Source organism: Clostridium sardiniense, assembly GCF_050584765.1.
GTDB classification, from domain to species: domain Bacteria; phylum Bacillota; class Clostridia; order Clostridiales; family Clostridiaceae; genus Clostridium; species Clostridium sardiniense_A.
The window spans coordinates 760,282-875,624 of the sequence record NZ_JBNOOR010000002.1 but is presented as its reverse complement, the minus strand read 5'-3'; the positions used below and the strand labels follow the sequence as shown (position 1 = coordinate 875,624).

At 29.5% G+C, this 115,343-nt stretch carries 99 protein-coding genes and 4 riboswitches (2 of these 103 only partly in view); of the genes, 88 read left to right on the top strand and 11 right to left on the bottom strand.

Annotated elements, in window-relative coordinates; translation table 11 throughout:
* From ACQPUW_RS13690 to ACQPUW_RS13540, 31 genes are all read left to right on the top strand, one after another.
* Positions 1–1,224, top strand: the 3' portion of a protein-coding gene (locus ACQPUW_RS13690; RefSeq protein WP_430838057.1) for a bifunctional aspartate transaminase/aspartate 4-decarboxylase. Its footprint begins 363 nt before the window's first position; 1,224 of the gene's 1,587 nt are visible here — the last part of the coding sequence; the start codon falls outside the window, past its left edge; its stop codon occupies positions 1,222–1,224.
* 44 nt (positions 1,225–1,268) lie between these two features.
* The gene (aspT, locus tag ACQPUW_RS13685) at positions 1,269–2,936 is read left to right on the top strand and encodes an aspartate-alanine antiporter (protein WP_430838056.1); all 1,668 of its coding nucleotides are present in this window, start codon (positions 1,269–1,271) and stop codon (positions 2,934–2,936) included.
* A gap of 163 nt (positions 2,937–3,099) precedes the next feature.
* Positions 3,100–3,762: a Pr6Pr family membrane protein gene (locus ACQPUW_RS13680; RefSeq protein WP_430838055.1), complete on the top strand. Its 663-nt coding sequence runs from the start codon at positions 3,100–3,102 to the stop codon at positions 3,760–3,762.
* Between the two features lie 56 nt (positions 3,763–3,818).
* Positions 3,819–4,265 (top strand): C-GCAxxG-C-C family (seleno)protein, encoded by a 447-nt coding sequence (locus ACQPUW_RS13675; protein ID WP_430838054.1) that lies wholly within the window; start codon positions 3,819–3,821, stop codon positions 4,263–4,265.
* 406 nt (positions 4,266–4,671) lie between these two features.
* Positions 4,672–7,497, top strand: a complete 2,826-nt coding sequence (gene uvrA, locus ACQPUW_RS13670) for an excinuclease ABC subunit UvrA (protein ID WP_430838053.1) — start codon at positions 4,672–4,674, stop codon at positions 7,495–7,497.
* A gap of 165 nt (positions 7,498–7,662) precedes the next feature.
* The gene (locus ACQPUW_RS13665; protein ID WP_430838052.1) at positions 7,663–8,139 is read left to right on the top strand and encodes an FHA domain-containing protein; all 477 of its coding nucleotides are present in this window, start codon (positions 7,663–7,665) and stop codon (positions 8,137–8,139) included.
* An 18-nt stretch (positions 8,140–8,157) separates the two neighbouring features.
* Positions 8,158–9,378, top strand: coding sequence for an FtsW/RodA/SpoVE family cell cycle protein (locus ACQPUW_RS13660; protein WP_430838051.1), 1,221 nt, complete (start codon positions 8,158–8,160; stop codon positions 9,376–9,378).
* Between the two features lies 1 nt (position 9,379).
* A complete protein-coding gene (locus ACQPUW_RS13655; RefSeq protein WP_430838050.1) occupies positions 9,380–10,855 on the top strand; it encodes a peptidoglycan D,D-transpeptidase FtsI family protein in 1,476 nt (491 codons plus the stop codon).
* A gap of 127 nt (positions 10,856–10,982) precedes the next feature.
* Entirely contained in the window at positions 10,983–12,473 is a 1,491-nt protein-coding gene (locus ACQPUW_RS13650) for a diguanylate cyclase domain-containing protein (RefSeq protein WP_430838049.1), read from the top strand.
* A 63-nt stretch (positions 12,474–12,536) separates the two neighbouring features.
* A complete protein-coding gene (gene uvrC, locus ACQPUW_RS13645) occupies positions 12,537–14,414 on the top strand; it encodes an excinuclease ABC subunit UvrC (protein WP_430838096.1) in 1,878 nt (625 codons plus the stop codon).
* Positions 14,415–14,504: 90 nt separating this feature from the next.
* Positions 14,505–15,416, top strand: a complete 912-nt coding sequence (gene murB, locus ACQPUW_RS13640) for a UDP-N-acetylmuramate dehydrogenase (RefSeq protein WP_430838048.1) — start codon at positions 14,505–14,507, stop codon at positions 15,414–15,416.
* Between the two features lie 318 nt (positions 15,417–15,734).
* A complete protein-coding gene (gene hisC, locus ACQPUW_RS13635) occupies positions 15,735–16,838 on the top strand; it encodes a histidinol-phosphate transaminase (RefSeq protein WP_430838047.1) in 1,104 nt (367 codons plus the stop codon).
* A 215-nt stretch (positions 16,839–17,053) separates the two neighbouring features.
* Complete coding sequence (gene rapZ / locus ACQPUW_RS13630; RefSeq protein ID WP_430838046.1) at positions 17,054–17,932, top strand: RNase adapter RapZ; 879 nt, start codon at positions 17,054–17,056, stop codon at positions 17,930–17,932.
* On the top strand, positions 17,929–19,308 hold the full coding sequence (locus tag ACQPUW_RS13625) for a gluconeogenesis factor YvcK family protein (RefSeq protein WP_430838045.1): 1,380 nt from the start codon (positions 17,929–17,931) through the stop codon (positions 19,306–19,308). Before rapZ ends, ACQPUW_RS13625 begins: the two co-directional genes overlap by 4 nt.
* 431 nt (positions 19,309–19,739) lie before the next feature.
* Positions 19,740–20,690 (top strand): DNA-binding protein WhiA, encoded by a 951-nt coding sequence (whiA, locus tag ACQPUW_RS13620; RefSeq protein ID WP_430838044.1) that lies wholly within the window; start codon positions 19,740–19,742, stop codon positions 20,688–20,690.
* Positions 20,691–20,725: 35 nt separating this feature from the next.
* The gene (locus ACQPUW_RS13615) at positions 20,726–24,304 is read left to right on the top strand and encodes a DNA polymerase III subunit alpha (RefSeq protein ID WP_430838043.1); all 3,579 of its coding nucleotides are present in this window, start codon (positions 20,726–20,728) and stop codon (positions 24,302–24,304) included.
* A gap of 549 nt (positions 24,305–24,853) precedes the next feature.
* Positions 24,854–25,813: a 6-phosphofructokinase gene (pfkA, locus tag ACQPUW_RS13610; protein WP_430838042.1), complete on the top strand. Its 960-nt coding sequence runs from the start codon at positions 24,854–24,856 to the stop codon at positions 25,811–25,813.
* Positions 25,814–25,878: 65 nt separating this feature from the next.
* On the top strand, positions 25,879–27,297 hold the full coding sequence (gene pyk, locus ACQPUW_RS13605) for a pyruvate kinase (protein ID WP_430838041.1): 1,419 nt from the start codon (positions 25,879–25,881) through the stop codon (positions 27,295–27,297).
* A gap of 489 nt (positions 27,298–27,786) precedes the next feature.
* Positions 27,787–29,106: a glycerol-3-phosphate transporter gene (gene glpT / locus ACQPUW_RS13600; protein WP_430838040.1), complete on the top strand. Its 1,320-nt coding sequence runs from the start codon at positions 27,787–27,789 to the stop codon at positions 29,104–29,106.
* 66 nt (positions 29,107–29,172) lie between these two features.
* Positions 29,173–29,538 carry a DUF1540 domain-containing protein gene (locus ACQPUW_RS13595; RefSeq protein WP_430838039.1) on the top strand — a complete coding sequence of 122 codons (366 nt, stop codon included), beginning with the start codon at positions 29,173–29,175 and terminating at the stop codon, positions 29,536–29,538.
* A 116-nt stretch (positions 29,539–29,654) separates the two neighbouring features.
* Positions 29,655–29,783 carry a hypothetical protein gene (locus tag ACQPUW_RS13590; RefSeq protein WP_430838038.1) on the top strand — a complete coding sequence of 43 codons (129 nt, stop codon included), beginning with the start codon at positions 29,655–29,657 and terminating at the stop codon, positions 29,781–29,783.
* A 187-nt stretch (positions 29,784–29,970) separates the two neighbouring features.
* Entirely contained in the window at positions 29,971–31,338 is a 1,368-nt protein-coding gene (gene rlmD, locus ACQPUW_RS13585) for a 23S rRNA (uracil(1939)-C(5))-methyltransferase RlmD (RefSeq protein WP_430838037.1), read from the top strand.
* A gap of 134 nt (positions 31,339–31,472) precedes the next feature.
* Complete coding sequence (locus ACQPUW_RS13580; RefSeq protein WP_430838036.1) at positions 31,473–32,255, top strand: pseudouridine synthase; 783 nt, start codon at positions 31,473–31,475, stop codon at positions 32,253–32,255.
* A gap of 64 nt (positions 32,256–32,319) precedes the next feature.
* Complete coding sequence (locus tag ACQPUW_RS13575; RefSeq protein ID WP_430838035.1) at positions 32,320–32,655, top strand: hypothetical protein; 336 nt, start codon at positions 32,320–32,322, stop codon at positions 32,653–32,655.
* Positions 32,656–33,174, top strand: a complete 519-nt coding sequence (locus ACQPUW_RS13570; RefSeq protein WP_430838034.1) for a GNAT family N-acetyltransferase — start codon at positions 32,656–32,658, stop codon at positions 33,172–33,174. It begins immediately after the preceding gene.
* A gap of 18 nt (positions 33,175–33,192) precedes the next feature.
* Positions 33,193–33,588: a zinc ribbon domain-containing protein gene (locus tag ACQPUW_RS13565; RefSeq protein ID WP_430838033.1), complete on the top strand. Its 396-nt coding sequence runs from the start codon at positions 33,193–33,195 to the stop codon at positions 33,586–33,588.
* A gap of 414 nt (positions 33,589–34,002) precedes the next feature.
* A complete protein-coding gene (locus tag ACQPUW_RS13560) occupies positions 34,003–34,734 on the top strand; it encodes a CPBP family intramembrane glutamic endopeptidase (protein ID WP_430838032.1) in 732 nt (243 codons plus the stop codon).
* A 217-nt stretch (positions 34,735–34,951) separates the two neighbouring features.
* Positions 34,952–35,911, top strand: a complete 960-nt coding sequence (locus ACQPUW_RS13555) for a hypothetical protein (protein ID WP_430838031.1) — start codon at positions 34,952–34,954, stop codon at positions 35,909–35,911.
* Positions 35,912–36,151: 240 nt separating this feature from the next.
* Positions 36,152–36,280, top strand: coding sequence for a hypothetical protein (locus tag ACQPUW_RS13550; protein ID WP_430838030.1), 129 nt, complete (start codon positions 36,152–36,154; stop codon positions 36,278–36,280).
* Positions 36,281–36,311: 31 nt separating this feature from the next.
* Positions 36,312–36,467: a hypothetical protein gene (locus tag ACQPUW_RS13545; protein WP_430838029.1), complete on the top strand. Its 156-nt coding sequence runs from the start codon at positions 36,312–36,314 to the stop codon at positions 36,465–36,467.
* A 228-nt stretch (positions 36,468–36,695) separates the two neighbouring features.
* Entirely contained in the window at positions 36,696–40,238 is a 3,543-nt protein-coding gene (locus tag ACQPUW_RS13540) for a beta-N-acetylglucosaminidase domain-containing protein (RefSeq protein ID WP_430838028.1), read from the top strand.
* A gap of 69 nt (positions 40,239–40,307) precedes the next feature.
* Here the strand turns inward: ACQPUW_RS13540 and ACQPUW_RS13535 are convergent, their stop codons facing one another.
* Positions 40,308–41,396 (bottom strand): hypothetical protein, encoded by a 1,089-nt coding sequence (locus ACQPUW_RS13535; RefSeq protein WP_430838027.1) that lies wholly within the window; start codon positions 41,394–41,396, stop codon positions 40,308–40,310.
* Between the two features lie 269 nt (positions 41,397–41,665).
* Here ACQPUW_RS13535 and htpG point away from each other — a divergent pair, with 269 nt between their 5' ends.
* The 3 genes from htpG (at position 41,666) to ACQPUW_RS13520 (ending at position 45,836) form a co-directional block, all read left to right on the top strand.
* The gene (htpG, locus tag ACQPUW_RS13530; RefSeq protein WP_430838026.1) at positions 41,666–43,546 is read left to right on the top strand and encodes a molecular chaperone HtpG; all 1,881 of its coding nucleotides are present in this window, start codon (positions 41,666–41,668) and stop codon (positions 43,544–43,546) included.
* 133 nt (positions 43,547–43,679) lie between these two features.
* On the top strand, positions 43,680–44,228 hold the full coding sequence (locus ACQPUW_RS13525) for a ferritin family protein (protein WP_430838025.1): 549 nt from the start codon (positions 43,680–43,682) through the stop codon (positions 44,226–44,228).
* Between the two features lie 183 nt (positions 44,229–44,411).
* Positions 44,412–45,836, top strand: coding sequence for an MFS transporter (locus ACQPUW_RS13520; protein WP_430838024.1), 1,425 nt, complete (start codon positions 44,412–44,414; stop codon positions 45,834–45,836).
* Between the two features lie 71 nt (positions 45,837–45,907).
* On the opposite strand, the gene ACQPUW_RS13515 is transcribed toward ACQPUW_RS13520, so the two are convergent.
* Positions 45,908–46,579 carry a ferric reductase-like transmembrane domain-containing protein gene (locus ACQPUW_RS13515; protein WP_430838023.1) on the bottom strand — a complete coding sequence of 224 codons (672 nt, stop codon included), beginning with the start codon at positions 46,577–46,579 and terminating at the stop codon, positions 45,908–45,910.
* A 353-nt stretch (positions 46,580–46,932) separates the two neighbouring features.
* Here ACQPUW_RS13515 and ACQPUW_RS13510 point away from each other — a divergent pair, with 353 nt between their 5' ends.
* The 12 genes from ACQPUW_RS13510 to ACQPUW_RS13455 all read left to right on the top strand — a co-directional run bounded on the left by ACQPUW_RS13510 (position 46,933) and on the right by ACQPUW_RS13455 (position 56,901).
* On the top strand, positions 46,933–48,432 hold the full coding sequence (locus tag ACQPUW_RS13510; protein WP_430838022.1) for a sodium-dependent transporter: 1,500 nt from the start codon (positions 46,933–46,935) through the stop codon (positions 48,430–48,432).
* 36 nt (positions 48,433–48,468) lie between these two features.
* Positions 48,469–48,588: a MetS family NSS transporter small subunit gene (locus ACQPUW_RS13505; RefSeq protein WP_204593997.1), complete on the top strand. Its 120-nt coding sequence runs from the start codon at positions 48,469–48,471 to the stop codon at positions 48,586–48,588.
* A 140-nt stretch (positions 48,589–48,728) separates the two neighbouring features.
* Positions 48,729–49,595 (top strand): NAD(P)-dependent oxidoreductase, encoded by an 867-nt coding sequence (locus tag ACQPUW_RS13500; RefSeq protein ID WP_430838021.1) that lies wholly within the window; start codon positions 48,729–48,731, stop codon positions 49,593–49,595.
* A gap of 191 nt (positions 49,596–49,786) precedes the next feature.
* The gene (locus ACQPUW_RS13495) at positions 49,787–50,134 is read left to right on the top strand and encodes a cupin domain-containing protein (protein WP_430838020.1); all 348 of its coding nucleotides are present in this window, start codon (positions 49,787–49,789) and stop codon (positions 50,132–50,134) included.
* Positions 50,135–50,377: 243 nt separating this feature from the next.
* A complete protein-coding gene (hdhA, locus tag ACQPUW_RS13490) occupies positions 50,378–51,166 on the top strand; it encodes a 7alpha-hydroxysteroid dehydrogenase (protein WP_430838019.1) in 789 nt (262 codons plus the stop codon).
* 99 nt (positions 51,167–51,265) lie between these two features.
* Positions 51,266–51,709, top strand: coding sequence for a MarR family winged helix-turn-helix transcriptional regulator (locus ACQPUW_RS13485; protein ID WP_430838018.1), 444 nt, complete (start codon positions 51,266–51,268; stop codon positions 51,707–51,709).
* Between the two features lie 60 nt (positions 51,710–51,769).
* Positions 51,770–52,465 (top strand): pirin family protein, encoded by a 696-nt coding sequence (locus tag ACQPUW_RS13480; RefSeq protein ID WP_430838017.1) that lies wholly within the window; start codon positions 51,770–51,772, stop codon positions 52,463–52,465.
* A gap of 253 nt (positions 52,466–52,718) precedes the next feature.
* Positions 52,719–53,183 carry a DUF1097 domain-containing protein gene (locus tag ACQPUW_RS13475; protein ID WP_430838016.1) on the top strand — a complete coding sequence of 155 codons (465 nt, stop codon included), beginning with the start codon at positions 52,719–52,721 and terminating at the stop codon, positions 53,181–53,183.
* Between the two features lie 149 nt (positions 53,184–53,332).
* Positions 53,333–53,537, top strand: a riboswitch (cobalamin riboswitch).
* 139 nt (positions 53,538–53,676) lie between these two features.
* Complete coding sequence (locus ACQPUW_RS13470) at positions 53,677–54,717, top strand: ABC transporter substrate-binding protein (RefSeq protein ID WP_430838015.1); 1,041 nt, start codon at positions 53,677–53,679, stop codon at positions 54,715–54,717.
* Positions 54,718–55,794, top strand: coding sequence for a FecCD family ABC transporter permease (locus tag ACQPUW_RS13465; protein ID WP_430838014.1), 1,077 nt, complete (start codon positions 54,718–54,720; stop codon positions 55,792–55,794). It abuts the gene before it with no gap.
* A gap of 5 nt (positions 55,795–55,799) precedes the next feature.
* Positions 55,800–56,558, top strand: coding sequence for an ABC transporter ATP-binding protein (locus ACQPUW_RS13460; protein ID WP_430838013.1), 759 nt, complete (start codon positions 55,800–55,802; stop codon positions 56,556–56,558).
* A 16-nt stretch (positions 56,559–56,574) separates the two neighbouring features.
* The gene (locus tag ACQPUW_RS13455) at positions 56,575–56,901 is read left to right on the top strand and encodes a CGGC domain-containing protein (RefSeq protein WP_430838012.1); all 327 of its coding nucleotides are present in this window, start codon (positions 56,575–56,577) and stop codon (positions 56,899–56,901) included.
* A gap of 117 nt (positions 56,902–57,018) precedes the next feature.
* On the opposite strand, the gene ACQPUW_RS13450 is transcribed toward ACQPUW_RS13455, so the two are convergent.
* The 5 genes from ACQPUW_RS13450 to ACQPUW_RS13430 all read right to left on the bottom strand — a co-directional run bounded on the left by ACQPUW_RS13450 (position 57,019) and on the right by ACQPUW_RS13430 (position 62,378).
* On the bottom strand, positions 57,019–58,344 hold the full coding sequence (locus ACQPUW_RS13450) for an MFS transporter (RefSeq protein ID WP_430838011.1): 1,326 nt from the start codon (positions 58,342–58,344) through the stop codon (positions 57,019–57,021).
* 154 nt (positions 58,345–58,498) lie between these two features.
* Positions 58,499–59,530 (bottom strand): ABC transporter substrate-binding protein, encoded by a 1,032-nt coding sequence (locus ACQPUW_RS13445; protein WP_430838010.1) that lies wholly within the window; start codon positions 59,528–59,530, stop codon positions 58,499–58,501.
* A complete protein-coding gene (locus ACQPUW_RS13440; protein ID WP_430838009.1) occupies positions 59,511–60,299 on the bottom strand; it encodes a DUF3919 family protein in 789 nt (262 codons plus the stop codon). The genes ACQPUW_RS13445 and ACQPUW_RS13440 overlap by 20 nt, the downstream gene beginning before the upstream one ends.
* A gap of 26 nt (positions 60,300–60,325) precedes the next feature.
* Positions 60,326–61,717, bottom strand: coding sequence for a sensor histidine kinase (locus ACQPUW_RS13435; RefSeq protein WP_430838008.1), 1,392 nt, complete (start codon positions 61,715–61,717; stop codon positions 60,326–60,328).
* Positions 61,692–62,378 carry a response regulator transcription factor gene (locus ACQPUW_RS13430; protein WP_430838007.1) on the bottom strand — a complete coding sequence of 229 codons (687 nt, stop codon included), beginning with the start codon at positions 62,376–62,378 and terminating at the stop codon, positions 61,692–61,694. The genes ACQPUW_RS13435 and ACQPUW_RS13430 overlap by 26 nt, the downstream gene beginning before the upstream one ends.
* A 306-nt stretch (positions 62,379–62,684) precedes the next feature.
* Between ACQPUW_RS13430 and asnB the strand changes: the two genes are divergently transcribed.
* The 3 genes from asnB (at position 62,685) to ACQPUW_RS13415 (ending at position 68,509) form a co-directional block, all read left to right on the top strand.
* Entirely contained in the window at positions 62,685–64,550 is a 1,866-nt protein-coding gene (gene asnB / locus ACQPUW_RS13425; protein ID WP_430838006.1) for an asparagine synthase (glutamine-hydrolyzing), read from the top strand.
* Positions 64,551–64,673: 123 nt separating this feature from the next.
* Positions 64,674–64,829: riboswitch (M-box (ykoK) riboswitch) on the top strand.
* A 339-nt stretch (positions 64,830–65,168) separates the two neighbouring features.
* Complete coding sequence (gene mgtA, locus ACQPUW_RS13420) at positions 65,169–67,880, top strand: magnesium-translocating P-type ATPase (protein ID WP_430838005.1); 2,712 nt, start codon at positions 65,169–65,171, stop codon at positions 67,878–67,880.
* Between the two features lie 65 nt (positions 67,881–67,945).
* The gene (locus ACQPUW_RS13415) at positions 67,946–68,509 is read left to right on the top strand and encodes an undecaprenyl-diphosphatase (protein WP_430838004.1); all 564 of its coding nucleotides are present in this window, start codon (positions 67,946–67,948) and stop codon (positions 68,507–68,509) included.
* Positions 68,510–68,683: 174 nt separating this feature from the next.
* Here the strand turns inward: ACQPUW_RS13415 and ACQPUW_RS13410 are convergent, their stop codons facing one another.
* Positions 68,684–69,637: an amidohydrolase family protein gene (locus ACQPUW_RS13410; RefSeq protein WP_430838003.1), complete on the bottom strand. Its 954-nt coding sequence runs from the start codon at positions 69,635–69,637 to the stop codon at positions 68,684–68,686.
* 492 nt (positions 69,638–70,129) lie between these two features.
* Between ACQPUW_RS13410 and yqeC the strand changes: the two genes are divergently transcribed.
* The 20 genes from yqeC (at position 70,130) to ACQPUW_RS13310 (ending at position 92,082) form a co-directional block, all read left to right on the top strand.
* The gene (yqeC, locus tag ACQPUW_RS13405) at positions 70,130–70,864 is read left to right on the top strand and encodes a selenium cofactor biosynthesis protein YqeC (RefSeq protein ID WP_430838002.1); all 735 of its coding nucleotides are present in this window, start codon (positions 70,130–70,132) and stop codon (positions 70,862–70,864) included.
* Entirely contained in the window at positions 70,861–71,457 is a 597-nt protein-coding gene (locus tag ACQPUW_RS13400; RefSeq protein WP_430838095.1) for a nucleotidyltransferase family protein, read from the top strand. Before yqeC ends, ACQPUW_RS13400 begins: the two co-directional genes overlap by 4 nt.
* Positions 71,445–72,248, top strand: coding sequence for a selenium-dependent molybdenum cofactor biosynthesis protein YqeB (gene yqeB / locus ACQPUW_RS13395; RefSeq protein WP_430838001.1), 804 nt, complete (start codon positions 71,445–71,447; stop codon positions 72,246–72,248). Before ACQPUW_RS13400 ends, yqeB begins: the two co-directional genes overlap by 13 nt.
* On the top strand, positions 72,248–73,054 hold the full coding sequence (locus ACQPUW_RS13390) for an XdhC family protein (protein WP_430838000.1): 807 nt from the start codon (positions 72,248–72,250) through the stop codon (positions 73,052–73,054). Before yqeB ends, ACQPUW_RS13390 begins: the two co-directional genes overlap by 1 nt.
* A gap of 27 nt (positions 73,055–73,081) precedes the next feature.
* Positions 73,082–74,839: a sigma-54-dependent Fis family transcriptional regulator gene (locus ACQPUW_RS13385; protein WP_430837999.1), complete on the top strand. Its 1,758-nt coding sequence runs from the start codon at positions 73,082–73,084 to the stop codon at positions 74,837–74,839.
* 293 nt (positions 74,840–75,132) lie between these two features.
* Positions 75,133–76,335 carry a diaminopropionate ammonia-lyase gene (dpaL, locus tag ACQPUW_RS13380; RefSeq protein WP_430837998.1) on the top strand — a complete coding sequence of 401 codons (1,203 nt, stop codon included), beginning with the start codon at positions 75,133–75,135 and terminating at the stop codon, positions 76,333–76,335.
* Between the two features lie 34 nt (positions 76,336–76,369).
* Positions 76,370–77,557 (top strand): YgeY family selenium metabolism-linked hydrolase, encoded by a 1,188-nt coding sequence (locus ACQPUW_RS13375; RefSeq protein WP_430837997.1) that lies wholly within the window; start codon positions 76,370–76,372, stop codon positions 77,555–77,557.
* Between the two features lie 15 nt (positions 77,558–77,572).
* Positions 77,573–79,162 carry an N-acyl-D-amino-acid deacylase family protein gene (locus ACQPUW_RS13370; protein ID WP_430837996.1) on the top strand — a complete coding sequence of 530 codons (1,590 nt, stop codon included), beginning with the start codon at positions 77,573–77,575 and terminating at the stop codon, positions 79,160–79,162.
* Positions 79,163–79,173: 11 nt separating this feature from the next.
* Positions 79,174–80,502: a putative aminohydrolase SsnA gene (gene ssnA / locus ACQPUW_RS13365; RefSeq protein ID WP_430837995.1), complete on the top strand. Its 1,329-nt coding sequence runs from the start codon at positions 79,174–79,176 to the stop codon at positions 80,500–80,502.
* Between the two features lie 20 nt (positions 80,503–80,522).
* Complete coding sequence (locus tag ACQPUW_RS13360) at positions 80,523–81,935, top strand: nucleobase:cation symporter-2 family protein (RefSeq protein ID WP_430837994.1); 1,413 nt, start codon at positions 80,523–80,525, stop codon at positions 81,933–81,935.
* Between the two features lie 45 nt (positions 81,936–81,980).
* Positions 81,981–83,069 (top strand): 4Fe-4S binding protein, encoded by a 1,089-nt coding sequence (locus ACQPUW_RS13355; protein WP_430837993.1) that lies wholly within the window; start codon positions 81,981–81,983, stop codon positions 83,067–83,069.
* A 19-nt stretch (positions 83,070–83,088) separates the two neighbouring features.
* The gene (hydA, locus tag ACQPUW_RS13350; protein ID WP_430837992.1) at positions 83,089–84,486 is read left to right on the top strand and encodes a dihydropyrimidinase; all 1,398 of its coding nucleotides are present in this window, start codon (positions 83,089–83,091) and stop codon (positions 84,484–84,486) included.
* A gap of 3 nt (positions 84,487–84,489) precedes the next feature.
* Complete coding sequence (gene xdh, locus ACQPUW_RS13345) at positions 84,490–87,051, top strand: selenium-dependent xanthine dehydrogenase (RefSeq protein WP_430837991.1); 2,562 nt, start codon at positions 84,490–84,492, stop codon at positions 87,049–87,051.
* Between the two features lie 15 nt (positions 87,052–87,066).
* Positions 87,067–87,441, top strand: coding sequence for a RidA family protein (locus ACQPUW_RS13340; protein WP_221861948.1), 375 nt, complete (start codon positions 87,067–87,069; stop codon positions 87,439–87,441).
* An 81-nt stretch (positions 87,442–87,522) separates the two neighbouring features.
* Entirely contained in the window at positions 87,523–88,086 is a 564-nt protein-coding gene (locus tag ACQPUW_RS13335) for a nucleoside-triphosphatase (protein WP_430837990.1), read from the top strand.
* Positions 88,083–89,114 carry an ABC transporter substrate-binding protein gene (locus ACQPUW_RS13330; RefSeq protein ID WP_430837989.1) on the top strand — a complete coding sequence of 344 codons (1,032 nt, stop codon included), beginning with the start codon at positions 88,083–88,085 and terminating at the stop codon, positions 89,112–89,114. Before ACQPUW_RS13335 ends, ACQPUW_RS13330 begins: the two co-directional genes overlap by 4 nt.
* Positions 89,111–90,100 (top strand): FecCD family ABC transporter permease, encoded by a 990-nt coding sequence (locus ACQPUW_RS13325; protein WP_430837988.1) that lies wholly within the window; start codon positions 89,111–89,113, stop codon positions 90,098–90,100. The genes ACQPUW_RS13330 and ACQPUW_RS13325 overlap by 4 nt, the downstream gene beginning before the upstream one ends.
* Positions 90,097–90,876 (top strand): ABC transporter ATP-binding protein, encoded by a 780-nt coding sequence (locus ACQPUW_RS13320; RefSeq protein WP_430837987.1) that lies wholly within the window; start codon positions 90,097–90,099, stop codon positions 90,874–90,876. Before ACQPUW_RS13325 ends, ACQPUW_RS13320 begins: the two co-directional genes overlap by 4 nt.
* 157 nt (positions 90,877–91,033) lie before the next feature.
* Complete coding sequence (locus ACQPUW_RS13315) at positions 91,034–91,672, top strand: 4Fe-4S binding protein (RefSeq protein ID WP_430837986.1); 639 nt, start codon at positions 91,034–91,036, stop codon at positions 91,670–91,672.
* A 104-nt stretch (positions 91,673–91,776) separates the two neighbouring features.
* A complete protein-coding gene (locus ACQPUW_RS13310) occupies positions 91,777–92,082 on the top strand; it encodes a rhodanese-like domain-containing protein (RefSeq protein ID WP_430837985.1) in 306 nt (101 codons plus the stop codon).
* 118 nt (positions 92,083–92,200) lie between these two features.
* On the opposite strand, the gene ACQPUW_RS13305 is transcribed toward ACQPUW_RS13310, so the two are convergent.
* The gene (locus ACQPUW_RS13305; protein ID WP_430837984.1) at positions 92,201–92,908 is read right to left on the bottom strand and encodes a MurR/RpiR family transcriptional regulator; all 708 of its coding nucleotides are present in this window, start codon (positions 92,906–92,908) and stop codon (positions 92,201–92,203) included.
* Positions 92,909–92,980: 72 nt separating this feature from the next.
* Here ACQPUW_RS13305 and ACQPUW_RS13300 point away from each other — a divergent pair, with 72 nt between their 5' ends.
* The 4 genes from ACQPUW_RS13300 to ACQPUW_RS13285 all read left to right on the top strand — a co-directional run bounded on the left by ACQPUW_RS13300 (position 92,981) and on the right by ACQPUW_RS13285 (position 97,099).
* Positions 92,981–93,595, top strand: coding sequence for a hypothetical protein (locus ACQPUW_RS13300; protein WP_430837983.1), 615 nt, complete (start codon positions 92,981–92,983; stop codon positions 93,593–93,595).
* Positions 93,596–93,695: 100 nt separating this feature from the next.
* Positions 93,696–95,000 carry a PTS sugar transporter subunit IIC gene (locus ACQPUW_RS13295; RefSeq protein ID WP_430837982.1) on the top strand — a complete coding sequence of 435 codons (1,305 nt, stop codon included), beginning with the start codon at positions 93,696–93,698 and terminating at the stop codon, positions 94,998–95,000.
* A 206-nt stretch (positions 95,001–95,206) separates the two neighbouring features.
* A complete protein-coding gene (locus ACQPUW_RS13290; protein ID WP_430837981.1) occupies positions 95,207–96,592 on the top strand; it encodes a radical SAM protein in 1,386 nt (461 codons plus the stop codon).
* 195 nt (positions 96,593–96,787) lie between these two features.
* Positions 96,788–97,099: a hypothetical protein gene (locus ACQPUW_RS13285; RefSeq protein WP_430837980.1), complete on the top strand. Its 312-nt coding sequence runs from the start codon at positions 96,788–96,790 to the stop codon at positions 97,097–97,099.
* 46 nt (positions 97,100–97,145) lie between these two features.
* Here ACQPUW_RS13285 and ACQPUW_RS13280 read toward each other — a convergent pair whose 3' ends face one another.
* Positions 97,146–97,577 carry a nucleoside 2-deoxyribosyltransferase gene (locus ACQPUW_RS13280; RefSeq protein ID WP_430837979.1) on the bottom strand — a complete coding sequence of 144 codons (432 nt, stop codon included), beginning with the start codon at positions 97,575–97,577 and terminating at the stop codon, positions 97,146–97,148.
* Positions 97,578–97,853: 276 nt separating this feature from the next.
* Between ACQPUW_RS13280 and ACQPUW_RS13275 the strand changes: the two genes are divergently transcribed.
* The 14 genes from ACQPUW_RS13275 to ACQPUW_RS13210 all read left to right on the top strand — a co-directional run bounded on the left by ACQPUW_RS13275 (position 97,854) and on the right by ACQPUW_RS13210 (position 112,563).
* Complete coding sequence (locus ACQPUW_RS13275; RefSeq protein WP_430838094.1) at positions 97,854–98,516, top strand: DUF969 domain-containing protein; 663 nt, start codon at positions 97,854–97,856, stop codon at positions 98,514–98,516.
* Between the two features lie 26 nt (positions 98,517–98,542).
* On the top strand, positions 98,543–99,475 hold the full coding sequence (locus ACQPUW_RS13270; protein ID WP_430837978.1) for a DUF979 domain-containing protein: 933 nt from the start codon (positions 98,543–98,545) through the stop codon (positions 99,473–99,475).
* 77 nt (positions 99,476–99,552) lie between these two features.
* A complete protein-coding gene (pcp, locus tag ACQPUW_RS13265; protein WP_430837977.1) occupies positions 99,553–100,194 on the top strand; it encodes a pyroglutamyl-peptidase I in 642 nt (213 codons plus the stop codon).
* The gene (locus ACQPUW_RS13260; RefSeq protein WP_430837976.1) at positions 100,188–100,592 is read left to right on the top strand and encodes a gamma-glutamylcyclotransferase family protein; all 405 of its coding nucleotides are present in this window, start codon (positions 100,188–100,190) and stop codon (positions 100,590–100,592) included. The genes pcp and ACQPUW_RS13260 overlap by 7 nt, the downstream gene beginning before the upstream one ends.
* 247 nt (positions 100,593–100,839) lie before the next feature.
* The gene (locus tag ACQPUW_RS13255) at positions 100,840–101,349 is read left to right on the top strand and encodes a signal peptidase I (RefSeq protein ID WP_430837975.1); all 510 of its coding nucleotides are present in this window, start codon (positions 100,840–100,842) and stop codon (positions 101,347–101,349) included.
* Positions 101,350–101,547: 198 nt separating this feature from the next.
* Positions 101,548–101,630, top strand: a riboswitch (cyclic di-GMP riboswitch).
* 45 nt (positions 101,631–101,675) lie between these two features.
* Positions 101,676–101,759: riboswitch (cyclic di-GMP riboswitch) on the top strand.
* Between the two features lie 88 nt (positions 101,760–101,847).
* Positions 101,848–102,558, top strand: a complete 711-nt coding sequence (locus tag ACQPUW_RS13250) for a BsaA family SipW-dependent biofilm matrix protein (protein WP_430837974.1) — start codon at positions 101,848–101,850, stop codon at positions 102,556–102,558.
* Positions 102,559–102,581: 23 nt separating this feature from the next.
* A complete protein-coding gene (locus ACQPUW_RS13245) occupies positions 102,582–103,292 on the top strand; it encodes an LPXTG cell wall anchor domain-containing protein (protein WP_430837973.1) in 711 nt (236 codons plus the stop codon).
* A 26-nt stretch (positions 103,293–103,318) separates the two neighbouring features.
* Positions 103,319–103,969, top strand: a complete 651-nt coding sequence (locus tag ACQPUW_RS13240) for a SipW-dependent-type signal peptide-containing protein (RefSeq protein WP_430837972.1) — start codon at positions 103,319–103,321, stop codon at positions 103,967–103,969.
* 24 nt (positions 103,970–103,993) lie between these two features.
* Complete coding sequence (locus tag ACQPUW_RS13235) at positions 103,994–106,438, top strand: hypothetical protein (RefSeq protein ID WP_430837971.1); 2,445 nt, start codon at positions 103,994–103,996, stop codon at positions 106,436–106,438.
* A 160-nt stretch (positions 106,439–106,598) separates the two neighbouring features.
* The gene (locus ACQPUW_RS13230; protein ID WP_430837970.1) at positions 106,599–107,591 is read left to right on the top strand and encodes a LacI family DNA-binding transcriptional regulator; all 993 of its coding nucleotides are present in this window, start codon (positions 106,599–106,601) and stop codon (positions 107,589–107,591) included.
* Between the two features lie 364 nt (positions 107,592–107,955).
* A complete protein-coding gene (locus tag ACQPUW_RS13225; RefSeq protein WP_430837969.1) occupies positions 107,956–109,620 on the top strand; it encodes a glycoside hydrolase family 13 protein in 1,665 nt (554 codons plus the stop codon).
* Between the two features lie 23 nt (positions 109,621–109,643).
* On the top strand, positions 109,644–111,305 hold the full coding sequence (locus tag ACQPUW_RS13220; RefSeq protein WP_430837968.1) for a PTS transporter subunit IIBC: 1,662 nt from the start codon (positions 109,644–109,646) through the stop codon (positions 111,303–111,305).
* 7 nt (positions 111,306–111,312) lie between these two features.
* Complete coding sequence (locus tag ACQPUW_RS13215; RefSeq protein ID WP_430837967.1) at positions 111,313–112,110, top strand: endonuclease/exonuclease/phosphatase family protein; 798 nt, start codon at positions 111,313–111,315, stop codon at positions 112,108–112,110.
* Between the two features lie 330 nt (positions 112,111–112,440).
* Positions 112,441–112,563 carry a hypothetical protein gene (locus ACQPUW_RS13210; protein ID WP_430837966.1) on the top strand — a complete coding sequence of 41 codons (123 nt, stop codon included), beginning with the start codon at positions 112,441–112,443 and terminating at the stop codon, positions 112,561–112,563.
* Between the two features lie 259 nt (positions 112,564–112,822).
* Here the strand turns inward: ACQPUW_RS13210 and ACQPUW_RS13205 are convergent, their stop codons facing one another.
* Entirely contained in the window at positions 112,823–113,473 is a 651-nt protein-coding gene (locus ACQPUW_RS13205) for a dUTP diphosphatase (protein ID WP_430837965.1), read from the bottom strand.
* A gap of 207 nt (positions 113,474–113,680) precedes the next feature.
* Here ACQPUW_RS13205 and ACQPUW_RS13200 point away from each other — a divergent pair, with 207 nt between their 5' ends.
* Positions 113,681–115,343, top strand: partial view of an ABC transporter permease gene (locus ACQPUW_RS13200; protein ID WP_430837964.1) — the 5' portion only. It continues 851 nt past the right edge of the window; the window shows 1,663 of its 2,514 coding nt (coding positions 1–1,663); the start codon lies at positions 113,681–113,683; the stop codon falls past the right edge of the window.

The following is a 115,343-nucleotide window of genomic DNA, read 5'->3' as shown; positions in this document are numbered from 1 at the left end:
GAGTTAGTTGACGGAGCCATTGCTAATAACTATCCAGTTCCAAGTCGTTGCTTAGTTAATATAGAAAAGATTTTAAATATGTATCTACAAAAGGAATTATATAATGGAGTAGACCTTAAAGATAAAACATCAGTATTCCCAACAGAAGGTGGAACAGCTGCAATTTGCTATATCTTTAATTCACTTAAAGAAAATAAATTAATAAAGGCTGGAGATAAAATTGCAATTAATACACCAATATTTACACCATACTTACAAATTCCAGAGCTTGATGATTATGAAATGGTAGAGATAGATTTAAGATCTAAAGAAGAAAATAAATGGGTTATATCACCAGATGAATTAGCAAAACTAGAAGATGAAAGTATTAAAGCATTATTTTTTGTAAATCCTTCAAATCCAGGATCAAAAGCATTAGATAAGCAAGCTCTAGATGCAATAGCTAAGGTTGTTCAAAAACGTAAGGATTTAATTATTATAACTGACGATGTTTACGGAACATTTGTAAATGGATTCCAAACAATATATAGTGTTGCACCACATAATACTTTACTTGTATATTCATTCTCAAAATTATATGGAGCAACAGGATGGAGAATTGGTTTAATAGCTGCAAATGAAGAAAATGTATTTGATAGCTTAATAGAAAAACTTCCAGAAGAAGAATTAAAGAAACTTGATGCAAGGTATGGACTTGTAACCTTAGAACCACGTAAATTAAAATTCATAGATCGTTTAGTTGCAGATAGTCGTTCAATTGGACTTTATCATACATCAGGATTATCTACACCTCAACAAGTTATGATGGCGTTATTTGCATCAACAGCTTTAATTACAAAAGAAAAAGACCAATATATTGAAAGTTCTAAAAAATTAGTATCTTCAAGATATCATGATTTATTCTCTACATTAGGAATTGATGAAGATAATAGCAAGGAAAATGCAAAATACTATTCATTAATAGATATATATGCTCTAGCAGAAGGTCACTATAATAGCGACTTTAGAAAATACTTAGAAAATGGATTTGAACCAATTGATTTTCTATTAAAATTAGCAGAAAAGAATGGAGTAGTATTAATGGAAGGGGTAGGCTTTGGAGCAACACCTGGAACTTTAAGAGTATCTGAAGCTAATTTACCAGATGAAGCATATAAGAAAATAGCAAAACAAGTATTAGAATTACTTTCTGAATATTACAGTGACTATAAGAAACAAAAATAATCTGTAGAATAAAAATATTAATTAAGTGCAGAAGGTGATTTAATATGAATGTGATTATTGATTTTTTAGAAAAGAATCCAAGTGTAGCAATATTCTTTTGCTTAGCACTTGGGTACTTAATAGGTAAGCTCAAGTATAAGTCATTTAGCTTAGGTTCAACTGTTGGAACACTTATAATTGGATTAATTGTAGGACAGTTTGGAGTGTTTCACATATCACCAATAGTGAAAAATATATTCTTTAGCTTTTTCATATTCACAATAGGATATGAAGTTGGACCAGCTTTTATAAATAGTCTAAAAAAATCAGGTGTGAAACTGGTTATTCACTCAGTATTTTTTAGTGTAGTTGCTTTTATAGTTGCTATGGTTTGTTTCAAAGTATTCCACGTAGATGCAGGGGAAGGTGCTGGTATAATTGCAGGATCCCTTACACAGTCAGCTGTTATAGGAACATCAGCATCAGCTATAAATGGACTTAATGCAACAGCTGCTACAAAAGCAGCTATGGAATCTAAAGTTGCAATTGCATATGCAATAACATATGTTTTTGGAACAGTTGGGATACTTATATTCTTGAAAAATATTGCACCTATGCTTTTAGGAGTAAACCTAAAAGAAGAAACAAAAAGGATGATTGAAAAGATTCATTTTAAGGGAGATGCATCAGATAATTCAAGCATAGTTAATAATATAAAGATGCGTTCCTTTTTAGTTAATGAAGGTTCATCATATGTAGGTAAATCAGTATTTGATATTGAAAAGAGCTTTAAAAATAAAGTGACTTTTGAAAAGATATTTAAAAATGGTGAAGACACTAATTTTGATCAAAGTACAGCTATAGTTTCAGGTGATTATATTACTGTAATAGGTAATCTCACAGATATTGTAGAAGCTGCAACTGATGGCTTATCAGAAACATCTGATGAAAAGTATATGAATGTGTCTTTAGAAAAGTCAGAAATAATGTTAACTAAAGAATTCAATATAAAAAATTTAAAAGACTTATATAGCAATAACATTATGTTAGAGTCAGTTAAAAGAAACGGAAAAAAATTAGAAGACGAAACAGAAATGAGAAATGGAGATATATTAACACTTATAGGACCTAAACATGCTATATCTAAAATAATAAAAGAATTTGGATATGTTAAAGATAATGGTACCTCAACAGATGTTAGTTATTTAACATTTGGGATTATAGTAGGTGTTTTAATAGGAACACTAGCATTAACAATTCATGATGTTCCATTAACTCTTGGAAGTGGTGGTGGAGCACTATTCTCAGGTTTATTATTTGGATGGTATCAAAATAAACATCCACGTTTTGGAGAAATACCATCATCAACACGTTGGTTCTTAAAGAGTGTAGGTTTAAATTTATTTATTGCTGTAGTTGGATTACAAGCCGGAAGTGCATTTGTTCCTGCATTAAAATCAATGGGATTTGCAGTATTAATAATAGGTATATTAGTATGCCTAATTCCACATGTACTTTCATTGTACTTTGGAAAATATGCACTAAAATTAGAACCCGTAGATATAATTGGTTCACTTTGTGGTGCAGGTACAATAACAGCTGCATTAAATGCTATAACTGAAGAAAATGGAAGTAGTATATTTGCTTTAAGTTATACACCTTCCTACGCAGTAGGTAATATTTTGATTACTATAATGGGACCTCTTACTATTGGATTGCTATATGTCCATTAAGTTTTAGGAAAAGAAAGTAATTACTATTTTGATAGTAATTACTTTCTTTTTCTTATAATAGTTTAAATGAAATCCTATAATACAGTTTAATTGCTAAAATGTTTGACAGTCAAAATAAAGTTTATATAATTATAAAGAGAGTTAAACAATACGAGGTGAACAAATGAATAAAGTACATAAAATTTGGAGAGGAATAGCTGGAATTATTATATTATTAGCTATATTAGGATCATTTACTAACCAAATGTTAGTTAGTGAAATACCAACATATACGGGAAGGGTCCTAGGATTTTTCTCATATTTTACAGAGTATAGTAACATATTAGTAATACTTTGGTTTATAAATAAAGCTTTTTTAGGAGAAAGAATACAATTCTTAAATAAAGATAGTGTAAGAGGTGCAATAACACTTTATATATGCATAGCAGGAATAGTATTTTTCTTTGTTTTAAATTCAGCTTGGAATCAGCACGGAATAGAGAAGATTCAAAGTTATATACTACATGGATTTTCACCAATTGCCTTTATTTTAGATTGGTTACTTTTAAGTAGAAAAGGAAGCTATAATTATAAAGATATTGGCATGTGGATTATATTTCCTATAGTATATTTATTTGGAGCGTTATTTATAGGAAATATTATAGGATCATATCCATATCCGTTTTTAGATCTAAATACTATAACATTTGCTGAATTTTTAAATTATCTAGTATTTTTAGTTATAGCATTTATAGGTATGGCATTTATTATAGTTAGTATAGACAAGCTATTAGGAAAACTAAGTGGTGAAACTAAAAGAAATGTTAAATTTGTAGAGAATAACTAAGGCTTTTAATTATATATGTTAAAATTATAATGTATATAATTAAGGAGGGATTTAGTTTGACTAATGAAGATATTAAAAGAATTAGAGAAACTGCTGAAAATTATTATAGAGTAGGTAGTTTCTTTTGCTCAGAGGCTATAGTTAAAACTTTAAAAGACGAGTTCATGCCAGAACTAAGTGATGATGTTGTTAAGTTTGCATCAGGATTTCCAGTTGGAATAGGAAGATCAGGATGTACATGTGGAGCATTAGCAGGAGCTGTTATGGCAATTGGAATGATGTTTGGTAGAAGTGAAGCTGGTGGAAAGGAAGTAGACAAGACACTTCAATTATCTAAAGAGTTACATGATAAGTTTAGGGAAGCTAATAGAGTGACTTGTTGTAGAATTTTGACTAAAGGATTAGTTATGGGTTCACCAGAACATAAGGATCAGTGTGTGAGATTTACAGGAGATATGGCTGAAGAGGCTGCTAAAATTATTATAAGAGAAAAGAATCTATAATACATATAAAGAAAGATTAGATAGAGCTAATCTTTCTTTTTTTATAATTAGAAAAATATATAGGTGGTTTAATGGAAAGAAAGTATCTAAATGGAATCTAGTATTACTTAGATAAGAAAGTAAAAAAAGAAAGTAAAATACTATTAATTCATATAATCAGAGTATAAATCTCTATACCTTTAAGTTACATACCTTCTAAATATGAGCAAATTTATTATAATTTTAACAATTCTTAAAAATTACTTAGGAATCATACTTGTTACTTAATAATAGAAAAGACAAGTGATATAATTGACAATAAGATGAGATAAATTTAAAATTAACTTATGGGAACTTATGTTCGAGAATTAATTAGTAAATATAAGTCTAAAATAAAGCTATAAGTTAAAAGAGAGGTAACAATAATATGAAGGATAAAATCATAATAAAAGGAGCTAAAGTACATAATTTAAAAAATGTTAGCTTAGAAATACCAAGAGATAAGTTAGTAGTATTTACTGGACTTTCAGGTTCAGGTAAATCATCATTAGCATTTGATACTCTTTATGCTGAAGGTCAAAGAAGATACGTTGAATCATTATCAGCATATGCAAGACAGTTTCTTGGTCAAATGAACAAGCCTGATGTTGAATATATAGAAGGATTATCTCCAGCAATTTCAATAGATCAAAAAACAACAAGTAAGAATCCAAGATCTACTGTGGGTACAATAACAGAAATATATGATTATTTAAGACTTCTTTATGCTAGAGTAGGAATACCACATTGCCCTAAATGTGGAAAAGTAATAAGTCAACAATCAGTAGATCAGATTATAGATAAAGTAATGGAACTTGAAGAGAGAGCCAAAATACAAATTCTAGCTCCAGTTGTAAGAGGTAGAAAAGGAACACATGAAAAGATATTAGAAAATATCAAAAAGAATGGTTTTGTTAGAGCGAGAATAGATGGAGAAATATATGACCTTACGGAAGAAGATATAAAACTTGAAAAGAATAAAAAGCATAATATAGAAGCTGTAGTAGATAGATTAGTTATTAAAGAAGGCATAGAAGGAAGACTTACAGATTCTATAGAAACTGGTTTGAAGTTAGGTGAAGGTCTAATTATAATAAATGAAATAGGTGGAGAAGATACTTTATATAGTGAGAAATTCTCATGTCCTGATTGCGGAATAAGTATAGAAGAGTTAGCACCAAGAATGTTCTCATTTAACTCACCATTTGGTAAATGTGATTATTGCGATGGACTTGGAACATTAATTGAAATAGATGAAGATTTAGTTATTCCAAATAAAGATCTAAGTATTATGGAAGGTGCAATTGCTTGTTGGGGTGAAGGAAGATTAAAAGATGATTCATGGACATTCTCATTCTTAAAAGCATTAAGCAAAGAATATAATTTTGATTTAAATACGCCAATAAAGGATTTGCCAAAAGATATAGTAAATGTACTTTTATATGGAACAGAAGGAAAGAGGTTAAAAGTAGATTACGCGAAAGAAGGAGTAAAAGCTACTTATAATTCTGTTTGGGAAGGTGAGATTAACGCTCTTCAAAGAAGATACAGAGAAACTAATTCTGACCTTATAAAAGGTGAGATAGAACAATATATGAGCAATAAGCACTGTCCTAAATGTAAAGGGGCAAGACTTAATAAAGAAGCTCTTGCTGTAACTGTTGGAGATAAAAATATTTATGAATTCACTGAGCTTTCAATACAAGAAGAGTTAGATTTTATAAATAACGTTGAATTCTCAGAAAAGAATAAAATAATAAGCGAGCAAATAGTAAAAGAGATAGTAAGTAGATTAGAGTTTTTAGTGAATGTAGGATTAGATTATTTAAATCTATCAAGAAGCTCAGGAACTTTATCTGGTGGAGAATCTCAAAGAATAAGACTTGCAACTCAAATAGGTTCTGCGCTTATGGGAGTTTTATATATCTTAGATGAACCTAGTATTGGACTTCATCAAAGAGATAATGATAGATTAATTAAGACATTAAAGCATTTAAGAGATGTAGGTAATACTGTTATAGTAGTAGAACATGATGAAGATACTATAAGAGAAGCTGATTATGTTGTTGATATTGGACCAGGTGCAGGTGAACATGGTGGGAATATTGTTGCAGCAGGTCCGATGGAAGAGATTAAAAAATGTAAAGAATCAATAACTGCTCAGTACTTAACTGGAGAGAAGAAAATAGAAGTACCAAGTGAAAGAAGAAAAGGAAATGGTAATAAGATTACTGTTTCTAAGGCTAAGGAAAACAACTTAAAAAATGTTACAGTAGATTTTCCACTTGGAATGCTTACTATGGTTACAGGAGTATCTGGATCTGGAAAGAGTACTTTAGTAAATGAAATTCTTTATAAAGGACTAAATAAGTTAGTAAATAGGAGCAAGAATCCAGTTGGAGCTCATAAAGAAATTAAAGGATATGAAAATATCGATAAGATAATTGATATAGATCAAAGTCCAATAGGAAGAACTCCAAGATCAAATCCAGCAACATACACTGGAACATTTGATATAATAAGAGAATTATTTTCACAAACGCCAGAAGCTAAAATGAGAGGATATAAGCCAGGAAGATTTAGTTTTAATGTTAAAGGGGGAAGATGTGAGGCTTGCTCTGGAGATGGAATAATAAAGATAGAAATGCAATTCTTATCAGATGTATATGTTCCATGTGAAGTTTGTAAGGGAAAGAGATACAACAGAGAAACATTAGAAGTTAAGTATAAAGGTAAAAATATAGATGATATTTTAAATATGACAGTAGAAGAAGCTTTAGAATTCTTTGAACATATACCAAGAATTAAAAATAAGCTTCAAACACTTTATGATGTAGGACTTGGATATATAAGGTTAGGTCAACCATCAACTCAGCTATCAGGTGGTGAGGCACAAAGAATAAAGCTTGCATTTGAACTTTCAAAGAGAAGTACAGGTAAAACATTGTATATCTTAGATGAACCAACAACAGGTCTTCATATAGATGATGTAAATAGACTTGTTCAGATACTACAAAGATTAGTAGATGCGGGTAATTCAGTTGTAGTAATAGAACATAATTTAGATATGATAAAGTGTGCTGATTATATTATAGATTTAGGACCAGAAGGTGGAGATAAAGGTGGTACAATTATAGGTACTGGAACACCGGAAAAAATATGTGAAATAAAAGATTCATATACTGGATATTATCTACGTAAAATATTAAAGTAAACAAAGAAAACAAAATATTATAAATTAATTAACTAGCTTTTAGAAAAGTTTACTATGAAAGCTAGTTAATTACTCATGTAAGCAATAATTGTAATATAAATGTAGGAATTTAATATTATTTTGGTGTATAATCAAAAAGATAAAGTAATTTTTCGAGGTGAAAAGATGGATTTTTCAAAATTTATTGCAGTCGTATTTGGAATAATTTTTATCGTACTATTATACTTTATAATAATTTATGCCTTAAAAATAATGGCCAAAGATGTTAAGAGTGGAGGGAATACACCAACTAATGCTAAAAGTAATAGCAATACTAAAAAACCTATTCCTTCGAAACGAAGACATCATGGAATAGAGATAATAGAAATAGGGGATAATACGGCATTAAAGGTAGGCTCAGTAATACCGATTAGGGATGTAACCACAATAGGGAGAAGAGGTAATAACACAGTAGTGTTATCAGATCAATATGTATCAGGTAATCATGCCAAAATAATGGTAAAAAATAATGCGCTAATATTAGAAGATTTAGGAAGTACAAATGGAACCTTCTTAAATGGTGAAAAAATAAGCGGAAGAGTTAAGCTATTTACAAAGGATCAAATAGCTATAGGAACAGCAGTATTTAAAGTACTGTCTTAAATGGCGTGAGGTGATTTAATGTTTAAAGGTAAGAAAGAAACCACAATGCTAGTCTTAACATATTTATTATGTATAGCTCTTTTCACAAATTTAGCTATCATAAAGGATCCGATAGACAAGAATGCACTATATTTTGGCGGAATATTATGTGTGGTTATTTTTATTGCACATTTCGTTGTAAGGAAGTTCTATCCAGATGGTGATAAATTTATTCTTACATTTTCATGTGTATTAGTTGTTATAGGAATAGCTATGTTATATAGAATAAACCCTAAAGTTGCAGAGAAACAACTTTTATGGTTTTTATTAGGTATAGTTATTTATATGATAATCTTAAAAGCATTTCCAGACTTTAGAAAGTTTGCTAAGTATAAAAATTTATATATGTTAGCAATCATAATCTTTATGCCAATGGCTCTTATAATTGGTACAGAAGTCTATGGAGCAAAGAACTGGGTTATAATTGGACCCGTAAGTTTCCAACCATCAGAGTTTGGTAAGATAGCTCTAGTATTATATCTATCATCAGCCCTTAGAGAATATAAATCAGGGGACAATTCCAAGAATAATATAAAAAATCTTATTCAGCCAGCATTAATAGTAATGTTTAGTTTAGGATGTATGGTGCTTCAAAGAGATTTAGGGTCAGCTTTAATATTCTTTGGGATATCAATAACTATGTTATATATTGCAACAGGAAAACTAAAGTATATTCTTAGTTGTTTAGCACTTTCAGCTGTAGGTTCAGTCGCTGCATTTAAGATGTTTGGGCACGTAAGACAGAGAGTTGAAATATGGCAAAATCCTTGGAAGTATGCACAAGATCAAGGTTATCAAATAGTTCAAGGGCTTTATTCAATTTCATCAGGTGGAATGTTTGGGTCAGGGCTTGGGCAAGGTTATCCAGGATTTGTACCAGTAAATACAACAGATTATATTTTTGCAATAATATGTGAAGAGTTTGGTATAATCTTTGGAATAGGTATAATGATTGTATATTTCTTATTATTCTATAGATGTATAAGAACAGCCTTTGTTACAGATGATGAATTCCTTCAACTTAATGCAGTTGGGTTTAGCGCTATGCTAGCTTGTCAGGTATTAGTTATAATCGGAGGAATATTTGCAGTAATTCCTTTAACAGGTATAGCACTACCACTTATAAGTTATGGTGGTTCATCAATGATTACAATGTTCTTTGCATTAGGTATATTACAGAAGATTTCAGAGGAGGGCTAGGATGAAAGGTGATATTAAAGATAGTGTAAAAAAAGTAATGATTGTATTTTTATTTTGCCTTGTAGCTCTTATTTCATATATAGCTTATTTCCAAGTGTTTAAGGCCCCTAAGATAGCAGAAATGCCAGGAAATCAAAGGGCTTGGGCTAAGAAAAATGAGGTCTTAAGAGGGGAAATATTAGATAGTAATGGAAAAGTAATAGCTAAGAGCGTTAGAGGGAAGAATAATGTTCAAAATAGAGAGTATGAAATGAATTCTTTATATGCGCATCCAATAGGGTATGTTAGTAATGTATATGGAGAATCAGGTCTTGAAGCTGCTTATGATAAGCAATTAACTACAAGCAATAATGCGTCAGTAGGATTTAAAAAATTATTAAGTGATCCTAGTATGGAAAATCTAAAGGATGCTTTCTTTACTAGAGAAGATAAGGCAAAAGTTGGGAACACTGTTGTAACAACTTTAGATACTAATCTTCAAAAGATAGCGTATGATGCACTAGGTGATAATAGAGGTGCTGTAGTTGCACTTGATCCTAAAACAGGAGCAGTTTTAGCAATGGCATCTAAGCCAAGTTTTAATCCAAATAATCTAAAAGAGGAAATGGATAAAGCTAATGCTGGAAAGGCTGAAAATAGTCCGTTAATAAATAGGGCTATCAGTGGATTATATCCACCAGGATCAACATTTAAGATTGTTACAACTGCAAGTGCTCTTGAAAACATACCAGGAATTCAAAATAAAACATTTAATGATACTGGAAGTATTAAATTTAAAGATGGAAGAACTATGAGTAATGCAGAGGGTGCATCTTATGGAAATATAGATTTAAGAAAAGCTTTTATAGTTTCAAGTAATGTAGTATTTGGAACTCTAGGAATGGATCTTGGTAATGAAAAACTTATGAAAACGGCAGAAGCTTTTGGATTTAATAAAAATGTTCCAGCAAATGGATTTACAATAAATCAAAGTACATTCCCTAAGGAAGTTGATCCAGGTCAATTAGCTCAGACAGGTATAGGTCAAAGTTCAATACTTGCTACTCCAATGCAAATGGCTTTAGTAACATGTGCTGTAGCTAATAAGGGAGTTATAATGCAACCAGACCTTGTAAGTAAGGTATTAGATCAAGAAGGTAATGTAGTAGAAACTATTAAGCCAAAAGAGTTTAGCAAAGCTATGAGTGAAAGTGATGCTAATACTATTAAAGGATATATGCAAGGCTTAGTTGAAAAGAATATAAAAAATGGTGTATGGAGTTACTTAAAAGGAACTAATGCTGCTGCAAAGACTGGTACAGCAGATCATAATGACGCAAATGGTAATCCATTAAAACCACATTCATGGTTTGTAAGTTTTGCACCAGCTGATGATCCTCAAATTGCAATTGCTGTAATTGTTGAAAATGGAGGATATGGAGCCGGTAAAGCTGCAGATGTCGCAGGAAAAGTTATAAATGCAAAATTAAATAAATAGTTATGATAATAGGGATATCTTTAATAGATATCCCTATTTTATTATAAAGAAAGTTAATCTGAGTTTATATAAAGTACTAAGAGTGCAAATACTATAATAAAAGTATTTTATGCAGGGATTGATTATTATGATAAATAAGAGGGTTGAGTTTAATGGGAAAAACACTTTAATAAAAATAATATTAATAATTTTATTAAGCATTTTAGCATGTATATCAAATATAATAAATTTAAATATCTATGGTATTAATATTAGTATAGTATCATGTGTACTACTTATCATATTAAATCTTTATGGATTTAAATATGCTGGAATTGTTATTATATCAATATTAGTAATGACTTATTTTACTGGGGATATTTATACTTATAAATTATTAATGGTATTTGAAATTATGTTTATAGGAATTCTAAATAGAATAGGTATAGTGAAAAGAGTGTTTTTAAAAGATGTAATCTATTGGATAATCTTTTTATGCTTAATCTTTATATCATCAAAATTAAATCTACTATATATAAATTTAAACATATCATCAAAGTTTATTATTCTAAATATTATTATAAACGGATTATTAAATGCTTTAATTGCAGATATAGTCATAGCTTACATATCGATTAATTTTATTACAGGAGAAAATAAAAATTATACAATAAGAGCTAAAGATATTATTTTTCATATTGTATGTATTTCTATAGTTATTCCATTTATTTTTGATTTTTTATTGAGTTGCAGAAGTGTATATAAGGAATTGAATATAAATATTATGCAGACTATAAATGATAGCTTTGATATTACTAGAGAAAGAGCAATAATATTAGATGAAGAAATTATTAAAATTAAGTTTTTAGCAATTATAGTATTAATTATATTTGCTTTAATTAATTACATAAAAAAAGCACTGCTAAAAGATATCGGAAATCTACTATCAATAATAGGAAATACACCTAATAATTTAAGCCAAGGGGAAATCATCGAATGGTCAAAAAGTAATATAGAAGAAATCGATATGATTATATGCGACTTTGAATTAATGGTTTATAGATTTAGATGTATTTTACATAGAAGTGAAGAATTAAATAAGCTTCTAGAGAAGCAAGCGTATACAGATTCATTAACAGGGCTTAAAAATAGATTAAGTTTAAAGAAGTACTTAGATGAAATAGAAAGAGGAAGTGATAAGACATTCATTGTAGCACTTATGGATATAAATAAATTTAAGCGTATTAATGATACTTTGGGTCATGACGTAGGCGATGAGTTGCTACTTGAAGTTTCAAGCAGGCTAATTACTTTAATAAATTCAAAGACAAATATCTTTAGAGTTGGTGGGGATGAATTTATAATAATAAAAGAAAAAGATAATAAAGAAGATGTACATAAATATGGCGATAAGATTATAAGTCTATTTAAAAAAGATTTTTCATCAAAGGATATTAATTATAAGATAGAAGCTAGTATTGGAATTAGTATTTATCCAGATGATAATAAAAATATAAACTCTGTTATTAGATATGCAGATATAGCTATGTACAAATCAAAAGAAATTGGATATGGATATTTTAAAATATTTGAGCATGGTATGGTTAAAGAATTTGAAGAAAAAGGAAACAAACTATAGTTGCGTTAGATGATATAATTAGTATATAAATGTAATTAAACAAAAGATTAGGAGGGGGTTAAAATTTTCGATTTTGAATATCAATTAAAAATATTACCTGATAAGCCTGGAGTCTACTTAATGAAAAACTCGTTAGGAGAAGTAATATATGTTGGTAAGGCTAAGGTTTTAAAAAATAGAGTAAGACAGTATTTCAGAAGTTCTAAGAACCATTCAGAAAAAGTAAGAGCAATGGTTAAGAATATAGCTGAATTTGAATATATAATAACAGACTCTGAGATGGAAGCTTTAATCTTAGAGTGTAATTTAATAAAAAAGTATAGTCCTAAATATAATATTTCATTAAAGGATGACAAGTTCTATCCATTTATAAAGATAACTGCAAATGAGGACTTTCCTAGAGTATTTGTAACAAGAAATTTTGCAAAGGATGGAAATAAGTATTTTGGACCATATACAAATGGTGCGGCAGTATATGAAACGATAAATTTAATAAGAAAGGTATTTCCTATTAGAACTTGTAAAAGAGCTATAAAAGAAGGCGGTGAACTTACAAGACCATGTTTGAATTTTCATATTAATAAATGCAACGGACCTTGCGGTGGGTATGTATCAAAAGAAGAGTATGGAAAGATGATTTCTTCAGTTATAGATATTTTAAATGGCAAGGATAAAGAAGTAACTGGTGAACTTAAAAAGAATATGGAGAAGGCAGCGGAAGAGTTTGAGTTTGAAAAGGCGGCTTCTTACAGAGATAAAATTTTAGCAATAGATGCATTAGTTCAAAAACAAAAGATGTTTAAAGTAACAGATGAGGATGAAGATTTCATAAATATATATAGTGACGAAAAAGATAGCTGTATTCAAGTATTTTTCTCAAGAGATGGAAAGATCACAGGAAGGGAACATTTTATGATAGAAAATACTGCTGAAGAAGAGGTAGAAGAGGTTTTAGCTAAATTTATAGTTAACTTTTATAGTGGGATGGCTAAAGTTGCAAAGAATATATATTGCCCAGAAGTTTCGGATAAGGATGTACTAGAAGAGTTACTAACAATAAAGAGAGGATCTAAGGTTTGGATTAAGACTCCGCAAAAGGGAGAAAAAAAGAGTATGTTAGAGATGGTTAGGGAAAATGCTAAGATAACTTTAGAACAATTTAAGGATAAGATATTAAAAGAGAAAGAAATAAATAAGATTTCATTAAGTGAGCTTGCCAATTTACTTTCATTAGATGATATGCCGCGTAGAATAGAAGCCTATGATATATCTAATATACAGGGGGTAGATTCTGTTGGGAGTATGATTGTTTTTGAAGATGGTAAAGCGAAAAACAGTGATTATAGAAGATTTAGAATAAAAACTGTAAAAGGTGCCAATGATTATGATAGTATGAGAGAAATATTAGAGAGAAGATTCTCTCATGGATTAAAAGAGATTAAAGAGATACAAGAGAGAGAACTTACATTTTCAAAAGGAAAGTTTTCAAATTTTCCAGACCTTATAATGATGGATGGAGGAAAAGGACAGGTTAATATTGCATTAGAAGTTCTAAAAAAGCTTGATATAGAGATTCCAGTTTGTGGTCTTGTAAAAGATGATAAGCACCAAACTAGAGGAATTATATATAAAAATGAAGAGTTAATAATAAATAGAAGTTCAAATCTTATGCAACTTATAAGAAGAATTCAAGATGAAGTTCATAGATTTGCTATTACCTATCATAGATCTCTTAGAGATAAAAGAACACTTCATTCAATATTAGATGATATACCGAATATTGGAGCTAAGAGAAGAAAGGAGCTTCTTATGAAATTTGGAAGTGTTGATAAGGTGAAAAATGCAAGCTTGGAAGAATTGTTAGATGTTCCAGGTATTAACAATAAAGCTGCGAAAAGTATAATAGAATACTTTAGAGGTGATGAAAATAAGCAGAATTAAAACAAATGTAAACTTTAAGTACTTGTTTTAATTTCCAATTTAGAATATACTAAATAATTGTAAAAAATATATTTCAAGGAGTTTTTATGGATGAATAAATACAGAGAATTATTCAAGGACATATATTCAGAAAATCAAATAGAGTTTAACGCTAATATGAGCGAACATATATATTTCAAAGTCGGAGGACCTGCTGACGTATTACTTACACCAAAGACGAAGGACCAAATTGTTAGGACTATAAAGGTTTGTAAGGAAAATAATATACCTTATTATGTTATAGGAAATGGTTCAAATTTACTTGTTAAAGATGGTGGTATAAGAGGTGTTGTTATAAAGCTTACAGAACTTAATAACATAGATATATCAGAAGGTAAGGTAATAGCAGAAACAGGAGCATTATTAAAAGATGCTTCTAAAATAGCATTAGAGCATAATATGACTGGATTAGAGTTTGCATGTGGTATACCTGGATCTATTGGCGGAGCTGTATTTATGAATGCAGGAGCCTACAATGGAGAGATTGCAGATGTAATTGAAAGTGCTGAAGTTCTAACAGAGGATGGAAAGATTATAAATTATACTAAAGAAGAATTAAATTTAGGATATAGAACATCAAGAGTAATGGAAGAAAAGGCAATAGTATTAGAAGCTGTATTTGCGCTTCAAGGTGGAGATCATGAAAAGATAAAGGCTAGAGTTGATGATTTAACTGAAAAGAGAGAATCAAAACAACCTCTTGAATATCCTTCAGCGGGAAGTACTTTTAAAAGACCAGAAGGACATTTTGCAGGTAAACTTATTCAAGATGCAGGTCTTAAAGGTTACTCAATAGGGGGAGCTGCTGTTTCACAAAAGCACTCAGGTTTCGTTATAAATAAGGGTGGTGCAACTGCAAAAGATATACTTGATCTTATAGCACACATACAATCTGAGGTTAGAAATCAATTTGGAGTTGAACTTCATCCAGAAGTTAGAATAATCGGAGAAGAAAAAAATTAGAAATTTTTATATATAAAAGGAGCCTATGAAAAATGGGCTCCTTTTATTTTGGGAAAATTGTATTAGTAGATATAAAGTGTTTAGAGTAAGTTTAATTTGTTAAATTTATGGGGATAGTATAATATTATATTTATAGCATTAGTATTTTTTTACAATATTATTAGTTATTTCGTATTAAAGATTAAAATTTGTATAAGAATTTAATTTATTGTTATTCTAGCAATATTTTATGCATTATTAAGCAATAGCGTAAATAATAAGATAAATATATACTAAAGTATATTAAAAAGGGGGGACTTCCTAGTTAGGAAGGAAAATATGGAAAATTTGATAAGGAAAGAAGTGAAATCCCTTTCACCATATGTAGCAGGAAAACCTATAGATGAGGTTAAAAGGGAATATGGAATTGAGCGAGTAGTTAAACTTGCATCCAATGAGAATCCATATGGGTGCTCACAGGCAGTTAAGAAAGTGATTAATGAATTAGTTGATGAGACTAATTTATATCCAGATGCAGCATCACATGATCTTAAAGAAGAGATAGCTAAAACATTTAATGTAGATAAAGATATGGTATTCTGTGGGGCAGGATCAGATTCTTTAATTAAAGATATATGTCTTACTATATTAAATGAAGGTGATGAAAGTATTATGGGAGAGATTACTTTTCCAAGATACGAATCAAATACTTTATTAATGGGAGCAAAGCCTATTAAAATTCCAATGAAGGATAATAAGTTAGATATACAAGGCATGGTAGATGCCATAACTGATAAGACAAAGGTAATTTGGTTTTGTAATCCTAATAATCCTACAGGAACAATATTTACAGAAGAAGAATTTCTTGCACTTATTGATAGGATACCTAAAAGTGTATTGATAGTTATGGATGAAGCTTATGAAGAGTTTGTTCAATCAGATAAATTTCCAAATACATTAGAACTTATGAAGACTCATAATAATATAATTTTATTAAAGACATTTTCTAAAGCTTATGGATTAGCATCTTTAAGAATTGGATATGGAATAGGTGAAATTAACTTTGTTCAGTACTTAAATAGAGTTATTAATGCCTTTGATTCAAATTTATATGGACAGAAAGCTGCTACAGAGGCTTTAAAAGACAAAGAATTCTTAAAATATGTAATTGAGAATAATGAAATTCAAAGGGAATATTTAAAGAGAGAGTTCAAAAAGCTTGGACTTAAATATTTAGATACTCATGCTAACTTTATTATGGTAAATGTAAATGGCGATGATAAAAAGATACATGAATACTTATTATCTAAAGGATTTATAATAAGACCTGGATTTTTACTTGGTATGCCAGGGTGGATAAGAGTATCAATAGGTCTAGAAGGTGACAATAGAGAATTTGTTGAACTTCTAGAGGAAGCAATAGAGTATAGAAATAATAATTAATGAATATAGGCGTTATGTTATACATAGCGCTTTTTTAATCTAGTAAAAAGTTATATAAAATTTGCAATTGACAAGAAGTAGAGAGTAAATTAATATAAAGATTACGTTAAAAATTATTAAGGATTTTTATCCATCATTGCAAGTTGTAAATAGTATATCGTGATTTGCATATATGATATAATGAGATAAATTAATCGTAAAAGGAGGAGTAGGTTATGAGATTTGTAATAGTCACAGGATTATCAGGAGCCGGCAAGACAGAAGCAACTAGAAGTTTAGAGGATTTAGGTTATTTTTGTGTGGATAATTTACCACCACAATTAATACCTAAGTTTGCTGAAGCGTGTAATAATGGAAGCATTGAAAAAGTAGCAATTGTTACAGATATAAGAGGTGGAGTATTCTTTGATGATTTATTTGAAAGCTTAGTATACTTAAAGAGCAACGATTTTAAGTATGAAATATTATTCTTAGAAGCATCAAATGAAGTTTTAGTTAAGAGATTTAAAGAAGCTAGAAGAAGTCATCCTCTTTCACCAAAATCTCGTGTTCTTACAGGAATTACTGAAGAGAGAAATAAACTAAGAGAAGTTAAAGATAGAGCAGATGTGATAATAGACACATCAAAATATGCAATTAGAGACTTAAGAGAAAAAATGAATAGTTACTATGGTTCAAGTGAAGAACCAGATAAAGAATTATCAGTAACTGTATTAAGTTTTGGATTTAAGTATGGAATCCCTGTAGATTCAGACTTAGTATTTGATGTAAGATTTATTCCAAATCCATTCTACATCCCAGAGCTTAAGCAATACTCAGGTAATGAGGAGCCTGTTAAAAAGTATGTTTTAGAACAAACAGAAACAGTGGAGTTCGTAGATAAACTTACAGATATGCTTAAATTCTTAATTCCAAATTACAGTAAAGAAGGAAAGAGACAACTTATAATATCAATAGGATGTACAGGAGGAAGACATAGATCAGTTGCTATAGCAAATAGAATACATGAACTTCTTTCATTGGAAGGATACAAAACAGGTATAGAACACAGAGATATATCTGAAGATGTCAATAAGGGAGAAAAGAAGCTATGAGGCTTTCTGATTGGTTTAAACCGGGTATTAAAGTTAAGAGGTGGATTGCCTTTGGACTTTTTGGGATTTTGTTAATTGCATTTGGATTTAATGAACTTGTTACTCATAGAGTTTATGATATTTATTATAAATTATTTTATATATGTCTTAATGTAACAGGAGTATTTGTAATATATATATCAATTACAGAAGGAATTAAATCAGTAATTGCACTTATGAATAAGGGTTATATAAGAATGTCATTAGATAGCAAGAAAATAGAGACTCTTATAACAGAAAAGAGACTTTTGGTTAAAGGTCCTAAAATAGTTGTTATAGGAGGGGGAACGGGTCTATCTACTATGCTTAGAGGGCTTAAATACTATACATCTAATATAACTGCAATAGTTACAGTGGGTGATGATGGTGGAGGATCAGGTGCTTTAAGAGAGGATCTTGGGATGCTTCCACCTGGAGATATAAGAAACTGTATTTTAGCATTAGCGGATATGGAACCATTAATGGAAGACCTACTTCAATATAGATTTACTGACGGAAGACTTAAGGGGCAAAGCTTTGGTAATTTATTTTTAGCGGCTATGGATGGAGTTTCTGGCAATTTTGTTGATGCAGTTCAACAAATGAGTTCTGTTCTTGCGGTAACTGGAAAGGTACTTCCAGTTACTCTAGATGACATGAAACTAGTAGCTAAATTAGAAAATGGTAATATTGTTGAAGGTGAATCAGATATTCCAGAAGAAGCTTTAAGACAAAAATCTAGAATAAAAAGATTATCTATTGAACCTAGTGATGCAAAACCGTTAGAAGAAGCATTAGAAGCTATAAGAGATGCAGACGCTATAGTAATGGGGCCTGGTAGTCTTTATACTAGTGTACTTCCTAATCTTTTGGTTAATGGTATTGTAGGTGAAATAAAAAAGAGTAATGCATTTAAGATATATATTTCAAATGTTATGACTCAACCAGGAGAGACAGATGGATTTAAAGTAACTGATCATATCAATGTATTAAGGAAATATGGTGGAAAAGATATAGTCAACTGTGTAATTGCAAACGTTGGAAGTATCAGTGATGATATGAAAGAAAAGTATAAGGATAAAGGGTCTGAGATTGTTAATATTGATAGAAAGAGTATTAAAGATCTTGGAATTGATATAGTAGAAAAGAATCTTGTAAGAGTAAGTAAAGGGACTATTAAGCATGACTCTGATTATTTAGCTCAAGTTTTAGTTGAAACTATTATGGAGAAGAAGCTTCTTTATGATAGAAGAAAGATTATTGAATATATGTATCTTTCTCAACGTATAAAAGAAAGAGATAAGACTGAAAAGAAGTTTAAAAGAGATAGTTCAAATAAAGAGAATTCAAATAAATAATAAAAACCAGCAAAGTACTTTGCTGGTTTTTATTAAGTTTTTAACATATTAAGTATCTGACTAAATTTATAATGTAAAGGCAAATGGGGGGCTAAGCAATGATTAGCTTAACATACTATCCTTGTAGAGCTGTTGGTTTATTGATTTAAGGTAATGGTAACAATGTAAGAAAAAAGGCTGTAAGCATATAAAAGATAACAAAGATACAAAATATTTATGAACATTATATTATAAAAGTTTTCTATAATAAGTATGAAATTAAAGTTTAAAATTTTATTAATATTAATGCAGAATATATTTCCTAAAATTCTAAGGATAATGTATATTATATACGTATATTAAAGTAATTATTTAGGTAGTTTTATGTTATAATTAAATATTGTATATAGTTAGATATATTTTAATTAATATATATAGAAGGAGAGCAATAAATGTCGTTTTCATCAAAAGTTAAAGGAGAAATCTGTAGATATAGTGATATAAGCAAAGAGGAGACTTTAGCAGAAATTTCAGCAATAATGAAAGTAAGTGGTACCATTGCATTTACTGGAAAGGGTTTAGCATTTAGGATTACTACTGAGAATCCTGCAAGTGCAAGACTTATATTTACTTTATTAAAAGAGCATTTTAATATTCACTCTAAATTAATGGTTAAGAAAAGTAATTCTCTTAAGAAAAATAACATATATATGGTTGTTATCGATGAAGAGATGGGGGTTCGTGGACTATTAGAAGATACTGGAATACTTAAGGAAGTAGAAGGTGTAATGAGTCTAGATTACACTATAAATCCTGAGATGGTAAAAACTGATGAAACTAAGAAGGCATATATAAGAGGAGCTTTCTTGGGTGGAGGAAGTATAAGTAATCCAGAAAAAACTTATCATTTAGAGTTTGTTACTCATAGTGAAGAATATGCAAATGATTTATGTGCACTTATAAATAGTTGTGGACTTAATTCTAAAGTTATTCAAAGAAAGAATAGTTTTATTATTTATATTAAAGAAGGGGAGCAAATAGTAGATTTACTTAATATACTTGGAGCTCACACATGCCTACTTGAACTAGAAAATATAAGAATAAAAAAAGAAATGAGAAATAACGTTAATAGATTAGTTAACTGCGAGACAGCTAACCTTTCAAAGACGGTTAATGCAGCTGTTAGGCAAGTTGAAAGTATTAGACTTATTCAGAATAATATAGGACTTCAAAGACTACCAAAGAATCTTCAGGAGATAGCAGAACTTAGACTTCAATATCCAGAAGAATCATTAAAGGAATTAGGAGAAATGCTAGATCCACCAGTTGGAAAGTCAGGAGTTAATCATAGATTAAGAAAAATTGAAAAGATAGCAGAAGAGGTAAGGTCAGGTACATACTAATGGCCTTTCTCTTATATAGAAAGGAGTGTGACTAAGTGGAAAATAAAAAGTTTTGTCATTTACACCTTCACACAGAGTATAGCCTTTTAGATGGATCAGGCAAAATTAAAAAGCTTGTAAAAAAGGCAAAAGAGTTAGGTATGGAAAGCATGGCTATTACAGATCATGGAGTTATGTATGGTTGTGTAGATTTTTATAAGGCAGCTAAAGAAGAAGGTATTAAACCTATACTTGGCTGTGAAGTTTATGTAGCTAGTAAATCTATGCTTATAAAAAATGTAGATAAAGATAATAGTACAAATCATTTAGTTCTTTTAGTTAAGAATGAAACTGGATATGAGAATCTTATGAAGATAGTATCAGCAGCATCTATTGATGGATTCTATTACAAGCCTAGAGTTGATCATGACTATCTAAGAGCACATAGTGAAGGGCTTATTGCATTAAGTGCATGCCTAGGGGGAGAGGTACAGAAGGCTCTTCTTAACGAAAACTATGAAAAGGCAAAAGATATTGCTTTGACTTATAAAGATATATTTAAGGAAGGTTTCTATTTAGAGCTTCAAAATCATGGAATGGAAGAACAAAGAAAAGTAAATGAACTTAATATAAAATTATCTAAAGAAACAGGGATTCCATTAGTTGCAACAAATGATGTTCATTACATAGAACAAAGAGATTCAAAGTCTCATGATATATTAATGTGTATTCAAACTGGTAAAACAGTTGAAGATCATGATAGAAGAAGATATCCATCAGATCAATTTTATTTAAAATCAGCTGATGAAATGTATGATATGTTCTCATATGTTAAAGAGGCTTTAGAGAATACAATAAAAATTGCGGATCAGTGTAATTTTGATTACGAATTCCATGTGTCTAAGCTTCCTAAATTCCCACTTCCAACAGATGAAGATGATCCTTATATATATTTAAGGGATACATGTTTTAAGGGACTTTTAGAGAGATATAGCGTATTTGATGATATAAAGAATGAAGAATATGATTACGATAAGATATTCAAAATGAGAGAAGAAAATGAGGAAGCTAAAGTACTTATTGATAGACTTGATTATGAACTTGGAGTAATTAATCAAATGGGATATGTTGATTATTTTCTTATAGTTTGGGATTTCATAAGATATTCAAATGAACAAGGGATACCAACAGGACCAGGGAGAGGATCAGCAGCAGGGTCAATAGTCGCATTTACTCTAGGAATAACAAAGATAGATCCTATAAAGTATAGCTTGCTTTTTGAAAGATTTCTAAATCCAGAGAGAGTAAGTATGCCCGATATAGACTCTGATTTCTGTTATGAAAGAAGACAAGAGGTAATAGATTATGTTGTTGAAAAGTATGGAGAAAACAATGTATCTCAAATTATAACATTTGGTACAATGGCTGCTAGAGCCTGTATAAGAGATGTTGGTAGAGCTATGAACTATTCCTATGCGGAGGTTGATAGAATAGCTAAAATGATACCTACAATGCTTGGAATAACTATAGAGAAGGCGCTTGACTTAAATCCAGAACTTAAAACTGCTTATGATACAGATATGAGGGTACAAAACCTTATAGATGTTAGTAAAGACTTAGAAGGTCTTCCAAGACACTCATCAACTCATGCTGCTGGTGTAGTTATTGCATCAAAGCCTTTAGTTGAATATGTACCACTTCAAAAGAATGAAGATATGATAGTAACTCAATTTGGTATGAATACATTAGAAGAACTTGGTCTGTTAAAAATGGACTTCCTAGGACTTCGTACCCTTACAGTTATGAATGATGCCCTTAGAATGATTAAATACAATAGAGGGGTAGACATTGATTTAGATAAGATAGATTTTGATGATAGAGAAGTTTATAAGATGATTGGTGAAGGTAAAACAGCTGGAGTATTCCAATTAGAGTCAGCTGGAATGGTATCTTTCATGAAAGAACTTAAACCAGATTCATTAGAAGATATTATTGCGGGTATATCTTTATATAGACCAGGTCCAATGGCAGAAATACCAAGATATATTGAAAGAAAGAAAAATCCAGATAAAGTTGAATATGTAACTCCAGAACTTGAAGATATATTAAATGTTACTTATGGTGTTATGGTATATCAAGAACAGGTTATGGAAATAGTTAGAAAACTAGCTGGATACTCCATGGGAAGAAGTGACCTTGTTAGAAGAGCTATGTCTAAGAAGAAACATAAGGTTATGGAAGAAGAGAGAAAGAACTTTATATATGGTATAGAAGATAGTGATGGAAACATTGAAGTGCCTGGATGCTTAAGAAATGGTATATCAGAAGAGGCAGCTAATAAGATATATGACATGATGATGGACTTTGCATCCTATGCATTTAATAAATCACATGCTGCAGCTTATGGTGTAGTTGGATATCAAACTGCATATTTAATGAAGTATTATCCAGTAGAGATGATTGCGGCCATGCTTAATTCAGTTATGGGGATAAATGAAAAAGTTGCAGGATATATAAAATTTGCAGAAAGCCTTGGTATACAAGTAGTTCCACCTGATATAAATAAAAGTTATTCAAAATTTACAGTTGAAGGTGACAAGATAATCTTCGGATTAGCTGCAATAAGAAATGTTGGAGTAAATGTAGTTGAAGGAATCGTTAAAGCTAGAGAAGGTAAAGGTGAATTTACCTCAATAATGGATTTTATAAACAAGTTAGATCTTGGAACAATAAATAAAAGAGCTGTTGAAAGTTTAATAAAAGCTGGAGCATTTGATGCTTTTGGAGTATTTAGATCTAAGCTTCTTGCTGTGTATGAAAAATTAATGGATGGAGTAGCTGGAGATAAAAAGAGAAATATTGATGGACAAATAAGTCTCTTTGCAGTTGAGGAAGAGATAAGTATGCCAGAGATTAACTACCCAAATATAAAAGAATTTAATAAAAGGAATCTTTTATCAATGGAAAAGGAAATGACAGGTATGTATCTATCAGGTCATCCATTAGATGAGTATACAAAAAGTTTAGAGATGCAAACAACTACTTCGGTAAGTAGTATTTTTAAAGTTCATAAAGCAATTGAGGAAAATATTTCAAAAGGTATAAATATAGAAGAGATAGTTGATCAAATGCCTATTAAAGATAATGAGACAGTGATACTTGGAGGAATACTTACAGAAGTAAATCAAAAGGTTACTAGAAATAATACTATTATGGCATTTTTAAAACTTGAAGACTTAAGTGGTGAGATAGAAGTTATAGTATTCCCAAGAACATTAGATAGAGTAAGAGAGAGTATTGCAGAAGATGCTTTAGTTACTATAAAAGGAAGAATTAGTCTAAAAGAAGATGAGCCACCAAAACTTATATGTGAAAAGATTGAAGGTTTAGAGAAGGTTGATTCTAACAAAATTTATATTAGAGTAAATGATGAAGAAGCAGTTAAAAAGGCTAATTATGAACTTAGAATAGGTTTTGAAGAATATAAGGGTGATGTAGCAATATATGTATTTAATGCTTCTAATAACAAAAGTTACAGATTAGCTAGAGAAGCTTGGGTTAATCTAGATACAGATATAATTACAGTGCTTAAAGATAAATATGGTGAAGATAATATCAAGGTAATATCTTCCTAGAATATTAAAGTATGATGCATAATTAATGCATCATACTTATTTTTTGTGGAAATAATCTAAAAATACTGAAAAATTACTATTTAGTATTGAAATTTTATCGAAATAAGTAGATAATTGTATTAGAATAATTAAGAAAAGTTATATAAATATCCTATAAATGATTAATTAGTACAATATTTATTTAATAAATTTTCAATAAAATGATTAAAAATATGAAAAATGGTTAATAAATATGAATAATATTGAATGAAATGTAAATGAAAATTTTTACAAAAATTAATTCCTAAAAATCATTTATTTTGTATATAATTTTAATATTCATAGGGTATAATATTAATTGTAATATTATTAAAAATTATCAGAACATAGCGAAAAATTTAGATAAATAAAGAATAACTTATTATATATAGAAGTATATTGAAAAAAGTTGAAGAAATTACGTTGATAAATTTCAACAATTTATGTACAATTATAATCGGTCATATAAACGTGGGAAGTTTTGTTACCAGTGGGACTAGCCATGTCCCGGCGGTAGAAGGAGGAGTAATCATGAAAAAGATAGCTATTTTAACTAGTGGTGGAGATGCACCAGGAATGAATGCTGCACTTAGAGCAGTAACTAGAACTGCTATAGCAGCTGGGATAGAAGTAATGGGAGTCCAAAGAGGTTACAGCGGATTAATAAACGGAGAATTATTCACAATGGATAGAAGCTCTGTTTCAGACATAATCCAAAGAGGTGGAACAATCCTAAGAACAGCTAGATGTCCAGAGTTTAAGCAAGAAGAAGTAAGAAAAAAAGCTGTTAAAATATTAAAAGCTTATGGAGTTGATGCTTTAGTTGTAATCGGAGGAGATGGATCATTTACAGGAGCTAAACTTCTTTCAAAATTAGGAGTTAAGACTGTAGGATTACCAGGAACTATCGATAATGATTTAGCTTATACAGACTATACTATAGGATTTGATACAGCATTAAATACAGTATTAGATGCAATTAACAAGATTAGAGATACTTCAACATCACATGAAAGAGTATCAATAGTTGAAGTTATGGGAAGAAATTGTGGAGATATAGCTTTATATGCTGGTTTAGCAGGTGGAGCAGAAGCTATCATAACACCAGAAAAAGGATTCGATAAAAACGACTTATGTAAAACTATTTTAGAAGGAAAGCAAAAAGGAAAGATGCATAATCTTGTACTTTTAGCTGAAGGAGTAGGTGGAGCTTTCGAGCTTGCTGAAGAAGTAGAAGAAATTACTGGAATAGAAACAAGAGCAACTGTATTAGGACATATCCAAAGAGGTGGAAGTCCAAGTGCATTTGATACAGTATTAGCTTCAAAAATGGGAGCAAAAGCTGTAGAAGTTCTACAAGAAGGAAAAACTTCAAGAGTTATAGGAACAGTAGATAATAAGATAATTGATATGGATATAGATGAAGCTTTAGCAGTTGAAAGAAAGTTTGATGAAGAAACTTACAGAATAGCAGAAATCTTATCAAAATAATAGCTATAAATAATATTTATATATAGATTTTGGGTTAATTATAATAAAGAGGAGTGTTATTTCGAATGAAAAAGACTAAAATGATCTGTACAATCGGACCAGCAAGTGAAAATGAAGAAATACTATCAAAAATTATAGAAGCAGGGATGAATGCTTCAAGACATAACTTTTCACATGGTGACCATGAAGAACATGGCGGAAGAATAAGAAAGGTTAAAGAATTAGCAAAGAAATTCAATAAAGAAATTGCTATAGTTTTAGATACAAAAGGACCAGAAATAAGAACTGGAAACTTTGAACCAAGTAAGCTTGAATTACAAAAGGGTTCAGAATTCACTATATATGTTGGTGAAGAAGTAGTTGGAGATGCAACTAAATGTTCAGTAAGCTACGATGGATTAGCTAACGATGTTAAACCAGGAAACACTATATTAATAGATGATGGTTTAGTTGGATTAGAAGTTAGAAGAGTAGAAGGAAACAAGGTAATCTGTGAAGTTATGAACACAGGATTAGTTGGAAGCCACAAAGGAGTTAACGTTCCTGGTGTTTCAATAAAATTACCAGCTTTAACTAAGAAAGACGAATCAGACTTAATATTCGGATGTGAAATGGGCGTAACTATGATCGCTGCATCATTCGTAAGAAAAGTTGAAGACGTAAGAGCTATAAGAAAAGTTTTAGATGAAAATGGTGGAGAAAACATACTTATCTGCCCTAAGATAGAAAACCAAGAAGGTGTTGATAACATAGATTCAATAATAGCTGAATCAGATGCTATTATGGTAGCTAGAGGAGACCTTGGTGTTGAAATTCCAATAGAAAACGTACCAGCTGTTCAAAAGATGATAATACAAAAATGTAATAAAGCTGGAATTCCAGTTGTTACTGCAACTCAAATGTTAGATTCAATGATCAGAAACCCAAGACCAACAAGAGCAGAGGTTTCAGACGTAGCTAACGCTATATTAGATGGAACAGATGCAATCATGTTATCAGGTGAAAGTGCTAACGGAAGCTACCCAGTAGAAGCTGTTCAAACAATGGCTAAAATCGCTGAAGAAGCTGAAAAGCAATTAAAATATGAAGTTGCTGTATCACAAGCAACTAGCCATATTCCAGCAATCTCAGGAGTAATAAGCAGAGCTACTTGTAATGCTGCTAATGAATTACAAGCTTCAGCTATAGTTTCATCAACTCAAAGTGGAGCAACTGCTAAGAGATTATCACAATGCAGACCAGAATGCCCAATAATAGCTGTAACTCCAGACGAAACAGTTGCTAAGCAATTAGCATTCTCATGGGGTGTATACTCAATCGTTTCAGACAGATTAGAATCAACTGATGAAATGATGGATAAATCAGTAGAAATAGCTAAAGAAAATGGATTCGTTCAAAACGGAGACACTGTAGTTATAGCTGCTGGAGTACCAGTTGGAGAAGTTGGAGCAACTAACTTAATGAAAGTAAGTGTTGTAAAATAGTTTAAATACTTTAAACACCTAATAACTCTTAGAGATTATTCTCTAAGAGTTATTTTTATAGATTTGGGTTGGATTTAGATATTAATCTTAATTTAAAAAAAATAAAAAAATATTGTATATTATTTGTAATATGTGTTAAAATTATAAGATGTACGTTTTATACGTTTATTTGAAAGATTAGTATTGGCAACTGATTCTATTGCACCCTTTGTGGTGCTATTTTTTTTATGCTTTCTTACAATAAATAAAAATAAAAATAAAATAAAATGAACAAACGGTAAAAAATGATAATTTGAAAGTGAAATTTCTTGTAAATGTTTACTAAAAAATGTATTATAAGAAAGGAAATAGCGCTATTTATCAAAATGTAAAATTGAATAAACTTAGGTGTAGAGATATAGAGAATAACCGCAAAAAGCATAATTTAAGATATGCCTTTTTGTGGTTTTTTTTAAGCACAGAGGATGAATACATAAGGGGATGGAAAAATTGTTAAAATTTTTAGAGCCAGCAAAACATATAGAGAGGCTACCAAAAGATAAGATAGACTCTGCATACAAAAGATATAGAATACAAGTTTTCATAAGTATATACATTGGATACTTAACATATTATTTTGTAAGAAGTAACTTTTCACTTGCAAAGGCATATCTTGTAGATCAAGGCTTTACAAAGATGCAGCTTGGGTTTGTAGCATCAGCGCTAGGAATAGCTTATGGAATTAGTAAGTTTGTTATGGGAAATGTATCAGATAGATCAAATCCTAGATATTTCTTAGCAATAGGGCTTATAGCATCAGGGGTAGTTAATTTATTCTTCCCGCTAACAAGTAGTATAACATTAATGTTTATATTAATGCTTTTAAATGGATGGTTCCAAGGAATGGGATGGCCACCATGTGGTAGAACAATAACTCACTGGTTTTCTGATAAAGAACGTGGAGTAAAAATGTCAATCTGGAATACAGCTCATAACGTTGGGGGAGGACTTATAGCTACAATAGCAGTACTTGGAGTATCAATATTTGGTAGTTGGAAAGGAATTTTTTACTTACCAGGAATACTTGCAATTATAATTGGTATATTATATATGATATTTGCTAAAGATACACCTCAATCAGTTGGATTACCACCAATTGAAGAATATAAGGATGATTATCCAGAGGTTGCTGTAGAGGATAGAGAAAGAGAATTAACAGCAAAAGAAATATTATTTAAATATGTATTTAACAATAAATACTTATGGTTTATTGCACTAGCTAATGTGTTCGTTTACTTAGTTAGATATGGAGTAATAAACTGGGTACCTACATACTTAGAAGAAGTTAGACATTTTAGCATGAAAGATTCTTCAATCGCATTTGCATTATTTGAATATGCAGCAATACCAGGAACAATAATAATTGGATGGCTTAGTGATAAGGTATTCCATGGAAGAAGAGCCCCACTTGGAATCTTCTGTATGATTGGAGTTTTCATAGCTGTATTCGTATATTGGAAAAGTGCAAACCCAGTTGTTATAAATTGTGCTTTAGCATCAATTGGAGCACTAATATATGGACCGGTTATGCTAATTGGTGTAAGTGCACTGGATCTTGTTCCAAAGAAAGCGGCAGGAACAGCAGCTGGATTTACTGGTCTTTTCGGATATATGGGAGGACAAGTAATTGCAGAAGTGGTAATGGGAGCCGTTGTAGATAGATTTAATTGGAGCGGTGGATTTATAATGCTTATGGCTTCATGTATACTTGCAATAGTATTCTTCGCATTTACTTGGAATGTACATGATAGATCAGCAGATGAGAAATAAAATGTAATAATGAATAATCACACTTACTTTGTTAATAATATATTGTAAAAGGGAGTGTGATTATTAATGAATACATTGGGATGTACAGCACATAATTGTGTCAATAATGAAGGTGGATTATGTGGTGCAGAATATATATTAGTAGAAGGTGATAGTGCATACACATCAAGCCAAACATATTGTAGTAATTTTAGGGTAGATACAATAGTAAATGAAGTGAAAGCTGTTACTAATACGGATTTCTTTGGTGAAATAATGCAAATTTTAAGTGGGCCGGGTGAAGTGAAGTTCTCACCTAATGTATCTTGCAGCGCTAGAAAATGCTTTTACAATGGTGATGGAAGGTGCGAGGCCAGAAACTTAATAATAGTTGGTAATATGCCAAGAGAAAGTGCAGAGACTCAGTGCGAAACTTTTATAGAGTCATATTAAATTAACCTTAAAAATTATAAAAATTGTAGATTAAGAAAGCAATAAGAGGGTAAAATCATAATATAGATTAAGAACATATTTACCGAAAGAATAATTTTAAGGTGAGGTGTAGCAATATGAAAGATTTTAAAGCTTTAGTATCTTGTAACAAGAAAAACACTACAAAACTACTAGGAGTAGGTGCTGCTGTACTTGTAAGTGTTGGAGGATTAATACTACTTTCATCAAAGGTTAGAAAAGCATAAGTAATCGTTTAAATTTTGACTACTGATTTAAATCAGTAGTCTTTTTTTATTATCTTAAAAACTTATTGTATATTATTTATTATTATAAGTTTAAATGGAAGAGTAAGAAGTAAATGCTACTCACAATATGTGTTGAAATTATGATATAATTAATCAATATTAAATCGTAAGAAAAAGGTGAATTTAAATGGTTGTAAAGAATACGGAATACATTTTAGATATAGTATCTCAGGGCTATGAAGGTGAAGGAATAGCAAAAGTTGATGGATATCCAATTTTTATAGAAGGTGCTTTAAAAGGTGAGAAGGTAAAAGTTAGAGTAGTTAAGGTGAATAAGAACTTTGCTTATGGAAAACTTTTAGAAGTTATAGAGAAATCAGAAGGTAGAGTAGAACCTAAATGCGAGTATTTTAAAAGATGTGGTGGATGTAAATTGCAGCATATGGACTATAAAACTCAATTAGACTTTAAGTGGGAAAGAGTAAAAGATTGCATTAAGAAGATAGGTGGGCTTTCTGAGGAGTTAGTTGAGTACCCAATTGGAATGGAGGAGAATCCATACCAATATAGAAATAAGGTTCAACTGCCTATAGGAATGGTTAAAGGTAAGCCAGCTTTAGGTTTCTATGCACCAAGAAGTCACGATATCATAGATATAGAAGAATGTTTAATTCAAGAAGAAGATGCAAATAAGATAAGTAAGATAACAAAAGAATGGATTGAAGAATTCAATATAATGCCAGCCTTTGTTGATGGTAAGTTTAACAAAAAAGGGCTACTTAGACATGTAATGATTAGAAAAGGCTTTAAAACTGGCGAAGTAATGGTAGTTATAGTAGCAACTAGAAAAGACTTAAATCATATGAATGAGCTTATTAGAAAGCTTGAATTCCATGTTGAAGGATTAAAGAGTATAGTTCTTAATATTAATTCTAAAGATACTAACGTAATACTTACACCAGAATGCTACACATTATGGGGAGAAGATTATATAAAAGATTATATTGGAGAGTTTAAGTTTAATATATCACCACTTTCATTCTTCCAAGTAAACCCTACTCAAACTGAAGTGCTATATAGTAAGACTTTAGAATATGCGGACCTTACGGGAGAAGAAACTGTATTTGATGCTTATTGTGGAACGGGTTCAATAACATTATTCTTATCACAAAAGGCTAAGAAGGTTTATGGAGTTGAGATTGTAGAACCTGCAATAATTAATGCGAGAGAAAATGCTAAGATGAATTATGTATCTAATGCAGAATTTTTTGTAGGTAAGTCAGAAGAAGTTATTCCAAAGCTTATAGAGGAAGGGGTTAAGGCTGACGTAATAGTTGTTGACCCACCAAGAAAAGGCTGTGATATTAAGTTATTAAAAGCTATAGGGGAAACTAAGCCTGATAGAGTAGTATATGTATCTTGCGATCCAAGTACTTTAGCTAGAGATTTAAAGATATTAGATGAGCTAGGATATAGAACGGAAAAAGTGCAACCAGTTGATATGTTCCCTCAAACTGCTCATATAGAGAATGTAGCAAGACTTGTTAGAAAATAGTTATTTTGAAGATGAGTGATTAATATTATTACCACTCATCTTTTTTAGTGGATTTTTGTAGACTACAAATACCCTGAGAATTTATTATTTAATGATATATAAATTATTAGTCAAAGGAAAGGAAGTGAAGAAGTATGAGGTTAGATAAATTCTTAGCACAATCATATGTTGGAAAGCGTAAAGAGGTCAGGATTTATATTAAAGAGGGTAAAGTTAAGGTTAATGGAGAAGTTATAACAATACCTGCAATAGATATAGATGAAAGATTAGATGTTATTGAATATCTTGATGAGAGAGTTTATTATACTGAAAAAGTATATTATATGTTTAATAAACCAGCAGGATACATAACTGCAAAAAGAGATGCTTCTCATAAAACTGTATTTGATTTCTTTGATGATATGAATATGAATGGAGTATTCCATGTTGGAAGATTAGATAAAGATACAGAAGGATTATTATTGTTTACTAATGATGGTGAATTTGAGCATAGATTAATGCATCCGGAAAAGCATATGGAAAAGACTTACTTCTTTTGGGCTTTAGGTTCTTTAAGTGAAGAAAACATAAAGAAATTAGAAGAAGGAGTTTATATTAATAAAGGTGAAATACTAACAAAGCCTGCAAGAATAGAGGTACAAAAATCAGGTGTGTGCAAAGATTTTAAAGATGAAATTGATAGTTTATGTAATATAGATTCAAACCAACATAATCAACAAGTTGTATCTGGATATCTTACTATTTCAGAAGGACGCAAACATCAGGTAAAACGTATGTTAAAGGCATTAGGTTGTCATGTAGTGTATTTAAATAGAATTGCTATTGGCGAAGTTAAGTTAGATGAATCATTAGAAAAAGGTCAGTATAGAGAATTAACAGAATTAGAGATTCAGAAGTTACTTCAGAATCAAATTTAGTTTAATTTGTAGTATAATTATTGTTATGAGACATATTAAAAATTATTTAATAGAGGTTGAATGAATGGATAATTTAAGTGATAAATTAAAATATATTTTTGAGCTAAATGGATTTAGATCTATAAAAGAAACAGATAAGGGAATAAAATTCGAAAATAAAAAGAATAAAGAAATTATATATTTAATTCCTAATAAGAGGATAAGTATAGTTCTGAATCCAGATACTATAAGTGAAGAATTAAAGTTAAAAAGCGAGGGTTTGTTTCATAGCACAGTGCTAAGAGAATTTCCTAAAAGGTTAAATAATGGACAAACAGCAATAACTTACGGATATTCTTTTAAATTTGATACAGAAGGTAAATTAAATACTTTTTTAAATAAGTTAAAAGAGGGGTATTAAATGAATATTATAATTAGAGAAGAAAATAATAAAGATTTCAATGAGGTTTATGATGTTGTTAGATTAGCATTTGAAAATGCAGAACATACAGACCATAATGAGCATAACCTTGTAAATAAATTAAGAGATAGTGATGCTTTTATTAAAGAATTATCTCTTGTCGCAGAAAATGATGGAAAGATTATAGGGCATACTATGATTACTAAAATAAAAATAGGGGAACATATATCACTTGCCCTTGCACCACTTGCGGTATTACCTAAGTACCATGGACTAGGAGTGGGAAAAAAGCTAGTTTTAGAAGGACATAAAATAGCAAAGGAGTTAGGATATAGTAGTGTAGTTATAGTTGGAGATCCTAATTATTATTCACGTTTTGGATATGAACCTGCAAGTAAATGGGGAATAAAAGCACCTTTTGAAGTACCAGATGAAAATTTTATGGCAGTTGAACTTATAGAGAATGGATTGAGGAATATTAGTGGAGAAGTTATCTATGCTAAGGAATTTTTTGAATAGATAAATGGAGATGAAATTATGTTTTTTATAGGCATATTTGGAATAGAGAGTGGTCAAAAGGAAATAAAAACATTAAATAATGTACCTTGTAAGGTTTGCAATACTAATACTACAGGACAACTTATAAAAACATTTAGTTTGTTTCAGTTTTTCTTTATACCCATATTTAAGTGGAATGAAAGATATTATATCAAGTGTAATAGGTGTGGTACTATATATGAAATTCCAAAAGACAAAGGGAAGAGAATTGAAAATGGTGAGAATATAGATATAACATATTGGGATTTAAATGAAATAGATAATGGGCATTCTGATAACTACTATTATTCACCTAAGAATATATGTCCTTCATGTGGAAGAACGTTAGAAGGAGATTATAAATATTGTCCATATTGTGGAACAAAGATTAAATAATAAAATGTCTTTATTAGAGTATTTTATAGAGGAATTAGAGTATATAATTTATAAAGAATTAAAAGGATAATATAGTTATAAAAAAGAGCTTTTTTGGCTCTTTTTTATGTTTAAAGCTATATGGGAAAAAATATAGTTTTAAACAGTATTATGAGTAACAAAATAAGTGTTTATTTAACCAAGGATATGTATTCTTATAAAAAATAAAAGAGTACTAGTGTTAATCGAATTAATACTGTTACAGAATATATTTAATTATATTCCAAATAATCACATGAATTTATTAAGAAAACAATAATAAAACTCAAAAAGAATTAAGAATTCATAAAGTTAATTGATTTAGATAATATTAGTATATATAATTTTGATTAAATTTATAAAAATTAAATTTTTAACAAGGGGGGATAATAGAATATGAGAAATACTGAATTTTTCAAATTCGAAAATAAAAATGATGATTTTCCTTTTTACAATGGAAAGCCATTTTATTTAACAGCTATACAAAGTCTTTTTCTTCTTATTATACCTATTCTCAGTATTATAATTTTTGATTATATGGGAGAATTAATTCCGAGTTTTATATCACCATTTATAAATATTATTATTCCACTTGGGATATTTATTATTTTTACTAAATCTAGTTGGACTAAGCTTTTTAGGAAAATTAAACTTAAAGATATAAAACTAATAGTTATAGTTCTTATAGTAAATTATTTTGTTACAATGTTAGTTGCAATTTTAATGACTAAAATAACTAGTGTAGGTTTAAATCCAGCAGTAGATATAATTAAAGGAAATACACAATTTGAAAATGTAGTATTCTTTGCTAAGACAATACCGATGCTCTTTGGGGAAGAATTAATTACTATTATTCCATTTTTAGTAGTTTTACAATTAGCAACTAAAACATTTAAACTTTCTAGGAAGAAAGGAATAATTTTAGCATGGATAATAACAGCTTTAATTTTTGGAGCTATTCATTTACCAACATATAATTGGAATATTATTCAGGCTATTTTAGGAATAAGTGTTGTTAGACTTGTACTTACATATCCTTATATAAAGACAAAAAATTTATGGATTTCTTTCTTTGTACATGTATTAAATGATTGGATTTTATTATTACCAGTCTTGTTAGCAAAATAAGTTATTAAAAAATCTCTTCAAATGATAAATTTTGAAGAGATTTTTATTATATGAATTTAATTTAGAGTACATAACAATTTTATAAAAATAGTATTTAAATATATTATAAAAGTTAAATTGATAATTCTATTTTTATTTTTAGTAAATTTATCTTCATGCATATATAAAAGATGAGAGCTATGTCTCTTAGAAGATTTATGAGAAAGAGGTAATGAAGATGAAAAATTTAAAAAAGGGTTTTGTAGACATAACAGAAAGAGGATGTATAGGAGATGGAGTGACACTAAACACTAAATTACAGTCAATAATTGATGAATGTGCAGAGAATGGTGAAATAGTATTTATACCTAAGGGAGAGTTTTTAACTGAAAGGCTGATTATAAGGAATAATACCCATATAGTAGGTACTGTAGATTCAACTATAGCATTAAATGAAGATATTATAAATAAGCATTGTTTATTTATAGGAGATGGGGTGAATGCTATTATAAGCAATATAAGAGTAAAGGGATTTAATACAGAAGAGTACTGTCCAAATAGAGGAGAATATATAGGGATATATGTTAAGCAATGTAAAAGAGTATTATTAGATAATATTTTAGTTGAGGGTTTTGATAAAAGTGGATTGTACTGTACTGAAATAGGATATAATAATATATCACAGTATTATAAAAATCTTCATGTTAGAGATTGTAGATTTGAAAAGAATAGTTATGGAATAACATTAGATAAGAGAGCTGAATATGTTCAGTTTACAAATATAACGTCAGCGAAGAATAATATAGGTTGCATAAATGCTGGAGGAAATAATATGTTTTCTAACTGTTCTTTTAATAGAAATAGATCAGGTATGTATGTAGTTGGGGGCTCTGCTTATCCAAATAACTCACATGGTAGTGCTGTTTCATGTCAATTTAATCATAATTTAGATGAATCTCTTGTATGTAATAATGTTGATGTTGGATATATGTTTGTAGGATGTCAATTTTATGATGGAGATATAAAGATAAATAATTCTAAAGGAATTATACTTAGTGCTTGTGAAGGTGGTACATGGACTATAAGTGGAAATGGAGAAGAAAATAAAAATATGATTACATCATCATTTTTCTATACGAAACCAGTAATAATAAATGATGGTACATTAGTATTTAATAATAATATATATAATATTTAGATGTAAGAATACCTAGCTATATATGTAATTCTTAATTTAGGTTAAACTATACATTGATACTCATTTATAGTAATATGATTATAATTAGTATATTTAGATATCATTAAACATAGTAAAAGTGTTTATATGAATTGATTTTCGTTGATTTAAGTAAATATAATGTGTGACATTATTTATTTAAAATAAAGGGCAAGTAAAATAAGATGATGTAGAAGACTACATTGAAAGAAGGATTTTATAATGAATAAAAACGTAGAGATGATGAAAAAGCTTTTAGAAGAAAAGAAAGCAAAGACAACAAAAAAATCAGGAAAGAAAATACCAGATAGATACGGAAAGCAAAGTGCTGGAGCAAGCAATACTCACTAGTAGTAGGTATTTATAAAAGAGGATAGATAGTATGAATAAGAATATTGAAATGATGAAAAAGCTTATAGAAGAAAAGAAGAAGAAAAGTTCTAGTACTAAAAATAGTATGAAAGCAAAAAAGAGTATAGGAAATGTAGCCTCTAAAGGTGTTAAAACTGGCAATGGTGGAGGCTTATTTGATAAGTAATTAGAGAAACTAAATAAATATTAAAGGTTAAGACTATATTATTGATAATATAGTCTTATTTTTTTATCTAAGAGCATATATAATCCTAAGTTTAAATTAATAATATTTTTTAGAAAATAGGACGAAAGTAAAAATATTCCATATGAAATAAATGGAAAATAATGTATAAATAAATTATGATGATTAACTTTATAGTTTTATAAAATAATAAATTTAAGGAGAAATAATATGCTTAGAAATAAGAAGAAAAAGGCTTTAAAGATAGGGGTAGCAACTACATGCTTCTTATCACTTGGAATAACTACATTTGCAACACCATTAGCTTATGGAATGACGGCAACTAAAGAAAAGGTGGATATAGTTAATAATAAACTTGATATATATCCATTACCGCAAAAGACAGAGTATACATCACAAGATGGATTTAAAATTAAAGGGAAAATAAATATTGTTGTACATGGAGAACAGGAAAAAGCAACTTTACCAAGGCTTAAGAATAGTCTAGATAAACATAAGATTCCATATGAAGTAGGGGAAAATGTAGATAATAATAAGGCAAATATAATTTTATCTTCTGATAAAGAACATTGTAATGATTGTACTGAAGGAATGACAGATAATCTAGGAACACTTAAGAAAGAAGAGGGATATATACTTAGTGCAAGTGATGATGTAAATAAAAATGGACTTATAAAGATTACAGGAACGGATAAAGATGGAGTTTATTATGGGGTATTAACGTTAGATCAAATATTAGATCAATCTACTGGCTCAAATAAAATAGCTGAAGTTGTTATATCAGATAGTCCAGAGATAAAACATAGGGGATTTATTGAAGGATTTTATGGTACTCCTTGGAGTCATGAAGACAGAAAAAGCTTAATGAAAGATACTAGTGAGTACAAAATGAATACCTATATTTATGCGCCAAAAGATGATATTTATCATAGAGCGGAGTGGAAAGAATTATATCCAGCAGATAAAGCAAAAGAAATTGCAGAGCTTGCAAAGGCAGGAACTGATAATAATTTAAACTTTTGTTGGACAATCCACCCTGGAGCAACACTTCAATTTACAGATGAAGATTATAACGCTATAATAAATAAATTTGAGCAGCTTTATAGCTTAGGAGTTCGTCAGTTTGGTGTACTATTTGATGATACTGATGATTGGAGTAGGGGAAAGCTTCAAGCAGAATGGATAAATAGAATAAATAAAGAATTTGTTAAAGCTAAAGGTGATGTTGCACCTATGATAGTTATTTCAGCAAGATATAATTCAGCTTGGGGACCTAATATAGATAGATATTTTAAACCATTTATGGAGACTTTAGATAAGGATATTGAAGTGATGTGGACTGGACATGCTACTATGTCAAATGTATCTAAAGAAGTCTTTGAATGGCCAAAAACTGCAACAGGTGTAGATAAAGATGTATCTGTTTGGTGGAATTATCCAGTAAATGATTATTGCGATTCTAAACTCTTAATGGCACCAATGCCTAATTTAAACCCAGATTTAGATAATGTTACAGGATTCTTCTCAAATCCTATGAATCAAGCAGAAGCTTCAAAGGTTGCCTTATATAGCATTGCGGATTATACATGGAATACAAATGAATTTAAATATCAAAAAAGTTGGGAAAGGGCTATTGAGGAACTTGTTCCAGAAGCATCAGAAGAATTTAAAAGATTTGCATCAAATATTTCATACTTAAGCGATGATGGGGGAGCTAGTGGTCCATTTATATTTGATGAGTCAGTTTATTTAAAAGAGAAAATTGATTCATTTAAGAATGCAATACAAAAAGGTGAATCAATAAAGAAGGCAGCGACTGTATTATTAAATGAATTCAATACTTTAAAATCTGATGCAAAAACTCTAAAATCAAAACTAAAAAATAAGAATTTACTTAAGGAAATCACACCATTTTTAGGTGCATATGAATCATTAAGTGAAGCTGGAATAGCATCTATGAAAGCTATAATTGCAGCAGAAGAAGGTGCAATTAAAGAGTGGATTACTAATACGAAAATAGCAAATCAAAAGTTAAATGCAATGAATGACTTTACTGTAGATAGAATTGAGGCAGAAGGGCCTAAGACTTATGTAGTTGATGTTGGAACAAAGCTCCTTAAACCACTAGTATCTGAAACTATAACAAAAGGTGAGAGTATAATGTCAGAGAAATTAAATGGAGATAAGTCACCAAAAGTAATTGGTAATGTTAAAGATATGCCTAAGGTAGATGTAAAGACTACTTCAGGTAAATATAGCATAAATGATATATCAAATATAAATATGAACAACAATGATTATATAGGATTTGCAATGCCAAAGGCTGTGATGTTAGATAAAATAGAATTAAAAGCTGATAATTATGATGATATAGAGCTTCAATATTCACTAAATGGAATTGAGTGGACAAAGGCAGAAACTGAAATGGTTGATGGAGTATTAACATCAAACACAGATGTACCTGCTACTTTTGTAAGAGTTGTGAATATATCAAGTGGAAGTATATCACCTAAGATCAATAAACTAGAAACGACACCAATATATAAAACTAAATTAGCTATTTCTGAAAACATAGGTATTTATGGTGATAATAAAATTGAGAATGCTATCGATGGAGATATGGAAACTAAATATTGGAGTAATAAACCATCAGCTGAAGGTCATTACATTAAAGTAGATTTAGGATCAGTAATACCTCTTTATGATGTTAAGTCATACTTTGCTGTATCAGATCGTATGAGAAATTCTGAATATGAAATTTCAGTAGATGGTGACAATTGGACTTCATTAGGTGAATTAAAGTATGTTGAAGAGAATGGTAAGATGGTCGCAGCTGTTAATGCTGAAGGTCAGATGGCAAGATATATTAGAATAAAGGCAAATGGCTCAAACACAGAAGGAAATTCAAGTTACTGGGTTCAGCTATATGAGATAGAGATAAATAAAACAGTGCCAAGCGAATCAGATGATTATGTTGAGTTAGTTACAGGAAATCCTAAAGGGAATTTTGAGAATCTTTATGACGGAGATTTATCAACAGCATATGCTCCAGAATCAGTAAAGTCTGGGGATAATATTGTTTATAAGATGAGTAGAGTTACTGATGTTCAAGAATTAATGTTCCTTCAAGATGAAAAGAATATAAGTGATGCTAAAGTTAGTATTAAAGGACTTGATGGTAAGTGGCTTGATGTTGGAAAACTTGATGAAGAGTTTAAAACATTTGATATTAAAAAGACAATATTAGAAGTTAAACTTGAATTTGATTCATCAAAACCAGCACCTAAGATATATGAAATTATAACTAAAGAGGGTGCTGTTGAATCTCCAAAGGAAGTCGATAAGAGTAAATTAAAAGATTTAATTAGTAGTGCCAAAAAGTTAGATTTATCAAAATATACAAGCAAAACGGCTAAGTTAGTTAAAGATTCATTAAAAGAGGCAGAAAAGGTGTTAAATAATGAAGATGTGACACAAGAACAGATAGATAAGGCAGTTAAGGGCTTACAGGAATCAATTGATAAATTAGTTCTTAAAAATGATAAAGATAATGCGAGTGATCCAGATAAAGGAGAAGGATCAAACAATAATACAAAACCAGATGACACAAATAATAATGGTAACAATTCAGGGTCGGACGGTGCAAACAATAATAAGCCAATACCTGACACGGGTAGAGAGAATTTAGGATTTATGGCAGGTGCAGTAGGATTAATTCTAGCTGGACTTGGTATATTAAAAAAGAGAGGTTAATTAGAATATTTCAATAAAAAGCGAGTCAGTTTTGACTCGCTTTAATGTTAATTTTATATATTAATATAATTATCTTAATATTAAAGGTGCTATAGGTTGTTGAGTTTGTAAGCTATAGTATACAACTTTATCACCGTGTATTCCACAGTATGCAGCTGAGTCACTATATATATCTAATAATCCATCTGGGCCTATTTTACCCATATTGAACTCATAATTTTCATTAGGTTCACATACAAATAAAAGTCCATAATTATTATCCTTTGTACTACGTAAAACATAAGAATAACCTTCATATAATTTAGGCTCAATATTAGCATGGTAGAAATCTATAAATGTTTTTTCTGTCATTAAATCAGGGTTATAATATCTAGTTATACATGGTTTACTAGGAGCTGCTGCAAAGTACATAGTACTTTGTTTTTGAGTATCTGATATACCTCTATATTTACAGTTATAATACTTTTGAGTTTTTTCTTTATCAGTTAATTTAGATTTTAAACTTTTAATAGCATCATCACTAGCGCCTATAGATTGAAGTGTGTTGATTGATTTATTAGCATCTTTAAAATTATTATTCTTAATTGCATCAGTTGCTTTTGTTGTATAAGTAGATACAAGCTCTTTCTTTTTTGAATCTATTAAATCTTTTAGTTTTTGTATATTGCTATTATTGCTATTTATAGATGCAATTTTATCTATCTCCTTATTAGCATTTGTAAAGTCATATTTATTTATAAACTCAGTTGAATTATCAACATATGTTGATATAAGTTTATTTTTCAGTGAGGCTATTTCTTTATTAGCCTCATCTTTTATTTGAGTAGCATTACTATCAATTTTTTCTAGAACATTTATTGCTTCTGTATATTTTTCTTGTTTAGCTAGATCTAAGCCTTCATCATATATTTTTGATTGTTCTTCATTTAAAGTTAGTAAATTTTCAGCTTCTTTTACTTCTGTAGAATCTTTTATTTCTTTAGCCTCATTTATCATTGAGGTAGCTTCAGAATAGTTCCCGTCAGCTATAAGTTTATTTGCAGTGCTTATATAATTAGAAAATTTAGTTTCCTTCCTATAATAATTAAATGAAAATCCTCCAATTACGACTATTGCACATATTCCTAAAATTATTCCTATCAATTTTTTCTTTTGCATTATTTATCCCCTTTAAATTTTATATTTAGTTAATAACATTATATAACAATTATTATATAACTACTATTTAGAAAATTTGATAATTACTTGAATGAGAGATTAGATCTATTCTTTTATATAAGTACACTTTTATTGACATAAAATTGAAAATATGTTATATAAAAAGTATGGTTAGCACTCTCGTGGTTAGAGTGCTAATCATAAGGTTTAAATAAATTATTACAATACGTAATAAAATAAATGTTTTTATTATGAAGGGAGAATTTAAGATGGAAAAGAAACAATTTAAAGCAGAATCTAAAAGATTATTAGACCTTATGATTAACTCAATCTATACAAATAGAGAGATATTTTTAAGGGAGCTTATATCTAATGCAAGTGATGCCATTGATAAAATTTACTATAAAGCATTGGTAGATGATTCCATAAAATTTAATAAAGATGACTACTACATTAAGATAACTCCTGATAAAGAAAACAGAACACTAACAATTAGTGATACTGGTATTGGAATGACAAAAGAAGATCTTGAAGATAACCTTGGTGTTATAGCTCAAAGTGGATCACTAAAGTTTAAGAAAGAAAATGAAGTTAATGATGAACATAATATAATAGGACAATTTGGTGTTGGATTCTATTCAGCATTCCTAGTAGCTGATAAAGTTACTGTTATAAGTAAGGCTTTTGGAAGTAATGAAGCTTACAAGTGGGAATCAGAAGGTGAAGATGGATATACAATTGAACCTTGCAGTAAAGATAGTGTAGGTACAGAAGTTATTCTTAAGATAAAAGAAAATTCAGAAGATGAAGATTATGATCAATACTTAAATGAATATAAATTACAAGCAATGATCAAGAAGTATTCAGACTTTATAAGATACCCAATAAAGATGGATGTAACTACTAAAAAACTTAAAGAAGGTAGTGAAGATGAATACGAAGAAGTTAAAGAACTTAAAGTAGTAAACAGTATGGTTCCTATATGGAAAAAGAATAAGAAAGAACTTACTGATGAAGATTATGATAATTTCTATTTAGAAAAACATTATGGATTTGATAAACCTTTAAAACATATTCATATAAGTGTTGATGGTATGATAAGCTATAATGCAATATTATTTATACCAGAAAATACTCCATATGATTTCTACACAAAAGAATATGAAAAAGGATTAGAATTATACTCAAATGGTGTTCTAATAATGAATAAGTGTGGAGATTTATTACCTGATTACTTTGGTTTTGTTAAAGGGGTAGTGGACTCACCAGATTTATCTCTTAATATATCAAGAGAAATGTTACAACATGATAGACAATTAAGACTTATTGCAAAAAATATTAAAAATAAGATAAAAAATGAATTAAAGAACATGCTTAAGAATGAAAGAGAAAAGTATGAAAAATTCTATAAATCATTTGGAAGGCAATTAAAATATGGTGTATATGATGACTTTGGAGCAAATAAAGAAGTGTTACAAGATTTATTAATGTTCTACTCATCAAAAGAAAAGAAATTAGTTACACTAGATGAATATGTAGATAGAATGAAAGAAGATCAAAAATATATCTACTATGCAACTGGAGAATCAAATGAAAGAATTGAAAAACTTCCACAAACAGAAGCGTTATTAGATAAAGGATATGAAGTATTATACTTTACTGAAGATGTAGATGAGTTTGCTATAAAGATGCTTATTAAGTATAAAGATAAAGAATTTAGATCAGTATCTGGCGGAGACTTAGGAATAGAATCAGAAGATAATAAAGAAGTATCAGAAGCAGATGAAAAAGAAAATAAAGAGATCTTTGAAGCTATGAAGGACTTATTAAAGGATAAAGTTACAAGCGTAAAAGAATCAAAGATATTAAAGAATCATCCAGTATGTTTATCAACTATGGGAGAGATAACACTTGAGATGGAAAAAATTCTAAATGCTATGCCTAATAATCCAGGTGTAAAGGCAGATAAGGTATTAGAAATAAATATAAATCATGATGTGTTTAAAGCACTAAAAGATGCATATGAACATGATAAAGATAAATTTAAACTATATACAGATCTATTATATAATCAAGCATTACTTATAGAGGGAATTGATATAAAAGATCCAGTAGATTTTACAAATGCTATATGCAAGTTAATGAAATAAATATAAAAGAGAACTCTAATTAATCAGAGTTCTCTTTTTGCATTTACTGTGTAATTAAAGGGGATATTGTGGAACAAAATTATTAAAATATAAATAAATTAAATATTGTACAAATTTATTAAAGGAGATATTTATGAGTTATACTACAGAGAGACAACCACAAGGTATGGAAAGAAATATAGAAACCTTTTTAAGAGAAGGAATGATAGCAGAGATAGTAGCAATAGATGATTATAGTCATTTTATATCATTAACTGATAATAAAGAAGTAAAGGATATTTTTTATCAAATAATGAAGAGAGAAAAAGTACATTATGGGATGTTTTTAGAAGCTCTTAGAAAGGTAGATAAAGAAGAAGGCGAGATAAAGAAAAGAATCTATTCAGAGGTTAATATATGTTCAAAACAAAAATATAAGGAATCTATTAAAAATGAAAAGGGAGATTTACTTGAAGCTATAAGGGTTTTAATAAAAGGAGAGTTAGAAGCCGTAATACTTTATGAAGCGTTTTTAAAAAGTATAAAAGATCAATCTGTAGTTTGCATAATAAATCAAATTATTAAAGATGAGAAGGAACATGTTGAAGAATTAACTAAAGCCTTAACTACTATTGATGAAGATAGTTATGGGCCAATAAGTGAGGTCGGTCATAGAGGCATGATATATAGAAAAAATAAATAAGATAAGCTACATTTATGTGTAGCTTATCTTATTTGTTTTTAGTAGTAGCATTATAATTAATGGACTAATTGTAAATTAAATAGCCACATAGAGATATTTAAACAATATACATACTAGCGGAGTAAAAAGTTAATAAAGTTCTCTTATAATAAACCTATATTTATATTATAGGAGGGTATTAAAATGAATAAAGCTAATGAAGAAATCAGCTCGCCTAAAAAGTGGAAAATATTAATTTGTGTAGTAACTATGACTTTTATGACGTGTATAGATGGAAGTATTGTAAATGTTGCATTACCAATGATATCTCATGATTTAAATGTAAGTATGGCAGGAGTTCAATGGATTGTTACAAGTTATCTTATGACAATATCAGTACTTATATTATTATGTGGTAGACTTGGAGATATAAAGGGTAAATGCAGTGTTTTTAAAATAGGTATTTTAATATTTACTATTGGTTCACTAATGGGAGGTATATCAAAAACTTTACCATTACTTATAGTTGCAAGAGTAATTCAAGGTACAGGTGCAGCTTGCACTATGGCAAATAGTATGGGAATAATAACAAGTACCTTTGTAAAAGAAGGAAGAGGAAGAGCTATGGGAATAGCGGCAAGCGCAGTAGCTTTAGGTACAATGATAGGACCAGCTCTTGGAGGAATAATAGTTTCATTTAGATGGGATTGTATATTTTATATAAATATACCGATAGGTATAATAAACTTTATAGCATCAAGATTTGTATTAAATGAAGTGCAAAATGATACAAAAGAAAAAATTGATATTAGAGGAACTTTAGTATTTGCTATATTTATAGTATCAATAGTATTATCAGTAACAGAGGGCGAATTTAAAGGATATACAAGTGCACCCATATTACTTGGGTTTTTAATCGCTATAATTTCATTTTCAATATTTATATATCTACAAATGACAGTTAAATCACCAGTTTTAAATCTAAAATTATTTAAGACAAAATTATTTTCTTTAAGTGTGCTTTGTGGATGTATATCATTTATAGGAATAAGTTGTGTATCAATATTATTACCATTTTACTTGCAGGATGTCCTTAAGATGTCGCCATTTGAAACTGGTATGTTTCTTATGATATATCCTATAGCATTAGCTATTGTATCACCATTTAGTGGCTCACTTTCAGATAAGTTAAATGCAGAGCTTATCTCACTAATTGGTATTATACTTTTAACTTTAGGACTATTCTTAATGGGTACAGTTAAAGAAGGAACAAGCATATGGCTTTTAGGAATATATAGTGTAGTTATGGGAGTAGGAAATGGAATATTTAAATCTCCAAATAACTCTTTAGTAATGGCCGAGATTAAAAAAGATGAACTTGGAATAGCTGGAAGCGTAAATTCATTACTTAGAAATTTAGGTATGGTGTTTGGCTACACATTAGCTACAACACTTTTATATGATAGAATGAGTTATAAGATAGGATATCAAGTGGATAACTATATACCAGGAAGAAATGATGTGTTTATATATGGAATGGATTGGGTATTCATAGTTGCAGGGATAATATGTAGTGTTGCGACAATTGTAGCAATAATAAGATATAGAAAGTTTAGTAAAGTTAGTTAAGAATATATTCATTAAAAATAACCTAGTTAAATAGACAATTAGTCTGTTTAGATAGGTTATTTTTATTAGAACTATTTCTTTTTACTAAATGTTTTTACTAACTTTAAAATAAAATAAACACCAAATAAAACTGTATATGTTATTAATTTTAATAAATCTACTTCCTTGCTATTTAATAATGCAAGTAATATATGTACATAAGCTAAAAGATAAAATGGATAAGCAAATCTTTGAAGCTTCTTCCAATCCTGATACTTCATTTTACTTCTAATTTTTTTAAGTGAAGTTATGAATAGTGGAATCATTATAATGAAAGCTATAAGTCCCACAATTAAGTAAATTAAATATAGCGGTTTTATAGGTTGATTAGTAAATAACTTAACTAGAAATCTAACAAAATACATTACACAATGTGGAAGTATAAGGATAGATCCAAGTATAGCTAATTCAGCTCTTATGCTTAATAATTTCTTAGTTATAGACCATCTTGAATTTAATGCACCTGCAAACATTACTAATACAAAAAATGCAATTGCTATATTTCCCTTCATAGAAGTCTTTTCTAAAATAGCTATAGTTCCCTGTAATTTTAAATTGGAAGTTAATCTTAAAATTTCATAAATAGTTGTGGCAATAGCTATTATGGAGGCGATTGAATAAAAAATCTTAGAATGATTTCTAATTGTTTTTGTAAAAAGTAGCGACAAGAGTGTTACTACTATTAATGAATAAATTAAATACATATGAGACCTCTTTTCTTTTTAAATTGATAATCAATATCAGATAAATTTTAATATAACATTATCTTAAAGTCAATGTTTTTTAGGGTGTGAGGTGAATTTAGCTTAATAAGAAGTATAAAAAATGCAAAATAATTACAATTTAATATGAGATAATTATCATATATTCAAAAAATAATTTATGATCTAATAATAAAATGATAACAAAATCATATAATAGATCATACAATATCAATAAAATATCTAAAAAATATATAAATTAATAATAAAATGTTGATTTGATTAATAATTTATAATAATATACATATAAGGAATTTATATGTATTAATTACAAAACATAAAAAGGGGGAATTAAAATGGAGGATAAGAGAGAGGAATGGGGATCTAAAATTGGATTTATACTTGCAGCTGTGGGGTCAGCGGTGGGGCTTGGGAACATATGGAGGTTTCCCTATGTTGCATATGCAAATGGAGGAGGTGCTTTTTTAATTCCATACTTCATTGCTATATTTACAGCAGGAATTCCGCTTTTGATTTTAGAATATGGAATGGGGCATAAATATAAAGGGTCAACTCCTCTAGCTATTGCAAGAGGAAAGAAAAGTTGGGAATGGCTTGGATGGTGGCCAACTATAAGTGCATTTATAATATTAATTTATTATTCAATGATACTTAGCTGGTCAACTAATTACTTAGGTCTTAGTTTTACTAAAGGTTGGGGAAGTGATACAAATACATTTTTCCATAATAATTTCCTAAACTTAAGTAATTCGCCTTTAGAACTTGGGGGAATTGTATGGTATATATTACTTGGAATAGCTTTTGTATGGATAGTAAATTGGTTCATTTGTTATAAGGGAATTAAAGGGGGAATAGAGAAAGCCAATAAGGTACTTTTACCTACGTTAGTTATAATCATGATAATAATTGCAGTTAGATCTGTAAATTTAGAAGGTGCAATGAAAGGGCTTAACACATTATTTACTCCAGATTGGTCAATGGTTATGGAACCAAAGGTATGGATTGCGGCTTATGGACAAGTGTTCTTTTCTCTAAGCTTGGCTATGGGAATAATGATAACTTATTCAAGTTATCTACCAAAAAAGGCAGATATAAATAATAGCGCTTTTATGACTGCATTTGCAAATTGTGGATTTGAATTTTTATCTGCAATAGCAGTATTTGCTATTTTAGGATATATGGCAACAGCTCAAGGGGTCCCAGTAGCAGAAGTTGTATCAAGTGGAGTAGGACTTGCGTTTGTAGTATTTCCACAAGTATTCACAACTATGGGATCAATAGGTACACTACTTGGAACTTTATTTTTCTTATGCTTGATATTTGCTGGAATAACATCATCAGTATCATTGACACAGGCAGTAGCTGCACCTTTCCAAGATAAATTTGGATGGAGTAGAAATAAAGTTGTTACAACAATATGTGTAATAGGATTCTTAATTAGCACGCTTTTTGCAACAGGAGCAGGTTTATACTTATTAGATATAATAGACAACTTTATAAATAACTATGGAATAGTTGTAGTTGGATTATTAGAGGTTATTTTAATTGGATGGATAATCACTCCAGAGAAGATTCGTGTTCATACTAATGGAGTTTCTTATTTTAGCATAGGAAAGTGGTGGGATATAGTAGTTAAGTATGTTACACCATCTATCTTAATATTTATGCTAGTTCAAAGCGTTCTTACAGAAATCAAAACACCTTATGGAGGATATAATTTATCAGAACTTTTATTGTATGGATGGAGTGTAATAGCTTTTGGAATAATTACTGCATTAATACTTTCAAAGAAACCTTGGAAGGATAAGCAAATTGAAGATTATATATCAGAATAATATAAGTTTTAACTTAGCAAAAGGGGGAATATATTTATGACAACAGCGGCTTTAGTATTATTTGCATTAGGCTCAACAGTATTATGGGGAGGATTAATTTTAACTATAGGAATATTTTTTCATAATGAGAAGAAAGATAGAGAAGAACTAGTTTAAACTACACCAGTTTATATAAATAGATTCAAGATAATTTTAGGGAAATCTTGAATCTATTTTTTATATGCCAAATTATATATTTTTATAATGATATAATAAGAAGTAATTAGTACGATATTTTATTTTGGGGAGGGATATAAATGAAAAAGATAGGATTCATTGGTGTAGGTGTAATGGGAAAATCTATGGTAAGAAATCTAGTTAAGAATGGATTTGATGTATCAATTTATACACGCACAAAAAGTAAAGTATTAGATTTAATAGAAGAAGGTATAACCTGGTGTAATGATGTTAAAAGTTGTGCTAAAGATAAGGATATAGTAATAACTATTGTCGGATATCCAAAGGATGTAGAGGAAGTTTACTTTGGTGAAGATGGAATAATAGAAAATGCAAAAGAAGGAGCATATTTAATAGATATGACAACAACAAGTCCAAAGTTATCTATTAGGATTTATGATGAAGCAAAGAAAAGAAATATTTTCGCTTTAGATGCACCAGTTTCAGGTGGGGATGTTGGAGCTAAAAATGCTACATTATCAATTATGGTTGGTGGAGACAGGGATGCTTTTGAAGAATGTTTAGAGATTTTTAAAAGTATTGGAACTAACATAATATATGAAGGTGGAGCTGGAAGTGGACAACATACCAAAATGGCAAATCAAATAGCATTAGGTGGTGCTATAGCTGGAGTATGCGAAGCTATAACATATTCTAAAAAGGTTGGACTTGATGTAGAAAAAATGCTAGATAGTATTAGTAAAGGTGCTGCTGGAAGCTGGCAAATGAGTAACATGGCACCAAGAATGCTTAAAGGAGATTTTGATCCAGGATTCTTTATAAAACATTATATAAAGGATATGAAAATTGCAGATGATGAAGCAAAAGATGTTAACTTAGAGTTAGATATTCTAGATGATGTATTAAAAATGTATGAAAAGCTTCAAGATGAAGGCATGGGGGATTTAGGAACACAAGCATTAATAAAATATTATGAAAATAAATAAAAATTATATATTTTTAAATTAGAAAAATGATAAAGTAGAAATTAATTGTTTCAAAGTATAGGTATAAGCTAATTAGCTCCTGTAAAATATAAATTTTAACTATAAATATATGAATAATATAACTGACTTAAGAGAAAAACTAGGTATATATAAATTAGTAAAATATTATATTTAGAAGGAGATTTTATACTATGGAAGTTATAAAAAAACACTTATTAGATGGTACTTTAGAGCAATTTGGTGGAGATGTTGTACCTAAGATACCAGTTTTTACAGGGGAGGATATAACATCAGAGGTATACTACTTTAAACCTAATCAAATATTAAGATCTCATAGACATCCTAAAGGTGAGCAAATCTTTGTATTTTTAAAGGGTGAAGGAAAAATGTTAGTTGGGGATAAATCACATAATGTAGATCCAGGTTCAATTGTTTTTGTAAAAACAGGTGAATGGCATGAAATAATAAATGGAACTACTGAAGAAATGGTTGCAGTCCAAGTAACAAAGGTTGATGCAGGTGCAGAATATAGACAATAAAAGTAATTAATAGAATAGCTTAGAATATAATTTAAAGAGGGCAGAAATGCCCTTTTTATATATTAAGAAAGTTTTCTAATATGTAATAGATATTTAATAGTAATAGCATTGATTATATAGATATAGAGTGCTAAATTGAGGATATAATTAGAAATAAATAGTATGCTTAGTGAATATAATCATGATATATTAAATGTTATTTTTATTGAGCATAGTATAGATAGTACATGGAGGTATTGAGTTATGGGAAAATTAGAAAATAAGGTTGCATTAGTTACATCATCAACAAAGGGGATAGGCTTAGCATCTGCTGCTGCTTTAGCAGAAGAAGGAGCATTAGTATATATTGCAGCTAGATCAGAGGAACTTGCAAATGAAGTTATTGCAAATATAACTAAGAGAGGTTATAAAGCAAAGTTTGTACATTTTAATGCAAGAGAAGTAGATACTTATACTACGATGATAGATACAGTTATAAACAATGAAGGAAGATTAGATATATTAGTAAATAATTATGGTAGCACTAATGTTAAGTTTGATAAAAATCTTGTAGATGGAGATACAGATGAATTCTTTAAAATATTACAAGATAATATACAAAGTGTATATTTACCATGTAAAGCAGCCGTTCCACATATGATTAAAAATGGTGGAGGAAGTATAATTAATATATCATCAATAGGTTCTGTAGTTCCAGATTTATCTAGAATGGCTTATTGTGTATCAAAAGCTGCTATAAACTCATTAACACAAAATATAGCAACACAATATGCTAAGCAAAATGTAAGATGTAATGCTATATTGCCAGGACTTATTGGAACTAAAGCTGCTTTAGAAAATATGACTGAGGAATTTAGAACTTCATTTGTAAGACATGTACCACTTAATAGAGTCGGTAAACCAGATGATATAGCAAAGGCAGTGGTATTCTTTGCTAGTGATGATTCATCATTTATAACAGGAGATCTTATGGAGATTGCAGGAGGTTTTGGAATGCCAACACCTCAATACGCTGAATTTATGGGAAAATAAAAAATTATTATAATAAAGAGAAGGTATTAATAGATTGTATTAATACCTTCTTTTAAAATTATATTTGACAATATCACTAACTAGTGATAAATTTAAATCATGGATAATAAATTTGTAACAGATAAAGAAACAAGATTAAGTTTAGCAAGTTTAATTGCACTAAGTAGGGCTGATCAAAAGGTAGATAAATTATCATATGAAACTATAAGACCTTCTGGATTAACTACATCACAATTTGCAGTTTTAGAGGTTCTATATAGTAAAGGAGACCTTAAGATATGCCAAATTATAGACAGTATACTTACTACATCAGGTAATATAACTGTTATAATTAAAAATCTAGAAAAGGAAGGTTTTATTAAAAAACTAAAAGACCCTGAAGATAGTAGGGCAGTTTTAATAAGTTTAACAGAGAAAGGTAAAGAGATAATAGAGAGTGTTCTTCCAAAGCATTTTGAAAACATAAAGAATATATTTAGTGTATTGGATGAAGATGAGAAAGAACAGTTAATTAAAATATTAAGTAAGATTAGAAAACTATAAATTTTTTTATAAATATATCACTAATTAGTGATAAATATAGTTATAAAAGGAGAGATTATTATGATTAGACATTTAGAAAATAAAAATATGGGAAAAAGTAATTTAGGATGGCTTAAAAGTTCATTTCACTTTTCATTTGCAGAATATTTTAATATAGACAATATGCATTTTGGGCCACTTAGAGTGTTAAATGATGATTTAATAGAACCAGGAACAGGCTTTGGCACACATCCACATGAAAATATGGAGATTGTAACTTATATAGTATCAGGAGAATTAACTCATGGAGATAGCATGGGTAATAAGAGAACTCTATCAAGAGGAAACATGCAATATATGAGTGCTGGAACAGGGGTATATCATAGTGAGCATAATTTGTCAGATGATATGTTAAGGCTTCTTCAAATATGGATAATTCCAGATAAGCAAGGCTTAAAACCACAATATGGCGACTTTGAATTTAATTTTGATGATAGAAGAAATAAATTCCTACACATGGTTTCATCTATGAAAGGTAATGCGCCTATAAAAATAAACCAAGATGTCAATATCTATACTTTATTTTTAGAAAAAGAAAAGGAAATAGATTTTAAAGTTGAAGCAGGAAGACAAGCATATCTTGTGCAAATAGAAGGAGATTCTATAATAAATAGTATAGAAATAAATGAAAAAGATGCTATGGAAATTATAGAAGAAGATATATCTATAGATGCAAAAACAGATTCACATTTTATAGTAATTGAAATGAAAAAATAATATATATTAATTTGTATAAAATTAAAGGCGAAGGTTAAAATATTTTAATTCAAACAGCTTGCTTTTAATTGAATTAATTGAATTATATGCAATAAGTCCTAGAAGTTAATATAGGACTTATTTTTTTTATGTTATTTTTATAAAGTTTAAATTAAATTATAAAAATATGATATAATTTCGAGTGAACGATTAAACTAAAAGATAGAGTTATTTAATTTGGATTTATAATTTTTATAAACACAGGAGGAATAATATGGATTTGATGACGGCAGTAGCCATAAGCGTAGGTATATTGTCTGGTGTGTGGGCATTTGTTAGTGATGTTTTTGGTCTTATAACATGGGTTGGATTTATAGGATTTACAAGTTATTTTGCATCAGGTGGAAAATTCGTAGGACTTAAGAAATCTATTTTTGCAAATATTTCAGGAGTAATTTGGGCAATGTGTGTAATACTTGGATCAAGTTATCTTTCAGGTTCAATTTGGTCATATGTACTTACAGGATTTTTTTCATTTATAATGTGTATTCAATCAAAGACAAGACCTTTAGAATTTATACCAGGAGCATTCTTAGGTGCATGTAGTACCTTTGGAACTGGAGGAAACTGGAGCGTAGTTATAATTTCATTAATCCTTGGAGGAATTTTTGGACATATATCAGATATTTTAGGATTACTTTTCTATGGAAAGTTTGGAAAAAGAAATAAAGAATTATAGAAATATTTTTATACATATAAAATGTGGTTAATATATTCATATTAAATGAGGCAAATATGTCCATTGACATTAAGATTTAATATATGTTAACATGAATCAAAAGATTGACAAATTAATATAAAATTAGAGTAGTTTCTACATGGAATATTCTAAAATTATAAAAGATAGGTTCAAGTATATATTTATAAAATATATACATTGATTAAAAGGGAAGTAATGGGTGAAACTCCCACACGGTCCCGCCGCTGTAATAGAGTAGTTTTCTAAATATTATGCCACTATGTAATTATGGGAAGGCCTTTTAGAGAATGATGATACTTAAGTCAGAAGACCTGCCTACTTTCGAAGCATCTCTACGGAGGATAGAGAGAGGTCATTTTTTATACTAAGTATTTTTATTTGTATACTTATGACTCTTTAACTATGAGTAGTTAAAGAGTCTTTTTAATTTTAAATAAATATAAAAACTTAAGGTATGGAAGGAAGAACGTAAATGAAAAATAAGGGATTAAAAAAATTAATGTTAGTCTTTATGGCTGTAGCTTTAACAATGTCATTAGTAGCTTGTGGAGGAAGTGGTAAGACTGAGAAGGCAAAAGAAGATAATAAAACTTCTGAAAGTAAAAGCAATGAAGGTTCTCACTACCCAGTTACAATAACAACATATGATTATGCAGGAAATGAAATAAAAGAAACTTTTGATAAAGCACCAGAGAGAGTAGTAACTACAAATCAAACAGCTACTGAACTTATGCTTGATTTAGGGTTAGGTGATAAGTTAGTTGGGACTTGCTATCTTGATAATCCAATATTAGATAGATTGAAAGATCAGTACAGCAAAGTAAAGGTTTTATCAGATAAATATCCTACAAAAGAGCAAGTTTTAGCACTTAAGCCAGATTTAATATTTGGATGGAAAAGTGTCTTTGCACCTAAAGTATTAGGAGATGTTAATGAATGGCATGATAGAGGTGTTAATACTCTTGTTCAAAGAAATACAGTAAAAACTGTTGGGAATTTCACTGTAGATAATTTATATAAAGATATAAATGATATAGGGTTAATATTTAATATACAAGATAAGACAAATGAATATGTAAAGAATTTAAAAGATAGATTAAAAACTATAGAAGATAAAACTTCTAAATTAAAGGATAAAAAGAAAGTTTTAATATTAGAAGAGAGTAAAGAAGGACAATTTAGAGTATATGGAAAAAATGATTTAGTTAGTGACATGGTAGAAAAAGCAGGGGCAGTTAACATTGAAGATAAGTCAGGAACTATTAGTACAGAAGGAATAGTAGCTGCAAATCCAGATGCTATTATATATATCCATTTTGGAGATGGAAAAGATAGTAATAGTAAAGAACTTACAAAGGTATTTACTGATAATAAAGCACTTAAAAATGTAACTGCAGTTAAAGATAATAATATAGTTGTAACAGGTCTTGCAGAAACATGGGCAGGTGGAGTAAGAGTAGTTGATGCTATAGAGCAATACTCTAAAGAATTATATCCTGAGCTTTATAAATAAATGAGTGAGAGATGGTTTAAAGTGAATTTGTTTAAGAAGAATTTTTTAATATTAATAGGGTTAGTTTTTATACTTTTAGTAACTATAATACTAGCAGTTTCTATTGGATCCGTTAAAATACCGGCTGGAGATGTTTATACAATAATCACGCATAAAATTTTAGGTATTCAAGGTTTAGAAAGTAGCATAGATTCATCTTTTATTGATATTGTATGGCAAATAAGATTGCCAAGAGTTTTACTTGGTGTAATTGTTGGTATGGGCCTTGCATTATGTGGAGTTGTTATGCAAGGAACTGTTCAGAATCCATTAGCAGATCCATATATACTTGGAATATCATCAGGGGGAACTCTTGGTGCTACATTTGCTATGCTTATGGCTTCAAGTGTAACAACTATATCAAGCAACTATTTTTCAGTATCATTTTCTGCATTTTTAGGAGCTTTGATTGCAGCAATTATGGTATTTAGGCTTTCAAGTATAGGAGGAAGGATTACTCCAGTTAAACTGATTTTATCTGGAATAGTAGTTAATCTTATATGTACAGCATTTTCTAGCCTAATGATATATATGACTAATGATAATGGAGAGGTACGTATCGCTACAGAATGGACTATGGGAAGTTTAACAAGTGCTAAATGGGAAAATCTTTTAGTACCTTTTATAGTAGTAGCTCTTGGTACATTGTTTTTTATAACTCAATCTAGGGTGATGAATACAATGCTTCTAGGAGATGAAGCTGCTATAACACTTGGAATAGACCTTCATAAGTATAGAAAGATTTATCTTGTTGTAGTTTCAATTATTACAGGAGTTTTAGTTGCTAGTTGTGGTATTATCGGCTTTATTGGACTTGTAATTCCACATATTACAAGAAGCTTAGTTGGAACTGATCATAAGATAAATTTACCTGTATCTATGCTAATTGGAGCAATATTCTTAACTTGGGCTGATGTTCTAGCTAGAATAATACTAAAGAATATGGAGATGCCAATAGGAATAATAACAGCTATAATAGGGGCACCGTTCTTTATGTATATAATGATAAAACGTACTTATACTTTTGGAGAGAGGTAACCCTTATGAAATTAAATACAGAAAATTTAAATGTAGAATTAGATGGAAAATCTATAGTGAAAGATGTATCTATTGATATAGAAAAAGGGAAATTTGTTGGAGTTATAGGTCCTAATGGAAGCGGAAAATCAACTCTTTTAAAGACTATTTATAGAATATATAAACCAAAATCAGGTGTTATGTATCTTAATGGAAGAGATTTATCTAAGATGTCTCCTAAAAATGTAGCAAAAGAGCTTGGTGTATTAGGACAATTTAATAATATATCCTTTGATATAAAGGTTAAAGACATAGTACTTATGGGAAGAACGCCGCACAAAAACTTCTTAGAAAGTGACTCATCTGATGATTATAAAATTGTTAGAGATTCATTAGAGAAGGTAAATATGTTAGAATACTATGAGAGAAGTTTTTCTAGTCTATCAGGAGGAGAAAAACAAAGGGTTCTTTTAGCACGTGTACTAGCACAAAAGGTAGATTTACTTATATTAGATGAACCTACTAATCATTTAGATATAAAGTATCAGCTTCAGATATTAAATGTTGTAAAATCATTAGGAATTACAGTCGTTGTAGCACTTCATGATTTGAATTTGGCTACAGCTTATTGTGATAAACTATATGTTATGCATGATGGACGAATTGTAAGTAATGGTAAACCTGATGAAATTCTTACAGTGGATTTGATAAAACAAGTATATGAGGTAGATGCTGTTATACATAATGAAAGTAACCCTATATATATAACTTTCAAAATAAATTAAACAAAGGAATGATAATATGGCTATAGCAGTAATGGCTTGCAGAAAAATGACGAGCAGGTGTTCAGGAACTGGATGTTTTAAAGCATACAACAGCTCCACAGATGCATTTGAAGTATATGGAGATAATAGAGAGGATTTAAGTAGCTTCTTCTATTGCTCAGGATGTAGTGACACTATGACAAAGGATGAGAATTGGAGTCATAAGATAGCTCAGCTTAAAAAGAATAATGTAAAAACTATTCATATATCAAGATGTATAAATGTTAACTGTGATAATTATGATAGACATGAAAAGATATTAAAAAAAGAAGGATTTGAAGTTGTTCACGGAACACATAAATAGATAGGATTAAAATTATATAAAAACACAAGCCATATTAAATTTAATATGGCTTGTATTTTTATTATATTGGTTCAATACAATAAGTGAGAAGTTATTTATTTATATTTAAAACTAAAATTAGTTTTCTTCATTGGCTGTTTTCTTTATATTTAAAGTTAATGATAATAGAATTAATGCAATTACAGCACCAATTATTATAAAGATAAATGCACCATTCCATCCGAATGTATCTGCTATAAATCCAATAACTAAGTCAGCCATAAGTTCTCCTAAAAGGTATGCACAAAGACCTGATAGACCAACTGCTGCACCAACTGCAAAGTTTGGAACTATATCTATTAGGCTCATACCGATTAAAAGTTGAGGTCCATAGATAAAGCAACCTATTATAGCTACAGATATCATTGTTACCATATAACTAGAAGTTGTCCAATAAGCTACTACTGCAAATATAACACCTATCATACATAATATACTTAAAGGAGCACGCTTACCTTTAAATAATACATCTGAAAGCCATCCAAGTAGTATTGATGCTGGGATAGCGGCATATTCAAATAAGAACATTGCCCAGTTAGAATCTGCAACAGAGAAGTTTTTTGCTTCTTGAAGATATATTGGAATCCAGTTAACTACACCTTGTCTAATTAAATAAACAAATATATTAGCTAAACATAAATACCAAACATATTTATTTGTTAAAACATATTTAACTACTATTTCTTTTGTAGTTAAATTGATAGGTTCTTTTACTTTAATTTCAGGATAATCATTTCTATATTCTTCAATAGGAGGTAATCCTACTGATTCAGGAGTATCAGCTCCAACAAAGAATACAAATATAGCAATAATAATACAAATTGCAGCAGGAACAAAGAATATGCTTTTAAAGTTATTAGCTCCAAATATAAATAGTGATAAAGTAGCTAAAGGAGCTATAAGTCCTCCACCAACATTATGAGATGTATTCCATATTCCCATTTTAAGACCTCTCTCATTTTGAGAGAACCATTTACCGATTATTATTGAACATGGAGGTGCACCCATAGCTTGGAATAATCCATTAATAATCATAAGGATTAAGAATGCCCAAACTCCGCTTGCAAATCCCATGAATATACTAACTATTGATGATGCTAAGAGACCAAAACCAAGAAAATACTTAACATTTGATCTATCTGCTAAACTACCTAAAACAAATTTACCAAGACCATAAGCAACAGCAAGTCCAGTACTTATTAATCCTATATCTGTTTTAGAAAAATGATAATTATTAATTAAAAATGGTGATGCTATTGCAAAGTTTTTTCTTACTAGATAATAACCTGCATATCCGACAAACATCATAAGGAACATACGAGTACGATAAGCTTTATAAGCTGAAGGTATTCTTTCTTTTGGCAACCTTGGTATAGCTGGTGCCGGTTTAAAAAAATTAAACATTTATAAGTCCTCCTTAGAAAAGTATCAATATAAATTGATTACGTTTTCTGTATTTGATTACACTACTATAATAAAATAAGAAATAAACAATAAAATCTCTTAAATGTTTCATAAATGTAACATTTAAGAGATTTTTGAAAATAATATGTATTTTTTATTTTTCAAGGCTATTATTGAAAAGATTTATTATAGTATCTTTTTCCATAGCAGCTTTTCTAAAGTCGTAATTTTGATATATATTTGAAGTAATATCATTATATTTTTTAGTAGGTACTGCATTAGAGTAGAGTGAAAGGTTACTTGAAACATCATCCGAAAGTATAAAATCTATGAAAGCTTCAGCTACTTCTTTATTATTATAATTATTAAGTTCAGCTACTGCATCTACATTCCAGCCAGTATTTTTAGGTGTAATGCTTATAAGATTAGGGTCTGATTTTTTAACAATAAGTTGATCACCTAAAAAATCTACAGTAACTGCATATTCACCAGATGATACTCTTTGAATAGAATTAAAACCACTAACGGTATATGATGAAACATTATTTGTAAGTTTTTCTAAGAAATTTTTATAATTATCTATACCTAGTTGTTGATATAAAGATGCAAGAAGTGTATATCCTGTACCAGAAGTTTCTGGATTAGGTAGTATTATTTTGCCTTTATATTCATCTTGAAGTAAATCTTCAAACTTAGTTGGAAGAGGTATACCTTTAGATGCAAAATCTCTATCCCAAACGGCTTTATTTATGCCTATAGATAATGTATCAACTTGAAATCCAGTCCAATAACCCTCAGGATCTTTGTATTTTGATAATATTCCTCTTGCATTAGGAGATTTATATTTAGCTAATGCGCCCTTTGACTTTAATAATTCATAAGCATCGCAGGTACCGCCTATAAATATATCCCCATTAGGGCTATTCTTCTCAGATAATATTCTTTTTACAGCTTCCTCTGTAGGAAGTTTTATATATTCATATGTACAGCCTGTCTCTTTTTTAAACTTTTCTAGAAGAGATTTTGCTTCTTCTTCACGGAGTGCAATATAAACAGTTAAGTGTTTACCTTTAAGGTTAGGATATGATTTTGTACTCTTTTTTGGGGAAAAGTATAAAAATAATAATATAAAAATAAATAACGAAATAACAATTAAAAAGATTTTTTTATTTAAAATATTTTTCATCTAAATCCCCTTTTACATAAATATTTTTACCATTTTCATCACCTAAATATTGAATAACTAAATAATGATTATATACAGTAATATAGATTGTATTATTAGCACTAGAATTATTACTTCCGTTTATAAATACTTTAAATACTTCCTTTGGAGATTCTTTTAGATTTATATTTAAAAAATCTTTATTATCCTCCATAATCTTAAATTTCTTTAGTTCAGATATAAGTTTTTTACTCTCGCTTTTAGTTAGTTCATGTAATGTATGTGAGTTTTCATAAACAATTTTTGAATCATTATGATCAATTATAGATATAATGTTTGGGTAGGTATAAAAGCAGCTAAATAATGTATTTCTTAAAGTATTAATATAATATGAGCTAGAGCTATAAGTTTTATTTTCAAATGTTAAAGAATTATCTACAGTAAAGTCTTCTGTAGATCCATTTGAATAAAAAATAGTACCAGATAATGTATCAACATTATCATTTATTAATTTGTTTTTTTGTTTAGAATCAGAATTAGTTATAGCAGAAAAATATTGCAAAATATCACTCATAATTAAATTATTATTAAGAGTGACCTTACCTAAATATTCATTTTTAATAATGATCTTAGTTGGCACTTTAATAGAGAAAGACTTTTTGCTTGATTTAAAATCATCAATGACTTTTAAATTATTATAGACAATCTTAGTAGAGTAGAAATAGAAAATCAAAATTATTACTACAAATAAAAGATATAGAGTAATTATGTTTTTAAAATTTTTCTTCATATAAAGTCCTTTCATAATGATATAAATCAATCAAATTTCTTTTGTTTATATAATGTTATTGTTGCAATAGTACCTTCATCTAATGTGCTTTCAATACTAAATGATCCATTTTGAGTAGATAATATATTTTTACAAATATTAAGACCAAAGCCATTACCTTTTGTACTTTTAATATTTGATACATCAAATCCAATACCATCATCTGAAATAAATATTTCTATTCTATCATCATATACTTTTGATGCGATTTCTATGGTTTCACAGCCACTATATTTAATAGCATTATCAATTATATTTATAAAAACTTGCTTTGTTTTATCATAATCTCCATATACAAATATGTTTTCATAATTTTTAATTATGCTTATATGATAATTATTAAGTTTAATGTGAAGGATATTTAAGCACTCATCAATCAAATCTTTAAGATTTATATAAGTTGATTCTATAGCGAAGTTTTCTTTATTTGCTTTAGATAATATTAATATTTCTTCGACTAAAGTTAAAAGTCTACGTCCCTCTTTTTCTATTAGTGCAGAGCTTTCTAAAACCTTATTATTATCATCTAATTTAGGGATTATTTCAGAAAATCCGATAATTGCAGTTAAAGGTGTCTTAAGCTCATGTGATATGTTATCAAAGAACTTTTTCTGTTTGGTTTTTGCTGCCTCAAGTTCCTTTATATATTTCTCTATTTCTTCACTCATAACATTAAATGTATTTGCTAAATCTTCAATTTCGTCACCACTAGTTATGTGAACCTTTTCTCCAAAGTTTCCTTTAGCTATCTTTCTTGATTGTTCTTTTAATGTTATGAGTGGATTAACTAATTCTTTAGAAAATGAGTATATTAATATGATACCGATACCAAGTGAAGCTATACTTACAAGTAACATTATTATAAGTGTATTATTTAATATAGTTACAGAAGATGAGTTTTGAAGTATTAATCTTAAAACCCCACAATAAGTATTTTTATAAAATATAGGAGTAGATAAAAATATATATGGAACACCATCAATTTTTTTTATAATATAAGATTGAGAACCATCAAGTGCCTTATCAATATCCTTATTATATAGACTTATTTGATTTTTATCAGAGTCATAGGTTATTTGACCAGAATTACTTATTGTTTGAACTCTTATATTAAATTTACTACTTAAGTTAGTGGCTATAAATGGAGAAATAGATTTAAAAGCTTCCTCCTTGTTAGGATTATTATTAGATTCTAATAAGTTTTCAACATATCCACACATAGTAGTATTTTCTTTTAATAGATATTCAAGAGAATTATCTAATAAGTTTTTAGATAAAGTATTAAATGTAATTATGTATATAAAAATAATAATAGGTGCTAATATTGCAATATTGGTTAATATAATTTTTTGTTTAAGAGATAGATTCGTCTGAAACATCTAGTTTATACCCTGCTTTATATAATGTTTTTATGTAATGCTGACAATCACCCAATTTTTTTCTAAGTCTTTGAACTAATATATCTACTGCACGAGTAGTACCTTCAAAGTCGTATCCCCAAACTTTATTTAAAAGCTCTTCTCTACTAAAAACTCGTCCTTTATTTTCACAAAGATAACTTAAAACCTCGAACTCTTTAAAAGTTAAATCTATATATTTAGAATCAATTAAGACTTTTCTTTCGTCAAGTAATATATGTATCTTACCAACAGATATTGAGTTTTTAATTTCTTTAGAATTTTTAGTTATTCTTTTTGAAATAACCTTGACTCTTAATAATAGTTCAGTACTATTAAATGGCTTTGTTATATAATCTTCAGCACCTAATTGCAATCCTAATAGTTTATCATTGATATCGTTTTTAGCTGTAAGCATAATAATAGGAATATCAGCTATTAATTTTATTTTATTTATAAGTTTAAATCCGCTAATATCAGGTAGCATTGCATCTAAGATTATGATATCAGGTCTTTCTTTTATAGTAAGGTCTAATGCCTCGACACCACAAGTTGCTGTAGTAACGGTATATTTTTGAAGTTCTAAATTCATTTTTATAAGTTGTAATATGCTAATCTCATCATCAACCACTAAAATATTCAATTTTTTTCTCCTTTAATTAAAATAGATAATAAATTCACAGTATTAATTATACAAAAATCGAGCTGTTTTTACAATTAACATAGAGGTTTCATATTTTAAAAGAGTATCTAAATATAAGGAATATGTAATAAAAATGAGCGACTTGGGTAAAATAAAACAAAATTATTAACAAAATGTAACTAATTAGCTAAAATGTAACTTATATGTAATAAAAATTGTTTTTTATGTAAATTTAATCTAAAAAAATATATTTATAATAAAAATAGTATATGCAAAAACATATTGATAAAGGGGACATAGATAATAATGTGTGGATTTTTACAAGTTTTCAAAAAAGCACTAAGTACAGAAGAGGTTAAAATATGCAGAGAAAGTGCTGAGATCATAAGACATAGAGGACCAAATGATACAAAGGAAATTAGACACGATAATGCGTTTTTTGTATTTAATAGACTAAGTATAATAGATTTAGAAAATGGAGTTCAACCTTTTAATTACAATGATAAATACACTATAGTTTTTAATGGAGAAATATATAATTATAAAGAGCTTAGAAATGAATTAATGCAGGTAGGATACAGCTTTAAAACTAATTCTGAAATAGAAGTTATTGCTACATTATATGATAAGTTAGGTAAGAAATTAGTAAATAAGCTTAGAGGTATGTTTGCTATTGTTATATATGATAGAGAAAAGGAAAAGGTTATTGGAATAAGGGATAATTTTGGAATAAAGCCGTTATATTATATGAAAAAAGATAATGGATTATATTTTTCTTCAGAGCTTAAAGCACTTAAAAATATTTTTGATAACTTAACATATAGAAGTGAGGTTTTAGGAGAGTATGCAACATTCCAATACATACCTTCAAATCAAAGTATATTTAAAGAAGTCAAAATACTCCCAGCAGGTCATTTAGTAGAGAAAGATCTATGCGGTGATGAAAGGGTGGAAAGGTATTTTGATGTAACATTTAATGAAAAGCATCATAATAAAGAAGAATTAAAGAAGAAGATAAAGTCAGTTATTAGAGAATCAGTTGCTAAGCATTTAGAAAGTGATGTGCCTGTTGCAACATTTCTATCAAGTGGAATAGATTCATCAATTGTTACTAAAATAGCAAGTGATATAAACCCAAACATAGTATCATATACTATTGGATTTGATATTGATGGGTATGATGAAACAGAACATGCAAAGAGATTTGCAGATGAGATAGGAATAAAAAATATAGGAATAAAGCTAAATTATAAGGATTATATAAGAGAGCTTCCAAAGATAGTTTATCATATGGATAGCCCAATAGGAGACCCATCGATAATTCCTTTATATAATATTTGTAAGGCTGTAAGTAAAGATTATAAAGTGATACTTTCAGGGGAAGGGGCAGATGAGTTCTTTGGTGGATATAATATATACACAGAAGATGAATCATTAAAGATGTTTAATTATATACCAAAAGGAATGAAGGATATATTAAAAAAGGTGGCTTCTGTAGTACCGGATAATACTAAAGGAAAGAGCTTTATAATTAGAGGATCAACACCATTAGAAAAAAGATATGCTGGAAATGCAAACATATTTAACGTTAATGAAAAAAGTAAAGTAATTAGAAATTATAATAAATTAAAAAATGATTTGGAAATTACAGAGGAATTATTCAATGATGTTAAATCATACGATAATGTAGTTAAAAGGCAGTATATTGATATAAATACATGGCTTGTTGGAGATATACTTACTAAAGCAGATAGAATGTCTATGGCAAACTCATTAGAAGTAAGAGTTCCTTTTGTTGATAAAGAAGTATTTAGTTTAGCATCAACTCTTAAAAAGGAGAATAAGATACAAGGCTTTACAACAAAATATGCATTAAGAGAAGCTTTTAAAGATGAGCTTCCAGAATATCTTTATACTAGAAGAAAGTTAGGATATCCCGTTCCTATGAGAGTGTGGCTTAAGGATGAGCTTTATGATTGGGCTTTTAATTTAATAGATAAAAACCCAGTAAAAGACATTAATAAAGATGAAGTGATAAACATGCTAAAGAAACATAAGGAAGGAAAAGGGGACTATAGTAGAAAAGTATGGAGTATGATAGTTTATATAATTTGGTATAAGTTATATATAGATAAAAGTTTAGATAAAGATGATATTTTTGAAATTTCTTAAATATTTCTAAAATGATAAAAGTATTAATAAAGAATTATAAATTGTTATAAGTCATTATATTTCGTTGACATTATTTTATAAGATGAATATAATGAAATTATCAAAGGAAACTTTGGTAGAATTTAATATTCTCGGTAGGTGAGGCTACCATAGGGATACGGGTTGCTGCCGCGAAATAGTGGAGACACTATTAGAGGGTTAGCAGTATACGTCGAAGTTAAGGCGTATTCTAATGCAATTTCATTGCCCTACGGAGTTGAAGCTTGAACGGGGGTGCCAATTATATATAATATTGATTATATATCCTCGTTTAGTTTTGCACTAAATGAGGATTTTTTTATTTTAAGAAATAAGTGAGGTGAGAACAATTGGAAACTGGAAGTAGTTGTATGGGAATAGACGGTCACCTGAGGTGTCTATATTTTATCAAGCAAAACTTAAAAATTTTATTATTTGAAAATTTGCATCCAGTTTCTGGTTTGTTTGCTTTGCAATAAAATATAGATTCTAAAGATTAAGAGTGTGACCTGATTATAGCGAAATTATAAAAAGTAGCTAACAGGTCTTTTCTTATGCCCGAATTCTCATAATTTACTTAAAAATGAGGAGGGTTTAAAAATGAAATTTAAAATTACAAAAAATAATTTAAATACAACAAAATCAGTAAGAAACTTAAAAAGGGAAGAAATAAACAAAAAGCTAATACAATTAGGATTATTGGAAAAAGAAGATTTTTTTGAAAAATTAGATACTAGAACTCAAGGAATAACAAATGAAGAAGCAGAAAGAAGAATAGAAGATTACGGATATAACGAAATAAGCTATGGTAATGGAATAACATGGTATAAAAGATTATTTGATGCCTTTATAAATCCATTTTCAGTTGTATTAATTTTACTTGCAATTGTATCATTTTTTACAGATTATGTTATACCAAAGCCAGGAGATAAAAGTTTAACTACAGTTATTATAATTACAATAATGGTTACCATTAGTGGAGTTCTTCGTATTGTTCAAGAAGGTAAATCTAATAAAGCTGGTGAAAAGCTTAAAGAAATGATAAAAACCACTGCAACTGTAGTTCGTGATGGAGAGACTCTAGAAGTACCAATGAATGAGGTAGTACAAGGTGATATTATAAAACTTAATGCAGGAGATATGATTCCAGCTGACGTAAGAATTATTTTTGCTAAGGACTTATTTGTAAGTGAATCATCAATGACAGGGGAATCAGAAGCTGTTGAAAAATACGGAGAGTTATCAGAAGAAACTTTAAATAAAAATATAACAAGTCACTTTGAGCTAGAAAACTTAGCATTCATGGGAACTAATGTTATAAGTGGAACAGCAACTGCTGTAGTTTTATCTACTGGAAATGATACAGTTTTAGGAAGTATGGCAGATACAATAACTGAAAAAAGAGATATGACAAGCTTTGATAAAGGTGTTAACTCAGTAAGTTTTGTACTAATAAGATTTATGGCAATTATGGTTCCAGTAGTATTTGTTATTAATGGATTTACAAAGGGAGACTGGCTTCAAGCATTTTTATTTGCACTATCAGTTGCAGTTGGATTAACTCCAGAAATGCTACCAATGATAGTTACAACTAACCTTGCAAAAGGTGCTGTTAAGATGGCTAAGTACAAAACTATAGTTAAGAATCTAAATTCAATACAAAATTTTGGTGCTATGGATATACTTTGTACAGATAAAACAGGAACACTTACTGAAGATAAGATAATACTTGAAAATCATCTTGATATTCATGGTAATGAAGATATTAGAGTATTAAAACATGGATATTTAAATAGTTATTTCCAAACAGGACTTAAAAACTTACTTGATGTTGCAATACTTCAATATGGAGATAAAGAAGGATTTGAAGATTTAAGTAATCAATATGAAAAGGTAGATGAAATACCATTTGATTTTGCACGTCGTAGAATGTCAGTAGTATTAAAGGATAAGATGGGTAAAACTCAATTAATAACAAAAGGTGCAATAGAAGAAATGATTGAAATATCTTCTTATGCAGAATATAAAGGTGAAATAGTTACTTTAACTGAAGAATTAAGAGCAGAAATATTAGAAACAGTTAGTGATCTTAATGCAAATGGAATGAGAGTAATTGGTGTATCTCAAAAGAATAATCCATCACCAGAAGGAAGCTTCTCTGTGGCTGATGAAAGTGATATGGTTCTTATGGGATATATAAGTTTCTTAGATCCACCAAAGGAGTCATCAAAAGAAGCTATAGAATTCTTACATGATTATGGTGTTGAAGTTAAGGTTTTAACTGGAGATAATGAAAAAGTAACTAAGTATGTATGTAAGCAAGTTGGAATTGATGTTAGAAGTATTCTTTTAGGATCAGAAGTTGAAGAAATGACAGATGATGAATTAAAGAAAGCTGTTACTTACACAAATGTTTTTGCAAAATTATCACCAAGTCAAAAAGCTAGAATAGTTTCTGTTCTAAAGAGTAATGGACATGTTGTTGGATTTATGGGAGATGGGATAAATGATGCCCCTGCCATGAGAAAGTCAGATGTTGGGATATCTGTAGATACAGCTGTAGATATAGCAAAGGAATCCGCTGATATCATATTATTAGAAAAGAATTTAATGGTACTTGGAAAAGGCGTTGTTGAAGGTCGTAGAACATTTGCAAATATAATTAAATATATCAAGATGACTGCTAGTTCTAATTTTGGAAATATGTTTAGTGTATTAGTAGCAAGTGCATTTTTACCATTCTTACCTATGCTTCCTATACAAATCTTAATATTAAACCTTATTTATGATATTTCATGCATATCAATTCCATGGGATAATGTAGATAAAGAATATTTAAGGAAACCTCGTAAATGGGATGCATCTTCAATTGGAAGCTTTATGGTATGGTTTGGACCAACAAGTTCAATATTTGATATTACAACTTATGCATTATTATTCTTTGTAATATGTCCAAGCATTGCTGGAGGTTCATATGGGGCACCAGGTGTTAATAATGTATTGTTTGTAGCTGCGTTTAATGCAGGATGGTTTATAGAATCACTAATGACTCAAACATTAGTAATACACATGATAAGATCACCAAAAATTCCTTTCATACAAAGTAGAGCTTCAAAGTCAGTGTGCTTATTTACAATTATAGCAATAGTTGTTGGCACAGTTATTCCATATACACCATTAGGTAAAGTGGTTGAAATGGCTGAGATGCCACCTATTTATTTCTTATATTTAGCAATTACAATACTTGCTTATATGGTATTAGTTACTTGCGTTAAGAAATTATATATAAGAAAATACGGAAAGTTACTTTAAATATTAATAATATTTGAAAGGAGAACTAAAGAAGAGAGTAATAATACTCGAGAGGGGAACTAAAGATGGGATTAAATTTAGAAGTTTTTAGATTAATAAACAATTTAGCTGATAAAAACTTATATTTAGATAGCATAATGATATTTTGTTCAAAGTATCTACCATATATATTTGCACTAGCTCTTGTCGTGCTATATTTGTTCGGTATTAGTAGAAGAAATATAGAATGTAGGAAGGTGGCAGTTAGTACAATAGTATTTACAATAATAAATTTACTTATAAGTTCTATAATAGGTAGTGTGTACTATGTAAATAGACCTTTTGTAGATCATAGAGTAAATTTACTTATGCCACATTCCGCGGATGCATCATTTCCAAGTGATCATGTTATAGGTACATTTAGTATAGCTTTAGGACTTGGAGGATATAGCAAAGTTCTTAGAAATATATTTATGATACTATCTATTTTAGTAGGTTTTTCAAGAATATATGTCGGAAACCACTATCCATTAGATGTTATAGGTGGCTATATTATTGTAATAATAATGAATTACGTGTATAAGAAATTATTTAAAAATACTGTTGAAAGTATATACGTAAGAATAGATAAAGCCATATTTAAAAACTAATTATCAATATATATTGATAATATATGATGAAAGTGATTAGATTAAGCTAACAGTTAATATCAAGTATTAGCTGAGAATATATAATTTACATCAAATACTATTAAAATAAAAAAGATAAGTTCTATAGCTTTTAGCTATAGAACTTATCTTTTTTTAATTAAGCAAAACAGTATATTAAATTTTGCTTAATCTGGGAAATAAGTTGAATGCATTTTTTAAATATAAATTTTCTCTATCTTCATTGTTAATTAAAGTTGTATTATTTAGCATTTCTTGAAGTGCACTACATTTAAATTCAGGAGTATAAGGATAATCACTTCCGTATAATAAGTGATCTTTATCAGCAACCTGTAGAAGAACTTCTAATTGTCGTGGTATACAAAATCCAGCTAAATCATAATAAAATTTCTTAAGGTCAGAGAAGAAATTTGGTACATAAGTATCTCCTCTCATTTTCATAACATCCCTATAGGAATCCAGTCTATCAGCTAAAAGTGGTAAGAATGCTCCAGCGTGAGGGATGATAAATTTAATATTTGGGAATTTGTTAAGAGTTCCCTTAAGCATCATATTTGTTATTGCACGAGTGGTATCAAAAAAGAATTCCATAAGTGGTATTGGTAAATTCTCATTAACATCTTCAGGTAATGCACTTGGTGTAGTGGGGTGTATAAGAACAATCGCATTATGTTTATTTAATTCTTCAAATATAGAATCAAGTTTAGGATTTCCTAAATATACTCCATCTATATTAGTAGGAAACATAACCCCATCAGCATTTAAATCATTAAATACATAATTAATTTCTTTTATACTATCTTGAGTATTTAATAATGGAAGTGATGCTATAAATCCAAATTTATTAGGATGTTCTTTTACTATATTAAAACACTCATTATTTACTTTTCTAGACAAAATTTTATTATAATTATCATCACCTAAACAAATATAAGGTGATGAAATTGATAGCATTGAAAAATCTATCTTTAATCTTTTCATCATTTCTAAATGATCTTTAGCTGACCAGTCTGGAGTTGGGAATCCATCAGGGTGAGTTAAATTATTATCTAAGAGTGCCTTTTTAAAGGAAGAAGGCAAACAATGCACATGTAAATCTATTTTATTCATTTAAAAAATCTCCTTAAAAGTATATTATTAATTATTATGTGTAATTAATATATAAAATTATATCAACAATATTTTAGGAAAATATAAACTGAATATTAATTAATTTTAAGTGAAATATACTATATTACAAATATGTAATTATAATGAAAGTAATTTCAATATTTAAGAACATATCTATGAAATATAATTACAAATGTAAGATATGTTAAAGCTAAACGAGAGAAATAAATTTAACTACAGTAAGAATTAATGCTAAATTAGTTTTAATTCCTACTATAGTTGAATTTTTTTTGCTTAAGTATATGATTACTAATATTTAAATATAAAAGAAGGAAGGACTATTATGCAAAAGGCGTCCATTCTTGGATGAAATAAAATTTTCATTAAATTCTGTTATTTTTCATAATTTGAAATAATTGAAAAAAATCCATTTAGAATATAAAATAGGATTATATTTGTAATTAGCAATGAAAGAGGGGGCAAGATGTAAAAATGTATTTAGTTGATTTAATTGATACGAAAAAAGGAGATATTATATCTGTTGTAGGTTCAGGTGGGAAAACTACTTTTATATACAACATAGCTAAAGAACTTATCAAAGAGAAGGTTTTAATATCAACAACAACAAAAATGTTATGTCCAACTAAAGATGAGGCTGATTATTTTTTCTGTTTGAGTAAGGGAGAGAAAATTAACATAAAAAATGGGAGGACATTTATAGCAGGAGAAAAAATAGATGATAATAAAGTCTGTGGAGATATTTTTAAAGTAGAAAATTACATAAGTAGCTTTGATTATGTATTACTTGAAAGTGATGGCTCAAAGAGAAAACCACTTAAAGGGTGGAATGATACTGAGCCTGTGATATTTAATAGAACTACTAAAACAATAGGTATAATACCTTTACATATTATTGGGGAAAAGATTACATATGAAAATGTACATAGAATTGAAAAATTTAATCATATATTTAAAACAAATGTTGGAGATGAAATAACATTAGATGTAATGGCAGATATAATAATAAATCCAAATGGATTATTTAAAGATTCAATAGGCGAGAAAATATTATTTTTAAATAGAGTTGAAGATGAAAAAAGTAAAGAGATGGCATGGAAATTGCTTGAAATATTAAATAGAAAAAACAAAAATTCATTAAAGATTATTGGTGGAAGTTTAAAAAGAAAAGAGTATTTTATGCTTTCTACTGGAGGTGACCTAAAATAATAGCAGTAATTTTAGCATCTGGACAAGGTAAAAGAATGGGAAGAAATAAGCTTCTATTAGATTTTTGTGGTAAGCCTTTAGTTGAATGGGTAATAGAGACAGTAAAGTCTGTAGGGTTTAAAGAAGTTATTTTAATTTATAAAGATCTTAAAGTAAAAGAAATTGGGATAAAGCATGGTGTAAGTACCTTATATAATAAAAATGCTAGCTATGGGCAGAGTGAAGGTATAAGACTTTCTTTAGAGAAATCATCAATTTTAAGTAATGGATATATGTTTTTTACTGGGGATCAGCCTTTATTAAAGGAAAAAACTATAAAAAAACTTATGGAAACGTTTAAGAGAAATGGAGGTATAGTGGTTCCGAGAGTTCATGGAAGAAATAAAAGTCCTGTGATATTTTCAGGGGAATTTAGGGATGAATTAATGTCTTTGCATGGAGATGTTGGTGGAAGACCTGTTATAAGAAATAATTGGGACAAGGTAACTTTCTTAAACTTTCATTCAAGTACTGAATTTTTTGATGTTGACACGAAAGAAGAACTAGAAGAATTAATTAAATTATATGAAGGGAGAATACAATGGATGAAATAATAATCGTAAGAGGTGCCGGAGATATTGCTACTGGTGCAATTCAAAAATTATATAGAGCTGGATTTAAAGTTATAGCCTTAGAGATAGAAAAACCAACGTCCATAAGAAGGAAGGTTTGCTTAAGTGAGGCTATGTATGAAAAAGAATTTAAAGTTGAAGATGTCATTGCAAAAAGAGCAGATTCATATGATGAAATATTTAGCATATTAGAAGAGGATAAAGTTTGCATCATGAAAGATACTTCTGGTGAAATAATAAAAAAAATTAGTCCTATGGCAATTGTTGATGCAACCCTTTGTAAAAGAAATATAGGAACAAAGAAGGATATGGCAAATATAACTATTGCGCTAGGACCAGGGTATGAAGCAGGTGTAGATGTCGATATAGTAGTTGAGACAAATAGGGGGCACAACCTAGGAAGATTAATATCTGATGGACCAGCTGCAAAGAATACAGGGGTTCCAGGAATAATAGAGGGTTTTGGAATTGAGAGAGTTATATATTCTCCTTGTGAAGGAAATATTAGGATAATTAAAGATATTGGAAGTATTGTAGAAAAGGGCGAAAATATATGCATGGTTGGTAATTCATATGTAAAAGCTTCATTAACTGGGGTAATAAGAGGAATGATAAGAGATGGATTTTATGTAAAAGAGGGACTTAAAATAGCTGATATAGATCCAAGAATTAATCAAAAGAAAAATTGTGACTTAATTTCAGATAAAGCAAGATGTATAGGTGGGGCAGTTTTAGAAAGCGTAATGATGTTAAAGAAAGGGAGGAATAAATAGTGGATGAAAGAGTATTACAGAGTATTATTGATGGGTTAGCAAGTGGAAGGAAGATGGCATTGGTCACTATAACAGCTTCTAATGGATCAACACCAAGAAAGAATGGATCTTTAATGAGTGTAGATGAGAACGGGAAAATAGTTGGTTCTATAGGGGGCGGAAAAATAGAATGCGTAGTTATAGAAAGTGCAGTAAAATGCTTGGAAAGTGGACAAGGAGAGAAATTCGCTTATAACCTAAATGAAAGTGGAAAGGTTAAAATGGCATGTGGTGGGGCTGTAGATGGATATATAAAAGTATTTGAACCAAAACCAAATATTATTATTTTTGGTGGTGGACATATATCTCAGAGCATATGTAGATTAACTGATAGTATGAATTTTAGAAGGGTTGTAATTGAGGATAGAGAAGAATTTAAAGATTATGATGCCTTTAAGAATATTGATGAGTTTATAGTAACGAATGATATAGATGGCTTAAGAAATATAAATTTTGATAATAGTTATGTAATAGTTGTAACTAGAGGGCATAAGAGTGATACTTATTGGACAAAAGAATTAATTAATAAAAATTATAATTATCTTGGCGTAGTTGGAAGCATGAAGAAAATTTTAGAGCTAAAAGAAGCGATATTAAATGAGGGTATTCCTAATGAATTAATTGAAGGAATACATGCTCCAATTGGGCTTGATATATCAGATGGTACTCCAGCAGAGATTGCTGTTAGTATTTTATCAGAAATATTATTAGTAAAGAATAATGGTAGATTAGAGCATTTACAAGATGTAAAAAAGAACGCACTATAAAAGATATGGAAAAGGGGAATTATCATAATGATGCAGATAAATCTAATAGATATTTCAGATGTAGTAAATAAATACGCAAATTTATTATCAAATATATTAAAGCTAGATGTAGAAATTGTTGATTATAATATGCAAAGAATAGCAGGTACAGGGATATATAAGGATGGAGTAGGAGAAAATATTGAATCTGCAGGTTATGTATATAAGGAGGCTCTATATACAGGGGAGGCAAAGATTATAGAAGATCCAGGAGAGAATTTTCTTTGTAGAGATTGTATGAATAGAGGTAAATGTAAAGAGTATATGGAAATCTGTGTGCCAATAAAATATGATGGTTCCATATTCGGGATAATAGGTCTTGTATGTTCCACAGAGGAACAAAAGAATCACTTAACATTAAATTTTGAGACAATCATGAGCTTTTTAGAACAAATATCTGAATTTATAGCTATAAAATTAATAGAACAAAATGAGATATTGACGAACAAAAAACATTTGGATTTCTTTAAACAAATCATCAACTCGGTAGATGATGGAATTATAACAATAGATAGCTTAAATAACATTAAAATAATAAATAATAAAGCTCTTAAGATGCTAAATTTAAGGCCAGAGATAGTAGGAGAATATATAAGAGTCGAAGAGACAGATGATTATTTTCCAGGAGGAGATATATTTGAGCTATACATAAGAGGTATTCCATATAAGGTGGTTGGTAAGATAATACACAACTATATAAATAAAAACCATTGTGAGAAGATAGTGATCTTTAATGAACTGAAGCATCTAAAAGATGAAGTTGTAAATTTAACTCATGGAAACAATAAAATAAACTGTGATGAAATTGTTGGGGATTCTACATCGATGAAACAACTTAAGAAAAAAATAAAAAAGATATCATATTCAAAGTCAACTGTTTTAATTACAGGAGAGAGTGGTACAGGAAAAGAGTTAGTAGCAAGGGCTATACATGCAGAAGGAAGTCGTAAAAGTAAACCATTTATAGCTATAAATTGTGGTGCTATACCTGAAAGTCTTCTCGAAAGTGAGTTATTTGGGTATGTTAGAGGCGCCTTTTCTGGGGCAAACTCAAGTGGACGTGTAGGTAAATTTGAGCTTGCAAATAAAGGTGTAATATTTTTAGATGAAATTGGAGACATGCCTCTATATCTTCAAGTAAAATTACTTAGAGTTCTTCAAGAAAGAACAATAGTTAAAATAGGTTCAAATCAACTAATAAATCTTGATATAAGAGTAGTTGCAGCTACTAATAAGGACTTAAAGAAATTAGTTGAAGAAGGTAAGTTTAGAGAAGATCTATATTATAGATTAAATGTTATACCAATAGAGGTACCACCACTTAGAGAAAGAGAGGGAGATATTGAACTTATTATGTATGGGCTTATAAAAAAATATAATAGGATATTTAATAAGTATGTTCATACTGTAAAGGATGATGTAATAGAAAGGTTAAAGTTATATCAATGGAAAGGAAATGTCAGGGAATTAGAGAACGTTGTTGAATTTATGGTAAATTTAAGTGGAGATGATGGTGTTGTTACCTTAGATATGCTACCTCAGACTATATTAGATTATAGAAAAGAAAGTAATGTGAATAATATAATTTCTGATTCTAAGGATATAGAAAAGCTTAAAGATGTAGAAAGTTATTATATAAACAAAGCATTAGATATTTATGGAAGAGACACAGCTGGAAAGAAGAAGGCTGCGAAAAAATTAGGAATAGGAATTGCCACATTATACAGAAAAATTGGAGAACAATAATAATATAAGCAAGAAGAGTTATCAAAATGATAATTACTCTTGCTTATTTTGTTAATAAAATAACCATCAGGCTTTATAAATACAAAGGATTATCATTATGATAATCCTTTTATCATTTTGATAAATAATGCTTATGTTAAGTGAAAATGACTATATAACTTACTGTAAACATATACAAAAAATAAGGAATTAAATGAAATAGTACGAATTAATGGAAAAATAACTAGATGAAGTTGGCATAAAGATTGCTTTAATAAATATTAATAAATAAAAGCTTATAGGGAGGAAACGTTATGGAAAAAATACTATGGAAACTAAATACATTACCAAAGACAAACAAAGAAGGGTGCATAGAATTTTTAAGTAGAGGCGAAGTATCAAAGGCAAAGAACTTTCATGAAAGTTTTTCAGAATATGATAAAACACCATTAGTTGAATTAAATGAGTTAGCTAAAAAGATAGACCTTAAAGGAATATATTTAAAAGATGAATCTTATAGATTTGGATTAAATGCATTTAAGGTACTTGGCGGATCATTTGCTATGGGAAGATACTTAGCAGATAAATTAGGAGAAGATATAAAAGATTTACCTTATGAAAGATTAACTTCAGATGAAGTTAGAGAAAAACTTGGAGATATTACATTTGTTACAGCAACAGATGGAAATCATGGAAGAGGAGTAGCATGGACAGCTAATAGATTAAAACAAAAATCAGTTGTATATATGCCAAAGGGCTCATCACTTCAAAGATTAGAAAACATAAAGGCAGAAGGTGCAGAAGCTAGTATAACTGATATGAACTATGACGATGCAGTTAGATTAGCTGCAAAATATGCAGATGATCATAATGGCTTAATGGTACAAGATACTGCATGGGAAGGATATGAAAAAATTCCAGCATGGATAATGCAAGGATATGGAACTATGGCTTTAGAAGCATTAGAACAATTAAATGCAATTAAGGTACTTAAGCCAACACATATATTTGTACAAGCTGGTGTTGGATCACTTGCAGGGGCAGTTCAAGGATTCTTTGCATCAGAATTTGGTGATGAATGTCCAAAGACAGTTATTGTTGAATCAAATTTAGCAGATTGTTTCTATAAATCAGCAATTGCAAATGATGGAGAAGCAAGATTTGTTGGGGGAGACATGCAAACAATAATGGCAGGACTTGCTTGTGGAGAACCAAATACAATTGGATGGGAAGTTTTAAAGAATCATTCAACTGCATTTGTATCATGTCCAGATTGGGTATCAGCTAAAGGTATGAGAATACTTGGAAATCCATTAAAAGGAGATACTAAAGTAACATCAGGAGAATCAGGAGCTGTTACAACAGGTCTTCTATATGAAATTATGACAAATAAAGATTATAAAGATTTAAAAGAAGCACTAGAACTTGATGAAAACTCAAGAGTACTTTTATTTAGTACTGAAGGAGATACTGACCCAGAAAAATATAGAGAAATAGTTTGGAATAGTGAATGTTAATAGATAATAAATGGTTTATAGGAGGAATAAAGAAATGCTTAATAATCAAAGAAAAGAAACTTTAACTAAATTATGCCAAGAATTAATCAGAAACCAATCAGTTTCAGGTGAAGAAGGTAAAGTAGTAGAAGCAATAAAGAAGGAATTTAAAGCATTAGGATATGATGAATGCTTTGTAGATAGTTATGGAAATGTAATTGGACATATAAAAGGCAGTAAGCCAGGAAAAACAATACTTTTTGATGGACATATTGATACTGTTCCAGTACCAGATGATTCAAAGTGGACTCATGCACCATTTGGAGCAGAAATAGTTGATGGAAAGATATATGGTAGAGGAGCTTCAGACATGAAGGGACAAACATCAGCTATGATAGCAGCAGCGGCTTACTTTGCAGAAGATTTTAAAAAAAATTTTGCAGGAGATATATTTGTTGCAGGTGTAGTTCATGAAGAAATATTTGAAGGGGTATCAGCTAGAAAGATAAGTGAAGCTGTTAAACCAGACTATGTAGTTATTGGTGAATCTTCAGAATTAAATTTAAAAATAGGACAAAGAGGAAGAGCTGAAATAGTTATTGAAACTTTCGGAAAACCAGCTCACTCAGCTAATCCAGAAAAGGGAATCAATGCAGTATACAAGATGTCAAAGATTATTGAAAAGATTCAAGATATTGAAACTCCTGTACATGATGTACTTGGAAAAGGAATTCTTGTATTAACTGATATAAAATCATCACCATATCCTGGTGCATCTGTAGTTCCAGATTACTGCAGAGCTACTTTTGATAGAAGACTTTTAGTTGGTGAAACTAAAGAAGGCGTTTTAGCTCCAATTAAAAAGATAGTAGATGATCTTATGAAAGAAGATAAAGAGCTTAATGCTAAGGTTTCATATGCAATAGGTAGAGAAACTTGTTATACAGGAGAAGTTATTGAAGGTGAAAGATTCTTCCCAGCTTGGTTATATAGTGAAGATGATGAATTTGTACAAGCAGCACTTAATGGATTAAAACGTGCAGGTATAAATCCAGAAATAACTCAATACTCATTCTGCACAAATGGTTCACATTATGCTGGAGAAGCAGGAATTAGAACAATTGGTTTTGGGCCATCAAAGGAAAATTTAGCTCATACAATTGATGAATATATAGAATTAGATCAATTATTTACTGGAGCAGAAGGATATTATGGAATATTAGAATCTGTTTATAACAAATAAAAGGTGGTTTTTAGGATGAAGATATTAATCAAAGATGGTTTTATAGCTGATGGAAGTGGCGACAAAGGATACCTTGGAGATATCTTGATCTGTGATGAGAGAATCGAAAAAATAGGACATGGAATTTGTGAAGATAATATAGATAGAACAATAGATGCTAGGGGCTTAGTAATAGCCCCAGGATTTATTGATACTCACTCACACAGTGATCTAAAGATATTAGAAAATCCATTTAATGAAATAAAAATTAGACAAGGAATAACTACAGAAGTATTAGGCCAAGATGGAATATCAATGGCACCACTGCCAAAGAAATATATCTCACCTTGGAGAAAAAATCTAGCAGGATTAGATGGTGAGTCAGATGAGATTGACTGGGAATATGAGGTAACTGATAACTATTTAAAAATGATGGAAGACAAAGGAGTAGGACTTAATGAAGCATACTTAGTACCTCATGGAAATGTAAGAATGGAAGTACTAGGGCTTAATAATGTCCCTGCAACTAAGGAAGATATAAAGAAAATGTGTGAAATAACAAGAAGAGAAATGAAAGCTGGAGCATATGGATTATCAACAGGTCTTATATATATGCCTTGTGCTTATTCACACACTGAAGAGCTTATAGAAATGTGTAAAGTAGTTGCAGAATTTGATGGAGTATTTGTAGTACATCAAAGAAGTGAAGCAGATACAATTATATCTTCAATGAGAGAAATAATTGAAATTGGTGAAAAGTCAGGGGTTAGGGTTCACTTCTCACACTTTAAAGTATGTGGAAAAAAGAACTGGAAATATATTGATGAAGTAATTGAATTATTTAATGAAGCTAAGAAAAAAGGTATAAGAGTTACTTTTGACCAATATCCATATGCAGCAGGAAGCACAATGCTTGGAGTTATATTACCACCATGGGCTCATGATGGAGGTACAGATAAGCTTATGGAAAGACTTTCATCAGAAGAAATGAGAGAAAAGATGATTTACGATATGGAACATGGAATTGAAGGTTGGGATAACTTTGTTGACTTTGCTGGATTAGATGCCATATATGTAACTTCCGTGAGAAATAAAAAGAATGAAGATGCAATAGGTAAAAACTTAATTGAACTTGGAAAACTTAGAGGAAAAGATCCTTATAATGCAACTTTTGATCTTTTACTTGAAGAAGAGAATGCAGTCGGAATGGTTGATTATTATGGAATGGAAGAACATATAATCAAATTCATGAAACTTGCAGAACAAAATGTCTGTACTGATGGACTTTTATCTGGAAGACCTCACCCTAGAGCTTATGGATCATTCCCAAGAATACTTGGAAGATTTGTAAGAGAACTTGGTGTATTAACTCTTGAAGAAGGAGTTATGAAGATGACAAGCAAAGCAGCAGGTGCAATTAGTATAAAAGATAGAGGACTTCTTAGAGAAGGATACTTTGCAGATATAGTGTTATTTAATAAAGATGAGGTTAGAGATATTGGAACTTTTGAAGATCCAATAAAATTCCCAGAAGGAATAGATTATGTAATTATAAATGGTCAGGTTGTAATAGATAATGGAGAGTACAAGAAGATAAAAGCAGGTAAGGTATTAAGAAAAAACTAGGGGGAATTTGTGTGTTAGTAGTAGGTAATGGAAGGTTAGTAACTCAAAACAAAGAAATTCCATTTATACAAAATGGAGCTGTGGTTATAGAAGATGGAAAGATACTAGACTATGGTGATACAAATGATATCTTAAAAAAGTATAAAAATAGTGAGTATATAGATGCAAAGGATAAGGTTATAATGCCAGGGCTTATAAATACACATGGTCATATTTATAGTGCCTTTGCAAGAGGGATGAATTTAGATGGACCTACATCAAAGGATTTCTTAGATATATTAAATAATTTATGGTGGAGACTTGATAAGAATCTATCTCTTGAGGATATAAAATACAGTGCATATAGCACATTAATGGACAGTTTAAAGTATGGAGTTACAACATTTTTTGACCACCATGCAAGTCCAAATGCAATTGAAGGAAGTTTGTTTACTATAGGAAAGGTTGCAGAAGAGCTTGGAATAAGAACTTCACTTTGTTATGAAGTATCTGATAGAGATGGAGAAAAAGCTTTAATCGAGGGGATAAAGGAGAATGTAGATTACATAAAGCATTGTAAGGAAAGCAATAGCAATATGAAATCTGGAATGTTTGGAATGCACGCTAGTTTTACACTTTCTGATAGATCTTTAGAAAAGTGTATAAAGGCAACTGATGGACTAGATTGTGGATATCATATTCATGTTGCAGAAGGGCTTGCAGATGAAGAAAAATGCATAGAAGAACATCAGATGAGAGTAGTAGAGAGATTAAGCAAATTCAATATATTAGGGGAAAAGACAATCGCAGTTCATTGTATTCATGCAGATGATAATGAACAAGATATAATTCTAAAAACTGGTACTACAGTTGTTCATAATCCAGAATCTAATATGGGTAATGCAGTTGGAGTATCACCAGCTATTAAACTTATAGAAAAAGGTATAACTGTTGGGCTTGGAACAGATGGTTATACATCAGATATGTTTGAATCAATGAAGGTTGCAAATATAATTCATAAGCACCATCTAAAAGATCCATCAGTAGCTTGGGGAGAGACTCCAATGATGCTATTTGAAAACAATAGAAAAATTGCAGAGAAACACTTTAATGGAACTTTTGGAATAATTGAAAAAGGTGCAGTAGGAGATGTAATAGTAGTAGATTATAATCCATTAACTCCAATGAATGGAACGAATTATAATTCACACATTCTATTTGGAATGATGGGTAAATCTGTGGATACGACTATAGTTAATGGAAATATTTTAGTTAAAGACGGTAAGCTTCTTAAGGTTAATGAAGATGAAATTTTAGCTAAATCTAGAGAGGTTTGTAGCAAGTTATGGAATAGAATCTAGCGAAAGGATTTGTGTGTGTTATGAGAGAGGAGAATGAAAATGAAAATGTAGCTCCAGTCGATGAAAAAATACCATTTTCAAAGGCTTGGATATTTTCAGTTCAACATGTTATGGCAATGTGTGCAGGAGCAGTTGCAGTTCCACTTATGGTAGGGGAAGCGGCAGGGCTTAGTCACACAGAAATAGTATTTCTTATAAGTGCTGGTCTCTTTATGGCTGGTATAGGAACATTAATTCAAACAATGGGAATCAAAAAACTTGCAGGAGCAAAGATACCAATAATAGAAGGTACAAGCTTTGCTGCTGTTTCAGGAATACTGGCAATAATTGCAGGTACATCTGGTGGTAAGGATTTAGCAATGACAAATGTATTTGGAGCTGTTATTTCAGCAGGATTATTTTGTTTAATAATTGCTCCGATATTTGGGAAACTAATAAAGTTTTTCCCAAAAGTTGTTACCGGTACTGTTGTTCTAGTAATTGGTATATCCATAATGCCAGTAGGTATAAAGTGGATAACTAATAGTAAGGTACAAGCGGTAGAGCCTAAAGACTTAGCTCTTTCAATGGCTGTATTAGTAATAACATTGCTACTATTTAAGTACTTAAAAGGTATATGGAATAGCGCAGCAATTTTATTTGCAATAGTTATTGGAACAGTAATTGCAATGATATTTGGAATGGCTGATTTTAGTGCAGTAAGTAGTGCAGGATGGTTTAGCATAAATGTTCCTTTAGAATTTGGAATGCCAACCTTTGATCCATCAGCGGTACTTTCAATGGTATTAATAATGCTAGTTTTAATGACTGAATCAGTTGGAAATATGATTGCTATTCATGAAATGACTGATAAGGAAGTCACTGAAGATAACATAAGAAAAGGCTTAACAGCAGATGGTATATCAACATTATTTGCAGGGTTCTTTAATACATTCCCAATTACACCATTTGCTCAAAATACAGGTTTAGTAGGATTAACAGGTATTAAATCAAGGTTTGTTGCTGTATATGCAGGAATAATATTATTGGCATTAAGCTTTGTACCGAAGTTTGCTGCAATTATAGGAGCAATTCCAAAGCAAGTACTTGGTGGAGTTGGATTTGCAATGTTTGGAATGGTTTTAGTTGGTGGAATAAGAACTTTAGGAAAAGTTCAATTTGATGGCAATAAAAACTGTGTAATAGTGGCAGTAAGTGTTGGACTTGCAATGATACCACTTGCAAATCCAGGATTTTATCATAACTTCCCATCATGGGTAGAAACAATATTCGATAGTGGTATTACAACAGGAAGTTTATCAGCTGTGATACTCAATATATTCTTTAATGTTTTAGGCAATAAAGAACCAATGCCAGAGACTTTAGAAGAAGATATAAAAGAAATTGAAGAAGAAGTAGATCAAGAAAAATTAGTTATGCAAGGAAATAAATAAAATTAAAGATAAATCATAATTTTAACTTAGAGGAGAGTGTGTGTTATGTCAAAATTAAACGTTAACATATTAGGAATGAAATTTAATAATCCAATATTTACAGCAGCAGGTCCAGGAGCAAAAGATGGGGATCTTTGTATTGAGGCAGTAAAAGGAGGAGCAGGTGGATTAGTTACAAAAACTATTTCAGTAGACCCAGCTCCAGTACCAAGACCATGTATGGGAAAAACAAATTCAGGATTCTTAAATACAGAGCTTTGGTCAGAACTACCAAAGGAACAATGGATAGAAGAAGAGTATAAAAAAGCTAAGTCAGCTGGAGTTCCTATGATAGTAAGTATGGGATATACAGCAGATCAAATAAAAATTGTTGCTCCGCTTGTTAAGCCTTATGCTGATGCAGTTGAATTATCAACTCACTATGTTGGAACTGATGTAACACCAATAGTTGAAGCTATGAAAGCTGCAAAGGCTGCATTAGATTGTCCAGTATTTATGAAAATGAGTCCACATACAGATATTCAAAAGATAGCAAAAGCGTTAGAAGAAGCTGGAGCAGATGGCCTTGTAATGATTAATTCTCTTGGACCATGTATGGCAATAGATGTTGAATCAGGATATCCAATAATGGGAAGCAAAAATGGATATGGATGGTTATCAGGATCACCAGTAAGACCAGTTGCTATAAGAAATATATATGATGCAGCACAAGCTGTTAATATTCCAATAATAGGTGTTGGTGGAGTAACTTGTGGAAGAGATGCAGCTGAAATGCTAATGGCAGGAGCTACAGCAGTTGAAGTTTGTACTGAAGCTATTTTAAAAGGACCTAAAGTATATGGAAAAATCGCTAAAGAGTTAGATGAATTCTTAGATAGCCATGGATATAAAGATGTTAATGAAATAATTGGATTAGCTCATAAGAAAATGGAAGAGAGAACATTTAGAACAGAAGCAATTGCTCCACAAGTTGATCAAGAGGCTTGTATAAAATGTGGACAATGTAAAGTAAGTTGTGTATATGATGCAATTGAAGTTGGAGAAGAACTTGTAATAGATGAAGATAAATGCTTTGGATGTGGATTATGCGTAACAAGATGTCCAAAACATGCATTATCAATTCAATATAAATAGTAAAAGAGGAGGATGAGTTATGGGAACAGTACTAAAGGGAGCTTATATAGTAACCAGTGAAGAGACATTTAAAAGTGATTTAAGAATTGATGGAGAAAAAATTGAATCTATAGGATTATCTGTAGAAAAAGATGGAGATGAAATAATAGATTTAAAAGGAAGCTATATACTTCCAGGTGGGATTGATGCCCATACTCATTTTGATCTAGAACTACCAAATATAAAAACATCTGATGATTTTAAGAGTGGTACCAAATCAGCAATTGCTGGCGGTACTACAACTATTATAGATTTTGTAAACTGTCATAGAGGTGAGAGCTTAAATGATGCATTAGAAGTTTATAAAAATAAAACAAAAGGTAATTGTTATTCAGACTTTGGATTCCATATGACATTATGTGAATGGAATAAAGAAGTTGAATCTGAAATGGAGGAAATGGTAAAGCAAGGTATAACATCTTTTAAAATGTATATGGCATATAAAGATACTCTTCAAGTAAATGAAGAAGAAATTGAACAGGCACTTAAAAAAGCAAAGGAACTTGGAGCACTTATTTCATTTCATTGCGAAAATGGAGATGAAATTATAAAAAATATAAAAGATTTAATAAGTAAAGGTAACTCCGCTGTGAAGTATCATGAAGCCTCAAGATCCTCCGAGGTTGAATATGAAGCGGTAAATACCATAATAGAAATAGCTAGAAAAGTTAATTACCCGGTGTTTATAGTACATCTAAGTTCTAAAATGTCATTGGATGCTGTAATAAAAGCTAGACAAGAAGGAGTTAAGATCTTCGTTGAAACATGTCCTCATTATCTTTTGTTAAATAAAGATTTTTATGAGCTTAAAGAAGATAACGGGTTAGAGGGATCTAAATACGTTATGTCACCACCTCTTAGAAGTAGAGAAGATAATAATGCTTTATGGGAAGGAATTAAATTAGGAGAGATAGATACAATTGCAACAGATCATTGTTCATTTAATTATAAGGATAAGAGAGAGAATGCAAAGATAGATTTCTCCAAGATACCTAATGGAATACCAAGTGTTCAGCATAGAATGGAATTGATTTTTAGCTATGGAGTAGAAGATAAAATAATATCTTTAAATGAAATGGTTAAGTTAACATCTACTAATCCTGCTAAAGTCTTTGGATTATATCCTAAAAAGGGTGAGATTAAGGTAGGCAGTGATGCTGATTTATTAGTAATAGAAGATGGATATAAAGATACTATTAGTTTTAAAAATAGTATACAAGAGGTTGATTATACTCCTTATGAAGGATTTAAAAGTAATGGAAAAATAAAAAGGGTGTTTTTAAGAGGAAAAGAATTGGTTAAGGATGGAGAATTCATAGGAAAAGAGCCAACTGGCCAATATATCTCAAGAAAGAAATGGAGTTATGAGAGGAGATAAGGTATGTTTGAATTTATTCTTAACGGTGAAAAAAAAGTTGTAGATGAAAATAAAAAACTTCTTAAGTATTTAAGAGAAGATTGTAATATAACATCAGTTAAAAATGGATGCTCAGAGGGTGCATGTGGAACATGTATGGTTATTGTTGATGGTAAAGCCATAAAAGCATGTATACTTACAACTGAAAAGGTTAATGGAAAAGAAATAACAACTATAGAAGGTTTTACAGAAAGAGAGCGAGATGTATTTGCATATGCATTTACTGAAGCTGGAGCAGTTCAATGTGGATTCTGTATACCGGGTATGGTTATTAGTGCAAAGGCACTTTTTAATAGAACATTAAATCCCACAAGTGAGGAAGTTAAGAAAGCATTAATTGGTAACATATGTAGATGTACTGGATATGTAAAGATAGAAAAAGCTATTATGATGGCAGCTGAAATCCTTAGAGAAAATAAAGAAGTTCCAAAAGTTATTTGTAAAGGGCTTGTTGGAGAAAGAATGGCCAGAGTAGATGCTAGAGATAAGACATTAGGAGTAGCTGAATATACTGATGATATAAGAATAGATGGAATGTTACATGGTGTTGCTTTAAGAAGTAAATATCCAAGAGCTTTGGTAAAGAGTATAGATATTAGTGAAGCTGAAAAAATTGATGGTGTAGTTAAGGTTGTTACTGCGGAAGATATTCCAGGGGAGAGATATTTAGGTCACATACAAAAGGATACTCCTGCATTAATAAAGGTTGGTGAAGAAACAAGATATCTTGGAGATGCACTAGCTTTAGTTGCAGCAGAAACAGAAGAAATAGCAAGAGAAGCCTTAAAGCATATAAAGGTTGAATATGAAGAATTAAAGCCTGTAACTTCACCACAAGAAGCACTAGCAGAAGGTGCACCAAAGATACACGAAAAGGGAAACTTGTTAAGTCATGAACATCTAGTAAGAGGAAATGCAGATGAGGCTATAAAAAATTCAAAGTATGTTGTTACATACAATTATAGAGTACCATTTACAGAGCATGCATTTTTAGAACCAGAATGTGCAGTTGCAGTTCCAGAAGGTGATGGAGTAGTAGTTTATACAGGAACTCAAAGTGTATATGATGATCTTCGTGAAATAGAATCACTTTTAGGACTTGATGATAATAAGGTTAGAATAATTTCTAAATATGTTGGTGGAGGTTTCGGTGGTAAGGAAGATATGAGTTGCCAGCACCATACAGCATTACTTGCTTATCTTATTAAAAGACCTGTTAAGATGGTACTTCCAAGACAAGAAAGCATCATAGTTGATACTAAAAGACATGCAATGGATATGGAGTTTACAACAGCTTGTGATGAAAATGGAATGCTAACTGCAATGAAAGCTATAATACTTGCAGATACAGGAGCTTACGCATCTCTTGGAGGACCAGTTCTTCAAAGAGCATGTACTCATGCCGCAGGTCCATATAATTATCAAAACATGGATATAGATGGTAAAGCACTTTACACAAATAACACACCAGGTGGTGCATTTAGAGGTTTTGGTGTTACACAATCAGCTTTTGCAACAGAGTGTAATCTAAATAAACTTGCTGAAATGGTTGGAATAGATCCTTTTGAAATAAGAAGAAGGAATGCAATAAAGCCAGGTGAAGTGCTTCCAAATGGACAAATAGCAGATGAAGGAACAGCATTAATTGAGACATTAGAAGCTGTAAGAGATGTTTATTACTCTAATGAAAAGAGAGCTGGTATAGCTTGTGCATTTAAAAATGCGGGAGTTGGTGTTGGTATACCAGATACAGGTAGATGTAAAGTTAAAGTTATTGATGGAAAGGTTCATATAAGAACATCAGCAGCATGTATTGGACAAGGACTTGGAACAGTTGTTGTTCAGATTGTCGGACAAGTTCTAGGAATACCAGCAGCACAAATAGTATATGAATCACCAGATACTAAAATAACTCCAAATTCAGGTACAACAACAGCTTCAAGACAAACTGTATTTACAGGAGAAGCAACAAAGGTTGCAGCTATGAAACTTAGGGATGCCTTAAGAAAACATTCATTAGAAGAATTAGAAGGACAAGAGTTCTATGGTGAATACTTAGGTGTTACAGATAAGATGGGTAGTACTAAAGAGCATCCAATAAGTCACGTTGCTTATGGATTTGCAACACAAGTGGTAATTTTAGATGATCAAGGAAAAGTTACTAAAATAGTTGCAGCACATGATGTAGGAAGAGCAATAAATCCTAAAAATGTAGAAGGCCAAATTGAAGGTGGAGTTGCCATGGGACTTGGATATGGGTTAACAGAAGATTATCCAATAGAAAATTCAGTACCAAAGGTTAAGTTTGGTACACTTGGACTTTTAAGAGCAACTCAAGTTCCAGAAATACAACCTATAATAATAGAAAAAAATACTCAAGAATTATCCTTTGGAGCAAAAGGTGTTGGAGAAATAACTTGTATTCCAACAGCGCCAGCTGCACAAGGAGCGTATTACAAATTAGATGGTGAGTTTAGAACAGAACTACCACTTAAAAATACATTTTACAAAAAAGCAAAGAAATAGAAAGAAGGAATTAAAATGAAAAAAATAATTAATACAGAACATGCACCAGCTGCAATAGGACCATATTCACAAGGATTAATCGTAGGAGATTTAGTATATACTTCAGGTCAATTACCACTAAATCCAGAAACTAAAGTTTTAGAAACTGAAATAAAGGCTGCAACTAAGCAAAGTTTAGAGAACTGCAAAGCGATATTAGAAGCTGCTGGAGCATCACTTGATAAGGTATTTAAAACAACTGTTTTTGTAAAAGATTTAAATGATTTTGCAGCCGTTAATGAAGTATATGGAACATACTTTAATGAAAATCCACCAGCAAGAAGTTGTGTACAAGTAGCTAAACTTCCAATGGATGCACCAATTGAAATTGAAGTAATAGCTAAATTATAAGATAAAATAATAAATTTATATAAAGTAGGGAGTTTTATAAGCTTCCTACTTTATTAAAATTATGGCTTATAAGGAGAGCATATGGAGTATAAAAATATTCTTATAACCGGAAAAAGAAATTGTGGTAAAAGTACACTTATAAATAACATATTAGAAAATCTTAATCTAAAATATGGTGGATATAGGACACTTCCTTACTATATAAATGGATATATGCAAGGGTATTATATTCATGGATATGTAGATGAAATAGAAAGAAAAAATTTATATAGTCCAATATCAATAAAAGTTAGTGATAATAAGTGTATCAGAATCACAGAGACATTTGATATACTGGGGACTTACATACTAAGAGCGAGCAGAATACAAAGGAATTCTACTCTTATATTATTAGATGAAATTGGATTCTTAGAAGATGAGTCAGAAGAATTTAAATTAGAAATACATAATTGTCTAAGCAGTAAAAAGTTTTGCTTAGGTGTTTTAAAGGATAAAGATAGTGATTTTTTAAATTCTATAAAAATTAGAAATGATACGTTAATTATAAATATAGAAGAGATAAGTTATGAAGATAGAAAAATAATACAAGAAGATATAGAAAATTATATAAGCTTATATCAATTAAGGGAGATGAGTAGATTATGAAAGGATTTAAAAAAGTAATATCCATTATACTTGTAGTTATGATGAGTATGATGTTATTTATAGGATGTTCTAGTGATTCAAAAAATAAGGGAGTAGATAACAAAACTATTGTTGTTGAGGATCAACTTGGTAGAAAGGTTGAAATAAAAGGCGATGTAAATAGGATAGTATCAAGTTATTACATTTCAACATCAATATTAATTAGTTTGGGTGTAAAAGATAAAGTAGTTGGAATAGAGGCAAAAGCAAAAAATAGGGAGATGTACAAAAAGGTAGCTAAAGAGTTTTTAGACTTACCAGCAGTTGGTACAGGAAAAGAAATTAATGTGGAAGAGTGCATGAAATTAAAGCCTGATGTAGTAATTATTCCAACTAGACTTAAAAGCTTTATTCCTCAATTTGAAAAGTTAAATATACCAGTTGTAGCAATAGAGCCAGAAACATTAGAAGGATTTAATAATTGCGTAGAACTTCTTGGAAAGATCTCAGGTTCAGAAGAAAGATCAAAAGAACTTCTAAAATATTATGATGACACAATAGATAAAGTAAAAGATATGACAAAGTATATAAAGAATAAGCCATCAGTATATCTGTCAGGAAGTGATAACATACTTAAAACTTGTACTTCTAAGATGTATCAGAACTATATGATTGATACAGCAGGTGGAAAAAATGTTACAGGGAATATAGATGAAGGGTATTGGACTAATATATCAGTAGAACAATTAATAGATTATAATCCAGATGTTATTTATATAGTCGGATATGCAAAATATACTGTAGACGATGTATTAAAAGATAACAGATTAAAGGGATTAAATGCAATTAAGAATAAGAAAGTATATGTATTCCCATCAACATTAGAGCCTTGGGATTATCCAACACCTTCATCAATATTAGGTATGCTTTGGATAGTAAATAACCTTCATCCAGATAAATATAGTACTGAAGATTTTAAAAAAGATGCTAAAGAATTTTATAATAAATTTTATGATTTAAAAGTGACTGATAAGGAAATTGGGCTATGATAAAAAAATACTCAATATTACCATATCTGATTATTTTGGTAGTTTTATCAGTATTATCTTTATGCATAGGAAGATATAGTATTAAAATAGATGAAATAATTAAGATTGCATTTAATGGTACAGGTAATGCTCAAGAGGCTAATCTTTTATTTAATATAAGGTTACCAAGGGTTTTATTAGTAATAATTAGTGGTGCCGCACTTGCATTATCAGGTATGGTTTTTCAGAGTATATTTCAAAATCCTTTAATATCGCCAGATGTATTAGGGGTAAGCTCAGGATGTTCACTAGGTGCTGCAATTGGAATAGTATTTTTGTCAGCATCACCATTTATGATACAAGGATTATCATTTTTATTTGGTATATGCTCTGTTATATTTTCATTGATTTTATCTAAAAAAATGAGAAGTAATAGGGTATTAGCACTTGTTATTTCAGGAATAGTTACAGGTGCATTAACATCATCTTTCATTATGATAATAAAATACTTTGCAGATCCTTATAAAGAGCTTCCAGCTATAGATTTTTGGTTAATGGGAGGATTCTATAATAGTGATTGGAAAAGTGTAATAAATGTTTTTATATTAGTTTTAATATCAACAGTTGTATTACTACTATTTAGATGGCGATTAAAAGTCTTAACAATGGGAGATGATCAAGCAAAGCTTTTAGGAGTTAATGTTAAGTATGTAAGAACGATAGCCATATTTGCAGCAACTCTTTTGGTGTCATCTGTAGTATCAGTTGCCGGACTTATAAGTTGGATTGGAATATTAGCACCTCATATAGTTAAATCATTTGCTAGAGATGATATATCAAAAATTATTCCATTAACAATGGTTGTTGGGGCTATTATATTATTGATTGCAGATACTGTGGCTAGAAGTATAACTACAACTGAAATACCTATAAGTATATTAACTTCATTATTTGGTGCGCCATTTCTTGTATATCTTCTTAATAAAAAAGGAGCTGTTATGAGATGAATAGGTCACTAGAAATAAGAAATCTAATAGTTTCATATGGAGAGAAAACAGTACTTGATGATATAAATATAAAGATTAATCCGGGAGAGGTTACTGTTCTTTTAGGATTAAATGGTGCAGGTAAGACAACTCTTCTTAGATCAATAGCGAATTTGAATCATATAGATAATGGAGATATTGTATATGGTGATATAGATTTACTTAAGCTATCAGATAAGGAGAGAGGAAAACTAATATCATATATTCCACAACATATTCACACAAATCAAAATTATAGTGTGGAAGATATTATACTTATGGGGATAACTCCTTATCTTGGAATGTTTGAAATGCCAAATGAAGATCATTATAAACTTGTGGGAGATATATTAAATGAGCTTAATATAATGCATTTAAAAAATAAGTTCATAGGAGAGTTAAGTGGTGGAGAAAGAAGGCTAGTGTATTTAGGGAGAATATTGATTCAAAAATGCAACATATTACTTTTAGATGAACCAAATACATTCTTAGACTATGTTAAGCAACATGATTTCTTTAGATTTATGAAGGGGTTAATAAAGAAAAAAAATCTAGCTACATTAATTACATTACATGATATTAACCTAGCTCTAAGGTATGGAGATAGAATAATAATTTTAAATAATAATAAAATAGTAGACTCAATAGATTGTAATGAAGAGAATTATGAAAAAAGGTTTATAAGAATAATGGAGGATATATATAAGCGTAAGCTTGAGGTGATTTATACAGATATAGGACCATTTATAATATGTTAAATATGATATAAAAAAAGTCTATCTTGTACTTGAATATCCAAGATAGACTTTTTTTACATTTAGGATATATAATCACCTATTTTAGCAATTGACATACAGTATAAGAAAATATATAATAAATTCATAAATACCCCATGGGGGTATATGGAGGTGTAGAATGAATCTGTATAAAAAGTATGGGTATGTAATTTTTTTAGCCTTTCTAGTACTGGCGCCGTTTAATTTTGTGTTTGGTGTACTAGCTATTATGTGCATGATAGCACCAATAATGCTATCGATATTTGGAAAGGGAAGATTATGGTGTGGAAACTTTTGTCCAAGAGGAAATTTTTATGATAACATATTAAGTAAAATCTCCAAAGGGAAAGAATCACCTAAATTTTTTAGAAGTACTATGTTTAGAATATTTATGGTTCTATTCGTAATAGGGGTATTTACGAGTGGCGTTATAAAAAACTGGGGAGATGTGTCTGGAATAGGATTTGTATTCTATAGAATAATATTAATAACATCTATCGTAGCAGTGGCATTAGGTATTATATTTAATGAAAGAATATGGTGTAACTTCTGTCCGATGGGATCAATTGCTGGATTTATAGCAAAGTTAAGAGGTCGTAATACTGGAATTGAAGTAAAGAATACATGTGTAACATGTAATATTTGTGCTAAAAAGTGCCCCATGGGATTAAAACCTAGTGAATTTAAAGGTGGACTAATTGATAGTACTCAATGCATATCTTGCAAAAAATGTACATTTTCATGTCCAAAGGATTCTTTAAGTATGAAAATCAAATAAAATGTTTATTAAAGTCTCTTAAAATAAAGAGAAATTTTTTATGAAATATATATCGTAATATTTAGATATATAAATATATAATACGTGTGAAAGAAGGAAAAGATATGTTTTCAATTTTTAATAAAAAATATAATTCAGTAAATGTAAATAGTTTAGGATCAAACTTAAAAGATATAAATTTAATTGATGTAAGAGAACCATATGAATATAAAGTTAAGCATGTACCTTATGCTAAAAATATACCAATGAATAAATTATTATCAGATCCAAGTAAATATTTAAATAAGGAAAAGGAATATCACATAATATGCCAATCAGGGGGAAGGAGTAGTAAAGTATGTAATATGTTATCTAGAGAAGGTTTTAAGGTTGTAAATATTTCTGGAGGAACTTCAACATATAGAGGATAGTAATTTATAAAAATAGTTAAATATAATTAGAAACGTGTTTTCAAATAGAAAACACGTTTTTTTAAATCTCTATAATATTGTATAAAAAATAATAAATAATATAATCAAGGTATATTATCTATTGATAATAATTAGCTAGTAAATACTCAAAAAGTAGAATGGTCTCTCCAAAGAAAGTATTTGGGATATTATTAAGGGCATTGAATTTATTATAACCTTCGACTGGAAATGTTAGTGTTGAAGATTCGGCTATTTTAGATGTTTCATCACCAACAAAACTTATAATATCTAAACCATTTTTATTAGCTTGAGATACTATATCTACAAGTCTAGCAGTTTGTCCGGATTCGGAAATCACAATAAGTAGCACTTCGTTTTGATGAAGCTCTGAAAGAAGCTGCATATGTACGGTAGAGATACTACGAAATCCAGATACTAATAATCTCTCATTTATATAATTAGCAACCATTTGAGAGAATCCAAGTCCAATAACCATTATTTGTTTATTGGAGTATCTTTTTATAAGAGTAGAGAAGGTATCAAATTTCTCAGATGCCTCATTGGTTACATTCATATAGAAGCCAAATTTATTATTTTTAGAGTCTTCTTCATTGTGGGATGATATTTGATTAATCATATCAGAATATCCTTGAAATCCTAATTTTTTAGAAAGTCTAAATATTGTTGATGTAGAAGTAAAATTATCTTTTGCAACTGTACGAATACCGATATTCTTTAGATCACTAATATTACTGTAAAGATATGAAAGTATTTTTGTTTCAAGAGTATCTAGTTGGTATTTATCGCAAAGATTTTCAATATTCATAATATCACCTCATGGTTATTATACTATACAAAATTTTTAAAACAAATAAATTAAAGTAAAGGAGTTTTTATAATGACAAAAAAATTTATTCAAGATCCATGGGCAAAGGTTAAAACACGTAATGGGTTAAATGGAGATGAAGTTATTTCAGCTCTACAAAAATCAATTAGAAGAGGAATGGTTGAGGAAGCTTGCCAGTTTGCTTATGAAATGTACATAACTTCTCCTCAAATGGAAGATAAACTTTGGAGAAGATTACTTACAATTACAGTTGAAGATATAGGTATGGGAGATAATAATGCATCAGTTATTATAAATAATTTAAATCAAATGAGAAAAGAGTTTGATTATGCAGATGGAGATCGTCCAATATACTTCATACATGCAATACGTTATTTGTGCCAATGTGAAAAAGATCGTTCAAGTGATTTATTAAAGAATATAATCATAAAAGGATTTGCTATGGGACAAGTTCCTGAAATACCTGATGTAGCATTAGATAAGCATACTGTAAGAGGAGCGGAGATGGGACGTGATTCTTTCCATTTCTTAAATGAAGCAAGTTTAGTTATTCCGCAAAAGAAAGTGGATAATGATTATAAAGAACGTTATGAGAAAATATTAGAGGAATATAATCCAGAAAATGTAGTTCCATCAACATTTAAATATAATGGATGGCAATATTAACATTTAATTTGTACTTAAATATTTTGTATCTCCTATAAGATAAATTACTATAGGAGATACAAAATAAAGCAAAATAGAAAAAGGTTAAAGGGGCGTACATATGAAAGAAAATAAATTTTTAATGCGATTAGATTCAATATTATCGCCAATAGGGGCTAAGGTAGGGAATGAAATACATTTAAAGTCAGTATCAACAGGAATGATGATGACTTTGCCTTTAATAGTTGTAGGATCAATATTTCTAATAATTGCAAATCCACCAATAAATCCTGAGTTAGTAAATTCTGATACTGCAAATATATTTATAAAATTCTTACTTGCGTGGAAGGAGTTTGCTGTAGCAAATTATAGTATATTAACAACACCATTTGATTTGACAATGGGTATAGTTGGGATGATGACAGCTTTTGCTATAGCATATTCACTAGCAAAAGAATATGAGATGAATGCAGCAATGTCAGGACTTATATCAACATCTGTATTTTTAATGGTTTCAGCACCAGTTATAGACGGAAAGCTATCAACTGAGTTTTTAGGTGCTAATGGACTATTTGTAGCAATTATTATTTCTTTATTATCTGTAGAAATTACAAGATTTATAGAAAAAAGAGGATGGCAAGTTAAATTTCCAGATACTGTACCACCAGCAGTTACGTCTTTTGTAAACTCATTATTTCCTTTACTTATAAACATAGTTGTTTTATATGGATTAAATATAGTATTAATTAATTATACAGGAGCCAATTTACCACAAAATATTATGAATATACTAACACCTGCATTATCATCTGTTGATAATATTTGGGGATTCTTATTTATAATAACTTTTGGTAATATACTTTGGGTATTTGGTGTTAATGGAACATCAATAATATTCCCAATTGTATTTGCACTAGGTATTGCAAATACAGGTATTAATGCTGATTTAGTTGCTTCAGGACAACAGCCAACTCAGCTTATGAATCTGCAAATGTTTAGGTATGCAATTGCAGGAGGAGCTGGAAATACATTAGGTCTTATATTATTAATGTGGAGAAGTAAATCTACCCATTTAAGGACATTAAGTAAACTTTCTTTAGTTCCAGGAATATGTGGTATAAATGAACCAATAATTTTTGGATGCCCAATAGTATTTAATCCTATTTTAGGTATTCCATTTATAATTACACCTATAGTTACATGTACTTTGGGGTATTTGGCACAGCTTACAGGATTAGTAACACCAGGATATATTGTGGATCCTTCCTTTACGCCATTTTTTGTTCAGGCGTATTTATCAGGAATAGATTTTAAAAATGTAATATTTGTACTTTTAATGGTTCCATTAAGTGCATTAATATATTATCCATTTTTCAAGATTTTTGAGAAGAATCTAATGAAATCAGAAAATGAAATAATAGATTAATTATAAAAAACGATAAGAAAAACTTATCGTTTTTTTCATTTTTTTAACGAAAAAATAATAAGAATCAATAAAGTGAAATTAATATTAACATTATGTGGAAGGAGTTGATATTGTTTTCCAGTAAGAATACAATGGAATATATTGGGGCAGGTTTAGATGCTGTAGTGCCAATTTCAGACAAAATATTTTATTAGAGAGGTGATTTTATGGGTATTAAAGATACCATAAAAAAAGGAACAAAAGAAGCAATTATAAAAGCAGGAATACAAGTATTAGAAAATAATCCAGAGAAAAATGTCGATAAAATTTTCAATATAATAAGAAAAGGGATAAGGGATGATGAGACTAGAGATTCAATAAATGAAGTACAAAGATACTATGAAGAAATACCATCTGTTCATGATTATATCCAAGATATACTTAAGAACACAAATAAGAACTGTTTATCTAAGTTCTTTGCTAATTTTGTTGGAAATGCTACATGGTATGGAATACCAAAGAGAGAACAGCAAGGGGAAAAATATGATACAAAAATTCCTTATACAATATTAATTAGCCCATCAATGAGATGTAACTTAAGATGTACAGGCTGTTATGCAGCTAATTACAGTAAAAAAGATGATATTCCATTTGAAGAAGTAGATAGATTAATAAAAGAAGCTAGAGACTTAGGTATATACTACATAGTAATACTAGGTGGAGAACCTTTCTTCAATGAATATATGTTAGACATATATAAAAAATATAATGATGTATTCTTTACTCCATTTACTAATGGAACTTTATTTGATGAAGAATTAGCACAAAAGCTTGCTGATTTAGGTAATGTTATGCCAATGTTCTCTTTAGAAGGATTTAAAGAAGAGACAGAAGCAAGAAGAGGAGAAGGAGTATTTGATGCCGTAATGAAAGGTATGGATCTTTTAAGAGAAAAAGGAATACCATTTGGAGTTTCTTCAGCTACTGCTAAAAACAATGTAGACATTGTTACCTCAGATAAGTACATTGATATGTTAATAGAAAAAGGTGCTAGAATGATATGGTACTTCATGTTCATGCCGGTTGGAGATGAGCCAATTAAGGATATGGATCTTATGTTAACGCCTGAACAGAGATTAAAGCTTGGAAAGAGAACTAGAGAAATTAGAATGACTAAGAAGATATTCCCTATAGATTTCTTCAATGATGCACCATATGTTGGAGGATGTATTGCAGGAAAATATTACTGTCATATAAATTCAAAAGAAGATGTTGAACCTTGTATTTTCTCACATTTCTCAACAGATAATGTAAAGGGAAGACCACTTGTAGAAGCATTCCAAAGTCCATACTTTAAAGAATTAAGAAAGAGACAACCATATAATAAAAACTTATTAATGCCTTGTCCTATGATTGATAATCCTAATCAAATTAGAGAAATAGTAAAAGTTACAGGGGCTAAGCCTACACACCCTAGTGCAGACTTAATGGTAAAGGATCCTGAATTTATGGAAAAGCTAGATAAACTTGCAGAGGATTTTGAAGGATATGCAGAGAAAGAATTCCAAGAAGAATTTGATGGAACAGGAAACTACGAGTTCTCAAAAGGCTAGAATTCAATAGATAAAGTATATTTTAATAAAGAATTATCTAAGGGTTATAAAGGGATAGCATTTAGATAATTCTTTTATTTTTGTTAAATAATTCTTCAACTTTGTTAAATAATTCTTAATTTTTATTATGTTAAGAAATTCAGTTATAATGTATACTTAATATTATAGTAAATTAAAATAATTATGGAGGAAGCTATGAACAGTTTTGAATTATATGGGGACATGCTAAAGGTATATAAGGAAGTAGATTTACAGTGTGGTTATAAATTGGATAATATGCTTCGAAAAATTAATGTTAAAGGTGCACTTTATGCAGCTAAATCATTAATTAGAGATGATGATGATAATGGGCTAGAAATTTTAATTAATTCTAACAAGGAAGAATTATCTTTAGAAAGATTAATATTAGATGAGAAGTATAAGAATATATTTGATGATGAAGATAGACAAATTTGTAATGACAGGTTAAGAAGATATAGAAACATAGATAAAAATAAAGAAGAATAGTTGAAATGTAAAAAATACACCACTTAAATTTAAGTGGTGTATTTTTTTAGAATACTTTTCCTATATAATTACTTGTTTCTAGTGATTCAAAATCATAAGCTCTAAGTGAATCTATAGAATCTATATAAGCATGTAGACTATCGCTTATCATTAAGTTTACTGGATTTCCTGTTAAGTTAACAATAATAACAGGCTTACCGATTGCGTATGAATATCCACATTCCCATGCAGTTCCACTATCAGAATAGTTACCATTACTTATAATTGCAACAACTACATCAGCATTTTTTATATTATCAGTATCTGCTTTAAAAGTTTCATGTCTCCATTCTAATGATCCAAATTCTAAATCACTTTTTAATTCATATGGTGCGAAAACATCAAAGCCCTTTTCTTCTCTTAAAACCTTAAGAACACTTTTCATTCTATCAAGTTCAGCATCATTAAAAAATGGGCTAGCTAAGTATACTTTTTTCATTAATATTCCTCCAAGTCAAAATTATCTAATTAATATTAGTTAATTTATATTATAAATAAAAATACTATACTTATAAACCTCTGCTTTATTGTAGATTTTACACTAAGTGTAATAAATTATGACAATATGTGAATAAAATATTAAAAATATATTGAAAATGTAAATAAAATGATATATTATTTTAAACAAGATATAAATTAATTAAATTTTTTGAAAAAACAGAAAAAGAGAAAAGTAGATTAGTAGAACAGTAGATGGGAGTGAGAGTAACTAATGATTAAGTTAATTGGAGTTTTAATTGTAATATTAGGTTTTGTATTAAAAGTAGAAACCTTATTTACAGTTTTAGTAGCAGGACTTGTAACAGGGTTAGTTGCAGGAATGGACTTAAATGAAATTTTAACTGTACTTGGACAATCCTTTGTAGCAAATAGAGCAGTTTCATTATTTATTTTAACATTACCTGTTATAGGTATTTTAGAAAGATATGGATTAAGACAAAGAGCAATATACTTAGTAAAAAAATTAGGAAAGCTTACAACAGGAGGAGTTTTAAGTGCTTATACATTAATTAGAGAAATCACTGGAGCACTTTCAATAAGAATAAGTGGACATCCTCAGTTTGTTAGACCTATAGTTAATCCAATGGCGCAGGCAGCTGCACAGAGTAAGTATGGAGAAATAGAAGAAAAGGATGTAGAAAAGATAAAAGCATTATCAGCAGCATCTGAGAATTATGGTAACTTCTTTGGACAAAATCTTTTTGCTGGAAGCTCAGGGGTACTTTTAATATCAAGTACATTAACTGAATTTGGATACGATGTTACAGCTTTAAGTATAGCGAAGGCTAGCATAATTATGGCAGTAGTAGCATTTTTAATTTCAGCATTACAAAATTATTTATACGACAAAAAAATGAAAAAGAAGTACGGTAAGTAGTTATACGCAGGATGGGAGGATAGTATATGCAAGGATTTATAGATATAGCATTAGAAATTTTCTATGTATCAATGGGTTTACTTATGTTAGTAATAGCATATAAATCATTTAGAACAATAGATTCAAATAAAAGATATTTCACAGCAGCATTTTGGACTATGATATCATTGCCATTTATATTTGGTAAGGTATTACCTGCAAATGTAGTTGGAGGAATATTAGTATTATCAAGTCTTTTAACACTTTCAAAACAAGTAGTTTTTGCAAAGTATGATATGGCAACAGAGGAAGAAGGACAGAAAGCTTCAGATAGAATAAAGAGTAAGGTATTTGTTCCATCATTAATATTAGCACTTGCAGCAGTTGTAGTTGCAATGGTACTTGCAGATTACAAAAATTCATCACAGTTTGCTATAGGGGTAGGTGCAATAGCAGCTATGATAGCAGCATTTTCAATAACTAAAGCTAAGCCTAAAGAAGCTGTAAATGATGGTGCTAGGCTTCTTCATCAAATGGGACCAACAAGTATGTTACCTCAACTTTTAGTTGCACTTGGAGCATTATTTACACAAGCTGGAGTTGGAGAAGTTATATCACAACATATTTCAGGTATAGTGCCTCAAGATAGTAGATTCTTTGGAGTAGTAGCATACGTACTTGGAATGGCACTATTTACAATGGTTATGGGTAATGGTTTTGCAGCATTTTCAGTAATTACAGCAGGGATTGGAGTGCCTTTTGTACTTGCACAAGGTGGAAATCCAGCAATAGTTGGAGCACTTGCACTTACAGCAGGATACTGTGGAACACTTTTAACGCCAATGGCAGCAAACTTTAATATAGTACCATCAGCATTGTTAGAATGTAAGAATCAGTATGAAGTAATAAAATATCAAGCACCAGCAGCAATAGTGTTATTGGTTTTACACATATTTGTAATGTATTTCTTAGCATTTTAATAAATTGTTCTAATAAAAAGAGTTTTTATGAAACAATTTAAGAGTAGAATTTTAGAAAAACAAAGGAGGAGTTATTAATGAAAGTACTATTAACAGGATTTGATCCCTTTGGAGGAGAAAAAGTAAATCCAGCTCAAGAAGCAGTTATGAGAGTTAGTGAAAATATAAATGGTGCAGAAGTAATAAAGCTTATAATACCAACTGTTTATGAGAAATCACTAAGCGCAATTGAAAAAGCTATAGAAGAGCATAAGCCAGATGTTGTTATATCAATAGGTCAGGCCGGAGGAAGATTTGATATAACTCCAGAGAGAGTGGCAATTAATATTAATGATTTTAGAATTAAAGATAATGAAGGTAATCAACCAGTTGATGAACCAATAAGAGAAGATGGAAAGGCAGCATATTTCTCAAGCTTACCAGTAAAGGGAATGGTTAAGCACTTAAATGAGAATGGAATACCAAGTACACTTTCAAATACAGCAGGAACTTTTGTATGTAATCATGTAATGTATGGGATTTTATATATGATTGATAAGAAGTATCCAAATGTTAAGGGTGGATTTATTCACATTCCTTATGTAACATCTCAAGTAATAGACAAAAAGAACACACCATTTATGTCATTAGAGGAGATAATAAAGGGAATAGAATTATCAATAGAAGCATGTACTATATACAATGAAGATATAAAAGCAATAGGTGGAGAGATATGCTAACAGAAAAAGTGTTTGTGTATGGAAGCCTTAGAAGTGGGATGTTCAACTATGAGAAGTTACTTAAGGGTAAGGTTAAAGGGTTAGAAAGTGGAACAGTTTGTGGGGAATTGTTTCATATAGAGAATAAGGGATATCCAGCAGTTATCTGTGGGGACAGCAAAATTGTTGGAGAATTAATGGAACTTAAAGATTTTAAGAAGACATTGAGAGAGTTAGATGAACTAGAGAATTATAATGAAGAGGATAAAAATTCAGAATATATAAGAGAAGTAGTAGAGGTTTCTTTAGAGAATGGGACTAAAGAAAAAGCATATTTCTACAGATATAATAAGGAAGCTGATAGGAATAAAATAGATAAGCTCCTTAAAGTTAACAGTGGGGACTGGGTAAATAGATAATATAAGATAAGAAATATATGAAGCAGTTTAGTATGATGGTCGTACTAAACTGCTTTTTCGTAATTAAATATGAATAATGCTTAAAGAAAAATAAATTTAATAATATAGTTAACTTTTACTTGTAATCAAGATATGGTTATTTAACAATTTGTAAAGAGAATTGACAATAAATAGTAATATATATAGACTAAAGAAGGACTAATAAATGAATATTAAGATAAAATCATAAGATAAAAGGGGTAAAGATATGAAGAAGAAAAAGAGTTCTTTAGCAGTTGTAGGAAATTGCATATTCTATTTATTCATAATAGCTGTTATATTTTTAGCTGGAATAAATATAATAGGATCAAAAGAAGGAAAACATCCAAGTATATTAGGATATAGTTCATATTACATATTAACAGGAAGTATGGAACCTACTATAAATCCAGGTAGTTTAGTGGTTGTAAAAGATGGAACGGATCAAGAAATAAATGTAGGGGATGTAATAACTTTTACAGGAAGAAATAGCAATACAATTACTACTCATAGAGTTAATCAGGTTATAAATAATGGAGAAGAATTTATAACAAAAGGTGATGCTAATAATGTAGTGGATCCAATAAGTGTTCAGAGAAATCAAGTTATAGGGAAAGTTATGTTCCATATACCTTATCTTGGGGAAGTTTCTCAGTTTGTTCAAAAGAATTTAGTTCTAATATTAGTTGTGATATTAGCTTTATTTGGACTATCATTCTTAGTTGGAAGAAAAAAATAACTATATAGAAATATTAAGAGAAGTATAGATATTTTTACTATACTTCTTTTTTATTTTGATAAATATAGATAAATTAAAACAAATATTAATGATACGTATATTTAGTAAAGGTTATGTAAAGCATATGTAAAGCGTATTGACTCTCTTTTATATCAGATGGTAATATTTATATGAAATTAACAAAAGATTATTAAAATCAAAAATATAGGAGCTTTGAAATATATTCTGTATGTGGGCACTTGGGGTATATGGAGCTAGTAGTGCAACCGACTAATTTATATTATTAAAGATAAAATATAGATTAGTTTTTTTTATGTTTAAAATTAATTTAATATAGATGCTTTGAATTATATTCTATATTTGGGCACTTGGAATATATGGAGCTAGTAGTGCAACCGGCTAATTCACAAATATATTGTATTAGTCCTTTTTTAAGGCTTTTACTTACAAAAATTCTTAAATATTTAAAAAAATTAAAATTTAGGGGGGAATTAACAAATGAAAAAGAAGAAAATATTAAGTGTAATTGCGGCAGTTGTAGTAGTGGCATCATTAGCGATAGGATCATTAGCATATTTTACATCAAAGGAAACAGTGAAGAACTCATTTAGCACAGTTGCTAATGGAACTGAAGATAAAGGTGGAGATGCTGGAATAGATATAAATGAAAATTTCGATCCGAATCAAGCTAAGAATATGATTCCAGGAGATACTGTAAATAAGGATGTACAAGTAGATAGTACAGCAAATTATGGACAATTCGTAAGAGTTAAATTATCACCAAATTGGATCAACAAAGATGGTAGTATAAATGTTGGATTAAATGATACAGATTTAGATGATATAGTATTAAATAAAGTAAATTTAGCAACAAATATTACAGAAAACCAATGGTTTGATGGTGGAGATGGATATTACTATTACATAGGAGTTTTAGCACCACAAGGACAATCAGGATCAAGTACTCCAAGATTATTGGACTCAGTAACTTTAGCAAGTGACACAGAAAAAGCTGCTTTAGGAAATAGATTTACAGTTGATGTAACAGCAGAATCAGTTCAAGCTTCAAATGATGCATTTACATCAGCATGGGGTGATGTACCATCAGCTGTTTCAGAAAAATTAAAATCACTTCAAATTCAAGGAAAAACACAAGCTAATACTGATACTAATACAGCAGAAGAACCAAAAGCAAGTCTAGCAAAATAATAGAATAATCAAGGAGTGATATTATGAAAAAATCTTTAAAGATTTTCATACTATTTATTTCACTTCTCTTAGGAATAACTACCAATGGGGTGGCAGCAGAGCTGCCACCCTCTAATATTAAAATAGATAAAGATGGAGTTCATTTTATCTATACAAAAGATAATAGTGATATATTTCTAGAAAAGAAGGGAATGTTACCTGGTGATTCAGTAAGTGGAACTCTTACTGTAGAAAATAATTTAAAAGAGCCTTTTGAAGTGTTTATGAAAGCTGAAAGAGTAGGAGCACAACAAAAAGTAGATTTATGTGAAGTATTAGATCTTTCAATAAATTATGATGGTAAGAACATATACCATGGCACTGTAAGTGGAAAAGACGGATTAAGAAATAATATAAGTTTAGGTACTGTTAAACCAGGGGAAAAAAAGATTTTAAATGCAAAGGTTGTCCTGGATGGAAAAGCCACAGATAATAAATATAAGAATAAAAGATCAGATGTAAATTGGATATTTACAGCTGTTGGAGATATAGATAATAAAGTAATAAGCACAGAGAATAACTCTAATAGTTCAAAAGATGATTTCGAGAATATTGTTGAAAGAATAAAAAATGTACTTCCTAAGACAGGATATAGTGGATTATTACAAATTAGCATAGGTGGTATAATAATAGGATTAGGGATATTTCTCATAGTAAGGAAGAAAAAGAATAATGAGAATGAGAAGTCCTCTTAAAATACTATTAAATGGAGTGTATGAAAATGAAAAAAGTAGGATTAACATTAGGTATAGTTCTTTTAATTTCAGTAGCAGCTGCTTCTATAGCATATTTTACCAGTAAGGAAACTTTAAAAAATAAATTTAAGGTAGGAAGTATAAAAACTGAAGTAATAGAGGATTTCAATCAAAACTCTGAATTGCCTTCAAATAAACAAGTACCTAAAGTTGTTAAAATAAAGAATACTGGAGATAACCCAGTTTTAGTAAGAGTTATAATAAACCCTCAATGGGATGAAGAAAAAGATGAGAACGGAAAAGTAACTAAACTTACAACATCAGCATCAAATCAGGTACAATTGAACTTTTCAGATACATGGAAGAAATATTGGATAAAAGGTAATGATGGATATTACTATTACAATAAAGTTTTAAAACCTGCTGAGAAGGATGATAAAGGAAATATAATTAAGGAAGCAGATGAAACAAGCCCTTTATTAGAATCTGTATCATTAAAAGATATTCCAAATGAAGAGAAGGCAGAATATAAAAATAGAAGTTTAACAGTAAATGTTTCATCAGAGGCAATTCAAGTTAATGATAAAGCCCTTGAAGATGAATGGAATTCAAATAAAACTATGGGAGATGTATATTCTCAACTACAAGATATTATAAAATCATATAATGAAAAATAAATAAGAGGGGAGGGAAAGGTATAAATGAGAATATATAGAAAACAAAGGAATAGTATAAAAAGAATAGTTAGCTTAGTAGTATTACTACTTATGATATTTGGATGTATTATAACTCCTAAAATAACAAATGCCGCAGATAATAATAATGTAGTATCACAGAACATAGATGAAAATGGTATTATAGAAATTCCTCTATCATGGTCAAGTAATAACATGAATAGAGTAAACTCAACCTATGATAATGATTATAATAGCAGCGGAATATCGGCAGATTATTTTGATAATATATTCAATACTCAAAATATATTAAATAGTCCACAAAATGCTAAGGCGGTCCAAAAACATTTTTGGGGTAAGTGGTACTACACTAATGAACCTGCTAAAACTGGAGCAACTCTAAGGACAGAATTTATGATGGAAAATGATAATAATTATACTATAGATTATAGTAGATTAGAGAGTTGGTTTGAGGGAAGCAATAAAGGTGATACTAAGCCCTATAATTTACCACAGGTCTTGAATTGGAATTCTGTAAATGGAACAGCGCAGAAATGGAATCAGTCAACTCCAGAAGATTATACAACACAAGATTGGAACTTATTTAGAGGGATAGCTGATTTAAGTGGAATTAATACAGATGATTATGAGTTTTATTTAGCTGCGCCTAAATCACACGCAATGTTTATAGGAGCTAATGACTTGATATCAGTTTTTGTTGATGAAATGACAACAGATATTAATTTTGCAACTTATAGAAATTCATCAACTCCAAATAAAGAAATTAATTTTATTGATGGAAATGGAGTTAATAATAAATTAGAGTTTAAGAGAGAATACTGGGGTACAAGAGATCATAATAGCTGTGTTGCTGAGAATTTAGATAAATACAATAGTATAATTGATGGTTGGCATGTGGATTTAAATGATTCTATAAAAGATAAAAGTGGTAATGTTATTTTAGGAGACGTAACTAAAATTATACAAAGCAATCGATATAAAAATTCAAAACATGCAATAGATTTATTAACAAGTGAATGGTGTAATAATGGTGGAGTAACAAAACTAGCTTTATATGCAGTAAAGAAGCCTACTATAGATATTCAGAAGATTGCATATGTCAAACAAAGTGATATTGATAAAATAAATAAAGATAATAATGAAAATATAAATATAGATTCTAAATATATTTTAAAAAGAGAAGATTCTACAACTAATGGAAAAAGTGACACTGATATTATACTTAAAACACATAAAACAGATGCGGATGGAAATAGATTAAAATCTAATGATGGTAAATATATTCAATCAGATGAAATACCTGAAGTACCAGCAAATTTACCAATTTATTTTAAATTTAAAGTAACTGCAAATAATAGTACTATAAATAATATTACTTTAAACGATAATGACAATGATATGAACATAAAGTTTTCTAAAGAAATAAAAGAGCTGAAACCAAATGAACCAATTATAATTAAAGATGAGGAAAATTTAAAGTTTCAGAATACAGCAAATAACTATACTGATTTAAATAAAGTTTTTAATAATACTGTTAGTATTACAGGGAAATATTTTAATAATCAATTAAGTGTTAGCAATTCGGATAGTGTAAAAATTAAAACTAAGACAGATAGCCCTATTAAAATTGATGTATATAAAGATTTAGTTAGCATAAATAACGTTAATGTTGATTATAATAAAAATCCTGTACCATTAGTTATGGGTGATGTAGCTAAGTTTAAGATAACAATAAAGAATGAAACATTAAATGGAGATACTCCTATATATTTAAATAACTTAGAATTAAAAGATGAATTAAATTATGATAATGGAGAAAAGGTACTTTATTCAGAAAACACAGATAAATGGATTTTTCTAAATGATAAAAATGAGAGAATAGATCCTAAGAATATAACCCTTTCACCAAATGAAGAGTTAAGCTTATATGCAGAATGTACTGTCCCTGATGTACCGGCAAATAGGGGAATAAACGGTGCTAGTATATACTATAATGGCGAAAAAATTGCATATGATAGAGTTGACTTTAATATTAAAGAAAAAACTGGAACAATAAAAGTAACTAAGAAGGTAAATCAAAAATTTGATAAAAATAAATCACAGTATTCAGAGCTAAGTGAAAATGATAAAGAAGCTATTAAGAATCAGTTGTTTACGATAAATGTATTAGATAAAAATGATGGTAGTACTCAAAGTGTAGCCATAAAAAGTGGAGAAACAGCTCAATTTACTGGATTAAAATATAAACATAGTTATGTTGTAACTGAAAGTATTCCTATGAATTATAAACTAGAATCAATAAATGGAGATGAAGCAAAAAGTTATACTTTTACAATGGGATCAGATACAGATAACACCGATATAATCATAGATAATGCTTATTCAGATGATGGATGGTTTGAATTTGGTCAAACTATAGTGAATAAGTTAAAGACAGCCCTAAATATTTAACTTTAGTAAGTTAAATTTAAATACAATAAACAGAGTTCTATTGAATTATAGTACTCTGTTTATTATTTTTTATGAGTAAATTAATATAGCAAAGTGAATATAGAATAATTAAATGAATTATGATATATTTTAACTAAAAGTTTAAAGGGGAGTTGAGGGTTTGAAAGTTACAATAAAAGATGTAGCAAAGGAAGCAAATGTTGCTCCATCTACTGTTTCAAGAGTTATAGCCAATAGCCATAAGATTAGTGAAGAAACTAAGTTAAAAGTAAATAAGGCAATAAAAAAGTTAGGTTATACACCAAATGTAATGGCAAGGGGACTTGTGAGCAATAAAACTAGAATACTAGGTGTTGTATTGCCTAGTGAAGCTGCAGATCTATTTAAAAATCCATTCTTTGTAGAAGCGATGAAGGGTATGAGTATGGGAGCAGAAGAAAATGGTTATTACATAATGTATGCTTTTAGTAAAAATGAGGAAGACGAATTAAAGAGCATTAAAGAGTTTGTATCTAGTAATTTATTAGATGGTATATGTTTACTTGCAGCAAGAGAGAATGATAGATGTATAAAATATCTAAAAGATATTAAATTTCCATTCGTAGTTGTAGGAAGACCAGATAATGATAAAGATATACTATGGGTAGATAATGATAACTTTAATGCAATGTATAGTGTAGTAAATAGATTCATATCAGAAGGAGAAAATAATATTGCATTTATAGGTGCTAAGAAGGATTGGAATGTATCTAGGTATAGATTAAATGGTTTTAAAGAGGCTTTAAAGATAAATGGTATAAGCTATGATAAAGATAAAGTAATTGAAACTGAAGATTTTAATGAGGCGTGTGGATATGAAGCGATGCAAAAAATAATATCAAAGAATAAGCCTAATATTGTTGTAACAACTGAAGACCTTTTAGCTTTTGGAGCAAATAAGTTTTTAATTGAAAATAATATTAATGGAATAAAACTTATAGGATTTAATAATACACCTATGGCAAAATATCAAATTCCTCCAATATCATCAATAGATATAAATGCAACAGAACTTGGATATCAGGCTACAAAGTTACTTATAAGCTCATTAGATAATAATAATGATGATAAGATAAATCACTATATTGTTGATACTAAGTTTATAGAAAGATAGAAAAAGTATATTATTTGTATTTCAATAAAATATATATTTAGAAGTTGGGCAAACGTTTGCGTGAAAAAATAAGAATAAGTGAGAAAAAAAGAGATGAGAGTAGATTAAATGAGTAAAATTTACTCTCATCTCTTTTGATAACATTTACAAAGTTTGATATTATAAAATTAGCAAACTTAAAGAAAAGATTTACGAATATTAAATTGTAAGTACTAGTGAGGATTTAGAAATAAAGCATAAGATTTTAGTAGTAAATAAATTCACTAAGAACTTTGATTTCTAATAAATCACTTATATTTTTGATAATTGGGCAAACGTTTGCCTAAGTTGAAATATTAGTTTATAGCGAGAGGGAATTAGTGTAATGAATAAAGTATGGTGGAAAGAGCTAGTTGGATATCAGATATATCCTAAAAGTTTTAAAGATTCAAATGGAGATGGGATAGGAGATCTTCAAGGAATAATATCAAAGTTAGATTATATAAAAGATTTAGGAATAGATGTTATATGGATATGTCCTATGTATAAATCACCAAATGATGATAATGGCTATGATATAAGTGATTATAAGGATATTCTTGATGAATTTGGTGACATGCAAGATTTTGATATGTTACTTAATGAGGTACATAATAGAGGCATGAAACTTATAATTGATTTAGTAATAAATCATACAAGTGATGAACATGAGTGGTTTATAGAATCAAAATCATCTAGAGATAATCCAAAGAGAGATTGGTATATCTGGAAAGATTCAAAGGATGGAAAAGAGCCAAATAACTGGGAAAGTATATTTAAAGGTTCAGCTTGGGAGTATAGCAAAGAACGTGAACAATACTATCTTCATCTATTTACTAAAAAGCAACCAGATTTAAATTGGGAAAATGAAGATATGAGAAAAGAAATCTACAATATGATAAATTGGTGGCTTGATAAGGGTGTTGATGGATTTAGAGTTGATGCAATAAGTCATATCAAAAAAGAGGACGGCTTTGAAGATATGGATAATCCAAATGGATTAAAGTATGTATCATCTTTTGACAAGCACATGAACGTAGATGGAATACATGAATATTTACAAGAATTAAAAGAAGAGACTTTTTCAAAATATAATATAATGACTGTCGGTGAAGCAAATGGCGTAAGTGCAAAAGAAGCAGAGGATTGGGTTTCAGAAGATAAAGGGAAATTTAATATGGTTTTTCAGTTTGAACATCTACACCTTTGGGACTATGAAGCTAAAAAGGGATTTGATGTTAAGGCATATAAAGATGTTTTAACAAGATGGCAAAAGGGATTAGAAGGTAAGGGATGGAATGCATTATTTATAGAGAATCATGATATTCCAAGAGTTGTATCAACTTGGGGGAATGATAAAGAATATCTAAGAGAAAGTGCAACATCTTTTGCAGCAACATATTTCCTTCAACAAGGAACACCATTTATTTATCAAGGACAAGAAATAGGAATGACTAATGTACAATTTGATAGTATAGATGATTATAAGGATGTAAAATGTATAAATGCTTATAATGAGAAGATTGAGAGTGGTATTTCAGAGAATGAAGCAATGGAAGAAGTTTTTGCAACTTCAAGGGATAATTCACGTACTCCAATGCAATGGGATTCAAGTAAAAATGCAGGGTTTACTACTGGAACTCCGTGGATTAAAGTTAATGACAACTATAAATATATAAATGTAAATGATGAGGAAAAGGATGAGAATTCAATTCTATCTTTCTATAAAAGACTTATAAAGCTTAGAAAATCTAGTGAGACTTTAATATATGGTACTTATGATTTGATATTAGAAGATGATGAGGAAATTTTCGCATATACAAGAAGTCTTGGAGATGAGAAGTATATTGTTATAGGTAATTTATCTAAATGCGAAAGCAAATATAATTATGAAAAATATAGTTTAAAATACGAAAATTTAGTTTTAAATAATTATAACGTTGAGAAGCATGATGAATTAACAGGGTTTACGTTAAAACCTTATGAATGTAGGGTATATAAATATATTTAAGTAAATTTGGGAGGTATAAAGGGATGAAGAAATTTAGGTTAGGTTCATTTGATTTTTGGCAAAAGTTCGGTAAGGCATTGCTAGTAGTAGTTGCGGTTATGCCAGCAGCTGGACTTATGATTTCAATAGGTAAAGTCATAGGAATATATGTAGATATTGATTTCATAAAAACTTGTGCAAGAGTCATGGAAGATATAGGTTGGGCAATAATCAATAATCTTAATTTACTATTTGCAGTAGCTATTGGTGGTTCTTGGGCTAAAGAGCGTGCAGGCGGAGCCTTTGCAGGAGCTTTAGCATTTATATTAACTAATAGGATAACAGGAGTAATCTTTGGGGTTACTGCAGATATGTTAGCTAAAACCTCAACTGACGTGGTACAGTCATTTACAGGGCAGCAATTATTAGCTAAAGATTATTTTATATCAGTACTTGGAGCACCAGCTCTAAATATGGGGGTATTTATCGGTATTATTTCAGGTTTCTTAGGGGCGGTTTTATATAATAAGTATTATAATTATAACAAATTACCTAATTCTTTAGCATTCTTCAATGGTAAACGTTTTGTTCCATTTGTAGTTATAGCAGGTTCAGTAGTTACTGCAGTAATACTATCTTTTGTATGGCCATTTATACAATATGGATTAAATTCATTTGGACAATGGATTGCAACATCAAAAGATACAGCACCAGTAATTGCACCATTTTTGTATGGTACATTAGAACGTTTACTATTACCATTTGGATTACATCATATGTTAACTGTTCCTATAAATTATACAGAACTTGGCGGAGTATATCATGTACTAACTGGATCTACTGCTGGCTCAGTAGTTGCAGGACAAGATCCATTATGGCTTGCATGGATAACTGACTTAAATAATTTAAAACAAGCTGGAGATATGGCAGCTTATAATAGTCTTCTAACTAGTATTACACCAGCACGTTTTAAAGCGGGACAAGTAATATTATCAAGCGCTTCATTAATAGGCGTAGCCTTTGCAATGTATAGAAACGTTGATCCAGATAAGAAGAAAAAGTATAAGACAGTATTTTTCTCAGCTGCAATAGCAGTATTCTTAACAGGTGTAACAGAACCTTTAGAGTTTATGTTTATGTTTGTATCACCAATTCTTTATGGAGTTTATGCAGTTCTAACAGGTATAGGATATGCATTAGCTGATATATTAAATTTAAGAGTACATGCTTTTGGATTTATTGAGTTATTAACTCGTACTCCACTTATGATTAATGCAGGACTAGTTGGGGATTTACTAAACTTCTTAATAGTAGCAGTAGTATTCTTCTTTGCAAACTTTGGAATAATGAATGTACTAATAAAGAAATTCAATATAGCTACTCCAGGACGTGCAGGAAATTATATTGATAGTGAAGATTCAGAAGGTGGAAAAGATAGTAGTAAGAGTAATTCAGGCACAGAAAATGATGATATTGCAAGAGAAGTAATTGTATTACTTGGAGGGAAAGATAATATAGTAGACGTAGATGCTTGTATGACTCGTCTTCGTGTTACGGTAAAAGATATAAGTTTAGTTGGTGATGAAAAGTCATGGAAATCAAATGGTGCAATAGGACTTATTCTAAAAGATAAAGGGGTACAAGCTATATATGGACCTAAAGCAGATGTATTAAAGTCAAATATACAAGATATTTTAGGAGTTTAGATAAAATATGAAATTACTTACATTAAATTGTCATTCATGGCAAGAGGAAAACCAAATTGAAAAGATAAAATATTTAGCTAAAGTAATAAAGGATAAAAAATATGATGTTATAGCACTTCAAGAAGTAAATCAAAGCATGGATTCAGATATAGTATTTAATAATATAAGAGAAGATAATTATGCTATGATTTTAATAAATCAGATAAAGAAACTTGGAGGAGAAGAGTATAATTTTGTATGGGATTTTTCACATATTGGATATGGAAAATATGAGGAGGGATCGGCTATTCTAACAAAGTATGAGATTCTTGAAAGTGAAAGTTTTTATATAACTAAAAATAAGTGTATAGATTTTTGGAAATCAAGAAAAATAGTTAAAGCTGTAGTTAGGGTTAATAATAAAAATATAGACTTTTATTCATGTCATATAGGCTGGTGGAATGATAAAGATGAAGATTTTAAAAATCAAATAAATGAATTATATAAGAGTGTTAAAGAAGGAAATGAGATTTCAATTTTAATGGGAGATTTTAATAGTAATGCACTAATAAGAGAGGAAGGCTATGATTTTGTTAAAGGTAAAGGACTAGTAGATACTTATGATTTAGCAAAATTAAAGGACTCAGGAATAACTGTTAAAGGGAAAATAGATGGATGGGATGATAATACAGAAGAATTAAGAATGGATATAATATTTACTAATAAATCAATGAGTGTTTTAGAAAGTAAGGTTATATTTAATGATATAAATAAGATGATAGTTTCTGATCATTATGGATTAGAAGTATTAATTGACAATCCTTAATACAATAATATATATAAATATCCTAGTTTTTGAGAAGTTTATAATATCTCTAGCTAGGATATTTTAATGTAATAAATTAAAAATAATACAATAATTATTTAAATTGTAACTAAATTAAACGATGTGTTAAAGATATAATAATTGCTAATAATTTGAATAAATACACAGTAAATAAGAGAAAATGCTTTATTATTTTATTAAAAACCTTGAAAATGGATTAATATAAATTAAAATGATTAAATATTAAGGTTATGTTGGTTTACCCTTTAGGAAATTGGTGTTAATATTAAGACAAGATTTGGACAGGCTATTATAAAGGGGATGAGAATTATGGGACAAAGAAGATATGATGAGGTAGCTAGAAAAACTGGTGAAGAAAAACTAGCTGAAGTAAGAAAAGAACAAGAAAAAATGGCAGACAAAATTAAAGAGAAGGAAAAGTTAAACAAATAAATTAGCTTAATCAAAAAATTTATATAAATAGGAAAGAACATCTTGCCTGCTTAAGTATATCTTAATTAAGCCAGATGCTCTTTTTTTATTAAAATTTTTTATACTTAAGTTTATGGCTTGTAATGATTTTTAATTGACACAACATCCCAATAAAAATTTTAGTGAAAAATAAAAAGAGTCGAATGTTTACATTCGACTCTTAATTTTATTATATAGTTTTTAAAAGTACCAAGTGCTCATCAATAAAATAATTTATAAATTAGAAACCAGTGTGACCGAAGCCACCACCTCTATTTACACCTTTCTTTATCTTACTTATATCATCCGTTTTAATGAAATTAGCCTTATAATAATGAGCTAAAACCATTTGTGCAATTCTATTTCCTTTTTTTATATAGATACTTCCATAAGGATTACCATTTTTATCTATATAAATATAGTTTTTTAGTAGTTTCCTAAAAGATTTATCATATTCTTCAAAGGCAAATACACTTTCTCCTTTAGAAGTTAAATAATCTCTAAGTTTAATTTGAGTATAATTCTCTTTTAAATCAGTAAGTATTGAGGGATCATTTGCTATTTGATAAGGTAAGCTTGATATATTATATTCATTTTCAAGTATAACTGAAATGTTATCTATAGAATCTGCATCAATTGTACCTATAGAGTTAGAAATTTTAAGGTCTGTTCTAAGGGAAAGTCCACTTCTAGCTCTTATCTGTATCTCCATATCATCTGGAATAGCAAACTTAATATTTAGAGGAATAGCAACTCTTTCAAATGGTAGTATTACCATATCAGTAGCAGCGAAAAGATCAGCGCCTGCAGCTAATGAAGTTTCATATTTTGGAACTGTAGCATCTTCATCATATTCTATATAAACATCAATTAAATTATTATCTTTTTTCATAATTAAATCACTCCCATAAAATTCTATAGATAAATTATATTATTTTAATTTATGGAGTAGTTAATAAGTACTTAAAATTAAACAATTATTAACAGAATAGAAATTTATATATAAAAATAAATGTAGTAATTATTCTTAATTTATATGATGTTATAATAAAAGGAATGGTAAAAAAATTAAAATTTAGTACATGAGGGGTGAGAACTAATGAGAATATTATTCACGTATTTATTTAAAAATATGTGGGAAAAGAAGCTTAGGAGCTTACTTATAATTTTAGCAGTAGGAATTACAACTGCTATGACATTTGCATCTTTTGGAACATCTGATAACTTTAAAAATATGGTTACTGAGAAAAATAAGGCTGAATTTGGAGATGCTAATATTATAATAACTCAAAAAGAGAGCTCAAATAATCCATTTTTAGATAAGGATATTTTAAATAAGACTTTAGAGGATGAAGAAAAGGCATATATATTTAATGGCAATGGATTATTTAAAGAAGGAGATAAGTCACTAAGAGTAGACATAATAGCTGGAGAGAACATAGAAAATCTTCAAAAAATAAATCCTATAGTATTTAAAGATGGTAAAGAAGATAATATAAATGAATTGAATGGAAATGAAGTAATAATTTCAGAGAAGATTTCTGAAGATTTGGATTTAAAAGTAGGAGACTCTTTTAATATAAAAAGTGAAGGTAAGAATATAACCCTTAAAGTTTCTGATGTTGCAGTTCCATCAGGGTTTTTCACAGAGAAGCCTGGAGAAATGACAATAATAATGAGTAATAGTGGATTATCAAAACTTATAGGAAAAAAAGAAGAAATAACATCAGCATTAGTTAGGTCAGATAAAAGTATTGATACTTTAAAGAAAACAGACTTAAAAGATTATTCTATAAAAGAAACTTTAAATAAAGAGGATTTAGATAAGATGGTTAGTCAATTTACTGTACCATTTTATATAATGCTTGCAGTTGTAGTATTAATGGCAGCATTTATTATATACTCATCCTTTAAAGTTATAATAATTGAAAGAATGGGGGTAATAGGAACTTTTAGAAGTATTGGCGCTACTAAAAAGGAGACAGATGGACTTATACTTTTAGAAAGTTTATTTTATGGAATAGTTGGCTGCATAGTTGGAACAGGACTTGGATTTCCAATGCTATATCTTTTAAGTGATAGCTCCAATCAGTTTAAAGATTATGGAGTAAGTACAACAATAAATTTTGATATTAAAAATCTAATTATAGCCTATATAATTGCTATTATACTTTGTTTAATAAGTTCCATAATACCTATACTTGGAGTATCAAGATTTTCAGTAAAGGAAATTATACTTGGAGAATATTCAAATGGGGGGAAGATACACCCATCATTTTGGGTAATCGGAATTGTATTAATAATAGCTCCATTCATATATATAAGCAAGTTTGAAGATACAGGTAATTTTATACTTAGTATGGCTTGTGCATTTTTTGTATTAATTGGTTCTGTTATGACGATTCCACTTATATTTAAAATTTTATCAAAGGTATTAAGAGGACTTTATAGATTAATATTTGGAAATATTGGAGTTCTGGCCTTAGAAAATATGGCGACATCAAAAAGCTTAATAAATAATGGTGTTTTAATATGTTCTGCACTTGCAGCTGTTACTGCTATATATGTAGCTTCATATAGTGTGAAAAGTCTAATTACAAACTCATATGATGGAGAAAATTATGAGGTGTCTATTTCAAATATTTCAAAGCTTAATTATGATGAAGTCCTTGCAAATTTAAAGAATCTAAAAGGTAAAGATATAGATGATTATTCAAATAGTTATGTAGAACATAATGTAAAGATAAAAGATAAAGATATGA

Coding starts and splice junctions, on each gene's coding strand:
- aspT (WP_430838056.1), top strand. CDS start 1,269: ATGAATGTGATTATTGATTTTTTAGAAAAGAATCCAAGTGTAGCAATA.
- ACQPUW_RS13680 (WP_430838055.1), top strand. CDS start 3,100: ATGAATAAAGTACATAAAATTTGGAGAGGAATAGCTGGAATTATTATA.
- uvrA (WP_430838053.1), top strand. CDS start 4,672: ATGAAGGATAAAATCATAATAAAAGGAGCTAAAGTACATAATTTAAAA.
- ACQPUW_RS13665 (WP_430838052.1), top strand. CDS start 7,663: ATGGATTTTTCAAAATTTATTGCAGTCGTATTTGGAATAATTTTTATC.
- ACQPUW_RS13660 (WP_430838051.1), top strand. CDS start 8,158: ATGTTTAAAGGTAAGAAAGAAACCACAATGCTAGTCTTAACATATTTA.
- ACQPUW_RS13655 (WP_430838050.1), top strand. CDS start 9,380: ATGAAAGGTGATATTAAAGATAGTGTAAAAAAAGTAATGATTGTATTT.
- ACQPUW_RS13650 (WP_430838049.1), top strand. CDS start 10,983: ATGATAAATAAGAGGGTTGAGTTTAATGGGAAAAACACTTTAATAAAA.
- murB (WP_430838048.1), top strand. CDS start 14,505: ATGAATAAATACAGAGAATTATTCAAGGACATATATTCAGAAAATCAA.
- hisC (WP_430838047.1), top strand. CDS start 15,735: ATGGAAAATTTGATAAGGAAAGAAGTGAAATCCCTTTCACCATATGTA.
- rapZ (WP_430838046.1), top strand. CDS start 17,054: ATGAGATTTGTAATAGTCACAGGATTATCAGGAGCCGGCAAGACAGAA.
- ACQPUW_RS13625 (WP_430838045.1), top strand. CDS start 17,929: ATGAGGCTTTCTGATTGGTTTAAACCGGGTATTAAAGTTAAGAGGTGG.
- whiA (WP_430838044.1), top strand. CDS start 19,740: ATGTCGTTTTCATCAAAAGTTAAAGGAGAAATCTGTAGATATAGTGAT.
- pfkA (WP_430838042.1), top strand. CDS start 24,854: ATGAAAAAGATAGCTATTTTAACTAGTGGTGGAGATGCACCAGGAATG.
- pyk (WP_430838041.1), top strand. CDS start 25,879: ATGAAAAAGACTAAAATGATCTGTACAATCGGACCAGCAAGTGAAAAT.
- ACQPUW_RS13595 (WP_430838039.1), top strand. CDS start 29,173: ATGAATACATTGGGATGTACAGCACATAATTGTGTCAATAATGAAGGT.
- ACQPUW_RS13590 (WP_430838038.1), top strand. CDS start 29,655: ATGAAAGATTTTAAAGCTTTAGTATCTTGTAACAAGAAAAACACTACA.
- rlmD (WP_430838037.1), top strand. CDS start 29,971: ATGGTTGTAAAGAATACGGAATACATTTTAGATATAGTATCTCAGGGC.
- ACQPUW_RS13580 (WP_430838036.1), top strand. CDS start 31,473: ATGAGGTTAGATAAATTCTTAGCACAATCATATGTTGGAAAGCGTAAA.
- ACQPUW_RS13575 (WP_430838035.1), top strand. CDS start 32,320: ATGGATAATTTAAGTGATAAATTAAAATATATTTTTGAGCTAAATGGA.
- ACQPUW_RS13570 (WP_430838034.1), top strand. CDS start 32,656: ATGAATATTATAATTAGAGAAGAAAATAATAAAGATTTCAATGAGGTT.
- ACQPUW_RS13565 (WP_430838033.1), top strand. CDS start 33,193: ATGTTTTTTATAGGCATATTTGGAATAGAGAGTGGTCAAAAGGAAATA.
- ACQPUW_RS13560 (WP_430838032.1), top strand. CDS start 34,003: ATGAGAAATACTGAATTTTTCAAATTCGAAAATAAAAATGATGATTTT.
- ACQPUW_RS13555 (WP_430838031.1), top strand. CDS start 34,952: ATGAAAAATTTAAAAAAGGGTTTTGTAGACATAACAGAAAGAGGATGT.
- ACQPUW_RS13550 (WP_430838030.1), top strand. CDS start 36,152: ATGAATAAAAACGTAGAGATGATGAAAAAGCTTTTAGAAGAAAAGAAA.
- ACQPUW_RS13545 (WP_430838029.1), top strand. CDS start 36,312: ATGAATAAGAATATTGAAATGATGAAAAAGCTTATAGAAGAAAAGAAG.
- ACQPUW_RS13540 (WP_430838028.1), top strand. CDS start 36,696: ATGCTTAGAAATAAGAAGAAAAAGGCTTTAAAGATAGGGGTAGCAACT.
- ACQPUW_RS13535 (WP_430838027.1), bottom strand. CDS start 41,396: ATGCAAAAGAAAAAATTGATAGGAATAATTTTAGGAATATGTGCAATA.
- htpG (WP_430838026.1), top strand. CDS start 41,666: ATGGAAAAGAAACAATTTAAAGCAGAATCTAAAAGATTATTAGACCTT.
- ACQPUW_RS13525 (WP_430838025.1), top strand. CDS start 43,680: ATGAGTTATACTACAGAGAGACAACCACAAGGTATGGAAAGAAATATA.
- ACQPUW_RS13520 (WP_430838024.1), top strand. CDS start 44,412: ATGAATAAAGCTAATGAAGAAATCAGCTCGCCTAAAAAGTGGAAAATA.
- ACQPUW_RS13515 (WP_430838023.1), bottom strand. CDS start 46,579: ATGTATTTAATTTATTCATTAATAGTAGTAACACTCTTGTCGCTACTT.
- ACQPUW_RS13510 (WP_430838022.1), top strand. CDS start 46,933: ATGGAGGATAAGAGAGAGGAATGGGGATCTAAAATTGGATTTATACTT.
- ACQPUW_RS13505 (WP_204593997.1), top strand. CDS start 48,469: ATGACAACAGCGGCTTTAGTATTATTTGCATTAGGCTCAACAGTATTA.
- ACQPUW_RS13500 (WP_430838021.1), top strand. CDS start 48,729: ATGAAAAAGATAGGATTCATTGGTGTAGGTGTAATGGGAAAATCTATG.
- ACQPUW_RS13495 (WP_430838020.1), top strand. CDS start 49,787: ATGGAAGTTATAAAAAAACACTTATTAGATGGTACTTTAGAGCAATTT.
- hdhA (WP_430838019.1), top strand. CDS start 50,378: ATGGGAAAATTAGAAAATAAGGTTGCATTAGTTACATCATCAACAAAG.
- ACQPUW_RS13485 (WP_430838018.1), top strand. CDS start 51,266: ATGGATAATAAATTTGTAACAGATAAAGAAACAAGATTAAGTTTAGCA.
- ACQPUW_RS13480 (WP_430838017.1), top strand. CDS start 51,770: ATGATTAGACATTTAGAAAATAAAAATATGGGAAAAAGTAATTTAGGA.
- ACQPUW_RS13475 (WP_430838016.1), top strand. CDS start 52,719: ATGGATTTGATGACGGCAGTAGCCATAAGCGTAGGTATATTGTCTGGT.
- ACQPUW_RS13470 (WP_430838015.1), top strand. CDS start 53,677: ATGAAAAATAAGGGATTAAAAAAATTAATGTTAGTCTTTATGGCTGTA.
- ACQPUW_RS13465 (WP_430838014.1), top strand. CDS start 54,718: ATGAGTGAGAGATGGTTTAAAGTGAATTTGTTTAAGAAGAATTTTTTA.
- ACQPUW_RS13460 (WP_430838013.1), top strand. CDS start 55,800: ATGAAATTAAATACAGAAAATTTAAATGTAGAATTAGATGGAAAATCT.
- ACQPUW_RS13455 (WP_430838012.1), top strand. CDS start 56,575: ATGGCTATAGCAGTAATGGCTTGCAGAAAAATGACGAGCAGGTGTTCA.
- ACQPUW_RS13450 (WP_430838011.1), bottom strand. CDS start 58,344: ATGTTTAATTTTTTTAAACCGGCACCAGCTATACCAAGGTTGCCAAAA.
- ACQPUW_RS13445 (WP_430838010.1), bottom strand. CDS start 59,530: ATGAAAAATATTTTAAATAAAAAAATCTTTTTAATTGTTATTTCGTTA.
- ACQPUW_RS13440 (WP_430838009.1), bottom strand. CDS start 60,299: ATGAAGAAAAATTTTAAAAACATAATTACTCTATATCTTTTATTTGTA.
- ACQPUW_RS13435 (WP_430838008.1), bottom strand. CDS start 61,717: ATGTTTCAGACGAATCTATCTCTTAAACAAAAAATTATATTAACCAAT.
- asnB (WP_430838006.1), top strand. CDS start 62,685: ATGTGTGGATTTTTACAAGTTTTCAAAAAAGCACTAAGTACAGAAGAG.
- mgtA (WP_430838005.1), top strand. CDS start 65,169: ATGAAATTTAAAATTACAAAAAATAATTTAAATACAACAAAATCAGTA.
- ACQPUW_RS13415 (WP_430838004.1), top strand. CDS start 67,946: ATGGGATTAAATTTAGAAGTTTTTAGATTAATAAACAATTTAGCTGAT.
- ACQPUW_RS13410 (WP_430838003.1), bottom strand. CDS start 69,637: ATGAATAAAATAGATTTACATGTGCATTGTTTGCCTTCTTCCTTTAAA.
- yqeC (WP_430838002.1), top strand. CDS start 70,130: ATGTATTTAGTTGATTTAATTGATACGAAAAAAGGAGATATTATATCT.
- yqeB (WP_430838001.1), top strand. CDS start 71,445: ATGGATGAAATAATAATCGTAAGAGGTGCCGGAGATATTGCTACTGGT.
- ACQPUW_RS13385 (WP_430837999.1), top strand. CDS start 73,082: ATGATGCAGATAAATCTAATAGATATTTCAGATGTAGTAAATAAATAC.
- dpaL (WP_430837998.1), top strand. CDS start 75,133: ATGGAAAAAATACTATGGAAACTAAATACATTACCAAAGACAAACAAA.
- ACQPUW_RS13375 (WP_430837997.1), top strand. CDS start 76,370: ATGCTTAATAATCAAAGAAAAGAAACTTTAACTAAATTATGCCAAGAA.
- ACQPUW_RS13370 (WP_430837996.1), top strand. CDS start 77,573: ATGAAGATATTAATCAAAGATGGTTTTATAGCTGATGGAAGTGGCGAC.
- ACQPUW_RS13360 (WP_430837994.1), top strand. CDS start 80,523: ATGAGAGAGGAGAATGAAAATGAAAATGTAGCTCCAGTCGATGAAAAA.
- ACQPUW_RS13355 (WP_430837993.1), top strand. CDS start 81,981: ATGTCAAAATTAAACGTTAACATATTAGGAATGAAATTTAATAATCCA.
- hydA (WP_430837992.1), top strand. CDS start 83,089: ATGGGAACAGTACTAAAGGGAGCTTATATAGTAACCAGTGAAGAGACA.
- xdh (WP_430837991.1), top strand. CDS start 84,490: ATGTTTGAATTTATTCTTAACGGTGAAAAAAAAGTTGTAGATGAAAAT.
- ACQPUW_RS13340 (WP_221861948.1), top strand. CDS start 87,067: ATGAAAAAAATAATTAATACAGAACATGCACCAGCTGCAATAGGACCA.
- ACQPUW_RS13335 (WP_430837990.1), top strand. CDS start 87,523: ATGGAGTATAAAAATATTCTTATAACCGGAAAAAGAAATTGTGGTAAA.
- ACQPUW_RS13330 (WP_430837989.1), top strand. CDS start 88,083: ATGAAAGGATTTAAAAAAGTAATATCCATTATACTTGTAGTTATGATG.
- ACQPUW_RS13325 (WP_430837988.1), top strand. CDS start 89,111: ATGATAAAAAAATACTCAATATTACCATATCTGATTATTTTGGTAGTT.
- ACQPUW_RS13320 (WP_430837987.1), top strand. CDS start 90,097: ATGAATAGGTCACTAGAAATAAGAAATCTAATAGTTTCATATGGAGAG.
- ACQPUW_RS13315 (WP_430837986.1), top strand. CDS start 91,034: ATGAATCTGTATAAAAAGTATGGGTATGTAATTTTTTTAGCCTTTCTA.
- ACQPUW_RS13310 (WP_430837985.1), top strand. CDS start 91,777: ATGTTTTCAATTTTTAATAAAAAATATAATTCAGTAAATGTAAATAGT.
- ACQPUW_RS13305 (WP_430837984.1), bottom strand. CDS start 92,908: ATGAATATTGAAAATCTTTGCGATAAATACCAACTAGATACTCTTGAA.
- ACQPUW_RS13300 (WP_430837983.1), top strand. CDS start 92,981: ATGACAAAAAAATTTATTCAAGATCCATGGGCAAAGGTTAAAACACGT.
- ACQPUW_RS13295 (WP_430837982.1), top strand. CDS start 93,696: ATGAAAGAAAATAAATTTTTAATGCGATTAGATTCAATATTATCGCCA.
- ACQPUW_RS13290 (WP_430837981.1), top strand. CDS start 95,207: ATGGGTATTAAAGATACCATAAAAAAAGGAACAAAAGAAGCAATTATA.
- ACQPUW_RS13285 (WP_430837980.1), top strand. CDS start 96,788: ATGAACAGTTTTGAATTATATGGGGACATGCTAAAGGTATATAAGGAA.
- ACQPUW_RS13280 (WP_430837979.1), bottom strand. CDS start 97,577: ATGAAAAAAGTATACTTAGCTAGCCCATTTTTTAATGATGCTGAACTT.
- ACQPUW_RS13270 (WP_430837978.1), top strand. CDS start 98,543: ATGCAAGGATTTATAGATATAGCATTAGAAATTTTCTATGTATCAATG.
- pcp (WP_430837977.1), top strand. CDS start 99,553: ATGAAAGTACTATTAACAGGATTTGATCCCTTTGGAGGAGAAAAAGTA.
- ACQPUW_RS13260 (WP_430837976.1), top strand. CDS start 100,188: ATGCTAACAGAAAAAGTGTTTGTGTATGGAAGCCTTAGAAGTGGGATG.
- ACQPUW_RS13255 (WP_430837975.1), top strand. CDS start 100,840: ATGAAGAAGAAAAAGAGTTCTTTAGCAGTTGTAGGAAATTGCATATTC.
- ACQPUW_RS13250 (WP_430837974.1), top strand. CDS start 101,848: ATGAAAAAGAAGAAAATATTAAGTGTAATTGCGGCAGTTGTAGTAGTG.
- ACQPUW_RS13245 (WP_430837973.1), top strand. CDS start 102,582: ATGAAAAAATCTTTAAAGATTTTCATACTATTTATTTCACTTCTCTTA.
- ACQPUW_RS13240 (WP_430837972.1), top strand. CDS start 103,319: ATGAAAAAAGTAGGATTAACATTAGGTATAGTTCTTTTAATTTCAGTA.
- ACQPUW_RS13235 (WP_430837971.1), top strand. CDS start 103,994: ATGAGAATATATAGAAAACAAAGGAATAGTATAAAAAGAATAGTTAGC.
- ACQPUW_RS13225 (WP_430837969.1), top strand. CDS start 107,956: ATGAATAAAGTATGGTGGAAAGAGCTAGTTGGATATCAGATATATCCT.
- ACQPUW_RS13220 (WP_430837968.1), top strand. CDS start 109,644: ATGAAGAAATTTAGGTTAGGTTCATTTGATTTTTGGCAAAAGTTCGGT.
- ACQPUW_RS13215 (WP_430837967.1), top strand. CDS start 111,313: ATGAAATTACTTACATTAAATTGTCATTCATGGCAAGAGGAAAACCAA.
- ACQPUW_RS13210 (WP_430837966.1), top strand. CDS start 112,441: ATGGGACAAAGAAGATATGATGAGGTAGCTAGAAAAACTGGTGAAGAA.
- ACQPUW_RS13205 (WP_430837965.1), bottom strand. CDS start 113,473: ATGAAAAAAGATAATAATTTAATTGATGTTTATATAGAATATGATGAA.